General features: G+C 72.5%; 104 protein-coding genes and 1 riboswitch (1 of these 105 running past the window's edge). Of the genes, 46 read left to right on the forward strand and 58 right to left on the reverse strand.

Going from position 1 to position 112,775, the window contains the following annotated elements:
- Positions 1-116: 116 nt before the first annotated feature.
- Genes ACFPIJ_RS45155 through ACFPIJ_RS45180 form a run of 6 tightly spaced genes read right to left on the reverse strand, consistent with a single transcriptional unit; the run spans position 117 to position 6,674 of the window.
- Positions 117-1,235, reverse strand: a complete 1,119-nt coding sequence (locus tag ACFPIJ_RS45155) for an LLM class flavin-dependent oxidoreductase (protein ID WP_380125440.1) — start codon at positions 1,233-1,235, stop codon at positions 117-119.
- 2 nt (positions 1,236-1,237) lie between these two features.
- On the reverse strand, positions 1,238-2,272 hold the full coding sequence (locus ACFPIJ_RS45160; protein ID WP_380125442.1) for an LLM class flavin-dependent oxidoreductase: 1,035 nt from the start codon (positions 2,270-2,272) through the stop codon (positions 1,238-1,240).
- Positions 2,269-3,351 (reverse strand): LLM class flavin-dependent oxidoreductase, encoded by a 1,083-nt coding sequence (locus tag ACFPIJ_RS45165; protein ID WP_380125444.1) that lies wholly within the window; start codon positions 3,349-3,351, stop codon positions 2,269-2,271. Before ACFPIJ_RS45165 ends, ACFPIJ_RS45160 begins: the two co-directional genes overlap by 4 nt.
- The gene (locus ACFPIJ_RS45170; RefSeq protein ID WP_380125446.1) at positions 3,344-4,681 is read right to left on the reverse strand and encodes an NtaA/DmoA family FMN-dependent monooxygenase; all 1,338 of its coding nucleotides are present in this window, start codon (positions 4,679-4,681) and stop codon (positions 3,344-3,346) included. Before ACFPIJ_RS45170 ends, ACFPIJ_RS45165 begins: the two co-directional genes overlap by 8 nt.
- Complete coding sequence (locus tag ACFPIJ_RS45175) at positions 4,678-5,832, reverse strand: LLM class flavin-dependent oxidoreductase (RefSeq protein ID WP_380125448.1); 1,155 nt, start codon at positions 5,830-5,832, stop codon at positions 4,678-4,680. Before ACFPIJ_RS45175 ends, ACFPIJ_RS45170 begins: the two co-directional genes overlap by 4 nt.
- Positions 5,829-6,674: a glutathione S-transferase C-terminal domain-containing protein gene (locus ACFPIJ_RS45180; protein WP_380125450.1), complete on the reverse strand. Its 846-nt coding sequence runs from the start codon at positions 6,672-6,674 to the stop codon at positions 5,829-5,831. Before ACFPIJ_RS45180 ends, ACFPIJ_RS45175 begins: the two co-directional genes overlap by 4 nt.
- A gap of 216 nt (positions 6,675-6,890) precedes the next feature.
- Between ACFPIJ_RS45180 and ACFPIJ_RS45185 the strand changes: the two genes are divergently transcribed.
- The 9 genes from ACFPIJ_RS45185 (at position 6,891) to ACFPIJ_RS45225 (ending at position 18,375) form a co-directional block, all read left to right on the forward strand.
- A complete protein-coding gene (locus ACFPIJ_RS45185; RefSeq protein WP_380125452.1) occupies positions 6,891-8,513 on the forward strand; it encodes an ABC transporter substrate-binding protein in 1,623 nt (540 codons plus the stop codon).
- 2 nt (positions 8,514-8,515) lie between these two features.
- Positions 8,516-9,436: an ABC transporter permease gene (locus tag ACFPIJ_RS45190; RefSeq protein WP_380125454.1), complete on the forward strand. Its 921-nt coding sequence runs from the start codon at positions 8,516-8,518 to the stop codon at positions 9,434-9,436.
- Positions 9,437-9,442: 6 nt separating this feature from the next.
- On the forward strand, positions 9,443-10,327 hold the full coding sequence (locus ACFPIJ_RS45195) for an ABC transporter permease (protein ID WP_380125456.1): 885 nt from the start codon (positions 9,443-9,445) through the stop codon (positions 10,325-10,327).
- Position 10,328: 1 nt separating this feature from the next.
- Positions 10,329-11,924 (forward strand): dipeptide ABC transporter ATP-binding protein, encoded by a 1,596-nt coding sequence (locus tag ACFPIJ_RS45200; RefSeq protein ID WP_380125458.1) that lies wholly within the window; start codon positions 10,329-10,331, stop codon positions 11,922-11,924.
- 13 nt (positions 11,925-11,937) lie between these two features.
- Positions 11,938-12,636 carry a GNAT family N-acetyltransferase gene (locus tag ACFPIJ_RS45205; RefSeq protein ID WP_380125460.1) on the forward strand — a complete coding sequence of 233 codons (699 nt, stop codon included), beginning with the start codon at positions 11,938-11,940 and terminating at the stop codon, positions 12,634-12,636.
- Positions 12,636-13,448, forward strand: a complete 813-nt coding sequence (locus ACFPIJ_RS45210) for an LLM class flavin-dependent oxidoreductase (RefSeq protein WP_380125462.1) — start codon at positions 12,636-12,638, stop codon at positions 13,446-13,448. Before ACFPIJ_RS45205 ends, ACFPIJ_RS45210 begins: the two co-directional genes overlap by 1 nt.
- On the forward strand, positions 13,445-14,716 hold the full coding sequence (locus ACFPIJ_RS45215; RefSeq protein ID WP_380125464.1) for an LLM class flavin-dependent oxidoreductase: 1,272 nt from the start codon (positions 13,445-13,447) through the stop codon (positions 14,714-14,716). Before ACFPIJ_RS45210 ends, ACFPIJ_RS45215 begins: the two co-directional genes overlap by 4 nt.
- Positions 14,717-14,758: 42 nt before the next feature.
- Complete coding sequence (locus ACFPIJ_RS45220) at positions 14,759-15,835, forward strand: LacI family DNA-binding transcriptional regulator (RefSeq protein ID WP_380125466.1); 1,077 nt, start codon at positions 14,759-14,761, stop codon at positions 15,833-15,835.
- Positions 15,836-15,951: 116 nt separating this feature from the next.
- Positions 15,952-18,375 (forward strand): glycoside hydrolase family 2 protein, encoded by a 2,424-nt coding sequence (locus ACFPIJ_RS45225; protein WP_380125468.1) that lies wholly within the window; start codon positions 15,952-15,954, stop codon positions 18,373-18,375.
- A gap of 45 nt (positions 18,376-18,420) precedes the next feature.
- On the opposite strand, the gene ACFPIJ_RS45230 is transcribed toward ACFPIJ_RS45225, so the two are convergent.
- Entirely contained in the window at positions 18,421-19,017 is a 597-nt protein-coding gene (locus ACFPIJ_RS45230) for a TetR/AcrR family transcriptional regulator (RefSeq protein ID WP_380125469.1), read from the reverse strand.
- An 86-nt stretch (positions 19,018-19,103) separates the two neighbouring features.
- On the opposite strand from ACFPIJ_RS45230, the gene wrbA reads away from it, so the two are divergent.
- Entirely contained in the window at positions 19,104-19,724 is a 621-nt protein-coding gene (gene wrbA / locus ACFPIJ_RS45235; RefSeq protein ID WP_380125471.1) for an NAD(P)H:quinone oxidoreductase, read from the forward strand.
- A 232-nt stretch (positions 19,725-19,956) separates the two neighbouring features.
- Here wrbA and ACFPIJ_RS45240 read toward each other — a convergent pair whose 3' ends face one another.
- The 7 genes from ACFPIJ_RS45240 to ACFPIJ_RS45270 form a co-directional block, all read right to left on the reverse strand.
- Entirely contained in the window at positions 19,957-21,126 is a 1,170-nt protein-coding gene (locus ACFPIJ_RS45240) for an RNA polymerase sigma factor (protein WP_380125799.1), read from the reverse strand.
- Between the two features lie 41 nt (positions 21,127-21,167).
- A complete protein-coding gene (locus ACFPIJ_RS45245) occupies positions 21,168-21,512 on the reverse strand; it encodes a YciI family protein (protein ID WP_380125473.1) in 345 nt (114 codons plus the stop codon).
- Between the two features lie 37 nt (positions 21,513-21,549).
- Complete coding sequence (locus tag ACFPIJ_RS45250) at positions 21,550-21,777, reverse strand: flavin reductase family protein (protein ID WP_380125475.1); 228 nt, start codon at positions 21,775-21,777, stop codon at positions 21,550-21,552.
- Entirely contained in the window at positions 21,774-22,568 is a 795-nt protein-coding gene (locus ACFPIJ_RS45255) for a hypothetical protein (protein WP_380125477.1), read from the reverse strand. The genes ACFPIJ_RS45250 and ACFPIJ_RS45255 overlap by 4 nt, the downstream gene beginning before the upstream one ends.
- Before the next feature lie 108 nt (positions 22,569-22,676).
- A complete protein-coding gene (locus ACFPIJ_RS45260; protein ID WP_380125478.1) occupies positions 22,677-22,823 on the reverse strand; it encodes a hypothetical protein in 147 nt (48 codons plus the stop codon).
- A 110-nt stretch (positions 22,824-22,933) separates the two neighbouring features.
- Positions 22,934-23,554, reverse strand: a complete 621-nt coding sequence (gene bluB, locus ACFPIJ_RS45265) for a 5,6-dimethylbenzimidazole synthase (protein ID WP_380125480.1) — start codon at positions 23,552-23,554, stop codon at positions 22,934-22,936.
- A 39-nt stretch (positions 23,555-23,593) separates the two neighbouring features.
- Positions 23,594-23,798: riboswitch (cobalamin riboswitch) on the reverse strand.
- A gap of 16 nt (positions 23,799-23,814) precedes the next feature.
- Entirely contained in the window at positions 23,815-24,555 is a 741-nt protein-coding gene (locus ACFPIJ_RS45270; RefSeq protein WP_380125482.1) for an MBL fold metallo-hydrolase, read from the reverse strand.
- A gap of 71 nt (positions 24,556-24,626) precedes the next feature.
- Between ACFPIJ_RS45270 and ACFPIJ_RS45275 the strand changes: the two genes are divergently transcribed.
- Positions 24,627-25,574: a GlxA family transcriptional regulator gene (locus tag ACFPIJ_RS45275; protein ID WP_380125484.1), complete on the forward strand. Its 948-nt coding sequence runs from the start codon at positions 24,627-24,629 to the stop codon at positions 25,572-25,574.
- 216 nt (positions 25,575-25,790) lie between these two features.
- Here ACFPIJ_RS45275 and ACFPIJ_RS45280 read toward each other — a convergent pair whose 3' ends face one another.
- From ACFPIJ_RS45280 to ACFPIJ_RS45295, 4 genes are read right to left on the reverse strand one after another with little or no spacing between them, the layout of a single operon-like run.
- The gene (locus ACFPIJ_RS45280; protein WP_380125486.1) at positions 25,791-26,744 is read right to left on the reverse strand and encodes a quinone oxidoreductase family protein; all 954 of its coding nucleotides are present in this window, start codon (positions 26,742-26,744) and stop codon (positions 25,791-25,793) included.
- Positions 26,745-26,753: 9 nt separating this feature from the next.
- Positions 26,754-27,416, reverse strand: a complete 663-nt coding sequence (locus ACFPIJ_RS45285) for a dienelactone hydrolase family protein (protein ID WP_380125488.1) — start codon at positions 27,414-27,416, stop codon at positions 26,754-26,756.
- 59 nt (positions 27,417-27,475) lie between these two features.
- On the reverse strand, positions 27,476-27,976 hold the full coding sequence (locus tag ACFPIJ_RS45290) for a beta-class carbonic anhydrase (protein WP_380125490.1): 501 nt from the start codon (positions 27,974-27,976) through the stop codon (positions 27,476-27,478).
- 45 nt (positions 27,977-28,021) lie between these two features.
- The gene (locus ACFPIJ_RS45295; protein WP_380125492.1) at positions 28,022-29,404 is read right to left on the reverse strand and encodes an MFS transporter; all 1,383 of its coding nucleotides are present in this window, start codon (positions 29,402-29,404) and stop codon (positions 28,022-28,024) included.
- A gap of 70 nt (positions 29,405-29,474) precedes the next feature.
- Here ACFPIJ_RS45295 and ACFPIJ_RS45300 point away from each other — a divergent pair, with 70 nt between their 5' ends.
- A complete protein-coding gene (locus tag ACFPIJ_RS45300) occupies positions 29,475-30,173 on the forward strand; it encodes an HAD family hydrolase (RefSeq protein WP_380125494.1) in 699 nt (232 codons plus the stop codon).
- Here the strand turns inward: ACFPIJ_RS45300 and ACFPIJ_RS45305 are convergent.
- Complete coding sequence (locus tag ACFPIJ_RS45305) at positions 30,132-30,992, reverse strand: helix-turn-helix transcriptional regulator (RefSeq protein ID WP_380125496.1); 861 nt, start codon at positions 30,990-30,992, stop codon at positions 30,132-30,134. The two genes, ACFPIJ_RS45300 and ACFPIJ_RS45305, sit on opposite strands and share 42 nt — an antisense overlap.
- A gap of 193 nt (positions 30,993-31,185) precedes the next feature.
- Between ACFPIJ_RS45305 and ACFPIJ_RS45310 the strand changes: the two genes are divergently transcribed.
- Positions 31,186-32,226, forward strand: coding sequence for an SDR family oxidoreductase (locus ACFPIJ_RS45310; RefSeq protein ID WP_380125498.1), 1,041 nt, complete (start codon positions 31,186-31,188; stop codon positions 32,224-32,226).
- On the opposite strand, the gene ACFPIJ_RS45315 is transcribed toward ACFPIJ_RS45310, so the two are convergent.
- The gene (locus ACFPIJ_RS45315) at positions 32,209-33,018 is read right to left on the reverse strand and encodes an alpha/beta hydrolase family protein (RefSeq protein WP_380125500.1); all 810 of its coding nucleotides are present in this window, start codon (positions 33,016-33,018) and stop codon (positions 32,209-32,211) included. The genes ACFPIJ_RS45310 and ACFPIJ_RS45315 overlap by 18 nt on opposite strands.
- Positions 33,019-33,066: 48 nt before the next feature.
- Between ACFPIJ_RS45315 and ACFPIJ_RS45320 the strand changes: the two genes are divergently transcribed.
- The 3 genes from ACFPIJ_RS45320 to ACFPIJ_RS45330 all read left to right on the forward strand — a co-directional run bounded on the left by ACFPIJ_RS45320 (position 33,067) and on the right by ACFPIJ_RS45330 (position 34,822).
- Entirely contained in the window at positions 33,067-33,729 is a 663-nt protein-coding gene (locus tag ACFPIJ_RS45320) for a TetR/AcrR family transcriptional regulator (RefSeq protein WP_380125502.1), read from the forward strand.
- Positions 33,707-34,105, forward strand: a complete 399-nt coding sequence (locus ACFPIJ_RS45325; protein WP_380125504.1) for a class-II aminoacyl-tRNA synthetase family protein — start codon at positions 33,707-33,709, stop codon at positions 34,103-34,105. The genes ACFPIJ_RS45320 and ACFPIJ_RS45325 overlap by 23 nt, the downstream gene beginning before the upstream one ends.
- A 66-nt stretch (positions 34,106-34,171) precedes the next feature.
- Positions 34,172-34,822 (forward strand): hypothetical protein, encoded by a 651-nt coding sequence (locus ACFPIJ_RS45330; protein ID WP_380125506.1) that lies wholly within the window; start codon positions 34,172-34,174, stop codon positions 34,820-34,822.
- Here ACFPIJ_RS45330 and ACFPIJ_RS45335 read toward each other — a convergent pair.
- A complete protein-coding gene (locus ACFPIJ_RS45335; RefSeq protein ID WP_380125508.1) occupies positions 34,809-35,759 on the reverse strand; it encodes an NADP-dependent oxidoreductase in 951 nt (316 codons plus the stop codon). The two genes, ACFPIJ_RS45330 and ACFPIJ_RS45335, sit on opposite strands and share 14 nt — an antisense overlap.
- Positions 35,760-35,829: 70 nt before the next feature.
- On the opposite strand from ACFPIJ_RS45335, the gene ACFPIJ_RS45340 reads away from it, so the two are divergent.
- Both ACFPIJ_RS45340 and ACFPIJ_RS45345 read left to right on the forward strand, forming a co-directional pair.
- Complete coding sequence (locus ACFPIJ_RS45340; protein WP_380125510.1) at positions 35,830-36,783, forward strand: GlxA family transcriptional regulator; 954 nt, start codon at positions 35,830-35,832, stop codon at positions 36,781-36,783.
- A 234-nt stretch (positions 36,784-37,017) separates the two neighbouring features.
- Positions 37,018-37,281: a hypothetical protein gene (locus ACFPIJ_RS45345; protein ID WP_380125512.1), complete on the forward strand. Its 264-nt coding sequence runs from the start codon at positions 37,018-37,020 to the stop codon at positions 37,279-37,281.
- 123 nt (positions 37,282-37,404) lie between these two features.
- Here ACFPIJ_RS45345 and ACFPIJ_RS45350 read toward each other — a convergent pair whose 3' ends face one another.
- Together ACFPIJ_RS45350 and ACFPIJ_RS45355 are read right to left on the reverse strand one after the other, a co-directional pair.
- Entirely contained in the window at positions 37,405-38,058 is a 654-nt protein-coding gene (locus ACFPIJ_RS45350) for a response regulator transcription factor (protein WP_380125514.1), read from the reverse strand.
- Positions 38,055-39,182 carry a sensor histidine kinase gene (locus ACFPIJ_RS45355; protein ID WP_380125516.1) on the reverse strand — a complete coding sequence of 376 codons (1,128 nt, stop codon included), beginning with the start codon at positions 39,180-39,182 and terminating at the stop codon, positions 38,055-38,057. The genes ACFPIJ_RS45350 and ACFPIJ_RS45355 overlap by 4 nt, the downstream gene beginning before the upstream one ends.
- Positions 39,183-39,266: 84 nt before the next feature.
- Here ACFPIJ_RS45355 and ACFPIJ_RS45360 point away from each other — a divergent pair, with 84 nt between their 5' ends.
- Both ACFPIJ_RS45360 and ACFPIJ_RS45365 read left to right on the forward strand, forming a co-directional pair.
- Positions 39,267-40,112, forward strand: coding sequence for an ATP-binding cassette domain-containing protein (locus tag ACFPIJ_RS45360; RefSeq protein WP_380125518.1), 846 nt, complete (start codon positions 39,267-39,269; stop codon positions 40,110-40,112).
- Positions 40,109-40,930, forward strand: a complete 822-nt coding sequence (locus ACFPIJ_RS45365; protein ID WP_380125521.1) for an ABC transporter permease — start codon at positions 40,109-40,111, stop codon at positions 40,928-40,930. The genes ACFPIJ_RS45360 and ACFPIJ_RS45365 overlap by 4 nt, the downstream gene beginning before the upstream one ends.
- Before the next feature lie 19 nt (positions 40,931-40,949).
- Here the strand turns inward: ACFPIJ_RS45365 and ACFPIJ_RS45370 are convergent, their stop codons facing one another.
- Positions 40,950-42,200 (reverse strand): magnesium transporter MgtE N-terminal domain-containing protein, encoded by a 1,251-nt coding sequence (locus ACFPIJ_RS45370; protein ID WP_380125523.1) that lies wholly within the window; start codon positions 42,198-42,200, stop codon positions 40,950-40,952.
- A gap of 12 nt (positions 42,201-42,212) precedes the next feature.
- On the reverse strand, positions 42,213-43,397 hold the full coding sequence (locus ACFPIJ_RS45375) for an ROK family transcriptional regulator (protein WP_380125525.1): 1,185 nt from the start codon (positions 43,395-43,397) through the stop codon (positions 42,213-42,215).
- 318 nt (positions 43,398-43,715) lie between these two features.
- Here ACFPIJ_RS45375 and mmsA point away from each other — a divergent pair, with 318 nt between their 5' ends.
- From mmsA to ACFPIJ_RS45400, 5 genes are all read left to right on the forward strand, one after another.
- The gene (mmsA, locus tag ACFPIJ_RS45380; protein WP_380125527.1) at positions 43,716-45,266 is read left to right on the forward strand and encodes a multiple monosaccharide ABC transporter ATP-binding protein; all 1,551 of its coding nucleotides are present in this window, start codon (positions 43,716-43,718) and stop codon (positions 45,264-45,266) included.
- The gene (mmsB, locus tag ACFPIJ_RS45385; RefSeq protein WP_380125529.1) at positions 45,263-46,564 is read left to right on the forward strand and encodes a multiple monosaccharide ABC transporter permease; all 1,302 of its coding nucleotides are present in this window, start codon (positions 45,263-45,265) and stop codon (positions 46,562-46,564) included. Before mmsA ends, mmsB begins: the two co-directional genes overlap by 4 nt.
- Before the next feature lie 55 nt (positions 46,565-46,619).
- Positions 46,620-47,729 carry a substrate-binding domain-containing protein gene (locus tag ACFPIJ_RS45390; protein WP_380125531.1) on the forward strand — a complete coding sequence of 370 codons (1,110 nt, stop codon included), beginning with the start codon at positions 46,620-46,622 and terminating at the stop codon, positions 47,727-47,729.
- 72 nt (positions 47,730-47,801) lie between these two features.
- A complete protein-coding gene (locus ACFPIJ_RS45395; RefSeq protein ID WP_380125533.1) occupies positions 47,802-49,004 on the forward strand; it encodes an ROK family protein in 1,203 nt (400 codons plus the stop codon).
- Between the two features lie 48 nt (positions 49,005-49,052).
- A complete protein-coding gene (locus ACFPIJ_RS45400) occupies positions 49,053-49,400 on the forward strand; it encodes a hypothetical protein (RefSeq protein ID WP_380125535.1) in 348 nt (115 codons plus the stop codon).
- 175 nt (positions 49,401-49,575) lie between these two features.
- On the opposite strand, the gene ACFPIJ_RS45405 is transcribed toward ACFPIJ_RS45400, so the two are convergent.
- Positions 49,576-49,725 (reverse strand): roadblock/LC7 domain-containing protein, encoded by a 150-nt coding sequence (locus ACFPIJ_RS45405; RefSeq protein WP_380125537.1) that lies wholly within the window; start codon positions 49,723-49,725, stop codon positions 49,576-49,578.
- 178 nt (positions 49,726-49,903) lie between these two features.
- Here ACFPIJ_RS45405 and ACFPIJ_RS45410 point away from each other — a divergent pair, with 178 nt between their 5' ends.
- The gene (locus ACFPIJ_RS45410) at positions 49,904-51,838 is read left to right on the forward strand and encodes a S8 family peptidase (protein ID WP_380125539.1); all 1,935 of its coding nucleotides are present in this window, start codon (positions 49,904-49,906) and stop codon (positions 51,836-51,838) included.
- 29 nt (positions 51,839-51,867) lie between these two features.
- Here ACFPIJ_RS45410 and ACFPIJ_RS45415 read toward each other — a convergent pair whose 3' ends face one another.
- The gene (locus tag ACFPIJ_RS45415; RefSeq protein WP_380125541.1) at positions 51,868-52,791 is read right to left on the reverse strand and encodes a hypothetical protein; all 924 of its coding nucleotides are present in this window, start codon (positions 52,789-52,791) and stop codon (positions 51,868-51,870) included.
- A gap of 13 nt (positions 52,792-52,804) precedes the next feature.
- Entirely contained in the window at positions 52,805-53,227 is a 423-nt protein-coding gene (locus ACFPIJ_RS45420) for a MarR family winged helix-turn-helix transcriptional regulator (protein ID WP_380125543.1), read from the reverse strand.
- A gap of 85 nt (positions 53,228-53,312) precedes the next feature.
- On the opposite strand from ACFPIJ_RS45420, the gene ACFPIJ_RS45425 reads away from it, so the two are divergent.
- Positions 53,313-53,939, forward strand: a complete 627-nt coding sequence (locus tag ACFPIJ_RS45425; protein ID WP_380125545.1) for an FMN-dependent NADH-azoreductase — start codon at positions 53,313-53,315, stop codon at positions 53,937-53,939.
- Between the two features lie 76 nt (positions 53,940-54,015).
- Positions 54,016-54,819 (forward strand): hypothetical protein, encoded by an 804-nt coding sequence (locus tag ACFPIJ_RS45430; RefSeq protein ID WP_380125547.1) that lies wholly within the window; start codon positions 54,016-54,018, stop codon positions 54,817-54,819.
- Between the two features lie 43 nt (positions 54,820-54,862).
- Here the strand turns inward: ACFPIJ_RS45430 and ACFPIJ_RS45435 are convergent, their stop codons facing one another.
- From ACFPIJ_RS45435 to ACFPIJ_RS45450, 4 genes are all read right to left on the reverse strand, one after another.
- Positions 54,863-57,304, reverse strand: coding sequence for a PQQ-dependent sugar dehydrogenase (locus ACFPIJ_RS45435; protein ID WP_380125549.1), 2,442 nt, complete (start codon positions 57,302-57,304; stop codon positions 54,863-54,865).
- A 144-nt stretch (positions 57,305-57,448) separates the two neighbouring features.
- Positions 57,449-59,725 carry a peroxidase family protein gene (locus tag ACFPIJ_RS45440; RefSeq protein ID WP_380125551.1) on the reverse strand — a complete coding sequence of 759 codons (2,277 nt, stop codon included), beginning with the start codon at positions 59,723-59,725 and terminating at the stop codon, positions 57,449-57,451.
- Between the two features lie 253 nt (positions 59,726-59,978).
- Positions 59,979-60,686 carry an HAD family hydrolase gene (locus ACFPIJ_RS45445; RefSeq protein ID WP_380125553.1) on the reverse strand — a complete coding sequence of 236 codons (708 nt, stop codon included), beginning with the start codon at positions 60,684-60,686 and terminating at the stop codon, positions 59,979-59,981.
- Positions 60,683-61,489, reverse strand: coding sequence for a tRNA(His) guanylyltransferase Thg1 family protein (locus ACFPIJ_RS45450; protein WP_380125555.1), 807 nt, complete (start codon positions 61,487-61,489; stop codon positions 60,683-60,685). The genes ACFPIJ_RS45445 and ACFPIJ_RS45450 overlap by 4 nt, the downstream gene beginning before the upstream one ends.
- Before the next feature lie 187 nt (positions 61,490-61,676).
- Here ACFPIJ_RS45450 and ACFPIJ_RS45455 point away from each other — a divergent pair, with 187 nt between their 5' ends.
- The 3 genes from ACFPIJ_RS45455 to vanX are packed head-to-tail and all read left to right on the forward strand — an operon-like array spanning position 61,677 to position 64,355.
- A complete protein-coding gene (locus ACFPIJ_RS45455) occupies positions 61,677-62,690 on the forward strand; it encodes a D-isomer specific 2-hydroxyacid dehydrogenase family protein (RefSeq protein WP_380125801.1) in 1,014 nt (337 codons plus the stop codon).
- Complete coding sequence (vanA, locus tag ACFPIJ_RS45460; protein ID WP_380125557.1) at positions 62,683-63,714, forward strand: D-alanine--(R)-lactate ligase; 1,032 nt, start codon at positions 62,683-62,685, stop codon at positions 63,712-63,714. Before ACFPIJ_RS45455 ends, vanA begins: the two co-directional genes overlap by 8 nt.
- On the forward strand, positions 63,711-64,355 hold the full coding sequence (gene vanX, locus ACFPIJ_RS45465; protein ID WP_380125559.1) for a D-Ala-D-Ala dipeptidase VanX: 645 nt from the start codon (positions 63,711-63,713) through the stop codon (positions 64,353-64,355). The genes vanA and vanX overlap by 4 nt, the downstream gene beginning before the upstream one ends.
- Here vanX and ACFPIJ_RS45470 read toward each other — a convergent pair.
- The 9 genes from ACFPIJ_RS45470 to ACFPIJ_RS45510 all read right to left on the reverse strand — a co-directional run bounded on the left by ACFPIJ_RS45470 (position 64,312) and on the right by ACFPIJ_RS45510 (position 71,646).
- A complete protein-coding gene (locus ACFPIJ_RS45470) occupies positions 64,312-65,445 on the reverse strand; it encodes a sensor histidine kinase (RefSeq protein WP_380125561.1) in 1,134 nt (377 codons plus the stop codon). The two genes, vanX and ACFPIJ_RS45470, sit on opposite strands and share 44 nt — an antisense overlap.
- Positions 65,438-66,124, reverse strand: coding sequence for a response regulator transcription factor (locus tag ACFPIJ_RS45475; protein WP_380125563.1), 687 nt, complete (start codon positions 66,122-66,124; stop codon positions 65,438-65,440). Before ACFPIJ_RS45475 ends, ACFPIJ_RS45470 begins: the two co-directional genes overlap by 8 nt.
- A gap of 180 nt (positions 66,125-66,304) precedes the next feature.
- Complete coding sequence (locus tag ACFPIJ_RS45480; protein ID WP_380125565.1) at positions 66,305-66,547, reverse strand: hypothetical protein; 243 nt, start codon at positions 66,545-66,547, stop codon at positions 66,305-66,307.
- Entirely contained in the window at positions 66,544-66,867 is a 324-nt protein-coding gene (locus ACFPIJ_RS45485) for a peptidyl-tRNA hydrolase (protein ID WP_380125803.1), read from the reverse strand. The genes ACFPIJ_RS45480 and ACFPIJ_RS45485 overlap by 4 nt, the downstream gene beginning before the upstream one ends.
- Before the next feature lie 21 nt (positions 66,868-66,888).
- Positions 66,889-67,443 (reverse strand): adenylyl-sulfate kinase, encoded by a 555-nt coding sequence (locus tag ACFPIJ_RS45490; RefSeq protein WP_380125567.1) that lies wholly within the window; start codon positions 67,441-67,443, stop codon positions 66,889-66,891.
- Positions 67,428-67,715 carry a hypothetical protein gene (locus tag ACFPIJ_RS45495; RefSeq protein WP_380125569.1) on the reverse strand — a complete coding sequence of 96 codons (288 nt, stop codon included), beginning with the start codon at positions 67,713-67,715 and terminating at the stop codon, positions 67,428-67,430. Before ACFPIJ_RS45495 ends, ACFPIJ_RS45490 begins: the two co-directional genes overlap by 16 nt.
- 49 nt (positions 67,716-67,764) lie before the next feature.
- Positions 67,765-70,569, reverse strand: a complete 2,805-nt coding sequence (locus ACFPIJ_RS45500) for a glycoside hydrolase family 9 protein (RefSeq protein ID WP_380125571.1) — start codon at positions 70,567-70,569, stop codon at positions 67,765-67,767.
- A 65-nt stretch (positions 70,570-70,634) separates the two neighbouring features.
- Positions 70,635-71,039 (reverse strand): ribosomal maturation YjgA family protein, encoded by a 405-nt coding sequence (locus ACFPIJ_RS45505; protein ID WP_380125573.1) that lies wholly within the window; start codon positions 71,037-71,039, stop codon positions 70,635-70,637.
- Positions 71,032-71,646: a hypothetical protein gene (locus ACFPIJ_RS45510; protein ID WP_380125575.1), complete on the reverse strand. Its 615-nt coding sequence runs from the start codon at positions 71,644-71,646 to the stop codon at positions 71,032-71,034. The genes ACFPIJ_RS45505 and ACFPIJ_RS45510 overlap by 8 nt, the downstream gene beginning before the upstream one ends.
- Positions 71,647-71,699: 53 nt before the next feature.
- Here ACFPIJ_RS45510 and ACFPIJ_RS45515 point away from each other — a divergent pair, with 53 nt between their 5' ends.
- Complete coding sequence (locus ACFPIJ_RS45515) at positions 71,700-72,584, forward strand: bifunctional helix-turn-helix transcriptional regulator/GNAT family N-acetyltransferase (protein ID WP_380125577.1); 885 nt, start codon at positions 71,700-71,702, stop codon at positions 72,582-72,584.
- Positions 72,585-72,679: 95 nt separating this feature from the next.
- On the opposite strand, the gene ACFPIJ_RS45520 is transcribed toward ACFPIJ_RS45515, so the two are convergent.
- Entirely contained in the window at positions 72,680-73,153 is a 474-nt protein-coding gene (locus ACFPIJ_RS45520; protein ID WP_380125579.1) for a hypothetical protein, read from the reverse strand.
- A 186-nt stretch (positions 73,154-73,339) separates the two neighbouring features.
- On the opposite strand from ACFPIJ_RS45520, the gene ACFPIJ_RS45525 reads away from it, so the two are divergent.
- A complete protein-coding gene (locus tag ACFPIJ_RS45525) occupies positions 73,340-73,924 on the forward strand; it encodes a hypothetical protein (protein WP_380125581.1) in 585 nt (194 codons plus the stop codon).
- 5 nt (positions 73,925-73,929) lie between these two features.
- Positions 73,930-74,592 carry a hypothetical protein gene (locus ACFPIJ_RS45530; RefSeq protein ID WP_380125583.1) on the forward strand — a complete coding sequence of 221 codons (663 nt, stop codon included), beginning with the start codon at positions 73,930-73,932 and terminating at the stop codon, positions 74,590-74,592.
- Between the two features lie 56 nt (positions 74,593-74,648).
- Here the strand turns inward: ACFPIJ_RS45530 and ACFPIJ_RS45535 are convergent, their stop codons facing one another.
- Genes ACFPIJ_RS45535 through ACFPIJ_RS45545 form a run of 3 tightly spaced genes read right to left on the reverse strand, consistent with a single transcriptional unit; the run spans position 74,649 to position 77,448 of the window.
- Positions 74,649-75,665 (reverse strand): ABC transporter substrate-binding protein, encoded by a 1,017-nt coding sequence (locus ACFPIJ_RS45535; RefSeq protein ID WP_380125585.1) that lies wholly within the window; start codon positions 75,663-75,665, stop codon positions 74,649-74,651.
- 19 nt (positions 75,666-75,684) lie between these two features.
- The gene (locus ACFPIJ_RS45540; protein WP_380125587.1) at positions 75,685-76,464 is read right to left on the reverse strand and encodes an amino acid ABC transporter ATP-binding protein; all 780 of its coding nucleotides are present in this window, start codon (positions 76,462-76,464) and stop codon (positions 75,685-75,687) included.
- Positions 76,465-77,448: an amino acid ABC transporter permease gene (locus ACFPIJ_RS45545; protein ID WP_380125589.1), complete on the reverse strand. Its 984-nt coding sequence runs from the start codon at positions 77,446-77,448 to the stop codon at positions 76,465-76,467.
- Between the two features lie 291 nt (positions 77,449-77,739).
- Here ACFPIJ_RS45545 and ACFPIJ_RS45550 point away from each other — a divergent pair, with 291 nt between their 5' ends.
- A complete protein-coding gene (locus ACFPIJ_RS45550; protein WP_380125591.1) occupies positions 77,740-78,102 on the forward strand; it encodes a YciI family protein in 363 nt (120 codons plus the stop codon).
- Here ACFPIJ_RS45550 and ACFPIJ_RS45555 read toward each other — a convergent pair.
- Positions 78,097-78,789 (reverse strand): hypothetical protein, encoded by a 693-nt coding sequence (locus tag ACFPIJ_RS45555; protein ID WP_380125593.1) that lies wholly within the window; start codon positions 78,787-78,789, stop codon positions 78,097-78,099. The genes ACFPIJ_RS45550 and ACFPIJ_RS45555 overlap by 6 nt on opposite strands.
- A 77-nt stretch (positions 78,790-78,866) precedes the next feature.
- Between ACFPIJ_RS45555 and ACFPIJ_RS45560 the strand changes: the two genes are divergently transcribed.
- Entirely contained in the window at positions 78,867-79,757 is an 891-nt protein-coding gene (locus tag ACFPIJ_RS45560) for a carbohydrate-binding protein (RefSeq protein WP_380125595.1), read from the forward strand.
- A 37-nt stretch (positions 79,758-79,794) separates the two neighbouring features.
- On the opposite strand, the gene ACFPIJ_RS45565 is transcribed toward ACFPIJ_RS45560, so the two are convergent.
- From ACFPIJ_RS45565 to ACFPIJ_RS45580, 4 genes are all read right to left on the reverse strand, one after another.
- Complete coding sequence (locus ACFPIJ_RS45565; RefSeq protein ID WP_380125597.1) at positions 79,795-80,526, reverse strand: STAS domain-containing protein; 732 nt, start codon at positions 80,524-80,526, stop codon at positions 79,795-79,797.
- Between the two features lie 117 nt (positions 80,527-80,643).
- The gene (locus ACFPIJ_RS45570) at positions 80,644-81,492 is read right to left on the reverse strand and encodes a ricin-type beta-trefoil lectin domain protein (protein WP_380125599.1); all 849 of its coding nucleotides are present in this window, start codon (positions 81,490-81,492) and stop codon (positions 80,644-80,646) included.
- Positions 81,493-81,507: 15 nt separating this feature from the next.
- Entirely contained in the window at positions 81,508-83,916 is a 2,409-nt protein-coding gene (locus tag ACFPIJ_RS45575) for a right-handed parallel beta-helix repeat-containing protein (protein ID WP_380125601.1), read from the reverse strand.
- Positions 83,913-91,685, reverse strand: coding sequence for a hypothetical protein (locus ACFPIJ_RS45580; protein ID WP_380125603.1), 7,773 nt, complete (start codon positions 91,683-91,685; stop codon positions 83,913-83,915). The genes ACFPIJ_RS45575 and ACFPIJ_RS45580 overlap by 4 nt, the downstream gene beginning before the upstream one ends.
- A gap of 106 nt (positions 91,686-91,791) precedes the next feature.
- Here ACFPIJ_RS45580 and ACFPIJ_RS45585 point away from each other — a divergent pair, with 106 nt between their 5' ends.
- A complete protein-coding gene (locus ACFPIJ_RS45585) occupies positions 91,792-92,676 on the forward strand; it encodes a hypothetical protein (RefSeq protein ID WP_380125605.1) in 885 nt (294 codons plus the stop codon).
- A 26-nt stretch (positions 92,677-92,702) separates the two neighbouring features.
- A complete protein-coding gene (locus ACFPIJ_RS45590; protein WP_203844309.1) occupies positions 92,703-93,008 on the forward strand; it encodes a WXG100 family type VII secretion target in 306 nt (101 codons plus the stop codon).
- Positions 93,009-93,057: 49 nt separating this feature from the next.
- On the opposite strand, the gene ACFPIJ_RS45595 is transcribed toward ACFPIJ_RS45590, so the two are convergent.
- The 4 genes from ACFPIJ_RS45595 to ACFPIJ_RS45610 form a co-directional block, all read right to left on the reverse strand.
- The gene (locus tag ACFPIJ_RS45595; RefSeq protein WP_380125607.1) at positions 93,058-93,921 is read right to left on the reverse strand and encodes a TIGR03620 family F420-dependent LLM class oxidoreductase; all 864 of its coding nucleotides are present in this window, start codon (positions 93,919-93,921) and stop codon (positions 93,058-93,060) included.
- 98 nt (positions 93,922-94,019) lie between these two features.
- Positions 94,020-98,537 (reverse strand): FtsK/SpoIIIE domain-containing protein, encoded by a 4,518-nt coding sequence (locus ACFPIJ_RS45600; protein ID WP_380125609.1) that lies wholly within the window; start codon positions 98,535-98,537, stop codon positions 94,020-94,022.
- A complete protein-coding gene (locus ACFPIJ_RS45605; protein WP_380125611.1) occupies positions 98,534-99,745 on the reverse strand; it encodes a hypothetical protein in 1,212 nt (403 codons plus the stop codon). The genes ACFPIJ_RS45600 and ACFPIJ_RS45605 overlap by 4 nt, the downstream gene beginning before the upstream one ends.
- On the reverse strand, positions 99,742-100,239 hold the full coding sequence (locus ACFPIJ_RS45610; protein WP_380125613.1) for a sigma-70 family RNA polymerase sigma factor: 498 nt from the start codon (positions 100,237-100,239) through the stop codon (positions 99,742-99,744). Before ACFPIJ_RS45610 ends, ACFPIJ_RS45605 begins: the two co-directional genes overlap by 4 nt.
- 288 nt (positions 100,240-100,527) lie before the next feature.
- On the opposite strand from ACFPIJ_RS45610, the gene ACFPIJ_RS45615 reads away from it, so the two are divergent.
- Positions 100,528-101,427 (forward strand): AMIN-like domain-containing (lipo)protein, encoded by a 900-nt coding sequence (locus tag ACFPIJ_RS45615; RefSeq protein WP_380125615.1) that lies wholly within the window; start codon positions 100,528-100,530, stop codon positions 101,425-101,427.
- 23 nt (positions 101,428-101,450) lie between these two features.
- On the opposite strand, the gene ACFPIJ_RS45620 is transcribed toward ACFPIJ_RS45615, so the two are convergent.
- Complete coding sequence (locus tag ACFPIJ_RS45620; protein WP_380125617.1) at positions 101,451-102,392, reverse strand: AraC family transcriptional regulator; 942 nt, start codon at positions 102,390-102,392, stop codon at positions 101,451-101,453.
- Positions 102,393-102,493: 101 nt separating this feature from the next.
- On the opposite strand from ACFPIJ_RS45620, the gene ACFPIJ_RS45625 reads away from it, so the two are divergent.
- On the forward strand, positions 102,494-103,369 hold the full coding sequence (locus ACFPIJ_RS45625; protein WP_380125619.1) for an NADP-dependent oxidoreductase: 876 nt from the start codon (positions 102,494-102,496) through the stop codon (positions 103,367-103,369).
- Here ACFPIJ_RS45625 and ACFPIJ_RS45630 read toward each other — a convergent pair.
- Positions 103,359-104,138, reverse strand: coding sequence for an alpha/beta hydrolase (locus ACFPIJ_RS45630; RefSeq protein ID WP_380125621.1), 780 nt, complete (start codon positions 104,136-104,138; stop codon positions 103,359-103,361). The two genes, ACFPIJ_RS45625 and ACFPIJ_RS45630, sit on opposite strands and share 11 nt — an antisense overlap.
- A 33-nt stretch (positions 104,139-104,171) precedes the next feature.
- On the opposite strand from ACFPIJ_RS45630, the gene ACFPIJ_RS45635 reads away from it, so the two are divergent.
- The 6 genes from ACFPIJ_RS45635 (at position 104,172) to ACFPIJ_RS45660 (ending at position 111,845) form a co-directional block, all read left to right on the forward strand.
- Complete coding sequence (locus tag ACFPIJ_RS45635) at positions 104,172-105,398, forward strand: MFS transporter (protein WP_380125623.1); 1,227 nt, start codon at positions 104,172-104,174, stop codon at positions 105,396-105,398.
- Positions 105,399-105,622: 224 nt separating this feature from the next.
- The gene (locus ACFPIJ_RS45640; RefSeq protein ID WP_380125625.1) at positions 105,623-107,569 is read left to right on the forward strand and encodes a glycosyltransferase family 2 protein; all 1,947 of its coding nucleotides are present in this window, start codon (positions 105,623-105,625) and stop codon (positions 107,567-107,569) included.
- On the forward strand, positions 107,566-108,678 hold the full coding sequence (locus ACFPIJ_RS45645) for a glycoside hydrolase family 26 protein (RefSeq protein WP_380125627.1): 1,113 nt from the start codon (positions 107,566-107,568) through the stop codon (positions 108,676-108,678). The genes ACFPIJ_RS45640 and ACFPIJ_RS45645 overlap by 4 nt, the downstream gene beginning before the upstream one ends.
- Complete coding sequence (locus ACFPIJ_RS45650) at positions 108,675-111,050, forward strand: Hsp70 family protein (RefSeq protein ID WP_380125629.1); 2,376 nt, start codon at positions 108,675-108,677, stop codon at positions 111,048-111,050. Before ACFPIJ_RS45645 ends, ACFPIJ_RS45650 begins: the two co-directional genes overlap by 4 nt.
- A gap of 151 nt (positions 111,051-111,201) precedes the next feature.
- Positions 111,202-111,615, forward strand: coding sequence for a hypothetical protein (locus tag ACFPIJ_RS45655; RefSeq protein ID WP_380125631.1), 414 nt, complete (start codon positions 111,202-111,204; stop codon positions 111,613-111,615).
- Positions 111,612-111,845: a hypothetical protein gene (locus tag ACFPIJ_RS45660; RefSeq protein ID WP_380125633.1), complete on the forward strand. Its 234-nt coding sequence runs from the start codon at positions 111,612-111,614 to the stop codon at positions 111,843-111,845. Before ACFPIJ_RS45655 ends, ACFPIJ_RS45660 begins: the two co-directional genes overlap by 4 nt.
- 73 nt (positions 111,846-111,918) lie before the next feature.
- On the opposite strand, the gene ACFPIJ_RS45665 is transcribed toward ACFPIJ_RS45660, so the two are convergent.
- Together ACFPIJ_RS45665 and ACFPIJ_RS45670 are read right to left on the reverse strand one after the other, a co-directional pair.
- Positions 111,919-112,635, reverse strand: a complete 717-nt coding sequence (locus ACFPIJ_RS45665) for an SDR family NAD(P)-dependent oxidoreductase (protein WP_380125635.1) — start codon at positions 112,633-112,635, stop codon at positions 111,919-111,921.
- Positions 112,636-112,664: 29 nt separating this feature from the next.
- Positions 112,665-112,775, reverse strand: partial view of a hypothetical protein gene (locus tag ACFPIJ_RS45670; protein ID WP_380125637.1) — the 3' end only. 198 nt of this gene lie beyond the right edge of the window; 111 of the gene's 309 nt are visible here — the last part of the coding sequence; the start codon falls outside the window, past its right edge; it ends in the stop codon at positions 112,665-112,667.

Raw genomic sequence — 112,775 nt, forward strand, 5'->3', positions numbered from 1 at the left:
GCAACCCTGTCGCACGGCCGAAGGCCGGGCGGTAACCCCAAAGTCCCCTTGCGCGAACGTGAATATTTGAAGGTCTGGTCGGAATCCCTACCCGAACCGCAACGGCCGGAGGACGATCAGCCGGGCCACTCCTTGGCGAGCAGCTCGAAGGAGCGCACGCGGTCGGCGTGGTCGTGGGTGATGGTGGTGACGAGCAACTCGTCGGCGCCGGTGGCCCGCTGCAGGGTCTGCAACTGGGAAACAACGGTGGCCGGGTCGCCGACGAACTGGGTGTCGAGGCGATCCTGGACGAGCGCCTGGTCGTCGTCGGTCCACGGGATGGCGGCGGCCTCGGCCGGGGTCGGGAAGGGAATCGCGCCGGCGCCGGTGCGGATGCTGCGGACCCAGTGCCGGTAGGGCGAGGCGAGGTGCCGGGCCGTCGCGGTGTCGGGGGCGACGACGACGTCGGCGGAGACCACGACGTACGGGCGGTCCAGCACCGAGGACGGGCGGAACGCGGCCCGGTAGGCGGACACGGCCTCCAGGACGCTCGCCGGCGCGACGTGGTAGTTGGCCGCGAACGGCAGGCCCCGCTCCCCCGCGACGGTGGCGCTCTGCCCGGCGCTGGAGCCCAGGATCCACAGCTCGACCTTGGCGCCCTCGCCGGGAGTGGCGTGCACGTCGAGTCCGTCGCGGGCGTAGGTGCCGGCGATCAGGGCCTGGATGTCCTCGACGACGTCGGCGAAGTCGGGTGACACCGCGCCCGGCTGCTGCAACAGCGCGCCGAACAGGGCGAAGCGGGGTTGCCCGGCGAGCCGGCCGAAGTCGAAGGGCGGCGGGATGAGCAGCCCGTCGACGACCTTCGCGGGCGGTGGGGGCGGGGGCGGCGTGGACAGGGCCGCGAGCGCCTCGGTGCGGCGCTGGCCGGATCGGCCCAGGCCGAGGTCGAACCGGCCGGGGAAGACCGCGTCGAGCAGGCCGAACTGCTCCACGACGGACAGGGCCGTCTGGTGGCCGACCTGGATCGCGCCAGAGCCGACCCGGATGCGGTCGGTGGCGGCGGCGATCAGGCCGATGAGCACGGCCGGTGCGGCGCTGGCCACGCCGCCGGCGAAGTGGTGCTCGGCGACCCAGTAGCGCTGGTAGCCGAAGGACTCGGCGCGCTTGGCGAGGTCGACGGTGTTGCGCAGGGCGGCGCCGGCGTCGCTGCCCGAGCTGATCGGGGCGAGGTCGAGAATGGACAGGGGAACGGTCATCACTACACCGCCAAGGGTGGGAACGGGCGACTGGGGATCTCGCGGCGCAGCACCGGGGCGACCTCGGCCTGGAAGAGCTCCAGCGAGCCGCGGTGCTGCTTGTCGGTGAGCCCGTCCGCGTCGGCCTGCACGTGCATGACCTCGTGGCCGAGCCGTTCGTGATACCGGTGGACCTTGTCGATGATCTGCTGCGGGCTGCCGACGAGGATCGAGCTGCGTTCGATCGCGTCCTCCAGGGTGTGGAAGACGGGTTCGACGCCGACGCGTTTGAACAGCTCCAGGCGCTTGTTGAAGATCGGCCGGTAGACGTCGATCGCATCCTGGGACCGTTCGGCCACGTACGTCCCGGCGGAGCCGGCGCCGACCAACGCCGCCGAGGCGTCGTGGCCGTGGAAGGCGAGCCGTTCCCGGTAATAGGCGACCAGTTCGGCGTAGGGCTCGACGGGGTTGGTGACGTTGGCCGAGAAGAGCGGGTCGCCGTGCTGGGCGGCGAGCTCGACGGAGGCCTTGCTGGTGGCGCTGCCGTGCCAGATGCGGACGTTCGGCTGCAGCGGCCGCGGCCACGCCTCGGCCTCGTCCAGCGACGGGCGGAAGCGGCCGGACCAGGTCACCTTCTCGGAGCGCCACAACTGGGTGAACAGCTCGTAGCCCTCGCGGTTGCGGTCCCACTGGTCGTCGGAGGTGACGTGGAACAGCTTGGCCTGCGCGGCGCCGTTGCCCTTGCCGACGATGAGCTCGAGCCGCCCGCCGGACAGGTTGTCCAGGGTCGAGTAGTCCTCGAACGCGCGGACCGGGTCGAGCAGGCTCAGCGTCGTCACGGCGGTGAACAGCCTGATGATGCTGGTGCGCGCGGCGATGTGGCTGAGCACGACCGGCGGGGAGGAGGAGATGAACGGCCGTTCGTGGCGTTCCCCGACGCCGAAGCCGTCGAAGCCGAGCTGCTCGGCGAGGACCGCGTTGTCGACGACCTCCCGCAGCCGCTCCCGGGCGGTTTTCTGACCGTCGGTGACGATCAGGGTGATGGCGAGAAACTTCAACGCAGGACCCCTTCAGCGAACGTGTACGCCTCTTCCAGGTGCGGATAGCCGGACAGGATGAACTCCTCGATGCCCACGGCGCGGTACTCGTCGATGCGGGCGGCGACCTCGGCGTGGCTGCCGACGAGGGCGGTGCCGGCGCCGCCGCGGACCAGGCCGATGCCGGCCCACAGGTTGGGGGCGACGACCAGCCGGTCGCGGTCTCCGCCGTGCAGGTCGAGCATCCGGCGCTGGCCGACGGACTCGAGGCTGCGCAGGCTCGCCTGGCGTTCGCGGATCGTCTCGTCGTCCAGCCCGGCGATCAGGCGATCCGCCGCGTCCCAGGCCTCGTCGGCGGTGGCGCGGGTGATGACGTGCAGCCGGATGCCGAACCGCAGCGGCCGGTCGGCGACGGCCCGGACCGCCGCGATCTTCGCAGCGACGGCATCGACCGGTTCGCCCCAGGTGAGGTACACGTCGGCGTGCCGGGCGGCGAGCTTGATCGCGGCGTCCGACGACCCGCCGAGATACACCGTCGGCGCAGCGGAAGGTGGCTCGCGCAGCAGCCCGCCCTCGACGTCGAAATGCACGCCGTGGTGGTCGAAGCGGGAACCGGTCCAGGCGGCGCGCACCACGTCGAGGAACTCCCCGGCGCGTTCGTAGCGGGCGTCGTGGTCCAGGGGGTCGCCGTAGCCGCGCTGCTCGGCGGCGCTGCTGCCGATGACGACGTTGAGCAGCAGCCGCCCCTCCGACAGCCGCTGGAACGTGGCGGCCATCTGCGCGGCCAGGACCGGCGCGATCAGCCCGGGCCGGAACGCGACGAGGAACTTCAGCCGCCTGGTCGCGGCGATCAGCGCGGCGGTGGTCAGCCACGCGTCCTCGCAGTGCACGCCGGTCGGGGTGAGCACGCCGGCGTAGCCGAGCTGGTCGGCGGCGCGGGCGATCTGGGTCAGGTAGTCCAGGGTCGGCGCCCGGTGGGTGGCGGAGCGCGGCAGCGGCGCGGTGTCCTGCGCGCCGATGATGCCGCCGTGCGTGCCGGCACCCACCGCGTGGTCATCGCCACCGGTCGGCAGGAACCAGTGGAACACCGGGTCAGACATGCTCGAGCCCGAGGTGCCCGCGCAGCGTCGTGGTGGTGTAGTCGGTGCGGAACACGCCACGCTCCTGCAGCAGCGGCACCACCCCGTCGACGAACTCGTCGAGACCGCCGGGCACCAGGTGCGGCACGAGGATGAAGCCGTCGGCCGCGTCGCTCTGCACGAACTCGTCGATGGTCGCCGCGACGCTCGCCGGGGTGCCGATGAAGGTCTGCCGGCCGGTCACCTCGATGATCAGGTCACGGATGCCGAGCCCCTTCTCCGCGGCGAGTGCGCGCCACTGCCGGGCGGTCGCCAGGGGGTCGTCGAAGAGCCGGGTGCGGCCCTTGATGATGGAGTCGTCGTCGAGGACCGGGTCGAAGACCGGCAGCGGCCCGTCGGGGTCGTGGTCGCTGAGATCCTTGTTCCACAGCTGCTCCAGCAGCAGGATCGCGGTCTGCGGGCTGACCTGCTGGCGGCGGATGTGGTGGGCTTTTTCAACCGCTTCTTCGGTGCTGGCACCGAGCACGAACGTGCTGGCCGGCAGGATCTTCAGCTGGTCGGGGTGCCGGCCGTGGCGGGCCATGCGGCCCTTGACGTCGGCGTAGAACGCCTTGCCGGACTCGAGGGTGCCGTGCCGGGAGAAGATCGCGTCCGCGTCACGGGCGGCGAACTCGCGCCCCGGGTCCGAGTCGCCGGCCTGGATGATCAGCGGCCGGCCCTGCGGGCTGCGGGGCACCGTGAAGTGCCCCTGGATGTCGATGTGCTGCCCGCTGTGGACGAAGTGGCCTGGGTCGCCGGTGCGGGTGAAGACCCCGGCCGCACGGTCAGCGGCGACCTCGTCCGCGGGCCAGGTGTCCCACAGTTCGCGGGCGGTGTGCAGCACCTCGGCGGCGCGGGTGTAGCGGTCGGCACGGTCGAGGTAGCCACCGCGGCGGAAGTTCTCCCCGGTGAACGCGTCGGACGAGGTGACCACGTTCCAGCCGGCCCGGCCGCCGGACAGATGGTCCAGCGAGGCGAGCTTGCGGGCCAGTTCGTAGGGCTCGTTGAAGGTGGCGTTGACGGTGCCGGTGAGCCCGAGGTGGGTGGTGACCGCGGCGAGGCCGGCGAGGACGGTGAGCGCGTCCGGGCGGCCGACGACGTCCAGGTCGTGGATGCGGCCGCGCTGCTCGCGCAGGCGGAGGCCTTCGGCGAGGAAGAAGAAGTCGAACTTGCCCCGCTCGGCGCTCTGCGCGAAACGCCGGAACGACTCGAACGCGATCTGGCTGCCCGCCGCCGGGTCGCTCCACACCGTCGTGTTGTTCACGCCGGGGAAGTGCGCCGCGAGGACGACCTGCTTCTGTGGCTTCGTCATGCGGTGACCTCCGTGCGGGCGTAGCGGTTCTGCGCGGCGGGCAGGCCGAGGTGCCCGCGCAGGGTGGTGGCGGTGTAGTCGGTGCGGAAGGCGCCCTCGGCCCGCAGCAGCGGCAGCAGGTCGTCGACGATCGCCGAGAGGTCGGCGGGCAGCACGCCGGGGCGCAGCCGGAACCCGTCGAGGCCGGTCTCCCGCCACGACAGCAACAGCTCGGCCAGGCCGGCGGCGTCGCCGGTGTAGACGTAGGCGTCGCTGGCGTACGGCGCGCCGTCGAGCGCGTCGAGGCGGGCCTTGCGGTCCGGGTCGAGGAACACCACGACGTCGGCGAAGACCTTGGCCGAGCCGAGCGAGCGGACCTCGGTGACGATCTCGGCCGCGTTCGCCACGCTGGTCGGGGTCACGTAAACGATGTCGGCGTCCAGCTCGTAGCCGGCGCGGCTGTGGGCGAGGGCGGAGACGACCGGCTGGCCCTGCGGCGGGCGCGGCGTGATCGACGGCCCCTTGACGCTGAAGTGCGAGCCGACGAAATCGATGTAGTGCAGCTTGTCCCGGTCGACGAACCGGCCGGTGGCGACGTCGCGGATCTCGGCGTCGTCCTCCCAGCTGTCCCAGAGCCGGCGGACCACCTCGATGTGGTCGGCGCCCTCCGCGAACAGCTCGACGATGTGCGCCTGGGTCGCGGGCTCGTCGAGGTGGGCCAGGTCCAACGGCGGGAAGGTGCGGCGGCCGAAATGCGCGGCCTCGAAAGGCCGGCCGGACACCTGGGCCCGCCACCCGGCCCGGCCGGTGCTCAGGTAGTCGAGGGTGGCGAGCTGGGTGGAGACGTGGAACGGCTCGGTGTGGGTCACGGTAACCGTCGGCACCAGGCCGATGTGCGTGGTGACGGGCGCGACCCGGGCCGCGATGAGCAGCGCGTCGAGCCGCCCCTTGACGTGGTCGGCCCGCCCGTCGAGCCCGTCGTAATGGCCGGACTGCAGGCCGAGGGAGTCCTCGATGGTGACGAAGTCCAGCCTGCCGCGCTCCGCCAGGCGGACCAGGCTCAACCAGTACACCGGGGAGAAGAGCGCATCAGGGAGCGCGGACGGATCCCGCCAGGCCGCGGGATGCCACCCCGCGCCGTCCAGCGCGACCGCCAGGTGCAACTCGCTCATGCGGGGATCCCTTCGGGGCGGTGCGCGGGGGCGTCCCAGTCGAGACCCCCGTCGCCCTGCCCAAATGTGGTGAAGTCGGTGGTGTCGCGGAACGCCGGCACGGTGTAGAGATCTCGGGCGTAGTCCCACAGGTGGGGGAAATCGGCGAGGCCGCTGCCGTAGCGCACGAGGGTGACGTACAGGCGGATGTCGGCCTCGGTGATCGCGGGCCCGAGCAGGTAGCGGCGGGTGGCTAGCCGCTCGTCGAGGGTGCCGAGGGCGTCCAGGAAGGCGGTGCTGTTGGGGGCGCCCCGGTTGACGGCGGGGTTGAGCCACGCGTCGAGCTGCTCGATCTCCTCGCGGTGCGCCTCCGGGTACGTGTCGATCACCGGGGTCGCCAGGTGCCGGAAGCGGGTGGCGAAATCGATGCCGATGCCCTTGAAGTCGTTGCTGATCACCTGGGCGGTGGCGCGGTCCCACAGCGTCGGGACCGAGACGTGGCCGTCGAAGCCCTCCTCGGTCGCCTCGTACGCCTGGCGCAGCAGCGTGAAGCCGTTGACCGGGTCGGGGCCGTAGCGCTCCCGGAACGCCCAGCCGCGTCCGTCGCGCGCGTTGTCGACGTAGGACACCGTGACGACGTCGCGGAGACCGGCCAGGGCATGGGCGATCGTCACGCGCTGCGACCACGGGCAGAACCAGCCCGCGTAGAGGTGGTAACGGCCCGGTTGCGGGTCATCCACTACGTGACCGGCGAACCGGTACAGCGGGCGGGGGTCGTCGGGGCGTTGCGTAATGCGGTATTCGCCATACGCCGTCGTGTCAACGGGGCTGGCCAGACGGCTTGAGCGCGGCAATTTCGGCATGGAGGTCCTCCGTGGATCCGGAGCCAGATAGCCGACTAATCCTACGTGCAAGATATGGAATTATCCAGAGGTACGTGAGAAGGCCGACAAGACTGCCCATCGACCGTTGACAGTCACGCACAGCCACTGCTGCACTGGCCCCACGAGACGCCGCTGACCACCCGCGGCTCCGAACGTCGCGGACTCCGGTCGCGAACTCTCCACTTGAGGATGTCCATGCGTAGATACCTTGCGTCCCTTGCCGTCGCGGCCTTACTCCTCGGCGGGTGCAACGGCGCCGCCGCCGAGGACCCCGCCGCCGGCAACAGCACGCCCGTCCAGGGCGGCAAGCTCACCTGGGCGATCGAGACCGAGCCGATCACCTTCAACCCGCACCAGTACGCCCAGGCGAAGGCCCGCCTGCTGGTCTGGAACAGCTTCGAGGCGCTGCTCACCCACGACGACAAGGGCGGCTACCTGCCGTGGCTGGCGACGTCGTGGGAGGTGTCCGCCGACGGGCTGACCTACACGTTCAAGCTCCGCAAGGGCGTCACCTTCCACGACGGCGACAAGTTCGACGCCGCCGCCGTCAAGGCCAACCTCGACCAGCTGCTCGTCGCCGGCTACGCGCCGAGCATCGCCTCGACGCAGCTGAAGAACTACAAGGACGCCGAGGTCGTCGACCCGAAGACGATCGCCGTGCACCTGAAGAAGCCCGACGTGCTCATCCTGGACTTCTTCGCCTCGCCGCAGGGCGGGCAGGTGTCGCCGAAGTCGCTCAAGAGCCCCGACCTGAAGGCCGGCGGGCCGTCCGTCGTCGGCACCGGCCCGTTCATCCTGGACCGCTACACGAAGGGTCAGGAGGTCCACTACAAGAAGAACCCGGCCTACGCGTGGGCCCCGTCCAACGCCGGCCACCAGGGACCCGCCTACCTCGACGAGATCACCTACCGGTTCCTCAAGGAGTCCTCGGTCCGCGTCGGCGCCCTGACCTCCGGCCAGGTCGACGTCATCGAGGGGGTCCCCGCGACCGAGCAGGAGCTGGTCAAGAGCGACCCGAACCTGACCTTCGCCAAGCAGCTCAACAGTGGCACCGCGTACAACCTCTACTTCAACCAGACGCACGCGCCGTTCGACGACATCCGGGTCCGCAAGGCGTTCCGGGACGCGGTCGACGTCGACGCGGTCCTGCAGGGGGTGTACCGCGGCACCGCGACCCGGGCGTGGAGCATCCTGAGCCCGTCCGGCCCGTTCTACGAGGCGTCGGTCGAGAAGACCTACGGCAACAACCCGGCCGAGGCCAACAAGCTGCTCGACGAGGCCGGCTGGAGCACGAAGGACAGCGAGGGCTTCCGCACCAAGGACGGCAAGCGGCTCACCGCCCGGATCGTGCTGTCGGCGCCGTTCGTGCGGGACAAGCGCGACATCCTCGCCCAGGCCGTGCAGGCCGCGGTGAAGCAGAGCGCCGGCATCGACCTGCAGGTCAAGGTCGTCGACCAGGGCACCGCCGCGGACGCCCTGGCCAAGGGCGAGTTCGAGGTCTTCGAAAACTCCCGCGCCGACACCGAGGCCGGCGCCGCGCTCAACCTGATCGTGCCGAAGGGCGCCCCGATCAACCGGCACGGCTTCTCCGACCCCGAGCTGGAGAAGCTGATCGTCGAGGCGCAGGCCAGCAGCGACCCGGCCAAGCGCAAGGCGGCGTACTCGACCATCCAGAAGGTCTACACCGACCAGGCGGTCGTGCTGCCGCTGTATGCACCTGCCGACCAGATCGCGGCGCAGAAGAAGGTCGGCGGGGTGGGCTTCGAGCCGACCGCGGGCGTGCCCGGCAGCGCCTACAACGTGTGGATCGGCAAGTAACGATGCTGAAGCCGATCCTCAGGCGGCTCGGCAGCGGGGCGGTGGTCCTCTGGGCCGCCGCCTCCGCGGCCTACCTCGCGCTGCGGCTCGCCCCGGGCGACACCGTCGACACGCTCGTCGGCGACGGCCCGGACACCCCGCAGATCCGCGCCCAGATCGCCAGGGACCTCGGCCTCGACCGGCCGGCGGTCGTGCAGTACCTCGACTACCTGTGGCGGCTGCTGCACGGCGACTTCGGCCGCTCCTACGTGCTGCAACGCCCGGTCGTGGACATCATCGGCAGCCAGGTCTGGCCGACGGTGAAGCTGACCCTCCTGGCCACCGCGTTCAGCGCCGTCATCGCCGTCGGCCTCGCGATCGTCACCGCCGGGCGGGCCCGCTGGCTGCGCGGCCTCGTCTCCGGCATCGAACTGTCCATCGTGTCCGCGCCCGGGTTCCTCATCGGCATCCTGCTGCTGAGCGTGTTCTCCTTCCAGCTCGGCTGGTTCCCGGTCTCCGGCGACCGGGACGCGTCCGCGCTGGTGCTGCCGGCCGTGGCCCTCGCGCTGCCGATCGGCGGGCTGCTCAGCCAGGTCATCCGCGAAGGTCTGGAACGGGCCCTGGACGAACCGTTCGCGGTGACCGCCCGGGCCCGTGGCCTGACCCGGTTCGCCCTGCTGTGGCGGCACGCCCTGCGCCACGCGCTGCTGCCGGCGGTGACCCTGGCCGGGACCCTGATCGGGTTCCTGCTCAGCGCCGCCGTCATCGTCGAGCGGGTCTTCGGCCGGCCCGGTCTCGGCGAGGTCGCCACGGAAGCGGTCGGCAACAAGGACATTCCGGTGGTCCTCGCCGTCGTGATGCTCGCCGCCGCCATCTACGTGGTGCTCAGCACCCTCGCGGACCTGGCGTATCTGCTCATCGACCCGCGCCTGCGGAAAGGCTGACCCGTCATGTCGATCGCCCTGCCCGAACAGGCCACGTCGCCGGTGACGGCGCTCGCCCCGGCCCCGGACCCGGCGCCGTCGCACGGCCGGAGGTTCGCGCCGGGGCTGGTGGCCGCGGGGGTGGTGCTGCTGCTCGTCGCCGTGGCCGCCGCCGCGCCGCGGCTGCTCACCGGCACCGACCCGCTCGCCGCCGACCCGTTCCACGCCCTTGAGGGGCCGAGCGGCGCGCACTGGTTCGGCACCGACCAGCTCGGCCGCGACGTCTTCACCAGGGTCGTGCACGGTGCCCGGTACTCTCTCAGCATCGGCGTCATCTCGACGCTGCTGTCGGTGCTCTCCGGCGGCATCCTCGGCCTCGTCGCCGGACTGTCCCCGCGCGCCGTCGACGAGGTCCTCAGCCGCGCGCTCGACGTGCTGTCGGCGTTTCCCGAGGTGTTGCTCGCGCTGCTGTTCATCGCGTTCACCGAGCCGGGCACCCCGAGTCTCATCATGGCCATCGCCCTGGCGTTCGCGCCGCGGTACGGCCGGATCGTGCGCGCCCAGACGCTGCTGGTCCGCCGGTCCGGCTACGTCGAACAGGCGGTCACGTTCGGCCTGTCCCGGACCCGCCTGGTGTGGCGGCACATCCTGCCCAACGTGCTGGGCCCGCTGCCGATCCTCGCCACGATCGGGCTGGGCAGCGCGATCGTCAACGCCTCCGCGCTGTCGTTCCTCGGCATGGGCCCGCAACCGCCGTCGCCGGAGTGGGGCGCGATGCTCTCCGAGAGCCGCAACTACCTGCGGGTCGCCTGGTGGGCGGCGATCCTGCCGGGCGCGACCCTCACCATCACCGTCATCTCGCTGACCGCCGTCGGCCGGCGGCTGCAACGCCGCTTCGAAGGAAGGCGCTGACATGCCCCCGCTCGTCACCGTCACCGACCTGCACGTCACCTTCCCAGGCAGCGGCACCGGTCCCGTGCACGCCGTGCGCGGCATCAGCTTCACCGTCGAGCGCGGCGAGTGCGTCGCGATCGTCGGGGAGAGCGGCTCGGGCAAGAGCGTCACCGCCCGCAGCCTCGTCGGCCTCGCCGGCCCCGGCGCCGCCGTGCGGGCCGCCACCCTCGAGGTCGACGGCCGCGACACCAGCGGCTACACCGACCGGGACTGGCGCCGCCTGCGCGGCCGGGTCGCCGGGCTGGTCCTGCAGGACGCCCTCGTCTCCCTCGACCCGCTCAACACGGTCGGGCAGGAGATCGGCGAGGTGCTGCGCACCCACCGGGTCGGGACCGCCGCCACCCGCGACGCGCAGGTCGCCGCGCTGCTCGACGCGGTGCACGTGCCCGAGCCGGCGGAACGCGCCCGGCAGTATCCGCACCAGCTGTCCGGCGGGCTGCGCCAGCGCGCCCTGATCGCCTCGGCGATCGCCGCCGACCCGCCGCTGCTCATCGCGGACGAGCCGACCACCGCCCTGGACGTGACCGTCCAGGCGCAGCTGCTGCGGCTGCTCGCCGAGCGCCGCGCGGCCGGTTCGACGCTGCTGCTGGTCAGCCACGACCTGGCGGTGGTCGCCGGGATCGCCGACCGGGTCCTCGTCATGCGCGACGGGATCATCGTCGAGCAGGGCCCGACGCAGCAGATCCTCACCGCGCCCGAGCACGACTACACCCGGATGCTCCTCGCGGCCGTGCCGACCGCCGCCTCCCGCGGGCACCGGCTCAGCACCACGACCCGTTCGCCGCTGCCGGCGCCGGCCATCGACCCCGGACAGACCGTGCTGCGCGCCGACGGGCTGCACAAGCGCTTCGGCACCCGGCACGCCGTCGACGACGTGAGCTTCACCCTCGCCCGCGGCGAGATCCTCGGCGTCGTCGGCGAGTCCGGCTCGGGAAAGACCACCGTGGCCCGCATCGCGCTCGGCCTCCTCGAACCCGACGGCGGCACCGTCCACCTCGGACAGACGCGGTGGACCGGCGTGCCCGAGCGGCGGCGGCGCCCGGACCGGCGGCGGCTGCAGGTCGTCTCGCAGGACCCGCTGAGCTCGTTCGATCCGCGGTACACGGTGGAGAAGCTCGTCGCGGAGCCCCTGGACCTGCGCGGGGCGGCCCGCCGGGACCGGGTCGTGGAGCTGCTCGAACGGGTCGGGCTCGGCGCCGCGCACCTGCGCCGCCACCCACGGGAGCTGTCCGGCGGGCAGCGCCAGCGGGTCGCGATCGCCCGCGCCGTCGGCCCCCGGCCCGACGTCCTGGTCTGCGACGAGCCGGTGTCCGCGCTGGACGTGTCGGTCCAGGCGCAGGTCCTCGACCTCCTCGCCGACCTGCGCGCCGCCGACGGCACGGCGCTGCTGTTCATCTCCCACGACCTCGGCGTCATCCACCACCTGGCGGACCGGGTCCTCGTCATGCACGACGGCCGGGTCGTCGAGCAGGGCCCGGTCGAGGAGGTCTTCGCCAGGCCGGAGCACCCGTACACGCAGACCTTGCTCGCCGCACTTCCCATCCTGACCGGCTGACCGGAGAAACCACATGCACATCCTCGACAACCCGGTGTGGGCCTCCCTCAATGGAGCGCACCAGCACCTCGCCGAGCGGGTGGGTGACGCCGTCCGCTACCAGGTCGACGTCGCCCCGTTCATCACCGTCGCCCCGGACGCCGGCGCCGGCGTCTGGGCCGACGTGGCGGCGCTGGCCGGGCCCGGCGCCGTGGTCACCCTCACCGGCACCGTGCCGCCCCCGCCGGCGGACTGGGAGGTGGTCCTGGAGGCCGGCGGCGTGCAGCTGCTCGACGTCGCACTGGAGGCCCGGCCGGACCCGGAGGCGGTCCGGCTGACCGCCGCCGACGTGCCGGAGATCCTCGACCTGGTCGAACGCACCCAGCCCGGGCCGTTCCGGCAGCGCACGATCGAGCTCGGCACGTATCTCGGGATCCGCCGCGACGGCAAGCTCATCGCCCTCGCCGGTGAGCGGCTGCACCCGCCCGGCTGGACCGAGATCTCCGCGGTGTGCACCGACGCCGAACACCGCGGCCAGGGCCTCGCCACCCGGCTGGTGCGGGCCGTCGCGCACGGCATCCGCGCCCGCGGCGAGCACCCGTTCCTGCACGCCGCGGCGACGAACACCAACGCGATCCGGCTGTATGAGTCGATCGGCTTCGAGCTGCGCCGGCGCACCACGTTCCGCGCGGTGCGGATCCCGTCCGACGCACTCGTGGGAGACGCGGCCTGATGCGCTACGCCATCGAGATCGACGCGCCGGACCTCGCGGCCCTGGAAGCGGCTGTGCTGGACGCGGAACGCGCCGGGTACGCGTTCGTGACGTTCCCCGACTCGCCGCGGCGGGCCGGGGTGGAGGCCGGGGTCAGGGCCGCGTTCCTGGCCCGCCGCACCACCCGGATCGGGCTGGCGCCCACGTTGCACGCCACCACCACCGAGCCGTTCCACCTCGCCACCCAGCTCGCCAGTCTCGACCACGCGTCGCTCGGCCGGGCCGGCTGGGTCGTCGGTGCCACCACGGCACCGGCGGACCTCGCCACCGTCGGCCGCACGGGGGTCGGCGAGGGCGAGGTCGCCGACGTGGTCGAGGTCGCCCGCCGGCTGTGGGACTCGTGGGAGGACGGCGCGGTCATCCGGGACGTGCCGACCGGCCGGTTCCTGGACCCGCGCAAGGTGCACCACGTGAACTTCGAAGGATCGTCGTTCTCCGTCGTGGGGCCGCTCATCACGCCGCGCCCGCCGCAGGGGCAGGTGGTCGTGATCGGCGCCGACACCCTCGGCGTCACCGGTCTGGACGTCGCGCTGGTCGCGGCCACGGATCGCGGCGAGCTCGCCACCCGGGCCGCTGCCGCCCGCGCCGCCGGCGCGGCGCTCGTCTTCGCCGACGTGCCCGCCTCGTTCGACCCCGTTGTCGCGCACGGCGTGGTTGACGGCGTGCATTTCCGCGGCGGCCCGTTGCTCACCGCGCGTGGTGAGCATCGCCCGACGCTGCGGGAGACCCTCGGCCTCCCCCGGCCCACGAACCGTTACGAGGTGACCGCATGACCCGGTTGCACCTGGGTGTGTTCTTCACCGGCGTCGGTCCCAACCTGCTGTGGACCGAGCCGGACTTCGCCGACCACACCCACATCGACACGTTCCGGCACGTCGTGCGGACCCTGGAGCGCGGCCTGTTCGACGCGTTCTTCCTCGGCGAGGGGCTGCGGGTCCGCGAGAACCGCGGCACCGTCTACGACCTCGACGTCGCCGGGCGGCCCGACGCCATCACGCAGCTCGCCGCGCTCGCCGCGGAGACCACCCACATCGGGCTGGTCGCCACCCAGAACACGACCTACAACTACCCGGCGGACCTGGCCCGCCGCCTCGCGTCGCTGGACGCGGTCTCCGGCGGCCGGGCCGGCTGGAACATCGTGACCACCGACAACGCGTGGACCGGGGAGAACTTCCGGCACGGCGGCTGGCTGCCGCACGCACGCCGCTACGAGCGGGCCACCGCGTTCGTGGAGACGGCGAAGGCGTTGTGGCGCAACGAACGCGTCAGCCTCGACGGCGATCTCGTCACCCTGGACGCCACCGGCGGCGTCGCGCCGAGCCCGCAGGGGCGGCCGGTGCTGTTCCAGGCCGGCGACTCCGACGGCGGCCGGGAGCTCGCGGCCCGCCACGCCGACGTGGTCTTCTCCGCCAACACCGACTACGACAAGGCGGTCGCCTACGCCGCCGACCTCCGCGCCCGGCTGGCCCGGCACGGCCGGTCCCCGGACTCGCTGCGGATCCTGCCCGGCGCCTCAGTGGTGCTCGGCGACACCCCCGACGAGGCCCGGGAGCGGGCCCGGTGGATCGATCGCGAGCAGACCACCGGGCCGCGCGCGATCGCCTTCCTCGAGCAGTACTGGGGCAAGGACCTGTCCGGCTACGACCCCGACGGTCCGCTGCCGGACATCGACCCGGCCGACGGGGAGCTGGACCCGTCGCGCGGCACGATCCCGATCGAGCTGCGCACCGGCAAGCTGGAGCGCATCGCCGGTTGGCGCAAGCTCTCCGCCGAACGCGGCCTGTCGATCCGGGACCTGGTCATCGAGGTGACGCCGCGGCACAACGCGTTCGTCGGCACGCCCGGCCAGGTCGCCGACGAATGGACCCGATACGTGCGGGACCGCGCCGTGGACGGGTTCAACCTGCTGCCGCAGCTGCTGCCGGGCACCGTGGAGGACATCGTGGACCGGCTCGTGCCGCAGCTGCAGGAGCGCGGCGTGTACCGGACCGCGTACGAGGGCAGCACGCTCCGCGAGCATCTGGAACTCCCGCCCGGGTGAGCCTGTACCCTCACGTGCAGTGCACGGAGAAAGGGAGCACAGGTGGCCGCAGCAGCGAAGGACACCGGCGCAGAGGCGGCCGGCCAGGCGCGGGTCACGATCCGCCAGGTCGCCGTCCACGCCGGGGTGTCCGAGGCCGCGGTGTCCTATGCGCTCAACAACCGGCCCGGCGTGTCCGAGCAGACCCGCGCGCGCGTCCTCGCCGCCGCGCGGGACCTCGGCTGGGCGCCGAACATCGCCGCCCGTTCGCTCGGCACCGCCAGGGCGAACGCGGTCGGGCTGGTCCTGGTCCGCCCGCCGCGGGTGATGATCGTCGACTCCTGGTTCACGCAGATGCTCAGCGGGGTCGAGGCCGAGCTCAACCGCAACGACATCGCCCTGGTGCTGCACCTGGTCGACCGGATCGACGACACCATCGACGTGTACCGCAAGTGGTGGGCCGGCCGGCACGTCGACGGCGTGATCCTCACCGACCTACGCAAGGACGACCCGCGCCTGGACGCCCTGGTCGAGATCGGCCTGCCTGCGGCCGTCATCGGCGGCAAGCCGGGGCTCGAGGGCTGCAGCACGGTCGACGCCGACGTGTCCGGCACCGCCCGCGCCATCGTCGGCTACCTGCGGGCCCTCGGGCACCGCACGATCGCCCGGGTCGCCGGCACCGAGGAGCTGTTCCACACCGGGCAGCGCGACGCCGCGTACCTGGACGCGCTCGACCACTCGGGCCTGGACCGCTCCCGGTATCGCGTGGTCTACACCAACTACAGCGCCGTGGACGGCATGCGCGCGATGCGCGAGCTGATGAGCGGCGCCGAGCCGCCGACCGCTGTCGTGTTCGACAACGACGTGATGGCCGCCGCGTCGCTGAAGGTGGCGCACGAGATGGGCCTGTCGGTGCCGGAGGACGTGTCGGTCGTCGCCTGGGACGACTCGGACCTGTGCCAGATCACCGTGCCCGCGATCACCGCCGTGCAGCAGACGCCGGCGCACCAGGCGGAGCTCGCCGCGCGGGCCCTGCTCGCGACGATCAACGGCGGCGAGGTCAGCCACGTGACGATGCAGCCGGGGATCCTGACGGCGCGCCAGTCGACCCGGCCGCTGCGCGCCGGCCGCTCTGCCTGACCCTGCGTTCGCAAGCGGTTCAGCAAGCTACTGTTGACACTCCTAACACCTGCGTTTTAGGGTCGTGCTTCGCCTACTTATCCGCTTCAGTGCGGGTCGTGATCACGGGAGCCTACATGCCAGTCCTGCGTCCTCTCCATTCCGGGTGGACCCTGCGCGCGGCCGGACCGGCCCCGCTCGGCGACGGCCCCGTCCCGGCCACCGTGCCGGGTTGCGTGCACACGGACCTGCTGGATGCCGGGCTGATCCCGGATCCGTACCTGGACGCGAACGAGCTGGAGCTGGCCTGGATCGGCCGGACCCCCTGGGTGTACGAGACGACGTTCGACGCCGCGCTCACCGGGGATCGGGTGGAGCTGGTGGCCGACGGCCTGGACACGGTGGCGACGGTCACGCTCAACGGGATCGAGCTGGGCCGGACCGCGAACATGCACCGGAGCTACCGGTTCGACGTCCGCGAGGCGCTGCGCCCGACCGGGAACCACCTCGAGGTCCGGTTCGACTCCGCCTACGACTATGCGCTGGCGGTCCGGGACGCGGTCGGAGAGCGGCCGAACGCGTATGACGAGCCGTTCCAGTACATCCGAAAGATGGCGTCGAACTTCGGCTGGGACTGGGGCCCGACCCTGGTCACGGCCGGGATCTGGCAGTCGATCGGGTTGCACTCGTGGTCGGTGGCGCGCCTCGCGGAGGTCCGGCCCCTCGTCACCGTCGACGGCACCGACGGGATCGTCGACGTGCACGTCACGGTCGAACGCGCCGGCGACGAGCCGCTGACCGTCACCGCCACGGTCGCGGGGGTCACCGCGACGGCCACCATCGCGGCGGGCGAGACCTCGGCTGTGGTCACGGTCACCGTGCCGGACGTGCGGCTCTGGTGGCCGCGCGGGTTCGGCAGTCCGGACCGGTACGAGCTGGATGTCACCCTGCGCGCCGACGCGTCGGTGGTCGACGCGTGGCAGCGGCGGGTCGGGTTCCGCACCGTCGAGATCGACACCACCGCGGACGCCGACGGGACCGCCTTCATCCTGGTCGTGAACGGGGTGCCGGTGTTCGTGCGGGGGGTCAACTGGATCCCCGACGACGCGTTCGTGACCCGGGTGGACCGTCCGCGCTACGCCGCCCGGATCGGCCAGGCGATCGACGCGGGCGTGAACTACCTGCGGGTCTGGGGCGGCGGCCGATACGAGAGCGACGACTTCTACGACCTCTGCGACGGCCAGGGACTGCTCGTGGGGCAGGACTTCCTGTTCGCGTGCGCCGCCTACCCGGAGGAGGAGCCGCTCGGGTCGGAGGTGGCCGCCGAGGCGCACGAGCAGGTGCTGCGGCTCATGTCGCATCCGAGCCTGGTGATGTGGGTCGGCAACAACGAGAACATCTGGGGCTTCCAGGACTGGGACTGGCAGGAGCCCCTCGCCGGGCGCAGCTGGGGCGCCGGCTACTACTTCGACGTGCTGCCGGGGATCGTCGCCGCGGTCGACCCGACCCGGCCGTACTGGCCCGGCAACCCCTGGTCCGGCACCGACGCGATCCACCCGAACGACCCGGCGCACGGCACCAGCCACATCTGGACCGTCTGGAACACCCATGACTACCGGCACTACGCCACCTACCACCCCCGGTTCCTCGCCGAGTTCGGTTTCCAGGCCCCGCCGGCGTTCGCGACCCTGCGCCGCGCCGTGTCCGACGAGCCGCTGACCCCGGCCTCACCCGGGATCCTGCACCACCAGAAGGCCGCCGGCGGCAACGGCAAGCTCGCCGCCGGCCTCACCGGCCACTTCCCGCTGCCGCCGGGGTTCGACGACTGGCACTGGGCGACCCAGCTCAACCAGGCCCGCGCGATCACGTTCGGCATCTCGCACTTCCGCTCCCTCCGCCCGCTGTGCATGGGCACGGTGCTGTGGCAGCTCAACGACAACTGGCCGGTCACGTCCTGGTCCGCGGTGGACGGCGACGGCCGGCGCAAGCCGCTCTGGTACGCGCTGCGCCGGGCGTACGCTTCGCAGTTCCTCACCATCCAGCCCCGCTCCGGCGTGCCCACGCTGATCGCCGTCAACGACACCACCACGGCGTGGCAGGCGCAGGTCGACGTCCGCCGGGTCTCCTTCAATGGCGACCCTCGCGCGAAGGCGACGCTCACCGTCGACGTGCCCGCTGGCGGCACCGTTGCCGTGCCGCTGCCGCCCGACGTCACCACCCCCGACGACCCGGCCCGGGAGCTCATCGTCGCCGACGGCGCCACCTGGTACTTCGGCGAGGACGTCGACCTCGCCTACCCGGCGGCGTCCGTCGACGTGGTGGTCCACCCCACCGCCGGCGGCGCCACGGTCGAGGTCACCGCCCGCACGTTCGTGCGTGATCTGACCCTGTTCGCGGACCGGCTCGACCCGGCGGCAACCGTCGACGAGCAGCTCGTGACGCTGCTGCCCGGCGAGACCGTCACCCTGCAGGTCACCGGGGCGGCACTGCCGGCCGCGGACGACCCGGCCTGGCGCACCGCACCGGTCCTGCGCACCGCCAACGACCTCATCCCCCGCTGATCCACGCCGCCTTCCCGGGCCGGGTGCCGGCCCGGGTGGGCGGCGTCAGCGGTGCAGCACCAGGGCATCGAGAACGACGTCCAGGCCGGTCCTGACCCGGTCCGGGTCGAGGCCGAGCGCCCGCTGCTGATGGTCGAGCACCACGGGCTGGAGCAGGGCGAGCAGCACGCTGGCCATGTAGGCGGCGTCGTGCGGCCCGCCGAGCTCGCCCATCAGGTTGACCAGGTGCAGGTGATAGGTCTTGTACGGGCCGCTGCCGAACCCCTGCGCCGTCGTGGTCGTGGCGAGCAGCCGCAGCTCCCACTGGTCGCGTTGCAGGTCCAGCAGCGCGTGCAGGAACGCCCGGATCCGGGCATCCGGCGGCGCGCCCGGGCCGAGGGGTGGCGGGCCGGCGAGGAACGCCTCCTGAAAGCGGATCTCGTGGCCCTCCATCAGCGTGTACGCGAGGCCGCTCAGATCCCCGAAGCGCCGGTACGCGGTGCCCACGCCGACGCCGGCCTCCCGGGCGACCTCGTCCAGCGCCAGGCCGGCCACGCCCTTTGCGGCGACGATCCGGTGAGCGGCGTCGATGAGCCGCTGCCGGTTGCGGGCGGCGTCGGCCCGCTCCGCGGGTGGCTGGCCGGCCATGGGCAGTGGTTGCACGTGACGATCCTCCCATCCCTTGTAAGTGGAACAAGTTCCACTTAGTCTGGGACGCGAAAGCGGAAATGATTCCACTTGGAGGATCCATGGGCGCCAGAGTCGCCGTCATCTACTACTCCGCCACCGGCAACGTGCACACCCTCGCCGAGGCCATCGCGGCCGGCGCGGCGGATGCCGGCGCCGAGGTCCGCCTGCGGCGCGTGCCGGAGCTGGCCCCGGACGCGGCGGTGGATGCCAACCCGGCCTGGCGGGCCCACACCGACGCCGCCGCGCACGTCGAGATCGCCACGCATGACGACCTGACCTGGGCGGACGCCTACGCGTTCGGCTCGCCGACCCGCTACGGCAACATCGCCGCGCAGCTCAAGCAGTTCATCGACACGACCGGCGGCCTGTGGGCCACGGGCCAGTTGCAGGACAAGGCGGCGACCGCGTTCACCAGCGCCGCCAACCCCCACGGGGGCAACGAGTCGACGCTGCTCGCCCTGTACAACACCTTCTACCACTGGGGCTCGTTCATCGTCCCGCCGGGCTACACCGACCCGGCCGTCCACGCCGCCCGCGGCAACCCCTACGGCATCGCCCATCCCGGCGCCGAAGGTGCCCCGAGCGACGCCACGCTCGCCGCGGCCCGGTACCAGGGCCACCGCCTCGCCGCGACGGCCACCCGCCTCGTCGGCAGCGCCCTCACCGACGTCGCTCGCTGAGGGCGGCACGGGACGGCACGGGTGGGCCGCCCGGGCCGGCGACCGGCGCCGTCGCCCTCACCCGCCCCTCGCGCCCGCGGCCCGGGCCGGAGGCGCTCGACGATCCAGCGGTGGCACGAGACGGACGAGGCGGCGGCTGCGGGGTGTGCTCGCGCGTGTTGGGCATAGTCGCTCCTCACGGCCGTTTCGACAGTGAGCAGCCGCCCTACCCCGGCACCGGGCGGGTAAACGCCTACGAACCGATGCTCGTCACCTCGGCGAGGCGACCGGCCAGGAACGACCGCTCGGCGTCGTTGCCGCACAGGGCGAGGGCCTCCGTGTATGCGTCGGCGGCCTCCGGCAGGCGCCCGAGCCGGCGCAGGAAGTCGGCGCGGGCGGCGCTGAGGTAGGCGTACGTGGCGAGCTCCGGCGAGTCCAGCAACGGGGTCAGTGCGGCCAGCCCGGCCGCGGGGCCGTCGCGCAGGCCGAGGGCGACGGCGCGGTTCAGGGCGACGACCGGGGACGGCCAGAGGCGCAGGAGGACGTCGTACAGGGCGACGATCTGCGGCCAGTCGGTCGCCTCCCACGACGGCGCCTCGGCGTGGACGGCGGCGATCGCGGCCTCGACGGCGTAGCGGGTCGGTGCCCGCCGACGCAGCGCCGCGGTCAGCAGGTCGGTGCCCTCCCGGATCTGCCCGGTGTCCCAGCGGGTGCGGTCCTGCTCGGACAGCAGCAGCAGCCGGCCGCCGGAGCTGCGGGTGTCGCGGCGGGCGTCGATCAGCAGCATCAGGGCCAGCAGGGCGGCGACCTCGGCGTCGTGCGGGAGCAGCAGGCGCAGCATGCGGGCCAGGCCGATGGCGCCGTCGACCAGGTCCTGCCGGACGAGGTGCGCCCCGACCGGGGCCGCGTGGCCGGTGGTGAAGACGAGGTGGACGACCTCCAGGACAGCGCCGACCCGCTCGGGCAGTTCGTCCGGCGACGGCACCCGGTAGGGGATGCGGGCGGCGCTGATCTTCCGCTTCGCGCGGGTGACCCTGGCCGCCATCGTCGGCTCCGGCACGAGGAAGGCCCGGGCCACCTCGGCGGTCGACAGCCCGCACACCAGCCGCAGCGTCAGCGCGACCTGCGCCTCCCGCGACAGCGCCGGATGGCAGCAGGTGAACACCAGCCGGAGCCGGTCGTCGTCCTCCCCCGGGCCGGCGACGCGGTCGTCGGTCACCAGCAGCGGCAGCGCCCGCCGCAGCGCGGACTCGCGGCGCAGCACGTCCAGGGCCCGGTTCCGGGCGACGGTGGTCAGCCACGCGCCGGGGCGGGACGGCACGCCGTCGGCCGGCCACGTGCGCAGGGCCTGCGCGTATGCGTCCTGCACGCACTCCTCGGCCAGGTCCAGGTCGCGGGTGACGCGCACCGTCGCGGCGAGCACCCTGGCCCACTCGCGACGGTGCGCGTCGGCAACCGCCGAGGTCACCCGTGGTCCACGATCGGCCGGATCTCGACGCCGCCGTGGCCGGAGGACAGCTCCGGCAGCAGGCCCGCGAGAGAGATCGCCGCGTCCAGGTCGGCGGCCTCGATCACGTAGAACCCGCCGAGGGCCTCCTTGGACTCCAGGAACGGCCCGTCGGTGATCAGACCTCCGCCACGCAGCGTGGTGGCGGTCGAGGACGCCTCCAGTTCGTGGCCGCCGAGGACCCCGGAGCCGCCCGCGGCGTTGAACGCCCGGTGCCCGTCGCCCTTCGCCGCCCGCTCCGCATCGGTCTCGGCGTCCCAGCGCTGCTCGTCGCCGTAGATGAGAACCAGGTATTTCGCCATCATATGTCCCATTCATCCGGGGCCCTTGAGGGTCCGTCTACCTGTACGACGAGGCAGAGCGCCCCGAAATCGACAGGTACGCCCCGCCGGCGAACACCAGCGGCGCGCCGGTGCCCATCGCGGCGAACGCGCGGACCCGGCCGACGCAGACGTCGTGGTCGCCGGCGACGTGCACGGTCTCCAGTGTGCAGTCGAAGTACGCCAGACCGCAGTCGAGGACGGGGCTGGGCGCGGTTGTAGCGCAGGACGGACAGGTGCAGGTCACGCTCGCCGGCGGCGAACGTGGCCTCCATCCGCTCGATGCCGGCGTCGATGAGGCGCATCGCCTCCGCCGGGTCGCCCAGGTGCATGGCGATGAGGGCCCGGCCGTTCTCGTTGAACGTGAGGTTGTACGCGCGGCGCCGGTCCTGCGGCAGCAGCGAGGCCAGCGACACCGCGGTGTTGACCCAGGCGCTCGCCTTGCGCAGGTCGCGGCGGGCCTCGTCGAAGTTTCGTCTCGGCCACCAGGAAGTAGAGCCGGTGGCCGAGGTGCATCGAGGAGTGCAGGCCGAGCCGGCGACCGGCGAGCAGGTGGAACAGCTCGTGCAGCACCACGAACGGCAGCTGCCCGAACAGGATGGTCAGCTCGACGATCAGCAGGTAGTCGGTGAAGAACACGTTGCCGCGGGCGGGCGCGAGCCGCGGGTCGGCGACGCACACCGCGACGGCGACGACGACGAGCGCGGCGTAGCCGGCCCAGGCCACCGGCGAGAACAGGGCCACGCCGAGTTTCTGCCAGCGGGGCGGGGCGGCGTGCTCCGCGGTGCCGTCAGGGCTCAGGAAGTCCAGGTCCCGCAGGGTGTCGAGGAACTCGTCGATGTCAACGGGTTCGCCGTATCGGTCGGTGTACCAGACGGCGGCGTCCTGCGGTGCCCGGCCGCCGTCGAGCTCGCGGAGCAGCGCGGCGCCGTCCGGCGGGAAGACGCCGTAGGAGTCGCAGTCGGTGCGGCCGACGACGACCCGGTCGCCCTCGTCGAGGTACCGCAGGTCGTGCAGCGCCACTGGTCCGGTCGGCATGCCAGATCTCCTCTGCTGGTGTCCCCTGCCGATCTGCTGGCGTCCTCTGCTGACGGGCCTCGGCCCGGCCGGGGGTGAGGGTGGGTTGCACCCCCGGCCGGGTGTCCGTCAGCCCAGGAACTCGGCGCAGCAGCACATGCCGTAGCAGTAGTTGTTGCAGAGCCTGGCGAGCCGCACCGCGCCCGCCTTGCGGACCACGATCTTCTTCATCTCGGTGCTGGTGCCGGTGCTGGTTTCCGTAGCGATCTGTGCCATGGGAATTCGCCTCCTCAGACGATGTGCGTCACGTTGAGTGATTAGACTGACACGTAGCGTGATTGGCATGAAGTCGCCCGGGCGACAGTTCGACCTTGCGTAACCGACAGCTACCAGCGGTCGTGATGCAGCGCCTCGGCCAGCGGAACCCTGCTACGCCAGCCGTGCCGTTCCAGGTCCGGCACCGCCTCCAGGTGCGTTACCGGGCCGAGGCACAACCACGCGACGGGGCGGATGCCGGCGGGGATACCGAGCAGGTCCCGGACGAACGGCTCCCGGTAGAACGACACCCAGCCGACGCCGAGGTCCTCCGCGGTCGCGGCCAGCCACAGGTTCTGGATGGCGAGGCAGACCGAGTAGAGGCCGGCGTCGGCGATCGCGTGCCGGCCCAGCACCGCCGGTCCGCCCCGGGCGGCGTCGTACGTGACGACCACGGACAGGGTCGACTCCAGTACCCCATCGATCTTGATGCGCTGGAACGTGGCCGCGGCCGCGCCGTCGAGGGTCGCGGCGAACGTCGCCCGCTCCCGCCGGACGTGCTCATGGAACGCGCCGCGCAGCCCGGCGTCGCGCACGAGGACGAAGTCCCACGGCTGCGACAGGCCGACGCTCGGCGCGGCGTGCGCCGCCGCCAGGATCCGCTCGAGGACCTCGGCGGGGATCGGCGCGCCGGTGAACTGGCCGCGCACGTCGCGGCGGCGGCGCACGACGTCATACAGGTCGGTGCTCATGAGGGCAGGCTCCCGCTGCTCAGGCCGCCCCGAAGCGGGGTCGGCGATGCACGCGAGGCCGGTCTTCGGACTCTCGGATCAACGCCTGACCGCCCGCCTTCCCAGCCCTCGGGCCAGTGACCGCACGCCACTGCGGCGCGCCTGGACGGCAGCTCCCCGATCACCGCGGCGGGCCCGTGCCGGATTCACACCGGCTTCCCGATTCTCCCCGGTCGCCCGGAGCACCTCGCATCAGTTCATGCCGCCCAAGAGCCTAGTGGTTACCCCAGCAGGTGCGCGCTACCCACGGCCTCGAAGGCGGCGCGGACGTCCTCGGGGCCTTCGGTGAAGTGCGCCCAGCTGTCGACGTGGACGGGCACGACCGTCCGCGCCTGCAGCAGTTGGGCCGCTTCGAGGATGCCGGCCGCGCCGAGGGTCAGGTCGGCGTCGCCGAGCAGGGCGGTGCGGGCCCGGCCGCCGAACAGGATCGCGACGTCGACGGCCGGGAAGCGTTCCGCGATCTCGGCGACGACCCGCAGCGACGCGTTGTCGCCGCTGACGTAGACGGTGGGCACGCCGTCGCCGTGCAGCACGAAACCGGTGACGGGGCCGGTGAGGTGCTCGGTGCCGTCGGGGCCGTGCTGCGCGGGGACGGCGGTGACCCGCACGTGGCCGGCGCCATCGGGCCGGGGCAGGTCCACGCCGGCCCACGGCTCCAGGCCGACGGTGGGGTCGCCCAGCCGGGCGGCCGCGACCGGGGTGCTGAGGATCAGCGGCACCGACGCCGCGAAGGCCCGACCCGAGTGGTCGAGATTGTCCGGGTGCTGGTCGTGGGAGAGCAGGACCACATCGACGGTGCCGGCGTCCGCCGGGGTGCCGGCCGCGGCGGCGGTCTTGGTCAGCACGCGGGTGCCGAGGGGGTAGTCGCCGGGCGGGTCGAACGTCGGGTCGGTCATGAACGTGAGGCCACCGACGGTGAACACCGCGGTCGGGCCGCCGAACCGGCGGATCTGGAAGGTCATGCCGCCAAGTCTCGGACCGTTGACCCGGCGCCGGGAGTGGCTGGAACGCCATCCCCCGATAGGATCAAGCCATGGACCGCGCACGCACGACGGTCGGGGTGCTCATCGGCGACGGTGCCCCGATGCTGGAGGTCGCGGTCGCGCCGCGGGTGTTCGGCACCGCCGGCTTCGAGCTGCGCACCGCCGGCGAGCACCCGGGCCCGCTGTCGACGACGGCGGGGATCTCGATCACCGCCCCGCACGGCCTGGACGACCTCGACGCCGCCGGGGTCGTCATCGTCCCCGGCTGGAGGCCGCCCGGCGGCGACCCCGTCGCGCCGGCCATCCTCGACCGGCTCCGCCGCGCCCACGACGAGGGCGCCACCGTCGTCGGACTGTGCCTGGGCGCATATGTCCTCGCCGAGGCCGGCCTGCTCGACGGCCGGCGGGCGACCACGCACTGGAAGCACCTGCCCGCGTTCGCCGCCGCGTTCCCGGCCGTCGAGGTGCTCGACGACGTGCTCTACGTCGACGAGGGCTCGGTCGTCACCAGCGCCGGCAGCGCCGCGGGTCTCGACGCGTGCCTGCACCTGCTGCGCCGCGACCACGGCCCGGCCCTGGCGACCCGGGCCGCCCGCGCCCTGGTCGTCGCGCCGCAGCGGGCCGGCGGGCAGGCCCAGTTCATCGAGCGCCCGGTCCCGCAGCTGCGCGCCGGCGACGCGGTCGGCGACGCGATGCGGCACGCGCTGGAGCACCTGGAGGACCCGTCGCTGGACGTGGACCGGCTGGCCTCGGCTGTGCATCTGAGCCGCCGCACCTTCGACCGCCGCTTCCGCGAGACGACGGGCTCGTCGCCGCTGCGGTGGCTGCTGCAGCAACGGGTCCTGCGCGCCCAGCACGTGCTGTCGACCACGGACCTGGACATCGACGCGGTCGCCCGCAGCTGCGGCTTCAGCGACGGTGTCGCCCTGCGCCCGCACTTCCGCCGCGTCGTCGGCGTCCCGCCCCAGTCCTACCGCGCCAGCTTCCGCGCCCGCTGAAGCGGCTCGGCTGAAGCGGCTCGGCTGAAGCAGCTCGGCTGAAGCAGCTCGGCTGAAGCAGCTCGACCGAAGCAGCTCGACCGAAGCAGCTCGACCGAAGCAGCTCGACCGAAGCACCTCGACCGAAGCACCTCGACCGAAGCACCTCGACCGAAGCACCTCGACCGAAGCACCTCGACCGAAGCACCTCGACTGAAGCACCTCGACTGAACCGCCTCAGCCGACGGTCAGGACGAGCTTGCCGGTGGTGCGGCGGGCGAGCAGGTCCTCGTGCGCGCGGCGGGCGTCCTCAAGGGGGTAGGTGGGGCCGACCTGCGGGCGCAGGACCCCGCTCGCGGTCAGCTGCAGCAGCTGGTCGAGGGGGCCGTGGAACGCGTCGGGGCGGGTGAGGACGGGCCGGAGCCAGAAGCCGGCGACCGCGACGCTACGGGAGGCGAGTTCGGCGGGGTCGACGGGTGGACGGCCGCCGTGGGACGCGTCGCCGTAGGTGACGAGGCGGCCGAGCGGGGCCAGGGTCGCCAGGGCCGCGGCGAACGCGGGGCCGCCGGTGGACTCCAGGACGACGTCGACGCCGGCGCCGCCGTTGGCCGCCAGCACCCGGTCGGGGTAGCCGTCGGGGGCGCTGTCCACGGTGGCGTCGGCGCCCAGGGACTCGGCCAGGGCGCGCTTCTCGGGCGTGGACGCGGCGGCGATGATCCGGCCGGCGCCGAGATACCGGGCCAGCTGCACCGCGAGGGTGCCGACGCCGCCCGCGGCCGCGTTGATCACGACGGTCTCGCCGGGCCGCACGGCGGCGCTGCCGTGCAGCAGGTGCCAGGCGGTGAGGCCCTGCACCAGCAGCGCCAGGGCCGGGCCGTCGGCGACGCCGTCCGGCACCTCCACGGTGTCCACTGTGGACACGGCGGCGCGGGCCGCGTAGCCGCCGCCGGCGAACGTGAGCGCGGCGACCCGGCGGCCGTCGGGGGTGCGGCCGACCACCTCGGTGCCGGGGATGAACGGCAGGGTCTGCCCGCCGCTGTACGTGCCGGCGGTGCGGGACGTGTCGGCGTAGTTGATCCCGGCCGCGCTCACGTCGACGAGCACCTGGCCCGGCCCCGGGACGGGGTCGGCGACGTCGGCGGGAACGAGGACCTCCGGGCCGCCGAAGCGGTCGCAGCGAATGGCGCGCATGGCTCAACCCTACGAGGTGATCAGCTCCAGCACGCGCCGCCAGGCGTCGGCGGCCGGGGCGGGGCGGAACGTGGGCGGGCCGGGGAGCAGGAAGGCGTGCGGGGTGTCGGGGTACACCACGATCTCGTGGCGCACGCCCGCCCCGCGCAGCGCCGCGCCGACGGTGTCGACGTCGGCGGGTGGCACGACGTGGTCGGCGCCGCCGACGAGGAACAGCAACCGGCCGGTGATGTCCGGGGTCAGCGTCACCGTCGGCTCGGGGCGGCTCAGGGCGAACTCGGTGCCGGTGAGCCAGCCCGGATACAGCACGGCGGTCGCCGCCAGGCCGAGGCGGGCCGCGGCGAGGTACGCGACGTGCCCGCCGATGCTCAGTCCCACCATGCTGACCTGGCCCGGGTCACCGCTGAGGACGTCGACGGCCGCGGCGACGTCCTGCACGACCTCGTCGCGGTCCAGGGCGCGCAGCAGTTCGAAGCCGCGGGCCCGCCCGGCGTCGTCCTGGGCGAGCTCGACGCCGGGCGCGGTGCGGTGGAACAGATCGGGCACGGCGACGAGGCAGCCGGCCGCGGCGAGCCGGTCGGCGAACGCGCGGATCCCCGCGTCGACGCCGAAGAGCTGGTGGCCGAGCACAACACGGTGCGAGGCGCCTGACGGCGGCCGGGCGATGTACACGCCGGCCACGCTAGCGATCAGGAAGCGGCCGGGACCAATAGCAAAGGCGATGCCCGCGATCAGTCCCCGGATGGCACCTCGCGCAGTTTGCCGGTGAACACGTCGTAGACGAAGCCGCGGACCGAGCCCTTGCGCGGGATGAACGGGTCGTCGAGGATGCGGCGGACCGACTGACGCACGTCGGTGTCGAGGTCGCTGAACGCCTCGGCGGACCAGGACGGTTTGATGCCGACCTCGGCCTGGATGCCCGCCTTGAACTCGTCGTCGGTGAAGGTGAGCATGCCGCAGTCGGTGTGGTGGATGAGGACGATCTCCTGGGTGCCGAGCAGTCGCTGGCTGATCGCGAGGCTGCGCAGCTCGTCAGCGGTGATGACGCCGCCGGCGTTGCGGATGACGTGCGCGTCGCCCTCGGTGAGGCCGAGGAGTCCATACGGGTTGAGCCGGGCGTCCATGCACGCGACGATCGCGATCTGCTTCGCCGGCGGCAGCGGCAGATCGCCCTTGGTGAAGCCGGCGGCGTACCGCTCGGCGTTGGTGAGCAGCTCATCGGTGACGGTCATGCCCCGTACCATAAACCCATTACTCACATGGGAATAGTCGTCTACTTACTCAATAGCCCGGAAGGGGGTGTCGAGCGCGGCGAACACCAGGGCGAGCGTGGCCAGGCCGAGGCACAGGGTGGCGCCGTGCGCGAGTGCGGTGGCGTGGCCGGGCGCGGCGAGGAATATGCCGCTGACCGCGGCGATGCTGACGCTCGCGGCGAGCCGCTGCGACAGTTGCAGCAGCGCCGCGCTGAGGCCGTTGGCGCCCGGCGGCGCGTGGTGCAGGGTCAGCGCCTGGTTCGGGGCGTTGACGAACCCGCCCGCCGCGCCCGTGACGAGCTGGCTCGCGGCGAGCGCCCACACCACCTGCGGTTCGGGCAGGAGCTCGACCGCGGCGAGGGCGGCGGCGATGCTGGCGACGGCGACGCCGAGGGCGATCGTGGTGCCGCGCCGCCGCAGGCCGGCCGCGAACGCGGACGCGACGGTGAAACCGACCGCGCTCGGCAGCGCGATGGCGGCCGCGGCGAGCGGCGGGTAGTGCAGGCCGTCCTGCAGGTACAGCGACAGCACCAGGTTGAGGGCGAGGGTGGCGCCGAAGTAGCACATGGCGATCAGGACGCCGAGCACGTAGCCGCGGTTGCCGGTCAGCGACGGCAGGAGGATCGCGGTGCGCCCCCGCGCCGTCCACCGGCGTTCCCAGGCCACGAACCCGCCGGCACCGGCGACCGCGACCGGCAGCCACCACCAGCCGCCGGCGGTGCCGGCGAGGGGCAGCAGCGCGGCCAGGGTGGTGCCGGCCAGGAGCAGCAGCCCGCCGGGGTCGAGGTCGGTGGTGCGGCCCTCGGGCCGGCGGGCGGGCAGGATCCGCAGCGCCAGGGGGATCGTGACGAGCGCGAAGGGGAGGTTCGCCAGCAGGACCAGCCGCCAGCCGAGGCCTGGGCCGGCCACCTGCAGCACCAGGCCGCCCAGCAGCGGGCCGAGCATCCCGGCGACCCCGCCGACGAACGCGTAGGCGCCGAGCGCCCGGGCCCGGTCGCGGCCCCGGAACAGGTCCTGGAACAGGCCGATGATCTGCGGGTTGACCACACCGGCGCCGAAGCCCTGGACGAGCCTGGCCGCCGCGACGACCCAGCCGTGCCGTGCGGTCGCGGCGGCGATCGCACCCACCGCGAACAGGGCGAGGCCGCCGACGAAGAGCAGGCGCCGGCCGTACATGTCGCCGAGGCGGCCCGCGGGCACCAGGGCCAGGCCGAACGTCAGCGAGTAGCCGGCGAGGATCCACTGCAGCGAGGCGGTGCCGGCGTCCAGCGAGCCGCGCAGGGCGGGCACGACGACGTTCAGCACGGACTGGTCGAGCAGCGTGGTGAACCCGGCGCCGAGGCAGACCGCGACGACCCACCGCGCCCCACCGGCCTTGACCGGCACCGGTGCGGTGGTCAGCGACACCGCCCGATCGTATACCTATATTTCCGATAGGAAACAGCGTCATATTCGTCACGGCGTAAAATCCACGCGCGTGACGGTGCAGGCGGTACTGTTCGACCTCGACGGCACGCTGCTCGACCACGAGTCGGCCGTGACGGCCGCGCTGCTACGGTGGCTGCCGGAGATCGGGGTCGAGCCGACCGCGCCGACCCGGACCCTGTGGTTCACGCTGCAGGAGCGGCACCTCGCCGACTGGCGCGCCGGACGGGTCACGTTCCAGCAGCAGCGGCGCCACCGCCTCCGGGACTTCCTGCGCGCAACCGGCGGCCCGGTCGGGGGCGACGACGATCGGCTCGACGCGCTCTTTTCCGCATTTCTTCGCTGGTACGCACAATCGTGGGCGCCCTACCCCGACGCCGTCCCGGCGCTCGACGCGTTGCAGCGGTCCGGACTGCGCACGGCGGTGCTCACCAACGGCAGCCAGTCCCAGCAGACCGACAAGCTGGCCAGGATCGGGCTCCTGGACCGGGTCGGACCGGTCTACACCGGCGAGGCGCTGGGCCTGTTCAAGCCCGACCCGGCCGTGTTCGCCGAGGTGTGCCGCCGCTGGGGGCTGCCGCCGGGCGCGGTGGTGAGCGTCGGCGACCGGCACGACCTGGACGTGCTGCCGGCCCGCGCCGCCGGGCTGCGCGCCGTGCACCTGGACCGCGACGGGTCCGGGCCGCCCGGCGAACCGCACCGGATCACGTCACTGAGCGACCTTCCGGACCGCCTGCCGTCCGCCGGCTGAGACTCCCGCGGACGCGGCGCCGAGCAGCGCCAGCTTGTCCGCGTCGGGCGTGCCGGGGTCGGGGTGGTACACGACCAGCATGATGCCGTCGGTCCCGCTGATCAGCAGCTTCTCCCGGTTGAGGCGCAGCTCGCCGACCTGCGGGTGGTTGAAGGGCACCACCGCGCCGGCCCGCGGGCGCACGTCGTGGCGGGCCCACAATCGCCGGAAGAGCGGGCTGGCGAGGGAGAGCTCACCGACCAGCTCGATGCACCGCGGGTCGTCGGTGGCGGTGCCGACGGCCTGCCGGAAGCCGGCCACCAGCCCGGCCGCGGCCGCCTCGAAGTCGGGGAACATCGCCTGCTCGGCCGGGTCGAGGAAGACGTCGCGCAGCCGGTTGCCGCCCACGACGAGGCGGGGCGACAGGGCCGTGGCGAGGGGGTTGGCGGCGAGCACGTCGAGATACCGCCCCTCGACGAACGCGGGCATCGGGAGCATCGCCACGAACTTGACCGTGCTCGGCGGGACGATCTCCTTCCGGGGGCGCGGCCGGCGGCGGGGCTTGGTGGTGGCGAGGCCGAGCAGGTAGGCCGTCGTGTCGTCGTCCAGTTGCAGCACCCGGGCCAGGGACTCCAGGACCTGCGCCGAGGGGCTGCGGTCGCGCCCGCGCTCCAGGCGCAGGTAGTAGTCGGCGCTGATGCCGGCCAGCATCGCCACCTCCTCGCGGCGCAGTCCCGGCACCCGCCGCACCCCCACCACGGGCACGCCGGCCGCCTCGGGGGTGACGAGTTCCCGGCGCGCCCGCAGGAACGCACCCAGCAGGTTCGGCTCCTCGGCCATGCCATCACCTCCGCTTCGCTCCGGCGCCGGCCTGACCCAATCCTGCGCCCCTGATGCCCGGCTCCTCCGCTCCGCTCCGGACCGGTCATGCGCCCTACGGTAGGCCGCGCGGCGGGCCGTTGTGGGGGTCCTGCCAGACCCCTGGCTGATGGGGGCTCTGGTCCGGTCCGGTGCGGCGCCGGATGGTGGTCGCATGACCACGAATCAGCAGCGGGTACTCGTCACCGGCGGGTCCGGTTTCATCGCAGGGCACTGCATCCTGCAACTCCTCGACCAGGGCTACCTCGTCCGCACGACCGTCCGGTCACTGGCGCGGGAGGGCGAGGTGCGGGCCGTGCTCGCCGGCGCCGGCATGGTGCGCGGCGACGCGCTGAGCTTCGTCGCCGCCGACCTGACCGCCGGCACCGGCTGGGCCGAGGCCGTGGACGGGTGCGACTTCGTGCTGCACGTGGCCTCCCCCGTGCACCTCGGGAAGGTCAGGCACGACGACGAGGTGGTCGTGCCCGCCCGGGACGGCACGCTGCGGGTGCTGCGGGCCGCCCGCGACGCCGGCGTCAAGCGGGTCGTGCTCACCTCGGCGTTCCACGCCGTCGGGTTCGGCCATCCGCACACCGGCCACACGTTCACCGAGGACGACTGGTCCGTGCTCGACGGGCCGGGCGTGGACGCGTACGGCCGGAGCAAGACCCTCGCCGAGCGGGCCGCGTGGGCCTTCCTGGCGGCCGAGGGCGGCGCGCTGGAGCTCACCACGATGCTGCCCGTCGCCGTCATGGGGCCGGTGATGGGCAGGGAGGTCTCCGGCGCGAACCACATCGTGCAGCGCAGCCTGGACGGGGCGATGCCGGGGTACCCGAACATGTGGATCCCGATCGTGGACGTGCGGGACGTGGCGACCGCGCACGTCCTCGCCATGACCGCCGGGGACGCCGCGGGCCGCAGGTTCCTGCTGTCCAGCGGGCCCCCGGTCGCGATGCGTCAGATCGGGGCGATCCTGCGGGCGCACCTCGGGGCCGCCGCCGGCCGGGTGCCGACCCGCACCATCCCGGACCTCGTCGTGCGGATCGCCGCCGTGTTCTCCGCGGAGTTCCGCCCCGTCGCCGCCGACCTGAACAACGTCAAGAAGATCTCGAGCGACAGCGCCCGCCGGGTGCTGGGCTGGCAGCCGCGCCCGGCGCAGGACGCCGTCATCGCCGCCGCCGACAGCATGGTCGCGCGGTCACTGGTCAAGCATTAGGTGCCGGTCCACGAAATCGATGACGGTCGCGGCCAGCTCCAGCCGATGGTCCGACAGGGCATGGTCGGTCGGGAACACCAGGTGCTCGAGCCGGATGCGCGGGCGGGACCCGTACACCTGGACCAACGGCGAATGATGCAACTCGTGCGGGGTGACCGGGTCGCGACCGGTGCCGACGAGCAGCACCGGGCGGTCCTCGAACGCGGGGGCGAGGCCGGCCAGGCGCCACGCGGGTCCGGCCGCCACCAGCTCGGCGACGAGGGCCTCGCCGCTGGTGCCGCGCAGCGGGAGCAGATCGCTGCCGAGCGCCTCGACGACCTCGGCCCGGACCGCGGGGTCGGCGCACAGGCCGGCGGCCGTGCCGAGGTCGAACCCGGCGACGGAGACGGCCGCGCGGACGCCGGGGTCGGCGGCGGCCGTCATCAGCGCCGCGAACCCGCCGAGGCTGTGCCCGACCACCGCCACCCGCGCCGGGTCGAGCCGGTGCGTGGCCGCGAAATCGTTGTCGCGGACGGCGGCCACGACCGTGGCGGCGTCCTGCAGGACGTGCCGCCAGGAGTAGTCGCCGCCCATGCCCCACGAGCCGCGGTAGTGGAAGACGAGCGCGGCGTGACCGGCCCGGCGCAGGGCCTGGGCGAGGTCGAAGTTGCGCTCGTTACCGGGGAAGCCGTGCAGGAGCACGACGACCGGGTGGGGGCCGGCGCCGGCGGGGAGGTGCAGGACGCCGGCGAGGGTCTCGCCGCCACTGGTGAAGGTGACCGCGGGCGTGCTCGCGGCCGGGACCGTCGTCATCGTCGGGACGCTAGCACACAGATCGAACCGTTCGGTACCATCTGTGTCGTGCCAGTCACCAAGGGAACCGCGATCGACCCGGCCCGCACCCGCGCCGGCCTGCTCGCCACCGCCACCGAGCTGCTCTACCGGCGGGGGCTCGACGGCATCGGCGTGGCCGAGCTGTGCACCAGCATCGGGGTGTCGAAGGAGACCCTGTATCGCCACTTCGGCTCGAAGGACGGGTTGGTCGAGGCGGTGCTCCAGGCCCGCAGCGACCGGGTCACGGCGTGGCTGGCCGCCGCCGCGGCGGACGCCGGCGACGACCCGGCGGCGCAGCTCACGGCGGTGTTCGACGCGCTCGGGCGGTGGCACGCGGAGCCGTCCTTCCGCGGCTGCGCACTGCTCAACGCGGCGACCCAGTGGCACGACGGCCACGAGGGCACCGCACGCGCCACCGCCGCGCGGCACCTGGACCGGCGGCTCGAGCTGCTCACCGGGATCGCCCGCCGGGCGGGCGCGCACGACCCGGCCGTGCTGGGCCGCCAGCTGCTCGCGCTGGTGGTGGGCGCCACGGTGCTGGCGGATCTGCACCCCGGGGCGATGCCGAGCGCACCCCGGGACGCCGCGGTCGCACTGCTGCGGGCCGGTTGTCCAACGGTGTCCAACGATCAGCGATCGACGGACGTCACCTCGTCAGAATGGCCGCATGGTGGCGCAGTTGGTTCATGACGAGGCGTTCTGGAACTATCGGGAGCAGACCCGGCAGTCCGGGACGGTTACGCGCACCGGGCGGTTACGCGCCTGGCGCGAGGACGGCGGGCGGTTGCTGGCGATGCTGACCGTCCAGCCGTATTTCGAGGACTACGGATGCACGATCCCGGAGCAGGTCCGGGCCCGGTTCCCGTTCTCCGGCCGGCTGGTCGACGTGGTGTCCTACGAGCCCGGCTGGTGGGGCGGCCGCTGCCGCTATCACCTCGCGGACCCGGCGTACGTGGCCCAGCAGCGGTGGATGTCCGTGGACGCGCGGACCGTCGCCCGCCGCCTCGGCCCGGGATTCCAGATCGACGACGAGGCGGACACGACGTTCGGGCGGCTCGGCGCCTGAGCCACCGGCGACGGAATATCGGGCAAAACGCCATGAAGGCCGCGAGGCGTCCATAGCGTTGGGTTGATGAGGATGGTTCACAGGCTGGCGGCCGTCCTGGCCGCCGTCGCGGTGACCGGTTCCCCGGCCACCGCCGCCAATGCCCAAACCCAGGCCCGAGCCGCCGAGGATCTGCGGCCCGCGCTGCTCACGCCGGCCGATCTGCCCGAGGGGTTCGTGCCGATCGCGGCCGCCACCGACGACGACGGCGCCGTCACCCTCGGCGGCAACTTCCCCGGCTGCCCGTCGCTGGACCCGGTGACCGGCGACGGCACCACGGCCGCCGCCGTCACCTACAGCAAGGGCGCCGTCGGTCCGTACCTGACCGACGCGCTCGTGCACTTCCCGGCCGGCGGCGCGGCGACCGCGATGGACCGGCTGACCGCCGCCGTCACCACCTGCAAGTCGTTCAGCCAGGAGCTGGCCGGCATCACGGTGCGCTTCACGCTCACCCCGGCGCAGGTGCCGGCGACGCTCGGCGAGAAGGCGTTCGGGGTGCGGATGACCGGCGACACCGATTTCGGCATCGCGGTCACCGCCGACATCATCGCGGTCCGCCGCGGCGACTTCGTGCTGTGGCTCAACGACATGACGGTCGGCACCGCCGGCGCCGGCCTGGTCGGCACCCTGGCCAGGACCGCCGCCGATCGCTGCGCCCAGCAGGTCAAGGGCTGCTGACGGTCAGCACCACCTTCCCCGCGGAGCGACCCGTGGCGACCAGTTCGTGCGCCTTCGCGACCTCGTCGAGGGGCAGCACCGCGTCGACGACGATCCGCAGCTCGCCGCGGTCGACCAGGTCGGCGAGGGACCGCAGCCCCGCGTGGTCGGGCTGGACCAGCAGGAACCCGGCCCGGCGACCCTGCCGCCGCGCCTCGTCCGCCAGGTACGCCTCGGCGGGCGAGGCGAGCGCCACCAGGACGCCGCCAGGCCGCAGCGTGGTCAGCGACCGAGGCCCGTACTCCCCGCCGATCGGGTCGAGCACCACGTCGAGGTCGGCGACGGCGTCCTCGAACCGCACCGCGGTGTAGTCGACCACCTCGTCCGCCCCGAGACCGCGGACGAGGTCGTGCTTCGCCGCGCTCGCCGTGCCGATGACGTAGGCGCCCCGGGCCTTCGCGATCTGCACGGCGAGGTGCCCGACGCCGCCGGCCGCCGCGTGGATGAGCACCCGCTGCCCGGGCTGGACGTCCGCGGTGTCCACGAGGGCCTGCCACGCGGTGAGCCCGGCCAGGCCGAGCCCGGCGGCCTCCACATGCGACAGTCCGGCCGGCTTGCGGGCCAGGTGCCGGGCCGGCGACGTCACGTACTCCGCATAGGTGCCGGCGGCCTCCGGCAGTCGCGGCATGCCGTACACCTCGTCGCCGGGACGCAGCCAGGTCACGCCGAGGCCGACCTCCTCCACCACCCCGGACACGTCCCAGCCGAGCCGGACGGGCGTGCCGAGCAGGCCACCGGTGGCCCGGTGCCAAAGGTCCGTGGGGTTCACGCCGGTCGCGTGGACCCTGACGAGGACCTCCGAGGTCCCCGGCTCGGGCCGGTCCACCTCCACCACCCGCAGCACCTCGGGCCCGCCGAACGTGTCCTGACCGATCGCGCGCATCACGTTGTCTCCCATGCGCCAAGCCTCGCCGCGACGCCCGTCACGATCGAGTGGCCACATTGCCAGTATGTGCAAAGATCTGGCCATGGCTCATCGTGTCGTCGTCCTCGCCCTCGACGGCGTGTATCCGTTCGAGCTGAGCATCCCGAGCCGGATCTTCGGCACCGCCGACCACCTGTACGAGGTCGTGACCTGCAGCCTCGACGGCGGCCCGGTCCGCACCGGCTTCGACTTCAGCGTCACCGTGCAGCACGACGCGTCAGCCGTCGACACCGCCGACACGCTGGTCGTGCCGCCGTTCGTGTGCGCGCCCGACGGCCCCCGCGACTGGCTGCCGGAGCCCCTCGCCGCGGCGCTGCGCCGGCTGCGGCCCGGCGCGCGGATCGTGTCGATCTGCACCGCCTCCTACGTCCTGGCGGCCGCCGGGCTGCTCGACGGCCGCCGCGCGACCACGCACTGGAACGACGCGGAGCACTTCCAGCGCACGTTCCCCGCCATCGATGTCGACGCCTCGGTGCTGTTCATCGACGACGGCGACGTCCTCACCGCCGCCGGCGCCGCCTCGGGCATCGACGTGTGCCTGCACCTGATCCGCCGCGACCACGGCAGCGCCGTGGCGAACCGGGTCGCCCGCCTCTGCGTCGTGCCGCCCTGGCGGGAAGGCGGCCAGGCCCAGTACATCGACCGCCCGGTCCCGTCCCCGGCGGCCGCGACCACGGCGGAAACCCGGCAGTGGGCCCTCGGCCGGCTCGACCGCCCGATCTCCCTCGCCGAGCTGGCCGCGCACGCCCGCATGAGCGTCCGCACGTTCTCCCGCCGGTTCCGCGAGGAGGTCGGCATGACGTCGGGGCAGTGGCTGACCCGGCAGCGGATCGAGCACGCCCGGCACCTGCTGGAGACCACCGACCTGCCGGTGGACCGGGTCGCCGCCTCGGCCGGCTTCGGCACGGCGGCCTCCATGCGCCAGCACCTCGCCAGCACGATCGGTGTGCCGCCGATGGCGTACCGCAACACCTTCCGCGCCGCCGAACGGGTCTGACACCGGGACACCCCCTGGGCTACCTTGATCCAACTCCGGCCCCGCCGGGGTTGACGGGGGAATGGCTGTGCGGCGCTCGGTCCTCATCGCCGTGGCCGCGGTCTGCGCCGGCACCTCGCCGGCGCCGGCGCGTACACCCCGGACGGGCGGGCGATCGCCACCATCACGCTCGACGGCTGCCTCGCCGACTGCGACCACCAGCAGTTCAGCCGGCGCCGCTGGACGGTGTCCTATGTGGACGCCGCCACCGGCGCGGACCTCGCCGGTCCCGCCCTCCCGGTCGTCACCGGCCCGGCGGTCCGGGCGCTGGGCTGGTCCGGTAGCACCCTGGTGGTCGTCCAGTACGAGGCGGAGACGGACCTGCCGTCGTTCTTCGACGAGACAGGCGCGACCGAGACCCGGCATGTGCGTGTCCTCGGGCTGCAGTCCGGCGCCGAGCCACAGGTCCTGCTCGATCCGCCGGGGATGTCACCTCCATCGACATCCCGCAGCAGCTGATCCATGACGGGAGGTTCGGCGGCCGGGCTCCCGAGGCGGCACTGCTACCGGCCCGATGGGACGCGGCCGCCCAGACGAGCGTGTACGTGCTGTGCCCGGCACTGCTGGTGGCGGCCGTCGTCGCTACCGTCGCAGGCCTGACTGGACGGCGAAGACCACGAGCTGGGCCCGGTCGCGGGCGTGCAGCTTCAGCATCGCCCGGCTGACGTGGGTGCGCACCGTCGCCGGGCTGACGACCAGTTCGGCGGCGATCTCGTCGTTGGACCGGCCGGTGGCGACCCACGCGACGATCTCCCGCTCGCGATCGGTGAGCCGGTGCAACTGCGGGTGCGGCACCGGCGGTGGGGTCGCGGCGGCGCCGAAGCGCTCGATGACGCGGCGGGTCACCGACGGCGACAGCAGCGACTCGCCCGCGGCCACCTCCCGCACCGCGCGCAGCAGGTCCTCCGGCGGGGCGTCCTTGAGCACGAAGCCGCTGGCCCCGTCGCGCAGCGCGGTGAAGATGTACTCGTCGAGCTCGAACGTGGTGAGCATGACGACGCGGACGGCGGCGAGGGCCGGGTCCGCGGTGATCTGCCGCAGCGCCGCCAGCCCGTCGAGGACCGGCATCCGGATGTCGAGGAGGACGACGTCGGGGAGGCAGGCGCGCACCATGGCGACCGCCGCGACACCGTCGGCGGCCTCGGCGACCAGGTCGATGCCGGGCTCGCCGTCGAACAGCGTGCGCAGGCCCATCCGGACCAGGGCCTGGTCGTCGGCGACCACGACGCGGATCACGGGCGCTCCAGCGATTGCACCAGCGGCTTTTCCAGTGGCAGCCGCGCCGTCACCGCGAAGCCGCCGCCGGGGCGCGGGCCGGCCTCGAGGGTGCCGCCGACGCGGGCCGCCCGGGTCCGCATGCCGGCCAGGCCGCTGCCCTCCACCACCGCGCCCGCCGCCCGTCCGTCGTCGCGGACCTCGACGACCACGTCCGCACCCTCGCGGGCGACGCGCACCCGGGCGGTGCCGGCCCCGGCGTGGCGCAGCACGTTGGTCAGTGCCTCCTGGAGGATGCGGTACGCCGCGACGTCCACCTCCTGCGGCAACTCCCCCACCCAGACGTCGGCCACGATCGCCAGGCCACCGGACCGGATCCGGTCCAGCAGCACCGGCACCTCGGCGAGGGTGACCGCCGGCCGCCGGGGGCCGTCGTCGTCGTGGCGCAACAGGTCGAGCTCGGCGCGCATCCCGTCCAGGGACTCGCGGCTGGTCGCCCGGATCGCCTCCAGGGACGCCCGGGCCCTGACCGGGTCCCGGTCCAGCACGTGCAGCGCGACCCCGGCCTGCATGGCGATGACGGCCAGGCCGTGCCCGACCGCGTCGTGCAGCTCGTGCGCCATCCGCATCCGCTCGTCGGCGACCACCCGCAGGACGTTGGCCGCGTGCACCTCGGCGAGCGCCTCCCGCCGGGTCCGCACCCCCACGCCGATCGCGGCCGGCAGCGCCACCGCGAGCAGGACCAGCAGCGGCCAGGTGCCGGCGCTGAACGGCAGGCCGAACCGGAGCCCGCCGGCCACGTACACCGCCAGCCCCAGCACCACGTTGGCCGGGACCGAACGATGCGCCGGCCACGCCACGGCGACCCCGGCCGCCGCGACGGGCACGGCGACGAGGATCGGCCCGACCGGATACCCGGCGGCCAGATACGTCACGACCGCCGCGCCGCAGCCGGCGAGCGTCACCGCGGGCCGGCGCCGCACCGCGAGCGCCGCGACCGCGGCGAACCCGACGAGCACATAGGCGAGCGGGTCGGGCGACCTGGTCCAGCCGGACTCGCCGTCGCCGGCGTCGCCGGTGCCGAGCAGCCCCGCGCCGGCGACCAGCACCGCCGGCCACCACAGCCGCCACGCCCTGGACCACATCGGCCGAGGATACGTTGATTTGCGTACGCCCGGTGCCGTCCGCACGCTGACGCCTCCCCGCCCGCCGGCGCCGATGCTCGACCCATGACCGAGACGATGGTTTCCACCGACCGGCTGACCCGCCGCTACGGCACACGTGTCGTGGTCGACGCGGTCAGCCTGACCGTCCACAAGGGAGAGGTGTACGGCTTCCTCGGCCCCAACGGCGCCGGGAAGACCACGACGCTGCGCATGATCCTCGGCCTGGTCCGCCCGACCGCCGGCACCGCGACCGTCGCGGCCCGGCGCACCGGCGCGCTGATCGAGGGGCCCGGGTTCTTCCCGTACCTCTCGGGCCGCGACAACCTGCGGGTGCTCGCCCGGCACCGCGCCCTGCCCGACACCGCCGCCGGCGCCGCCCTCGACCGGGTGGGACTCGACGGGGGTGCGGCGTTCCGCACGTACTCACTCGGCATGAAGCAGCGGCTCGGGGTGGCGGCGGCCCTGCTCGGCGACGCCGAGTTGCTGGTCCTGGACGAGCCGACCAACGGCCTGGACCCCGGCGGGATGGCCGCCATGCGGGGCCTGTTGCGCGACCTCGCCGCGGAGGGCCGCACGGTCCTGCTGTCCAGCCATCTGCTCGGCGAGGTCCAGGAGATCTGCGACCGCGTCGGCGTCATCACCGGCGGGCGGCTCGTCGCGGAGAGCACCGTCGCCGCGATCCGGGGTGCCGGCACGCTGTTCGTGCGGGCCACGCCGGTGGACGTGGCATCGGCCGTCGCCGCACGGTTCGGCGCCGTCACGGAGTCCGACGGCGGCCTGCGGTGCGACTCCCCGGCGCCCCCGTTGGTCCGGGCGCTCGTGCAGGCGGGAGTCGAGGTGCACGAGGTGCGCACCGTCGAACGTTCCCTCTCGGACGTCTTCTTCGAGCTGACGGGGGATCCGGCATGAGCGCGGAGCTGTTGCGGCTGCGGAAGTGGCCCGTGCTGTGGGTGCTGCTCGGCGTCGGGCTGGCCCTGGACGTGCTGTTCGGCTACCTCTTCGACTACCTGTCCTACCGCACCGGCAGCCGCCCGGTGAGCGAGGACGCCCCGCTGCTCGCCGGCCTGCTCCCGGCCGGCGTGCCGGTGACCACCGTCGAGGGCATGCCCATGTTCGGCGGGGCGATCCTGCTGATCCTCGGCGCCGTCGCGGCCGGCAGCGGCTACGGCTGGGGCACCTGGAAGACGGTCCTCACGACGGCACCGTCCCGGCTGCGGGCGTTCACCGGCCTGCTCGGCGCGCTCGGTGCGGTCGTCGCGGGACTGGTCGCGGCGATGTTCGCGGCGAACTTCGCCTGCGCCTTCCTGGTCGCCACCGCCGAGTCCGCCTCCTTCGAGCTGCCACCGTTGGCGGACCTCGCCCGGGCCGCCGGTGGCGCGCTGCTGATGCATTCGATGTGGGCGTCGTGCGGCGTCCTGCTCGGCATCGTGGCCCGCGGCCCGGCCCTGGCTGTCGGCCTGGGCATGGTGTGGACCCTGGCGGTGGAGAACCTGCTGCGCGGCACCGGCAACGTCCTCGCCCCGGTCGGCGCCCTCGCCGACGTCCTGCCCGGCACCGCAGCCGGCTCTCTGGCCGGCGCCCTGGGCGCGACCCCCTTCGCCGCCAACGGAACCCCGGGCGTCCTGTCCACACTGGACGGTGCTGCGGCGGCGCTGCTCCTGGCGGGTTGGACGGTGGCGTTCACCCTGCTTGCCGGACTGCTGCTCACCCGCCGCGACATCACCTGACCGCCCGCCCGCCGCGATGTCACGTGACCGGCGGGCCGGCGGCGTCGACAGCCGCCCGGGCCGCCGCCTCGAAGCGCTCCGTCTCCGCGGTCCAGCACACCCGGTCCCGGTCCTGGGGCGGCATCCGCGCCAGGAGTCCGGCCGCGGCGTCGGGCGGTAGCGCGTCAAGGATCCGGACCGGTCCCCAGCCGCGGTGCAGGGCGGCGAGAGCGAGCGCGGCGGCGTCGGGATCCATCGCCGTCAGGAACCGGGCGGCGACGTCGGCCGGCCGATACTGCAGCTGGTAGGAGGCCTGCAGCGGCGGCATCAAGGAAAGCCGAGCCGTCGCGTCCTCGGCGCTCATCAGCAGCAGGACCTGGTCGTGCTTCGGGCGGGGGAACCGCACCGCGGCCAGGTCCGGCGGCATGGCCGCCAACAGGCGCGCCGCGAGCGGCTGCGGCATCGCGTTGAACATCCACGCCGCCGGGCGGAGCGCCATCGCCGCGATCGCGGCCGGCACCACGGGGTCGTCGCCCATGGCAGCGGCGATCCGGGCGGCGGGCGCGGGTTCGAGCGCCTCGAACACCTCGGCGAGCTCCCGCGGGCCCAGCCCGGCGAGCTCCGCGGCGGCCTCGGCGGCGGGCAGCGCGGCCAGTTCGGGCCCGGGCCGGGGATGGGTGATCGGCACGCCATGGGTGCGCCGCCAGCGCCGCCACGACCGGTCGGTCATGGATTCGCGGGGGTGCTCGACGCACCACAGGACGTACCCGGCGTGGAGCCGGGCGGCCCGATCCGGCGCGCCGGCCGCCGCGCGCAGCCGCTCGCGCAGCGCGGGGCTGTCGAGGTGCCGCGCCAGGTCGTGATACCGCCCGTCGCTGCGGTGGCGGCGGGGGCGGTGCACGGCGTCGAGCAGCAGGTCCTCCAGGGCGGCACGCACCGGGGGCGACGCGCCGTGGCGGATGAACCCGTAGATGGGCCAGGACACCCGTGGCCAGCGGGGCTGCACCCGCCGCCAGTCGGCCGGGAACCGCTCCTGCCATTGCAGGCACAGCAGCGCGAACGGCTCCAGCCGGCGCAGTTCGTCGCCCGTCCGCTCGGCGCGCTCGTCGGCGAAGGCGGCGAAGGCGGCGACCGGGTCGGCGAGGGTGCCAGTCGGCCGGGACCGGTCCTGCCGCCACAGCAGCGTGCGGTGCCGCCGCACCGCCGCCTCGCGCACCTCGTCGTCGGCCGAGACGAGGTCGAAGACCCACGCGTAGGCGTCCAGCGACCGGATGTCGAACCGCTCCAGCACCGGTTCAGGGTCTCACTCGGACAGCAGGGAGGAGACCTGCGGGGAGAAGGTGGCGTGCAGCACGAGGGCGGCGCCGCCGACGACGGCCGCGTCCACGCCCAGCGGGGACAGTGCGACGTCGACGATGCGGATGCGCCGGGCCAGGGGGCGGGTCGCCAGAGCCCGGACCACTGCCTGGCGGAAGCGGGCCTCGACGTGGCGGATGCCGTGGCCGCCGAGGATGACCAGGTCGACGTCGACGATGTTGACGACGTTGACGACGACGGTGGCGAGGTGCTCGGCGGCGGCGTCGATGACCGCGGCGGCGAGGGGGTCGCCGGCCGCGGCGGCGAGGCAGATGGTCGGGTGGTCCACGGCGAGGGGGTCGGCGCGGTACAGCTCGGACAGCGACGACGCGGCCGGGCCGGCGGCGAGGAGGCGGTGCGCGGCGGCGACGATGGCGGGCGGGTTGACGAGGCTCTCCAGGCAGCCGCGGTTGCCGCAGTAGCAGCCCGGGCCGTCCTCGGCGACCGAGGTGTGGCCGAACTCGGCGGCGTTCATCGAGCCACCCCGGTAGACCTGATGGCCCAGGACGAGGCCGCCCCCGACGCCCGTGCCGAGGTGGAAGTAGGCGAAGTTGGCGACGCCGCGGCCGGCGCCGGCCCAGCGTTCGGCGACGGCGGCGGCGGTCGCGTCGTTGTCGAGGGTCACGTCGAGGCCGGTGGCGGCGGCGAGCATCTCCTTGATGGGCACGCGGCTCCAGTTGGCCAGTTGCGGCGGGGAGATGACCATGCCGACGTGCTGGTCGATGGGGCCGGGGGTGGCGAGGCCGAGGCCGAGGACCTGGCTGCGCTGGACGCCGGCGTCGAGCAGCACCTCGTCGACGAGCTCGGCCATGGCCGCCGTGACGAGCGTGGGGTCGGCCGGGCGGGGCGTGGGGCGGCGGGCGATGACCAGCGGGCGGCCCAGGAGGTCGACGACGACGGCGGCCAGCTCGACGGGGTCGAAGTGCAGGCCGACGGCGCGGCCGGCGTCGGCGTTGAGGCGCAGGACGGTGCGTGGCTTGCCGCCGTTCGACGTGCGGGCGCCGTCCTCGCGCACGATGCCCTCGTCGATCAGCCGGCGGACGATGCCGGAGACGGTCTGCGGGGTGAGCCCGGTGTGCTGTGCGATCTCCACGCGGCTGACACCGTCGGCGAGCTGAATCTGATCCAGCACCACAGCACGGTTATATTGTCCCACTTTAGGGAGATTGGTCCCTACCTGTCGCACGCGTCCCCGCCTTCGTTCCATCGCTGATCACGTACTGATCACATCCTCTCCCAGCACGTTGACTTTGTAAAACAATTTGATTTACGCTCGGACACACGCAGCTAACCGCCCGGACACGAGGCAGCGGTTCTCGGCCCGCCCGCGACGCAGCGTCATTACCGGATTGTTACCAACCAGTCCAGCTGGCGGCTTTGCAAAGTCTGCGATCTGAAATAAGTTGGTCGCCACAACAAATGTGCCAACTGGCGTTCCCCCGGAGGCAACATGACGAGCAGCGCTCCGGTCTTGCTGGAGATGCGGTCGATCACCAAGGAGTTCCCCGGCGTCAAGGCGCTCGCCGACGTCAACCTGGTGGTCCGTTCCGGCGAGATCCATGCCATCTGTGGCGAGAACGGTGCCGGCAAGTCCACTTTGATGAAGGTCCTGAGCGGTGTCTACCCGTACGGCTCGTACAGCGGTGACATCATCTACCAGGGCTCCGAGTCCCGCTTCCCGGATATCCGCTCCAGCGAGCACGCCGGCATCGTGATCATCCACCAGGAGCTCGCGCTCGTGCCGGGCATGTCCATCACCGAGAACCTGTTCCTGGGCAACGAGCCCAAGAAGTTCGGCGCGATCGACTGGCAGGCCGCCAACAAGAAGGCCTACGAGCTGATGGCGCTGGTCGGCCTCAAGGAAGACCCCGACACCCTCATCAAGGACATCGGCGTCGGCAAGCAGCAGCTCGTGGAGATCGCCAAGGCGTTCGCCAAGGACGTGAAGCTGCTCATCCTCGACGAGCCGACCGCCGCGCTCAACGAGAACGACTCCCGGCACCTGCTGGACCTGCTGCGTGGCTTCAAGGACCGCGGCATCACCTCGATCATGATCTCGCACAAGCTCAACGAGATCGAGGCGATCGCCGACACCATCACGATCCTGCGTGACGGCCGGACCATCGAGAGCCTCGACGTCAAGGACGACGGGGTCAACGAGGACCGCATCGTGCGCGGGATGGTGGGCCGCGACCTCAACAGCCGGTTCCCCGACCACACGCCCAACATCGGCGAGGTGTTCTTCGAGGTCCGCAACTGGACGGTCCGGCACCCGATCTCCGCCGACCGCCTGGTGTGCAAGAACTCGAGCTTCAACGTGCGCCGCGGCGAGATCGTCGGCTTCGCCGGCCTGATGGGCGCCGGCCGCACCGAGCTCGCGATGAGCATCTTCGGCCGGTCCTACGGGACCTGGCTGTCGGGGCACATCTTCAAGGACGGCGAGGAGATCGAGCTCAAGTCGGTCGCCTCGGCCATCAAGCACGGCCTGGCGTATGTCAGCGAGGACCGCAAGGCGATCGGCCTCAACCTCCTCGACGACATCAAGACGTCGATGGTGGCGGCCAAGCTGTCGAAGATCTCCCGCAACGGCGTGCTCGACCAGGTCAAGGAGCACACCTACGCCGAGACCTACCGGCAGAGCCTGCGGGTCAAGACCCCGACGGTCGACGAGGGCGTCACCAAGCTCTCCGGCGGCAACCAGCAGAAGGTTGTCCTGGCGAAGTGGATGTTCACGGACCCGGACCTGCTGATCCTCGACGAGCCGACCCGTGGCATCGACGTGGGCGCCAAGTATGAGATCTACGGCATCATCCAGAAGCTCGCCGAGCAGGGCAAGGGCGTCATCGTCATCTCGTCCGAACTGCCCGAGCTGATCGGCCTGTGCGACCGGATCTACACAGTGTTCGAAGGCACCATCACCGGCGACGTCGCCCGTCGCGACGCCAACCCGGAACTCCTCATGAAGCAGATGACCTCTACGAAGAAGATGCCGACGCCATGAGCCGAATCAAAGACCTGCAGAAGAACCTCTTCGGAGGCACGACCTCCAACGCCCGCCAGTTCGGGATGATCTTCGCGCTGGCGGCGGTCGTCCTGTTCTTCGAGATCAAGACCGGCGGCCTGACCCTCACCTCCCGCAACCTCATCGCGGTCGTGAGCCAGTATTCGTACATCCTGATCCTGGCCATCGGCATGCTGATGGTCATCGTGGCCGGTCACATCGACCTGTCCGTCGGCTCGGTCGCCGCGTTCGTCGGCATCATCGTGGCCAAGGCGATGCAGGAGTGGAACCTGCCCTGGTGGCTGGCCATCCTGCTGGGTCTGGGGGTCGGCGCGCTCGTCGGGGCGTGGCAAGGCTTCTGGGTCGCCTATATCGGCGTACCGGCCTTCATCGTGACCTTGGCAGGCATGCTGCTGTTCCGAGGCGGCAACCAGTACATCGGCAACGCCGACTCGGTGCCGGTGCCGAAGGCCTTCCGGGAGATCGGCGCGGGCTACCTCCCCGAGGTCGGGCCGTCGAGCATCCCCTACAACAACCTGACGCTGCTGCTCGGCCTGGCCGCCTGCCTGGCCGTCGCCTACCGGGAGTACCGCGCCCGGCAGACCCGCGTCGCGATGGGCGCCGAGCCGACCCCGGTGTGGGTGTCGCTGATCCGCCTGGCCGTGATGCTCGGCGTGATCATCTTCGCCACGCTGCGCTTCGCCGGCGGCCCGCGGGGCACCAGCTTCCCGGTGTCCGGCATCATCCTGACCGTCCTGGTCATCGCCTACGCCTTCTTCACCCGCAACACGGCCGGCGGCCGCTACATCTACGCGGTCGGCGGCAACGCCCGCGCCGCGGAGCTGTCCGGCGTGCGGCTCAAGCGGGTCAACTTCTTCGTCATGATGAACATGTCGGTCCTGGCCGCACTGGCCGGCATGATCTTCGTGGCACGCTCCGCAGCGTCCGGACCGCAGGACGGTCTGAGCTGGGAGCTGGACGCGATCGCGGCCGTCTTCATCGGTGGTGCAGCCGTCTCCGGTGGTCTCGGCACGATCAGCGGGTCGATCGTCGGTGGTCTGGTCATGGCCCTGCTCAGCAACGGCCTGCAGCTGACCGGCACCGGCTCCGACATGGTCCAGATCATCAAGGGTCTGTTCCTGCTCGCCGCCGTCGCGTTCGACGTCTACAACAAGAGCCAGGGTCGGTTCTCGATCATCGGATCGTTGAGCAAACCCTTCCGCCGGGAGTCAACCGGAGGTCCGTCCGCACCATCCGGAACCGGACAAGAGGCCGCCAAGACCCCGGTGGCCGGCTGACACCCTGTCCCGCCCCAACACCCGCACCTCCATCCGAAGAAAGGCAATGCCAAACATGCGCAAGTTCCTCACCAGGAGCCTCGCCGTCAGCGCGGTCGCTCTGCTCGCGCTCAGCTCCGCGGCCTGTGGCGACTCAGACCGTGACGCCGGCAGCAGCCCCAGCGGCGCTGCCAAGGGCTTCGCCGCCGACTCGCTGATCGGTGTCGCGCTGCCGTCGAAGACGTCGGAGAACTGGGTGCTCGCCGGTGACCTGTTCACCAACGGCCTCAAGGACGCCGGCTTCAAGTCCGACGTGCAGTACGCCGGTGCCTCGACCACGGTCGCGGACCAGCAGGCGCAGATCTCCGCCATGGTCACCAAGGGCGCGAAGGTCATCGTCATCGGCGCCACCGACGCCGCGCAGCTCTCGACCCAGGTCAAGGCGGCCAAGGACGCCGGCGCCAAGGTCATCGCGTACGACCGGCTCATCACCAACACGCCGGACCTCGACTACTACGTCGCGTTCGACAACTTCAAGGTCGGCCAGCTGCAGGGCCAGGCCCTGGTGGACGGCATGAAGGCCAAGAAGGCCACCGGCCCCTGGACCATCGAGCTGTTCTCCGGCTCGCCGGACGACAACAACGCCGGCGTGTTCTTCAACGGCGCGATGGACGTGCTCAACCCGCTGATCGCCAAGGGCGACATCATCGTCGGCTCGGGCCAGAAGGACGTCAAGCAGACGGCCATCCAGGGCTGGAAGGCCGAGGGTGCGCAGTCGCGCATGGACTCCCTGCTGACCTCGACCTACACCGGCGCCAAGACCCTCGACGGCGTGCTCTCCCCGAACGACACCCTGGCCCGCGCGATCATCACCTCGATCAAGGGCGCGAACAAGCCGCTCCCGGTCGTCACCGGTCAGGACTCCGAGGTCGAGTCGGTCAAGTCGATCATGGCTGGCGAGCAGTACTCCACCATCAACAAGGACACCCGCAAGCTGGTTGCCGAGACCATCAACATGGTCAAGGCGCTGCAGGGCGGTAACGAGCCGACCATCAACGACACCAAGTCGTACAACAACGGCTCGAAGATCATCCCGTCCTTCCTGCTCGCTCCGGTCATCGTGACGAAGGCCAACGCCGCCGAGGCGTACGCCAACGACCCGAAGCTGTCCCCGCTCACCAAGTAACAACAGGCACCTGACGTCGTGGGCCCCCGGAACGGTGTTCCGGGGGCCCACGGCCGCTTGAGGGAGCGATCAGTGTCAGCGACTTCCCAGAGCCCCCAGCGAAGCACCCCCACCCAGGATTCCGTCCGCCGCCAGAACCTGGGCGCACTCCTGCGTTACGTCCACGTCAGCGGCGACACCTCCCGCGCCGAACTGACCAACCAGCTCGGCCTCAACCGCAGCACCATCGGCGCGCTCACCGCGGACCTCGCCGGCGCCGGACTCATCGACGAGGGCGCCCCGCAGGAGACCGGCCGCGCCGGCCGCCCGTCACTGGTCGTGCGCCCCCGCTCGTCGCGGGTCTACGGCTACGCCCTGAGCATCGAGGTCGACCGGCTGCGCGCCGCGCGTGTCGGGCTCGGCGGCAAGGTGCTGGACAGCCGCGAGCTGCCCCGCCCGGCCGGCACCGCGGTCCGCGACACCGTGTCCATCCTGGCCGCCTGCCTCCACGACATGCAGCGCGCCGCACCCGCCGACGCGGTGTTCGTCGGCAGCGGCATCGCCGTGTCCCGCATGATGCGCCACACCGATGGTGTCGTGCGCATGCTCCCGCCCGGCCCCGGTGCGACCGGCGCCGCCGGAGCCGAAACCCGTGCCGGCACGGACCTCGGCTCGGCGCTGGGCCTGGACCGCCCGCCGATGGTCGGCAACGTCGCGGACCTCGCCGCCCTCGCCGAACACACCCGCGGCGCCGCCGCCGGCCTCGACAATGTCATCTACCTGCACGGCGACGCGAGCATCAGCGCCGGCATCATCGCCGGCGGCCGCCGCGTCACCGGCCACGGTGGTCACGGCGGCGAGGTCGGCCACATGGTCGTCAACCCGCAGGGCCGCGAGTGCGGCTGCGGCTCCCGGGGCTGCTGGGAGACCGAGATCGCGCAGCACGTGTCGCTGGACCGCGACGCCGTCCTGGCCTGCGTCGAGGCGGCCCGGCTCGGCGACCCCACGGCCCGCACCGCGGTCGGCCAGGCGGCGGACTGGCTCGGCTTCGGCGTCGCCAACCTGGTCAACATCTTCAACCCCACCGCCGTCGTGTTCGGCGGCGCGCTGCGCGAGCTGTACCTGGCCGGCGCCACCCACGTCCGCGGCCGCCTGTCCACCATGGCCCTGCCCGCCTGCCTCGAGCACGTGCGGCTGCGCACCCCGCTGCTCGGCGACGACGCCCCACTGGTCGGCGCGGCGGAACTCGCCTTCGAACGTCTCCTCGCCGACCCGCTGGAAACCGCCGAACCGTGACCCGTCCGGGGCAGACAGGATCCGCCCCGGACCACAGAATGATCAACCGTGACGGCTGCTGCCATCGGTACCCACCAGACCTGCCCGCAATGCGAGGGCCACCTCGTCGTGACGGACCCGGCACCGCCGTGGTGCCCGGCGTGCGAGTGGAATCTCGGCGCGTTCGACCGGCACCGGGCGCCGAGGATGTGGGGGCTGCGGGCCGCCGACCGGGCCGATCACTGGCTGGCGTTCCGGCTCAACCGGCGGCAGTACGCCTCGCTCGCCAGCCGCCCCGTCGGGCACCACGGCAACCCCCTCGCCCGGGCCGCGATGCTGCTGCTCGCCGCGCCGCTGGTGCTGCGGCCGGCACCGGACTGCGCGCGTCGGCGCCCCTGGAATCGCTGCGCCTGCTGAGCCTCAGGCACGACGCGGCGCTGCTGCGATCGCACCCGCCGACCGGTCTGCGGCACCGCATGGTGCACTCCCGGCCAGCGGAGCAACCACAGGTCACCCCCACCGAGCAGGAGTGGGCGGCGATCGACGGCGAGCTGGCCCCGTGGTTCACCAGGCTGGCGCGCCGCCTCAACGACTAGAGCGCCAGCAGCCCGGCCAGGTGGTTGCAGGTGGGGCGGGCCTCGAGGTGCAGGCGGGCGACGTTGAGCCCGTCGCCGCCGAGGACGGCGAGGAGCGTGCTGCCGTTGACGGCGTACACGGTGAAGTAGCCGCCCTCGTTGCGCATGGTGGCATCGCGGAACGTGCATGCCAGTTCATAAACAGTTTTGATGTTACGAAACGTCGATGTCTGTTCACCGGGGTGACCTCCGGGGGTCGCGCGCTCCTACCTTCTCTGCAGCCCTCCGGGGTCGGCGTCAACCGGACCCGGCCACGGAGCTGGCATCCCTCGAGGAGGTCTCACCGTGTTGCACCGAATTACGGCGGCCGGCACCGCGCTCGTGGCGGGGCTGGTCGGCGCCTTCGCGGCGGCCGGACCGGCGACAGCCGTGCCCGCGACCGGCGCGATCCTGTACGCGGACAGTCCCGACGCGGTGTCGGGCCGCTACATCGTCACCCTGAAAGACGGCTCCACCTCGATCGCCACCCAGGCGAGACAGCTCACCGGGCGCTTCGGCGGGCAGACCCGGCACGTGTACGACCCGGTCCAGCGCGGCTTCTCGGCGAGCATGTCCGCGCAGCAGGCGCAGCGGCTGGCCGCGGACCCGGCGGTGGCGTCGGTGGAGGCGGTGCAGCGCATCACCGTCGCCGACACCCAGAACAACCCGCCGAACTGGGGCGACGACCGCATCGACCAGCGGAGCCTGCCGCTGAACCAGGCGTTCACGTATCCGGCCAACCCGGGCCAGGGCGCCACGGTGTACGTGCTGGACACCGGCCTCAACGCGAGCCACACCGACTTCACCGGCCGGGTGAAGCAGGGCACCGACATCGTCGACGGCGACAGCAACCCCGCCGACTGCCACGGTCACGGCACGCACGTCGCCGGGACGGCGGTCGGCACGACGTACGGCATCGCGAAGAAGGCGAGCCTCGTCTCCGTCCGGGTGCTGGACTGCCAGGGCACGGGCACCAACGACGACCTGATCGCGGGCATCAACTGGGTGCGGACCAACGCGCAGAAGCCGGCCGTCGCGAACTACTCGATCGGCTGCGGCAGCCGGTGCAGCAGCCAGGCCATGGACAGCGCGGTGTCGAGCCTGATCAGCTCGGGCGTGCAGTTCGTGCAGGCGGCCGGCAACAACGGCGACGACGCCTGCTACTACAGCCCGCAGGGGGTGGCCGCGGCCATCACGGTCGGCAACAGCAACAGCTCCGACGCGCGCAACAGCTCCAGCAACTACGGCTCCTGCCTGGACCTGTTCGCGCCGGGAACGAGCATCGTGTCGGCGTCGTACTCCAGCAACACCGGTAGCGCGACGATGACGGGCACCTCGATGGCCTCGCCGCACGTGGCCGGGTCCGCGGCGCTCTACCTGGGCGCCAACCCCAACGCGACCCCGGCGCAGGTCCGCGACGCGCTGGTCAACAACGGCACCACCGGCAAGATCACCAGCCCGGGCAGCGGCTCGCCGAACGTGCTGCTGTACACCGGGTTCATCGGCGGCGGCACGCCCACCGACCCCGCCGTCACGAACCCGGGCAACAAGAGCTCTGTCGTCGGCCAGTCGGTCGACCTGCAGATCCAGGGCAGCGGCGGCACCACGCCGTACACCTGGAGCGCGTCCGGCCTCCCGGCCGGGCTGTCCATCGGCGCGTCAACCGGTCGGATCACCGGCAGCGCGACGACCGCGGGCACCTCGAACGTCACGGTGACCCTGAAGGACGCGGCCAACAAGACCGCGTCGACCCAGTTCACCTGGACGGTCACCACCGGTGGCGGTGGCTGCTCACCCTCGCAGCCCGTCGGTAACGGTGGCTTCGAGAGCGGCACGTCGCCGTGGACCGCGACCGCGAACGTGATCGGCACGTGGTCGCAGTACCCGGCGCGCAGTGGCACCCGCAACGCCTGGCTCAACGGGGGTGGTCAGGTGCAGACCGACACGGTCTCCCAGCCGGTGGCGATCCCGTCCGGTTGCTCGACCGTCCAGCTGCGCTTCTGGATCCGCATCACCACCGCGGAGACCGAGAACGTGGTCTACGACAAGCTGACCGTCACCCTCGGCAGCACCACCGTGGCCACGTACACGAACCTGGACAAGACCAACGGGTACGTGGAGAAGGTCATCGACGCCAGCGCGTTCGCGGGGCAGACGGTCACGCTGAAGTTCAACGGTGTCGAGGACTGGTCGCTGCAGACCAGCTTCGTGCTCGACGACGTGTCGGTCAGCGCGTCATGAGCCGCGGGAGTGGGAGTGACCAACGACGTTCACTCCCACTCCCACCGCATGCCGACGATGCCGGGGGGAACGTCGGAGGCGATGACGTGGGCCCCGTGGGTGGCACCGATCCACGTCTCCCACACGCCCTGGTCCGGCGCGTTCAGCCCGCGGCGCTCGAACCGCTGGCAGCGCGCCGGCACCGCGTCGTGGTCGAACTGGACCTGCAGCACGTATTCGGTGACCGGGGTGGAGAACCCGCGGTAGTAGTTGTCCGTTGTGGACAGTGAGTCGCTGCGGTACTCGTACTCCAGCACCACCGTCTCCCCCTGCGCCAGCATCCGGTCGAAGATGATCTCGGCGGCGACCAGCCCGCCGGTGTCGGTGCGGACCCGCCCGATGCGGCAGTTGCGGATCGCGTTGACGCTCACGTGCGCGCTCGGGTCGTCGGTGAGGAACACCGCCACGGTGCGCGAGACCCGGTCGATGTTGGCGCGCAGCACCTGCCGGCAGGTGAGGCTGATCTCCTGCCGGTGCGGGCCGACGAGGTACAGGTCGTGCAGGCTCAACCGGGTCAGCTCGTGATACATCCAGCGGTCCAGCTCGGCGACCATCCGGGCGACGCTGGTCCCGTCGCTGAACAGCCGGTCGATCTCGATCGTCCCGGGCGGCTGGCTCAGCCACCGCCCGCGCGGGCGGCGCGGCCCGAGCTGGACCATCAGCGACTCCTCGGGCAGCGCGAGGATCTGCTCGAGCAGCCGGACCGCCTTGAGCGACTCGGGTCGTTCGGGTCGGCTGCGACCCCGCCGCCAGTAGCTCAGCGTGGTGATGCTGACGCTGACGCCCTTGCTGGCGAGCTGCTCCTGGATCTCGTCGAGGCGGATGCCCCGGTCCTCGATGGCCAGGTGGAGCGCGGCGGAGAACGGGCCGGTGCGCAGCGCGTGCGCGAGATCGCGGCCCAACCCCTTCTCCATGCCCGGTGAGTATCTACCCCTTGAGCACTTTTTCCAATGCCGTGGCGACGGTGCGCGCCTCCGCCGCGGTCATCCGGCTGGTGAAGTGCGTCTCGATGCCGGCGAGATAGGTGGGCGCCGCGGCGCGCAGCTTGGCCCGGCCGGCGGCGGTGATCCGGGCGAACGCGGACCGCCCGTCGGCCGGGTTGGCGACCCGCTCGACCAGGCCGGCCCGGGTGAGCTCGTCGACGACGCGGCTGGACCGGCTGCGGCTGACCACCGCCTTCGCGCCCAGCTCCCCCATCGTGAGCTGCCGCTCCGGCGCGGCGTTGAGCTCGAGCAGCACGTCATACCAGGTCAGCGGCAGGCCGTGGGCGGCTTGCAGCTCCTGGTCCAGCAATGGGACCAGCGCGGCGTGCACCCGCAGCAGGCCCGCCCAGGCGGCCGTGTTGTCCATCGTCACACCGTACCAACTCTTGTGCGTGCGCACGCATCTGGCTAACTTAGTGCGTGCGCACACACTTTCTTCTGGAGGTCCTGCCATGACCACGCTGCTGCACATCTCGGCGTCCCCGCGCGGCGCCCGTTCGGAGTCACTCGCGCTCGCGTCGCGTTTTCTGGAGGTGTACAGGGAGCACCACCCGACGCACGGCATCACCGAATGGGATCTGTGGGACGGCACCCTGCCCGCGTTCGGGCCTGCCGCCGCCGGTGCCAAGATGGACGTCTTCGCCGGGGTCGAGCCGACCGGTGAGGGCGCGACGGCCTGGGCCGCCGCCCGCGCCGCGTTCGACCGTCTCGCCGCCGCGGACAAGCTGCTCTTCTCGGTGCCGATGTGGAACGCCGGCATCCCGTACATCCTCAAGCAGTTCATCGACGTGGTGAGCCAGCCCGGCCTGGTCTTCGGCTTCGACCCGGCGGCCGGCTACCGCGGCCTGCTCACCGGCCGCAAGGCCGCGGTCGTCTACACCAGCGCCGTCTACGGCGAGGGCCGCGGCCCGGCCTTCGGCGCCGACTTCCAGCGGCCGTACTTCGACGACTGGCTGCGCTGGGCCGGCATCACCGACATCACCACCGTCGAGTTCCGCCCGAACCTCGCCACCCCCGACGCCGACGCCGGCCGCGTCCTCGCCACCGCCGACGCGATCGAGGCCGCGAAACGCTTCTGAGGTATACCTGGCACTACCCCGGGGACTCGGTCCAGCGTCCTGGCACCACCGGATCCGCCGCGGCTAGCTTGGCCGCATGACCTCGACGTTGCTGCGGGCGGTGCTGCTCCCCCGGTTCCTCGCCGCCCTTGCGGTCGCGCTCGTCGTGGCGTTCGTCGTCGCCCCGCCCGTCCTCGCGGGCGGGGTCGGCGACCCGGGTCACCTCGCCGGCGCCTTCCGTGCGGCGTTCACCGGCTTCTGGCGGGCCGGCGGCGCGGACCTCACCCCGGACCTGGACCGGCTCGTCGACTCCTGGTTCCGCTACCACGTGGCGAAGGCGGTGATCGCCGCACTGCTGCTGGCCGTCCTCGTCGCGCTCGGCGCCAGGCTGTGGAAGGCGTACCGCACCTCCGGCGGCGCCGCCGTCACGATTACCGGCGCCGCCGTCACCATGCTCGCGCTGTTCTCCCTCACCGTGCTGATGGCCAACGTCCAGGGCGCGGCCGCGCCGTTCGCCTCCCTGCTGCCGATGCTCGTCGACAGCCCTGCCGACGCCGCGCTGACCGGCACGCTGGACCAGATCCGGCAGCAACTCGCCGGCGCCGACGACCTGCGCTCACCCGCCCTCGCCGTGATCACCGACGACTACGCGTGGTACCACACGGTGATGGCGGTCCTCGCCACCCTCGTGGCGCTCGCCCTCGTCACGCTGAGCGTGGTCTCGTGGCGGAGGTTCGCCGCGGCCCGGTCCCGCGACCGGCGGGTGGCCCGCGCGGCGGCCGCGTTCGGGGTGCTCATGGCGCTGTCCACCCTCGCCGTGGCCGTCGTCGCGGTGGCCAACACCACCGTCGCCGCCGATCCGCTGCCGGGCCTCAGAGGATTCTTCGACGGCGGCTGGTGACCGCCGTGGGGCCCGTGGCGCACGACCACGGGCCCCGCGGCGGTCAAGGATTGAAGCGCAGGCGCACGATGACGTTGTTCAGCACCGTCGGCGTGCCGCCGTTCATGTCGTTGTTCGTCGAGGTGAGCCAGAGCCCGCCGTCCGGGGTCTTGACCACGGTCCGCAGCCGGCCCCAGGAGCCGTTGAAGAACGCCCGGGGCGTGTCGGTGGTGCCCCCGGTGATCTTCATGACCCACAGCCGGGTGCCGCGGACGGCGGCCATGTAGATCCAGTCGTTGACGATCTCGATCCCGCTCGGCGACGCGGAGGAGGTGCTCCACTGCCGCACCGGGTTGACGAAGCTCGGGTTGCTGCAGGTCCCCTCGCAGGTCGGCCACCCGTAGTTGGCGCCCGGGGTGATCAGGTTGAGCTCGTCCCAGGTGTTGTCGCCGAACTCCGAGGACCACAGCCGCCCCTGGGAGTCCCAGGCCAGGCCCTGCGGGTTGCGGTGACCGAGGCTGTAGACCCGGGTGCCGAACGGGTTGCCGGGCGCGGCCGCGCCGGTGGTGGTGACCCGCAGGATCTTGCCGTTGAGCGAGTTGAGGTTCTGCGCGCGGCTGCTGTCCTGACCGTCGCCGGTGGTGATGTAGATGTAGCCGTCCGGGCCGAACTTCACCCGCCCGCCGTTGTGGAACCGGTTCTTGGCGATCCCGGTGACGAGGGCCTCGCGCGGCCCGATGGCGCCGTTCTCGAACTTGAAGCGCACGAGGCGGTTGTCGGACGCGGCGGTGTGGAAGGCGTACACCCAGTGATCGGTGGCGAAGTTCGGACCGACGGCGAGGCCCAGTAGGCCGCCCTCGCCGGTGGTGGTGACCGCCTCGGAGATGGTGCCGACCACCGTCTTCTGCCCGGCCAGGGTCACCCGGACGATCTCGAACCGGTCCCGCTCGGCGACCAGGGCACTGCCGTCGGGCAGGAAGGCGATCCCCCACGGCAGGTCCAGCGCGGTGTTGACGTTCCGGTCGAAGATCGGGTCGCCGCCGCCGGCCTGGGTCGACGTGGTCACCGCGAGGGCCGCGCTCGCCGGTGAGGTGTTGCCGTTGGCGTCGTAGGCCAGCACCGTGTACTGGTACGTGGTCGCGGCGGTGAGGCCGGTGTCCGTCGCGGTCAGGTCCGGCACGTCGGCGATCTGGGTGCCGTTGCGCGACACCCGGTAGCCGCGGACCCCGACGTTGTCGGTGGCGGCGTTCCAGGCCAGGGTGACCGTGTTGGCGGTGATCGCGGTGGCACGAAGGTTCGCCGGCGTGCCGGGTGGCTGGGTGTCGGTGCCCGGCGGCGTGGTGACCGCCAGGTTGTTGCTGCCCTGCGACGGGTTGCCCGCCGCGTCGTAGGCCAGCACGCTGAACACGTAGGACGTGTTGGGCTGCAACGACAGCGTGGCGGTGAGGATGTTGCCGCCGACCTCCGCGACCACGTTGCCGCCGTTGTAGACGACGTAGCGGGACACGCCGACGTTGTCGGTGGCGGCGTTCCAGGCCAGGTCGACGCCGGTGGGCCGGACCGCGCCGACCACGCGGAGGTTGCTCGGCGCGGTGGGCGGCTGGCTGTCCGACGGCGCGGTGACCCGCAGCCGGTCCAGGTTGGGCCCGCCGTTGACGGTGGTGGCGGTGGCCCGGACCGTGTTCGTGCCGGCGGCCAGGGTCGCGGTGACCGTCTTCTCGGCCCAGGTCGGCCACGCGCCGGTGCCGGGGAAGGACAGCCCGGGCGCGGCCGGCGCGCCGTTGACCGTGACGTCCATCGGCCGGTCCACGGTGGTGCCGTTGGCGTAGCGCAACGTCAGCGGGTAACTCCCCGCCGCGGTCACCGACACGGTGAACTGGACGTAGGAGCCGGTCACGTTGTCGTAGTTGACGAAGCCGGTGCCCGTGTAGCCGGCGTGGTTCGCCTCGACCACGCCCTGCGAGATCGTCGCGCTCTCGGCCTGGTAGTCGGTGAACGCGGGCGGCGGCGCGGCGCCCAGGTTCCACTGCTGGCTGCTCACGGCGGCGTTGCAGGCCCAGATGTGCAGCTTGGCGGCGTCGGCGGTGCTGCCGTCGACCACGTCGACGCACTTGCCGGTGGCCGGGTTGACCAGCGTGCGGGCGGTGGCGTTGTAGGTCCACTGCTGGTTGGGGTTGGCCGCGGCGCAGTCCCAGATCTGGACCTTCGTGCCGTTGGCGTTGACCCCGCCGGCGACGTCCAGGCACTTGTTGCCCAGCGCGCGGATCGTGCCGTCGGTGCCGACGGTCCAGGTCTGCGCCGTGCTGGCGTTGCACGTGTAGATCTGCACCTGGGTGCCGTTGACGGTGCTCGCCGCCGGGACGTCGATGCACTTGCCGGACGTGCCGCCGGTGATCGGGCCGACGGTGTCCGCGCTGGCCAGGGCGGCGCCCGCGACCTGGAGGGCGGCAACGCAGGCCGCGGCGGCGAGGATGGCAAGGGTGCGCCTGATCCATGGGGAGTGCATCAGGTCTCCGTTTCCATGGTTGTTAGTTAGGTTTACTTATAGACGTTGCACAATATGTACCGCCGCGGCCCCGGTCAAGTGCACGGCGTCGAATGGCACACGGCAGGCGCGCGTCCTGCCGTGTGCCGGTGCTGCGGCGGCAGGTCAGCCCAGCGAGCAGCGCCTGCCGTTGACCGTGAAGTTCACCGGCAGCGCGCCGGTGACGTTGTCCCAGCTGCCGTTGAAGCCCACCCCCGTCAGGGTCGCCCCGGCGGGCAGCGAGCCGTTCCAGCTCGCGTTGGCGATGCTCGCCGTCACCCCGTTCTGACTGAACACGCCGTTCCAGCCCTGCGAGAAGGCCTGACCGTCGGCGAACTGCCACTGCAGGTTCCAGCCGTTGAACGCGGCGCCGGACCGGTTCGTCAGGCTGATGTCGGCCTGGAAGAACCCCGGCCAGGTGGTGACCACCCGGTAGGCGACCTGACACGTCGTGGCGGGCAGGTCGTCGTCGGGGACCAGGAACACGTTCGGGTTGATGGCGGCGGCGGGGGTGTCGGTGTTGCGGGCGATGACCTGGGCGAGGGTGGTGTGGAAGTCGATGCCGTACTGGGCGGCGATCGACGTAAGCCCCATGTCGTTGCCGTAGAAGAACCGGTCGCCGTCGCGCAGCGCGAGGAACTGCCTGGTCCAGATCGCCCGCTGCAACTCGCCGAACTCACTGCCGGGCACGTGCCGCTCGGCGACCATGCCGGTGAAGGCGTCGACGTTGCCGACGTTGCCGTAGACCGCGCGCAGCCGGGCCGCGGTGGTGCTGCGACGCACCCCCGAGGTCGAGCCGTCGGCCTCGCCGACGACCGTCGCGGTGCCGTCGATGTCGGCGGTCCGCAGAAATTCGAGACTGTTCGGGTTGTCGCCGCCGGAGCTGGCCGGGAACGTGTCGGTGGTCTCACCCGTGATAGCCGTGAACGAGGTCCTGGCCGGCAGTCCGTATGCCTGCCGCAGCTGGTTGTAGCTGGGCATACCGTGGTCGCGCCCGCGCTCGATGTCGATCGCGCCCAGGTCGACGACGCCGGTGAAGCACGCCGGCAACGTCGGGCCGTCCAGGCAGGACGGGTTGCCCGCGACCGGCACCTGGAACAGGACGCTGCGCAGCTGGTTGTCGATCATCTCGTCGTTGTTGTACTGCGATTCGGCCAGGCTGGTCAGGAACGGCCCGAGACCGATCGCCGGCAACAGGTCCGGGTTGAAGAACGCGACGTTCAACGGGATCCCGATGGTGATGTCGGCGCCGTCGACCTCCACCTCCAGGCCCTGCGCCCGGAAGGCGTTCAGCTGCGCCGCGGTGTAGCGCGCCGCCTGCGTCTCCGCCGTGAACTCGCCGTGGATCTGGCTGTGCGCGCGGTACCCGACAACCGCGAACTCGTTGCTCAGCGCGGTGTTGACGTTCGGGTTGTAGCCGGTGTACCGAGGCAGGTTGACGCCCATCGCGGGCAGGAACTCGCTGTAGGTGATGTATTGCTGCTCGGCGATCACAACCCGCCGGGCGATCTGGAACCGGTCCTCGGCGCTGAGCGAGCCCGGCAGCATGGCGGCGATCCGGTTGTGCTCCCTGGCGAAGAGCGTGTGCGTCGCGGTGAGGGCGAGGTTCTCGTTGGCTCGCACGTCGCCGGCGACGGCGGCGTTGGCCGGGTTGCCCGCGAGCTGGCCGTCCACGTTCATCGCCGGGGCGGCAGCCGGGTTGCCCCTGGCCGTGCGGCGGGGCAGGTAACCGCCCGGCAGCATCAGCGTCGCGGCGTTGTTGGCCATGCTGTTGTCGTAGGGCCCGTCCCGCATCCATTCGAGGCGTTGCTGGGTGCCGCCGTACACGGCCCAGGCGTCGATGTAGGAGCTGACGGTGTTGACCTGCTGGCGGGGGTTGGTGACGCCGGTGCCGGCCGCGGCGACGTCCCGGGTGAACGGGATCACGCCGAGGGTGTTGGAGAAGGTCTCGAGAGGGTCGGCGGCGTTGAACGCGATGTTGGCGGTCTCGGTGCCGCCGGCGGCGAGCCCGAACGTGTGGTCGAGGAACTGACCCCAGGTCCAGCCCCATTGGGTCACCCGGTGCTCGGAGAAGAGGTTCTGGTGCGTGTCGTTGAAGACGCGGTTGCTGACCTGGCGGCTGTTGGGTCCGGCGACGGGCTGGCTGCGGCCGTCGGCGTACCGGGCGGCGGCCACCCTGGAGTAGGCCGTGCCCACCTGTCCCTGGGTCGGGCGGGCGAGATTGTTACGGCTGCCGTCGAGGCTCTCCACCTCGAAGCTGACGGCGCCGTGGGCCGGGCGGGCCCCGACCACCAGCAGGCTGGTCATGGTGCCGCCGAGCATGATCAGGTGGAGCGCGCGCCGGAGTCGCCGGCGCAGGCGGGGACGGCCCGGGTGGTGGACCGGGCTGAAAGAACGAGACATGGCTCCTCCCACGCGGCCCCGGGGGGCCGCGCGTGCGGCGTGCCTGATGTTCGCATCCGAACGAGTTTCTGCTGAACGCGCGGTGGGTCGCGTGCCCGTTCAGCCGGGGACGGCGAAGCAGGAGGACACGCAGGGAATGTGGGGTCTGGTCCGATGACGCGTCACGCGTGTCGGCCGGGTCTCGGCACGGCAGGCGGAGCGCCGGCGCCGTGAGGCCAGTCTGAACCCGCCCCAGACCCGGGTCAATAGATACTCATGTGTTTCTGTAAACAACCTTGTCGGGTTCGTGCGGGCTGCCGCCGAGCCTGTTCAGCCTGGTCAGGACCGCGTCCAGGGGCAGCTCCACGGCGCTGGTCAGGAGCAGGTCCGCGGCCGTGAAGCGGGCGTGGTCCGCGTGCGGGTTCGGCACCGCCACGCAGCGCAACCCGGCGGCGTGCGCCGCGGCCACGCCGTGCACGGTGTCCTCGAACGCGACCGCTTCCTGCGCCGGCAGCCCGAGCCGTTCCAGCGCCAGCAGGTAGACGGCCGGGTCCGGCTTGTGCGCGGCCACCTCCTCGCCGGTCGCCAGCACCTCGAACCGCGCCCGCAGCCCGGCCCGCTCCAGCATGGCGCCCACGTGGGTGACCGCGGAGCTGCTCGCCACCGCCAGCCGCAATCCCAGCTCCCCGGCCCGGTCCAGCCAGTCGACGATGCCGGGCGCCGGCTCCAGCACCGTGTTCAGCGCCAGCCGGTGCGCCATCCGCAGCGTGTGACTGGATTCGCGGTCGTACGCCGGCCCGACCGCCGCGGCGAGCGCCGCATACCGTGGCTCGTTCGCGTCGCCGCCGTGGTCGGCGAAGAAGCCGGCCGGGTCCAACTCCAGGCCGTGCCGCCGCCACTCCCACCGCCAGCTCTCCAGCAGCGTGGTCTCGGTGTCCATCAACAGGCCGTCGAAGTCGAAGATCAGCACCTTGATCGTCACGACGCCAAGTATCCCCTCGCTGCGGCCGGGCCGAGCGCCGGCAGCGCGGGGATCGTGGTGGCGAGGAAGCCGTCCGGGTTCGGGGTGAAGTGCGGCGCCACGCCGACCTCCCACCAGGACCGCAGCGCCGTCACGGTCTCCTCGGCCCCGCTGCGTTTGTGCACGAAGGTCACGGACCGCTCGCCCGACGCCCGCACGACCACCCGGCCGCGCTTGCAGCCGGCGGGATAGTCGTTCCAGTTGATGCCCTTCTCGGTGAACAGCAGGTCCTGTGCCTGACTGGAGTTGACGCCGTGCAGCCGCTGGTGCGGGAACACCGTCCGGGCCGCCATCGAGATGCTGTTGCGGACCGCGTCCCGCTGCCGCCAGATGAAGTAGTTGGCGACCTCGGCGGGGTCGGCGATCGTGAACACCCGGGCGTCGAACATCGCCGGTGGTCCCGGTCGCCGCGCGTTGAGCGTCGCGGTCGCCACGGACGCGGCGACGGAGCACCATTTCTGCACCTCGCCGCCGAACCACGGCTGCGTCCCGGGCGCGGCGAAGTCGACGGCGAGGACCGAGATCTCGTCCGACTGCACGTAGGCGAACACGCTGCCGGCGATCTCCGCGCACAGCGCTTCGGCGACCGCGTCCATGTCCGCCATGAACGTCTCGTCGAACGGCCTGGCGGCACCGCGCAGATAGGACCCGAACGACCTGCCGTCCACGCGCAGCAGCGTGTGGGTGCGCCGCGGCAGCACCGTCCTCGTCACCCGCTCGTAGGCCTTCATCCGGTCGCCGATGCCGTCCCGGTCGCCGCTCATGCGCTGTCACCCCGTCCGTGCGTATGTCGCCACCGAATCGCAGCACGCCCGGGCCGCGCACCGCACGCGGTTTTCGGCGCCGCGGGGGCATCACCCATCGGGCATGTATCGCCGGCGTATGCGGAACCGCATACGTGCCGGCAACACCCGGTTGCCTTGACTGGACCGCATGACCAACAGCGAACCAGTGCGAGCCGCGGCCCGCCGCACCCGGTCGCCGGCGTCCCCGGCCGTCCCGGCGACGGGCATCACGGTGTACGGATGCGGGCCGGACGAGGCCGCCCTGTTCCGGGAGCTGGCGCCGCACTTCGGGGTGGTGCCGACCATCACGGCGGCGCCGGTGTCCGAGGCCGACGCCGGCCTGGCGCTCGGCAACCGGTGCGTCAGCGTCGGTCACCAGACCCGGGTCACCGACGCCACGCTGCTCGCGCTGCGCCGCATCGGCGTCGCCTATGTCTCCACCCGGAGCGTCGGGTACGACCACATCGACGTGCGGTCCGCGCAGCGGCTCGGCATGGTCGTGGGGAACGTCGCCTACTCACCCGACAGCGTGGCCGACTACACGCTGATGCTGATGCTGATGGCGGTCCGGGCGGCGAAGTCCGTCCTGCGCCGGGTGGACGTCCATGACTACCGGCTGCCTCCCGCGCGCGGGAGGGAACTGCGCGACCTGACCGTCGGGGTGGTCGGCACGGGACGCATCGGTGCGGCGGTCATCGACCGGCTGCGCGGTTTCGGCGGCAAGATCCTGGCCACCGACAGCCGCCCGAAGGCCGGCACCGACCATGTCCCGCTCGACGCGCTGCTGCGGCAGAGCGACATCGTGACCCTGCACACCCCGCTGAACGCGGACACCCGTCACCTGCTGGACCGCCGGCGCATCGGGCTGATGAAACGCGGCGCGTACGTCATCAACACCGGGCGCGGATCGCTGCTGGACACCGGGGCCCTGGTGCTGGCGCTGGAGCGCGGCCGACTGGGCGGTGCCGCGCTGGACGTCCTGGAAGGCGAGGAAGGGATCTTCTACGCCGACCGCAGGAACCGGACCGTCCCCAACGAGCAGTTGCTGCGGCTGCAGGAGCTGCCGAACGTGATCGTCAGTCCGCACACGGCCTACTACACCGACCACGCCCTGAGCGACACCGTGCAGCACTCCATCGTCAATTGCCTGGAATTCGAGAGCGGGAGCCCGCGTGGCTAGGTTGAAGATCGGCGTCATGTTCGGGGGATGCTCCGAGGAGCACCCCGTCTCCGTCAAATCCGCGCGGGAGGTCGCCCGGAGCCTCGACCCCGAGCGGTACGAACCGGTCTGGATCGGGATCACCAGGGACGGCGCCTGGCGGCTCTGTGCCGGCCCCGACGCGGACTGGGAGAACAGCCGTCCGGCCGTGCTGTCACCGGACGGCGCGCACGGGTTGCTGGTGCTGGAGCAGGGACGCTACGAGACGATCGGGCTGGACCTGGTGCTGCCCGTCCTGCACGGCCGGCACGGCGAGGACGGCGCGACGCAGGGGCTGCTGGAGCTCTCCGGCATTCCCTACGTGGGCTGCGACGTGCAGAGTTCCGCGCTGTGCATGGACAAGTCCCTGGCCTACCTCGTCGCTCGCAGCGCGGGCATCGCCACGCCGGACTTCCGGACCGTCACGGCGGACGAGACACCTGATCCCGGCGGTTTCACCTACCCCGTCTTCGTCAAGCCGGCCCGCTCCGGGTCGTCCTTCGGCGTCAGCAAGGTGGCCCGCGGCGACGAACTGTTGCGTGCGGTGCAGGACGCGAGGCGGTACGACCCGAAGGTGCTCATCGAGGAGGCCATCGGCGGCAGCGAGCTCGGATGCGCGATCCTGGGCGACGGACCGGACCTGATCACCGGCGAGGTGGACCGGATCGCGCTGTCCCACGGCTTCTTCCGGATCCATCAGGAGCGGGCGCCCGAGACCGGCTCCGAGAACTCGACGCCGATCGTCCCCGCCGACATCCCGGCGGCGGCCCGTGCACTCGTGCAGGAGACGGCGAAGGCCGTCTACCGCGCCCTGGGGTGCCGCGGGCTGGCGCGGGTCGACATGTTCCTGAAGGAAGACGGCACGGTGGTCCTGAACGAGGTCAACACCCTCCCCGGCCTGACCTCCTACAGCCGGTACCCGAGAATGATGGCGGCGGCGGGGTTGCCGCTCGCCGACGTGATCGACCGGGTTGTGGCATTGGCAATGACGGGAAAGCTCCGATGAGCGACATCTTCGTGTTCGTCGACGAGTTCGTGCCCGGAATCCGCTGGGATGCCAAGTACGCGACCTGGGACAACTTCACCGGCAAACCGGTGGACGGATACCGGGCCAACCGGATCGTCGGCACGACGGCCCTGTGCGCGGCCCTGAGGAGGGCACGGGACGGGGCCGCGGCGCGCGGCTTCGGCCTGCTGCTCTGGGACGGGTACCGCCCGCAACGCGCCGTCGACTGCTTCATGCGCTGGTCGGAGCAGCCCGAGGACGGCCGGACCAAGCCGCGGCACTACCCGAACATCGACCGGCCCGAGATGTTCGAGCGCGGATACGTGGCCGCCAGGTCGGGCCACAGCCGGGGCAGCACCGTCGACCTGACGCTCTACCAGCTGGGCACCGGTGAGCTGGCGGCGATGGGCGGCGACCACGACCTGATGGACCCGATCTCGCATCACGCGGCGGCGGGCATCACGCCGGTCGAGGCGGACAACCGGCAAACCCTCTGCGCCGTCATGGAGGCCGCCGGATTCGCCCGGTACGACTGCGAGTGGTGGCACTACACGCTGCGCGACGAGCCGTACCCGGACACCTACTTCGACTTTCCCATCACCGAGTTGATCGGGCTGCGGCACCTGGCAGTCGCACCGTGACGCTGAGCCCCCCGTCGGGGCGGGGGGCGAGGGCGAGCGTCCCGTCGTGCGCCTCGGCGATGCGCTTGACGATGGCCAGGCCGAGGCCGACACCGGCATGGCCGTCGTGGATCCGTCCGGTGCCGCGCTGGAACGGCTCGACGATCGTGGCGACCAGCGCCTGGGTGAGCCGCTCGCCGGTGTTCTCGACCGTGAGCGTCACGGTCGCCGCCTCGACGCCGGTCGTGACCCACACCGTGCCGTCCGCCAGGTTGTGGACGATCGCGTTGTGCACGAGGTTCGTCGTCAGCTGCAGCAGAAGCGCGTGGGAGCCGGCGGTGGGCGCGACGTCACCGGAGGTCTCGACGGTGATGCCGCGTCGCTCCGCGAGCGGGAGCAGCGTCTCGGCGGCCTCCTCCGCGATGAGCGACAGGTCGACGGGTTCCCGGGTGAAGGAGCGCTGCTCGGCGCGGCTGAGCAGGAGCAGCGCCTCGGTGAGGTCGATCGCCCGGGTGTTGATCACACGGAGGCGCTCGACGAGTTCGCCGGTGTCGCGGTCCGGATCGTTGCGGGCCACGTCGAGCAGCGTCTGCGTGACCGCGAGGGGGGTGCGCAGCTCGTGGGAGGCGTTGGCGGCGAACCTGCGCTGCTCGGCGACGTGCGCCTCGAGCCTTGCGAGCATGGCGTCGAAGGCGTCGGCGAGCTCGCGGAACTCGTCGCCGCGGCCGTCCAGCTGGATCCGGTGGGACAGCGATCCGTCCCCGGCCTGGCGGGTGGCGCGGGTGATGCGGGTCAGGGGCGCGAGCATGCGGCCGGCGAGGAGCCATCCTCCCACCAGGCCGAAGATCAGCAGGAAGACCAGCATCGCGGCGGCCTTCGGGGCGAAGGCGTCCACCAGGTCGGAGCGGTTCGGCGCGATCAGCGGCGCCGGCGGGCGCCGGCCGCCCTGCCCCACGGAGGGCCCGTCCGTGCCGGACTGGATCACCTCGGGCACGTAGCGCAGCAGGAACACCCACACCACGGCGAGCAGCAGGACACCGGCCAGCATGAGGAACCCCGCGTAGCTGAGCGTCAGCTTCAGGCGGACGCTCGGACCGGGCGCCCTATCCACGGTCCCCTCCGGCGCCGGCCGCCGTCTCGATGCGATAGCCGACGCCGGCCACGGTGGCGATGATCCCGGGTTCGCCGAGCCGTTTGCGCAGCGCCGAGACGGTGATGCGCACCGCGTTGGTGAAGGGGTCGGCGTTCTCGTCCCACGCCCGTTCCAGCAGCTCCTCGGCGCTGACGACGCCACCTTCGGCGGTGACGAGGACCTCGAGGACGGCGAACTGTTTCCGGGTGAGCGCGACGTAGCGGCCGTCGCGGTACACCTCGCGGCGGAACGGGTCCAGGCGCAGTCCTGCGATCTCCCGCACCGGCGGCCGGTTGTGGGCCCGCCTGCGGTCCAGCGCCCTGAGCCGCAGGACCAGCTCCCGCAGTTCGAACGGTTTCGTGAGGTAGTCGTCGGCGCCGAGCTCGAACCCGGAGGTCTTGTCGTCGAGCCGGTCCGCGGCGGTGAGCATCAGGATCGGCATCCCGCTGCCGGAGGCGACGATACGTTCGGCGACCTCGTCGCCGGAGGGCCCGGGAATGTCGCGGTCGAGGACGGCGATGTCGTAGGCGTTGACGCTCAGCAGCTCCAGCGCGATGTCGCCGGTGCCGGCGATGTCGGCCGCGATCGCCGCCAGGCGCAGCCCGTCCCGGATGGCCTCCGCCATGTACGGCTCGTCCTCGACGACCAGAACACGCATGATCCCGATGCTACGAGCGGCGGCATATCGCCGGCGTATCGAACGCCGGATCCGCCGCGACGCGCCTCAGACGGGAATCGAACCCGCTATGGGCTGTTTTAGAGACAGCTGCCCGGCCGTCGGGCTCCTGAGGCATGGGGTGGGGATGGCCCCCGTGTGCCACCCCCACAGTGTCGACGATCAGGGCAACATCTCGTCGATCCGGTCCCGGAGCTTTTCGTCGGTGACGCGGTCACGGGCCGTGCGGAACTCCTCAGCGGTCAGCGACCGGCCGAGCTCGTCCAGCGTGCGCAGCACGAGCCGCTGGGACACGACCCGCCGGTTGAGGGTGTCGAGCGCCGCGGCCTGCCGCAGCACCTTCGCCTGCAGCCAGCGGATCGCCTTCGGCAGGTCCGAGGGATCCGCGATGAGGTCGGTGGTCATGGTTTCACCTCCCCTCGTGGTCCACGAAGGGCAATGGGGAGGTGCGAGAGAAGCCTGTGCGCGGCCGGTTCGAGGGCGACCGCGGTCAGCGCGCCGCCGAGGTCCGGCTCGTGGAACCTGGTGTGCCGGTGCCCGGCGACGGACGCGGCGCGGCACAGGCGGCGCAGGGCGTCCTCGTCGCACGCGGCGACCAGGACGAGCGTGTTGGAAGCGGTGTGCCAGTCGCGGAAGGCGTCAGGGTGGGCGACGGCGAAGTCGAGCGCGGCATGGGTCGCCTGCGTGGCCTGGGTCCCGGGCGGCAGATCGGCGCGGGTGACCAGATAGAGACGCGGGGTGCGAACCTAGAAGTGCGGCATGGCTCGATGGTACCGATGCCAACCGGTCAATGCCAGGATCTCAGCTGCGAGCTCGCTGAGAGTCCTGCCGTCGGTGGGGATCCGGTGCACCGACGGCGGCACGAGCGCCTCGAGGGACCTGGCCGCGGCGTCGCTGCGCGTCACGTGCCGCTCCAGGGCGCTGCCGATCTCGCGGCGGGCCAGCCGCTCCCGCGCCGTCGCGTCCGACGACGTGAGCAGCACGGCGGTCACGCGCGGGTCGTCGCCCATCGCGGCGGTGAGCGCGTCGACGTACTGGACGCTCACGGTGTTCGTGTAGATCAGGCGGCGGTAGCCCAGGTCGCGGTAGTTGGCCCACATGGCGGCGAGGTTGCGCTCGGCGAGATGGTGCTCCCAGGGCGGCGGGTGGGCCAGGTCGAGGTTGTCGCCTTCGATGAGGCAGTGCCGCACGTCGGCGTCGGACAGCTGGACGTGCAGCTCGACCGCGACGCTGCTCTTGCCGACGCCGGACCGCCCGCCGAGGAACAGCACCTCGCTGCGGTCGCTCACCGGCGCGGGCACGGGCCGGTGCTGATGACGACGCCGTTCTGGCCGTCGAGGATGACGTAGACGTCGCCCTCGACGATGTTGAGGCGACCGCCGGGCATCGGGGCGCCGGTGCAGTAGCTCGGGACGGGCAGCTGGTGCGCGACGGACACGGTGACCGGCGCGGCGGCCGGGGCGGCGGCGAACAGGGCGCAGGCACCGAGCAGCAGGAGCCGGGGCAGCAGGACCTGCCGCGGCGCCGGCTTCGACGGAACCGGCGTGTCGAGGTCGATCACGACGTCGGTCATCACCACCGATGGTAGCCCCGGCGCCGGGTGCGCCGGGGCTACCAGTTGCTCAGCTCGCGGTGCAGGTGACCGTGGCCGGGTTGGTGTTGGTGCCGGTGAAGGAGGCGCCGAAGCCGGCCGCCGTCGACGCGGTGGGCGCGAGGGCGCCGTTCCAGTCGGCGTTGCGGACGGTGACCGCGGCCCCGGTCTGCGACCAGACGCCGGACCAGCCGTTGGTGACCCGCTGGTTGCCGGGGAACGTGAACGTCACCGTCCAGCCGGTGATCGCCTGACCGCCCGAGTTGCGCACGGTCACCTCGCCGTTGAAGCCGTCGCCCCACTGGTTGGTGACGCGGTACGTGGCCTCGCAGCTCTTCCCCGTCGACGTGCCGGTGGTGGTGACGGTGACCGGGTCGGACAGCGTGGACAGGTTGCCGGCGGCGTCGCGGGCGCGGACCGCGAACTGATACGCCGTGGACGCCGTCAGCCCGGTGACCGTGGCGGTGGTGCCGGTGGCGGTGGCCACGACGACCGGTCCGGCGGTGCCGCCGAGGCGCAGGACGTCGTAACCGGTGACGCCGACGGTGTCGGTGGACGCGGCCCAGGTGAGGGTCGCCCCGCTGCTGGTGACCGCCGACGCGACCGGGGTGCCGGGCTTCGACGGCGGCGTGACGTCACCGATGGCCGGTGCGGTGGTGACGGTGCCGGCCGGCGAGGCGGCCGACGCGTTGCCGGACGCGTCGAGCGCGACGACCGTGAACGAGTACGCGGTCGCCGGCGTCAACCCGGTGATGGCCAGGGACGTGCCGGTCGTGGTGCCGACGACGCCGGTGGCCGAGGAAACCCGGTAGGACGCGACCCCGACGTTGTCCGTGGACGCCGCCCAGGTGGCGGTGGCCGACGTCGACGTGACGTTGGTGAACGCCGGCGTGCCCGGCGTCGACGGCGGGGTGGTGTCGACCGGGCCGGTGCCGGGGGCGTCGCCCCAGACCTTGGTGGCCCCGTCGTAGAGGGTGATGTGGGCGTTCGGGCCGGCGGCGGACGGGAAGGACCAGTCGTTGGTCGGGTCCCAGGTGCCGGCGGACGTGACGCGGAACTGGACCTCACGCCGCCACGCGGACTGCCCGGCGGGTGCGATCTTCTGCCCGGCGCAGCTGACGGTGACGTAGTACGTGCTGCCGCTGACCAGGGTCGGCCCGGTCGGCGCGGAGCACTGGTTGTAGGCGCTGGTGAGCGAGATCTGCGACGCGGTGGTGGCGCCGTCGAGGGTGAAGTAGTAGCGGAACGAGCCCTGGTCGAGGGTCCGCGCCGGCCACGCCGACTTGTTGTAGACCATCGCCTTGACCTCGGTGAAGGTCGTGCCGGGGGTGTTGATGGACGACTCGACGTACATCTCGGGCCCGTCCGGGGTCTCCGCGACCGGGAAGTTCGCCAGTGCCGTGCCGCCGTACTCCCGGTACATGCGGGCCAGTGCCGAGGTGAACCCGGCGTTGTAGTCGGTGGCGACCTCGTTCATCACGTAGTCGGAGCGGCTGTCGGTGTAGCTGTCGTTCGGTGACGAAGGTCCGCCGACGAGCGCGCCGTACAGCACGTGCCGGGAGATCTCGGGGTTGGTGATCTGGTCGGTCCAGGACCCGTGCGCCGTGCGGTGGTGCGGGTTGCGCGGCGGGTTGGCGCCGAAGCCGATCATGTAGCTGGAGTTGCGCGGGTTGTCGCCCAGGATGTAGTTGATCTGGCGGACGCCGAAGTCGTGATACCGGGCCTTGCGGGTGGCGTCGGTGATCCAGTCGCTGTAGAGCAGCGCGACGAACGAGGTGTTGGCGGCGTAGCGCAGCGAACCCCAGCTGTCCAGGACCGCCTGGCCGCCCGGCGAGGTGGGCACCTTCTGCCCGTTGACGCCGACGCTCCAGTAGTCGAGCCAGCGGTTGGCGTCGTCGACGTACCGCTGCTTGCCGGTGAGCTTGGCCAGCAGCACGTAGCAGCCGTACGACTTGTCGTCCCAGGCGATCGTCCACTTGTAGGACTTCGTCGTGGTCTGGTTCTCGTTGCTGAGGTTGTCGTATCCGGCCTCGGCCTTGGCGAGGTAGGTGGCGTCGTTGGTGGCGCGGTAGAGCCAGATCGCGCCCCAGACGAGCTCGTCGTTGAAGCCGCTCCACGAGTTGTAGTAGCTGGCCGCGTCGGTGATGCACTCGCTGTACTTGCGGCGCACGGCGTCGGCGAACGCGTACAGCTGCTTGGCGTGGGTGACGAGCTTGTCGGCGTAGGCGGCGTCGGTGGGCCGGATCACGATCGAGGAGGCGGCCATGGCGGCGGCCGTCTCACCGGCGAGGTCGGAGCCGCCGCAGGTCGCGTCGATCTTGTACGCCGGCCGCGCCATCGGCATCACCTCGGCGGGGCCCCACCAGGCGTGGTCGGGGTTGCCGGCGCCGATCTGTCCATAGAGGACGTTCGCGGACGGGTGCGCCTTGATGAAGTAGTCGTTGACGAAGCGAAGGTTGTTGACCAGCGACGTCAGCTGACCCGACTGCACGTAGGCGTCGCGGTACTCCACGGCGCCCCACGCGAGCATGGTGGTCGAGAACGCCATCGGGAACCCGAACTTGACGTGGTCGCCGGCGTCGAACCAGCCGCCGGTCAGGTCGAGGCCGACGTCGGCGCCGTCGGTCGTGGCGGCGTTGCCGCGCCAGCCGACGCGGCTCCACGCGGGTTTCGTCCCCGCCTGCTGGGCCTCGTAGAACCAGATCGACTTCTGCAGTGCCTCGGCGTAGTTGTACGCGGGGGCGGCCGCGGCCGGGGTCGAGGCTGCCACGGCGATGACCGTCGTGGCGGCGGCGACCCCGAGCGCCGCGACTGCGCCGAGAATCCTCCTGCGCATGGTGGTGCTCCTCTCCGGGTGGCGGTGCGCGGATTGAACCCCGTCACCGCTCCTTCGAGGGGATCTCACCCGTGGTGGATGCCGTCCGCCCTGCTCACGCCGTGAAACTTTCGTGTGATCAGCAGGTGGACCAGCACCAACGGCACCACGCCGACGGGGTACCAGACGAGGTCGGCCGGGTCGAACGTCACCCCGAACACGTACCTGGCGAGGAGGCTGCGGCTGGACAGTTCGGCCGGGATGCCGGTGAGCTGGAAGGTCTCCATCGCCCAGCAGAACACGATCGCGGCGGCGCCGGCGACGAGCGGGGTCGTCCGGGGCCGGATGACGAAGACCCCGGCGTAGATCATCGACGCGTACAGGGCGGTGCCGGAGTACTGCCGCAGCGCACCGTCGTCGACGGCCCGGATGGCGAAGGCGATGGCGAGCGCGAGCCCGGCGCCGAGCAGCGCCGGCAGGCGGCTACCCACGGGGGATCTTCACGGCGCGCCCGGTGCGCAGGTCGACCGCGGCCCCGCCGGGCTTGGGGTCCCCGGCGGTCAGCAGCACGGTCTGCCCGACCGGGACGCGCACGGCGACGATCGACGACGAGATCGGGTCGCCGTCCTGCGGGTCGACGAGCGGTGCCGACTCGTATCGCGTGGGGACGGCGCAGGGTTCGGTTGCGTTCGCCGGACAGCCGACCCGCCAGGCGTCGGCCAGCCGGGCCGAGACGATCACGGTGGTCACCGGGTGGATCTTAGGGTCGCCGCCCGGAAGCCGGGTGAGCAGGGCAAGGACGTACTCGTGGGTGTCGTCGTCGGCGATCAGCCCGTCGCCGTCCTTGTGCCAGTCGGCCGCGCTCTCGTCGAGCTGCTGCGAGGTGGCGACCGCGTCGACCCGCAGCGTGTCGAGGTCGGCACCGGCGATGACGGGGACTCCGGCGAGCTTACCGAGCACGGCCCGGTCGGCGCCGATGCAGCACTCGTCGTAGTCGGCCGGCGTGTCCTGGACCGCCTCGTCGAACGTGTCCGCGAACGGTCCGATGCAGCCCATCACCAGCACCGCCGCCACGGCGAGGAGTATTGATCGTCTCACCGCGCCGAGTATGCCCGTCGCATGCCACAGATTACCTGACTATAGTCAGGCATATGACCGAGGATCTGGTGGCGACCGTCCGCCGCTTCAACCGGACCGTGACGCAGCGCGTCGGCGCGCTCGACGACGAGTACCTGTCCCGGGGCCGGCCGCTCGGCCAGGCCCGCCTGCTGTGGGAGATCGGCCCGGCCGGCGCCGAGGTCGCCGCCCTGCGCGCCCGCCTGGGCCTGGACGCGGGCTACCTGAGCCGGTTGCTGCGGGCCCTCGAGGCCGACGGCCTGGTCGTCGTCTCCGCCGGCACGGGTGGCGACGCCCGCGTCCGCGAGGCCACCCTGACCACCGAGGGCCGGGCCGAATGGGCGGTGCTCGACCGCGAGTCCGACGACCTGGCGCGCTCGATCCTCGGCCCGCTCAGCACCGGCCAGCAGGGCCGCCTGGCCACCGCGATGGCCGAGGTCGAGCGCCTTCTCATGGCCTCGATGATCGACCTGGCGCCGTGCCCGCCGGGCGACCCGCGAGCCAGGGCGTGCCTGCGCGCGTATGCCCGGGAGCTGGCGCAGCGCTTCGACAACGGCTTCGACCCGGCGGTCAGCGCGCCCGTCGACGACGAGGACCTGGTCCCGCCGAAGGGCGTGTTCCTCCTGGCCACCCTGTCCGGCGAGCCAGTCGGCTGCGGCGCGTTGAAGCTGCACCCGGACGCGCCGGCGGAGATCAAGCGTCTGTGGGTGTCCGGCACGGTGCGCGGCCTCGGCGTCGGCCGGCGCATCCTGGGCGAGCTGGAACGCCGCGCCGCCGGGGCCGGCTGGGGTTCCGTGCGCCTGGACACCAACCGCAACCTGGTCGAGGCGATCCGCCTCTACCGCTCCAGCGGCTACGCGGAGGTCCCCGCCTACAACGACGAGGCCTACGCCCACCACTGGTTCTCCAAGCCCCTCTGAGGCCGGCACGTCACCCGAGGAGGGTGCGCAGGTGCGGCCCGATCCGCTCCACCACGCCGTCCTCGTCCCTTCCCTCAGCGCTGGACATCCGAGACCTACCGCAGCCTTGCCGCCAGCCCCGCCGGAAAGGGGTGGCCCCAGCGGCGCTCGTAGCCGGTTTCGCCGTGCTCGGCCAGCACCTCCGCCGCCATGTCAGCTGCAGCATCGACAAGTGCCTGCCGCGACAGGAACCCCCGCCACCGCAACTCACCCGCAGAGAAACGGGTGAGGCTGGCCGAGATCGCCGGGAACGCGACGACATCCAGCATGACCGCCTCGGCCTCGGCCAAGGACGAGAAGAACAGCACATGGCCGGCCGGTTCCCCGGAAAGCACCGCATACGTCGAATACGCACCGAGCTTGATGTCCGACGCCGCCGCCAACAGATCGGCGAAGGAGTCACGGACATATGTCACGTGCAGTTCGACACCGGCGCCCTCCGCGGTGATCGCCAATGCCGCGTGACGCTCCTGGACGAGCGTCCACCGCATCGTCACGCCAGTGGCCGCGAGACTCAACGCATCATCCATGTGGGTGATATGGATATGCCGTGCGGAGGGTCCTATTGGGGTTCACAGCGACCTCCATAGTAAAGATCTTTCCATGGTGACCGGGTTTGTAGCCGATCGGGGATCCGAACGTCCTGCTGCACTTGCCGTCCCGACCACCCCGCCCATGGAAACGGTCGGCCGGTCCCGGGCATACGATCTGCGATCGTGGTGGAACCGTTGCAGGACCGGGCCGAACTCGCCGGGGACGTCGGCGGCATCGAGTCGATGGTGGTCGACGGCCGGCGCTGGTATTTCGGCTTCTCCTACAGCTCCGACCTGGTGCTGACCCCGCTGATCGCGGACCCGGCCGAGATGGCGGCGTTCGCCGCCCGGCACCTGGCGCAGACCGACGGCCGGCATGATGCCGCGTACTGGCTCGAACTGGTCGAGCAGTCGGTGGCGGAGTCCGCGCTGACGGACAGCGACGAGGACCGGACCGTCGACACCGCGGCGCTGGCCCTGGAACCGGCCCTCTCCTACCACCTGCGGTACCTGCTGGGCGCCGCGACGGGCTGGGAGGACGACACCCTGTACGCCGAACCCGATGTCGTCGCCGCCTTCGCCACGATCGGCGTGCCGAGCGCCGACGCCGACGGCCTGGAGCAGGCGGTGGACGCCCTCGGCGGCACCGGCGCGACGCGGGCGGCCGCGCAGCTGATCCTGCGCCGGTACCTGGCGCAGACGCTGGCCGACCTGCCGGGCAACTGGCCCCAGGTGTTCGCCGCTCTGCGGCCCGGAACGGTACGTTGACGGGCGTGACGTCGGTGCTGTCGTTGGCGGTCGAGGACCTGCGGGTGATCGTGCGGATCGACGGTGAGGACGTCAGCCGCGCCGACGGCAACGCCGGCCCCGATCCGTGGCAGGTGCTGGTGCCGGTCAACCGGTTCGTGGCGACCGGCGAGACCACGACCGCGACGATCGCCCGCTGCCCGAGCTGCGGCCCGGGGTGCTTCTCCGTCCGGGCGCACATCCGCCGCGAAGGTGCCGCGGTGCGCTGGGAGTGGGGCCCGACCGGCGCGGCGGCGCTGGTGACCGAGCGGCGCACGGCGCTGTTCGACGCCGTGGCCTATGACGCCGAGGTGGCCCGCGCCGGGGCGGAGCACGGCTGGGAGACGGCGGCGCTGCGGGCCGGGCGGCTCATCCTCACCGACCTGGCCCTGCCACCGGGGATCGAGGGTGTCAAGGTCCACTCCGGCCATGCCGGCACGATCGAGGTGTCGCTCGAGGAGCCGGACGAGTATCAGATCTTCGTGACGCTGCCCTGGGACAAGGCGCGGCCCGACGAGAGTGCCGCCGAGGCCCGGGCCGTGCTCGCCGGGCCGACCGGGGAATGGTCCGCGAAGTGGCACAGCATCCAGGGCGGCCGCGAGGAGCCGCCGGCATACGCCGGTCCGGCCTGGGAGCACCTGGAGTTCTGATCCGGGACGCGCCGCGGCGCCCGGGGAAGCTTCCCCGGGCGCCGCGGTCGGTCGGGTCAGGCGTTGGACTTCGGCAGGCCCGGCGGGTTGACCTGCGAGGTCGGCACGGCCTCGGTGTCGAGGTTGTAGGCGGCGAGCCACTGCTTGTACTGGCCGTTGGCGATCAGGTAGTTGATCGCCTCGGCGAGGGCCTTGGCCAGCTGGTTGTCCTTCTTGGTGGTGGCCGCGATCAGGCCCTGCAGGGTCTCCCCGGCGCCGGAGTACACGCCCGCGTTCCGCACGGCGTCGGCGGTGCCCTTGGTCCGGCTGAGCTGGTAGGCGATGCCCGGGTTCGGGCCGAAGTAGGCGTCGATCTGCCCGGAGACGATCGCCTTGAACGTGGTCGGCGTGTCGGCGAAGTACTTGATCTCGAAGGGCTTGCCCTCGGCCTTCAGCTTCTCCTGCCACGCGACCAGGATCTTCTCCTGGTTGGTGCCGGCGCCGACGGCGACCTTGAGACCGGCGAGGTTCTTGTAGTTCTTGTCGAAGTTCCAGGAGTTGCCGTCCTTCACGGCGAAGCCCAGGTTGTCCTGCCGGTAGGAGGCGAAGTCGTACTTCTCCTTGCGCTGTTCGGTGTCGGTGATGTTCGAGAAGCCGACCTCGGTCTTGCCGGAGTCGATGCCGACGAACAGGTTGTCCCACGTGGCGTTGTTGATCTCGGGGGTGAGACCGAACACGGCGGCGACGAGGCGGCCGAGGTCGGGCTCGGCGCCGGTGAGGGTCTTGTCGTCGTCACCGACGAAGGCGAGCGGCGGGAAGCCGGTCGGCAGGGCGCCGAGCCCGATGGTCAGCTTGCCGTCGGACTTGACGGCGTCCGGCACCAGGTCGGCGATGGCCTGCTGCTTCTCGACCTTGATCTCGGCTTTCTGGGCGATGCCGTTGGCCTGGGCACCGATGGTCACCGTGCCTGCGCTGGCCGGGGCGCCGGCGTTCGCCTTGTCTTCGTCGCTGCCGCAGGCGGAGAGGCCCGCGACGAGCACGACGGCAAGGGCTGCGGCCGAGAACGTCCGGCCGGTAGGTCTGACGGTGGTCATGGTTTGTTCTCCCTGGAAATCAGAGCACTTTGGAAAGGAATTCCCGGGTGCGGGAATGCTGTGGCGCGGTGAGCACCTGGGCCGGCGGCCCTTGTTCGACGACGAGACCCTCGTCGATGAACACGACGGTGTCGGCGACCTCACGGGCGAAGCCGATCTCGTGCGTGACGATGATGAGCGTGGTGCCGGTCGCGGCGAGCTGCCGGATCACCGAGAGCACCTCCCCGACCAGTTCCGGGTCCAGCGCCGAGGTCGGCTCGTCGAAGAGCAGCAGCGTCGGCTCCAGCGCGAGGGCGCGGGCGATCGCGACGCGCTGCTGCTGGCCGCCGGACAGCTGCCGCGGGTACGCGTCGCCGCGGTCACCGAGGCCGACCTTGGCGAGCAGTTCGACGGCCCGCTCGTAGGCGGCGGGCTTGTCGAGCCGCTTGTGCGCGATCAGCGGCTCGGCGACGTTGTCCCGCGCGGTGAGGTTGGGGAAGAGGTTGAAGCTCTGCGCGACGAACCCGATGCGGGTCCGCTGGTGCCGCACCGCGCGCTGGGACAGCTCGTGCAGGTGGGTGCCGCGGACCTCGACACCGATCAGTTCGCCGTGGACCGCGACGTAGCCGAGGTCGGGCTTCTCCAGGTGGTTGATGGTGCGCAGCAGCGTCGACTTGCCGGAGCCGGACGGCCCGATGATCGCCACGACGTCGCCGGGGTTGACGGTGAGGTCGACGCCGTTGAGGACCTCGCGCGTCCCGAACGACTTGTGCACGTTGCGGATCTCCAGGGCCGCGGCCGCGTTCAGTGTGGCCGTCATCTACAAGCCCCTCCGGGTCAGGCGGACGTAGGACGAGGTGGCGAAGTTGCGCAGCCGCTGGATCGGGGTCGGCGGCAGCGCGCGGGCGTTGCCGCGGGCGTAGAACCGCTCGACGTAGAACTGCACGACCGACAGCACGGCGGTGAGGACGAGGTACCAGGTGGCGCCGACGATCAGGATCGGCACGATCGACTCGGGGTGCCGCGACTCCAGCACGTACACCGCGCCGAACAGGTCGAGCAGCGAGACGTAGTACACCAGCGAGCTGGCCTTGATCAGGCCGACGAGCTGGTTGCCGTACGCGGGCACGATGGAGCGCAGCGCCTGTGGCAGCACGATCCGGCGCAGCTGCCGGGCCTTGGAGAGCCCGAGCGCGTTGGCGGCCTCGATCTGGCCGCCCTCCACGGACAGGATGCCGCCGCGGATGACCTCCGCCGCATACGCCGCCTCGTTGAGGCTCAGCGCGATGACGCCGATCGCCAGGGGCGTGAGCGCGCTGGTCTGCACCTCGGCGAAGACCGGGCCCCAGGGGATGCCGACGCCGAGCCGCGGGTAGAAGTACGAGAAGTTGAACGTGATGATCAGCAGCAGTGGCAGCGGCAGCGCGCGGAAGAACCACACGTAGGCCCACGACAGGCCGTTGATCAGCGGGTTCGTCGACAGCCGGCCGAGGGCGACGAGCACGCCGAGGACCAGCCCGACGACCGCGCTCAGGGCGACGACCTGCAGCGTGACCACGACACCGTCGAGGATCGACTCGCGGGTGAAGTACGCCCAGAACTTGTTCCACTCGTAGTGGGAGTTGGTGAAGACACCGACGATGAACTGGGCGAGCACCACGAGCACGGCCGCGCTGACGATCCAGCGCCATGGGCGCAGCCGCGGTGTGACCCGGCGGTGCGCCACCTGCGGGTCGAACCGGGTGACGTGATCGCTGATCGGTGGACGTTCGGACGGCGGTGTCAGCGTTACGGGCTCACTCATGCGAGGGCTCCATCGGGTATGACGGCAGGCCCGCACCACGGGAGCGCGAGCAGTGAAGGGATTCGGGGGTGGCGGTGCGTCCTCGCGGCCGCCTACTGAAACGGTAGGGAGCCTCGTATTAGTTGTCAATCCCTATCGGGTAACTAGTATTTAGGCATCCATGCCCATGCCCCGCAACCGCCCCCCGGGAGGCGCGGAAGGCCCTGGGGAAAATGGTCCGGGCGCAGGTGTCGATTCGGGGTGGTCCCCTTCGTAGCCCTGATGAGAGCCTTTTACCTACGGAGGATCACCATGAAGCCGCTGTACCTGCTGTCCGTGCACACCGTCGAGGGCGAGCAGCCGCTGTCCGACGAGGACACCCGGACCATGTTCCGCGAGACCGGCAGGATCAACGACGAGCTGCGGGCCGCGGGCGCCTGGGTCTTCGCCGGCGGCCTCCTGCCGGTGGACAGCTCCACCGTCGTGCGGATCCAGGGCGGCACCACGACCACCACCGACGGGCCGTTCGCCGAGACGAAGGAGCACGTCGCCGGGTTCTGGGTGATCCGGTGCGCGGACCTGGACGAGGCGCTCGCCTGGGCCGGGAAGTGCGCGGCGGCCTGCTTCGGGCCGGTCGAGGTGCGGCCCTTCGACGAGCTGACCAACGCGTCATGACGGCTCCTGTTGGTGCCGTCCGCCGCGCTGTCCGCAGTCCAGCAGGTCCTTGATCCGGGAGGCGAGGACGAGGTCCATGGCGCCTTCGAGGCGGACGTCGATCGTGTCGGAGGGCTGGGCACGGGTCAGGTGCACGAGCAGCGGCGGGTTACCCGCGAGGGGATACTCGAACCAGGCGCCCACGTCGTCGAGCGCGCCGGTCAGTGCCGCCTCGTCCAGGTCGTCGTAGGCGTACCCGATGCACCGGCCGACCTGCTGGAGCAGCCACACGAGGCGGTCCTCGGCGACCCGCCCGGCGACGTGCCCGATCTCGTCGAGGTCCGCCTTGCCCGGGCCGGTCGGGCTGGGCGGGGTCAGCGTGTCGCACTGCGGGTCGTAGCAGTCCATGCCAAATGCCCCGGCGAGGGTGGGCAGTGCGGCGGTGGCGGGCCAGCGGAACGGGAGCGTGAGCAGGACATACCGGTGGGCGGCGTCGGAAGGTCCCGAAGGCCGCGGCCAGGGCTGGTCGGTGTGCCAGGGCTCGAGGTGGTCGACGACGTCCGGCCAGCGGCGCACGAGCTCGGCGCGGAACGCCAGCACCCGCGGGTCCGGCACCAGCCGGCCGGGACGTCCCTCCGCGAGCCGGTCGGCAGTCCGGCCAGGGTTGCGCGCCGAGCCGGTGGGCCAGAAATACAGGTCGTAGCTCACCCCTGGCAGCCTAGGGGCGGATCCGGACCGGTCGGCCAGCTGGCCAAGGGCCACCGGGATCGTTATCTTCGGGGTCCATGACAGATCCCGACGCAGACGCCGAGCCGCTGCGGGTGCCGCCGTGGCTCGCCGGCCACGTGCCGGCCGCCGGGACGGAGAAGAGCCCGGTCGAGCCGCCGGCGGAGCCCCGTGCCGAGCCCGCCGTGATTGCCGACGAGGCGGAGTGGCCGGCGGCGCCGGACCGGGACGGCTGGCACGCCGCCGACGAGCCGTCCGAGCTGCGCCGCTGGTTCACGCCGTGGTGGCCGCGGCTGATCGTGGCCGGTGTCGCCACGGCGCTGTCGCTGCTGGTGATCCTGCTGGTGTCGGCGCTGCTCGGGGGTGGCGGCGGACCCGATCGCCGGGCCGCTCCCCCGGCCGGGACGCCCACCTGGTCCGACGTCTCCATGCCCGGGCCCGCACCCACCGAGGCCGCACCGGCCGCGTCGGCGCCGTCGACCGCCGCGCCGGCGACCACTGCCTCGCCACGGTCGTCGCCACGGTCGTCGCCGCCGGTGACGTTCGGGCCGGTCACGTTCGAGGCGGAGGCGCCGGGCAACACGCGCGGCGGGTCGGCGTGGGTGGACCGGTATCCGGGTGCGTCGGGCGGCTCGATCGTGCGCAACATCGGCGACTGGGGCAGCCGCGACGGCGACGGGTTCCTGCGCTTCGAGAACGTCGTCGTCCCGGTCGCCGGCACGTACACGTTGCGGCTGTTCCACGTGAACATCGACAACGAGCGGACCCGGACCGCGGTCGTCACCGTGGCCGGACGGGACCCGCAGCGGGTCACGCTCAACGGCGGTTCGACCTGCTGCACCGGCTCGACGCTGAAGGTGCAGCTGCGCAAGGACGGCAACACCATCACCGTGTCCAACCCGGACGGGCACGCGCCGTCGATCGACCGGATCGTGCTGAGCCTGCCCTGATCGGCCTGCCCTGATCGGCCTGCCCTGATCGGCACGGTCAGGACGCGGTCACCGCCAGCAGCGACCAGCGCGCGTGGTAGTCGGGGCCGGTCGAGTGGTGGATGACGGGCCCTGAGCCAGGTGGACACTGCGGTGCCTGACAGTCCGGCCGGTGGCCGGCGACGAGCTGGCTGCGCACGCTCAGCAGCAGCCCGGTCCGGCGCAGCGCGACGACGACGTGCAGCTGCGCCGCCGGGCACCGGTGCCCGAGCTGGAGCAGGTCGTGCACCGCAGCCCGGGCCGGGTGGACGAGGTCCGGCAGGTGCCACGCCGTGCACGCGTCGGCGACGAGGCAACCGGCCAGGCGCAGGGTCTGCGGCCCCGGCGTGAACCACCGGTGCAGCCATCGCCCGGCGCGCGGTGGCTCGCCGGCCGCGGCGACGGCCTCGGCGAGCGTCCGGAACTGCGGCAGCGCCGGGTCCAGCACCCGGATCCGCTGGGTGAGAAGGCCGTGGCCGCCGTGCAGCAGCAGCTCGACGTCCGACGCGGCGGCGTCGCGGTGCATCGCCACGAACGCGGCCGCGGCGGGAGGGTCGGTGAGCTCCAGCCCGGTGATGTCGAGGATGACGGCGATCGGGCACTCGACGAGGCGTTTCTGGACCGCTCTGCGCAGCCGGTGCCGGTTGCGGGCGGTGAGGCGGCCGGCGGCTCGCACCAGCTGAGCGTCTCGGACCAGGAGCGGCTCGACCGAGATGGCCAGGTCTTCCACTTCTTCCACGGATGCTTCCACGGAGATCTCCACGGGACGAGGGGCCGGACCCGCCGCCCAATACCCAGGCACATGCAGCTCAACGCGCGATTCGCGGGTCAGCGGCCGGCACACCCGGACCGGCCGACCGGCGAAGGCTCAGCGCCAGAACCACTTCTGGTTGTCCTGGCCGTTGCACCAGTACAGCTTCACGGGGCTGCCGTTGCCGGTGCGCTGGTCGATGACGTCGGCGCACTTGTCGGCGTTGACGCTGACCAGGTCGTTGGAGGTGTTGAGGCGCCACTGCTGGGCACGGTTACCGCTGCAGTAGGCAACCTGGACGACGGTGAAGACGTCCGTGCCGCCCCAGGCGGCGTCCATGCACAGCCCGACGGAGCGGATCGTGCCGTCGGACAGCGCCTCCCAGTGCTGGACCGCGGAGCCGTTGCAGGTGGCGATGACGAGGGCGGCGCCGTCCTTGCCGGCGGCGGCGCTGAGACACAGGCGGGACTGCACGCCGACGATCGCCCGACCGGGAATCGGCGGCGGGACGGCCTTCTCGGTGGTCTTCGTCGGCGCCGGCGGAGCCACTGCCGGCGGAGCCGCCGCCGTGGTCGTCCCACCGCCCGCCGCGGCACCCGAGCCGCCGGAACCACCCGCCGCCGAGCCCGAGCCGCCGGAACCCGAGCCACCGCCGGCCGCGGAGCCCGAACCACCCGGAACCGAGGCGGCGGAGGTGGGCGTCCCCGATGTGGGACCGGAGGTGACGGCGCCCGGTGCCGGCGTCGCGGACGCGGCAGCGGAGGTCACCGCCGCGGGGCGCGGGACGCCGGCAGGCCCACGTGCGGCGCTCCGGTCGGCACCCGCCGATGAGCCGCCCGGCAGGACGAACGGCAGGGTCGTCGCCGCCAGTACCACACCCACCACCACGAACACACGGGGCGCCGGGACGAACCCCCGGCGGGGCACGGTGGGCCGTCGGGTGAAGGCGTCGGCGAACGGGGACATGGCTGCTCCAGTCGGCTATCGGGTCGGGAGGTCTTCGGGGGCGAGCAGGACGAGGTCGTCGCCGGTGGCGGCGGGGAGTTCGGCGACGCGTTGGGCCTGCCGTTCGGTCATCTCCTGGAAGACCTGGCGGGCGAGGCGGCCGTTGCCGAACCCCTCACCGCGGGGCAGGGCGGTGAAGTAGTCGGCGAGGCCGGCGCGGGAGACGTCGGTGAGTTCGTAGCGGTGCCCGGCGGCCTGGTGCTCGACGATGGAGACCAGTTCGGCGCTGTCGTAGTCGTCGAAGTGCAGCGTGCGGGTGAAGCGGGAGGCGAGGCCGGGGTTGGCGCCGATGAAGCGGTCCATCTCGCCGGGGTAGCCGGCGGCGATGATGACGACGTCGTCGCGGTGGTCCTCCATCATCTTGACGAGGGTGGCGATGGCTTCCTGGCCGAAGTCGTTGCCGCCGAAGCGGGGCACGAGCGAGTAGGCCTCGTCGATGAAGAGGACGCCGCCGAGTGCGCTCGTGACGGCGGCGGCGGTCTTGGGGCCGGTGTGGCCGACGTACTCGCCGACCAGGGCACTGCGGTCCACCTCGATGAGGTGGCCGCGGCGGAGCAGGCCGAGGGCTTTGAGCAGCCGGCCGTACAGGCGGGCGACGGTCGTCTTGCCTGTGCCGGGGTTACCGGCGAAGACGAGGTGCCGGCTCAGCGGCGGGGCGGGCAGGCCGGCCTCCTCGCGGCGGCGGACGGTCTGCATGAGCTTGACGAGAGTGCTCACGTCGCGTTTGACCCGGTCGAGGCCGACCAGTTCGGCGAGTTCACCGAGCAGGTCGTCGAGCGATTCGTCCGGGACGTCACCCCCTGCTGCGGCGTCAGCGGACGGCAGCGCGGGGGCGAGGAGGGCATCGCCGGCGGTGCACTGCGTGAAGGTGGCCTGCGAGCCGGGTTCGGCACTGGTGTCAGGGATCCGGCAGTGCTCGAAGGCAGGGTCGGCGCCGGCACCGACGTGCAGGCCGGCGAATCCGGTGCCGATCACGTCGCACCGCGTGTACTGCCCGCCGGCGCCGGGCGCGACGTAGATGCCGTTCTTCGCGACCCCGTCGACGCGCAGACCGTCGATCTGCGGGCGGGCCCCGGTCCAGGTGACCAGACCCGATCCACCGCCGCCGGTGATGTCGGTGGCGCTCACCCGCACCGCGGCGGCGGTATCGATGACGATGCCCGCCGCTCCGGCGTCGCTGACCCGGCCACCGGCGAGCGTGAGCGAGCCTCCGGCGACCACCTCGACGCCGACCTCCCTCGGCCGCAGGACGGCGCACTGCCGCAGGTCGGCGGGCGCCGAGGAGGCGATCCTGATCCCGGTGGCGACGTCGGCGACGGTGCAGCCGGCGACGGTGAGACTGGCCCGGTCCCCGGCGTGCAGGCCGGTCATGGCGAGCTCGCGCAGGTCGCAGTCGGTGAGTGTGACCCGGGACTGCTCGACGGCGTGCACGCCGTGTTCGGCGCCGCGCAGCACCCGGCAGCCGGTGAGGTGGACGTCGGCGGTGCCGGCGGTGTGCACGGCACTGAAACCGGCGGCGGTGAGCCGGCAACCGTCGAGGACGGCGCGGGCCGCGCCGACCGCGAGCAGCGCGTTGGCCACGGTGTCGCGGACGGTGCAGCCGGTCGCGGTGAGTTCGGCGTCGTCGGCGACGACGAGGCCGCTGGCGCCGGGCGCGGTGATCCGGCAGTCGGTGAGCCGCACCCTGGCGGCCCCGGAGGCCTGGACGGCGGCGGCGCCGGACGTGTCGATGCGGGTCTCCTCGGCGACCGCGGCGGCGGCGTCCTCGACGAGGAGGCCGTTGCGGCCGGCCCGGTCGATCCGGCAGTCGGTGAGGGTGAGCCGGGCAGTGCCACGGACCCGGATCCCGGAGCCGTCGGTGGCGCGGACGAGCAGCCGGGTGGCGGCGAGCTGGGCCGCTCCGGACAGCACGATCCCGACCCCGGCGACGGTGTCGAGGCGCACGTCGTGCCCCTCGGCCTTCACGTCGCCGGCCAGGTGCAGCGCGGTGCCGGCGGCGCCGTGGACGGCGACGTCGCGCAGGACGAGGGCGGCGACGTCGTTGACGGCGCGGGCCTCGATCCGTCCGTTGTGGACCTCGACGTGATCCAGGACGGCGCCGGCACCGTCCAGGACGGACACCGCTGGGCGCGAGGGGTCCAGGCCGCGCACGACGAGCCCGGTGAGGGTGACGGCCGCCGCGGTGAGGGTCACCGGTCCGACCTCGACGCTGCCGGTGCCGTGCTCGGGGCGCAGGTGCACGTCCTGATCGACGTGGACCTCCTCGGGATAGCGGCCCGGGGCGACGGTGATGGTGTCGCCGGGCGCGGCGGCGCGCAGCGCCTCGGTGATGCTGCGGTGGGTGCCGCGGCCGCGTGCGCCGCTGACGGTGAGAACCCTGGTCATCTGGCGTAGTACCAGGGGTTGTCGTGCATGCGGAACTCCTTGAGGAGCTGCGACGTGACCGTCTTCTCGATGATCTTCCAGGGCAGTTGGAACGCGAACTCCGCCAGGCCCTGGCGGTGGAACGCGCGCCCGCCGAGCCCGGAGTTGAACATCGTCTTGGCGATGCTGGTGGTGACCGCGCCGGCGACGCCGGCCGCGGCGGACAGCAGCCCGTCGAAGGCGGCGGCGCCACCGGTGAGGTAGACGGTCTCGCCGTTGGCGTTGGTGATGCCGAAGACGGCGGCGTTCATGCTGCCGTTGACGAACCCGGTGAGCCCGGCGACCGGCACGTTGAACGCGAAGTCGTAGGTGCCTCCGCGCCAGCGGGTCGCGGTCTCGTTGCCGGCCCATTCGTTGGACCAGTGCTTGTCGTGGTTGAGCGGCTTGCGGTGCCAGCCCTTGCCGCCGTCGATGTTGGCGAGACCGGCCTTCCAGTCGCCGGAGCGTTGCATGGCGCCGAACTTGTTGTCGTGCACGAGCGAGCCGACCGCCTGTTTGACGGCCGCGCCGACGGCGGCGTTGGCGAACGCCTTCAGCACGTCCTTGCCGTTGAACTGGGTGCCGGCGATCGCGTCGACGATGCCGTTGACGGCGAGGTTCGCCGCGAACTCGAGCAGGAACTCCTGGGTGAACTCCAGCGCGGCCTTCTGCAGGGCCAGTTTCCAGTACGGCTCGTACAGCGCCTCGGTGTGCGTGCCGAGGCGCAACTCGCCGCCCCATTCCATGCGGTTCGCCTCGCGGATGCGCCGGTTCCAGCCGCGCAGCTCGGTGACACCGCCGCGGTAGTCCAGTTCGCGGCCGACGGACTCCCAGGCGCCGTTGGCGCGTTCGAAGACGTAGCCGTCGTCGGTGCGGCGGGCGATGGTGAGGCCGGTGTTGTCGTACTGGCGCCACTGCCCGCGCCAGGCGTCGCGCTCCAGGAACCCGCCGGGGATCTGCGAGCGTTCGCGGACGGTGGTGCCCATGTCGAACTCGCGCCACGCGCCGGGGGTGGTGAGGTCGTGCTCGCGGATCCGGCCGATCTCCGCGCCCGCCGGGATCTCCCGGACGGTGACGGCCGCGCCGGCGCCGTCGGTGACCTCGTCGCGGAAGCGGGTGGCGCCGCCGAACCAGTCCGCGACCCAGCCGCCGGCCCCGTTGTTGGCGTTGGTGTCCCACCAGCGGCGCAGCGGGTTCGCGCCGGGGGCGGCGGCGACGTTGCCATACTTGTCGACCTTCCGCCAGTGCCACTCGTGGCCGCCGCCGGGCAGGTCGACCCGCCACGAGTCGACATGGCCGCCGCTGTCGAGCATCCGCCGTTCCCGGATGAGGACCTGATGGCCGTCGGCACCGCGGACGGTGTCACGGAACGAGTCGTCGTAGGTGGTGTGCGGGCCGTTGAAGCCGCGCCCGTATTCGCGGGAGCCGGTCTGCCCGGCGCCGTCGCGCCACTGCCAGGTCCGGCTGTCGCTGCGCGCGTCGTAACCGGACCAGCTCCAGTTTCCGGCGCGGTCCGGGGCGTTGGCCTCGACGCGGTGGACGCCGCCGGCGGGGTCGGGCCAGTCGTCGGCGCGGCCGATGACGACACCGTGCGGATCTTTGCGCACCCAGACGCCGGTGCCCTCGTGGGCGGCGCCACGGCTGGCGATGCCGCCGTCGGCGGCGCCTGGCGCGGGCGGGCGGTGGAACTCCTTGATCGAGCCGTCGGCGTAGCCGGCCCGGGCCACGGAGTGCTGCTGGCCGCCGAACTCGTACCAGTTGCCGTTCTGCTGCCCGGCGACGAACCGGTCCTCCCAGATCCGCCCGTCGGGGTGCGGGCCGACGTTGACCCGGTGCCCGGACAGCCGGCCGTTGCCCTCGCTCCACGGGATGCGGTTGGCGTCACGGACCGCGGCCGGCGGCAGGTCGACGACGTCGTGGCCGACCTTGAGGGTGTTGCCGTGGTCGAGTTTCGCGCTGGAACGCACGAACCGGCCGGTGTTGGTGAAGTCGTAGGTGCTGTCGTTCATGCCGACGAACCGGAAGCCCTGCGCCCGCACGTTGCCGTGCTGGTCGAGGCGGCGCCACTCGAAGAGCTGGAAACGGGTGTCGGTGCGCAGGTGCGGGTTGGCGCGGAACACGTCCTCGTCGACGCCGGCGAGGAACTTGCGGGCCCACTGCGGCGGACGCTGCTCCGACCAGCGGCGGGTCTCGAGGCGGTCGCCGGTGGGCAACGACTCCAGCTTGCCGGCGTCCTTGCCGTGCGGGGACTGCGCCTGCCAGGTGTCCCGGCGCACGCCGCCGGCGCCGAGGTCGAACTGCTGATACATGCCGGCGTTGGCGGGCGCGTGTGCGGTGCCCCACTGCCGCTGCACGACGGCGCCCTGGTTGCCGCCCGCCGGGGGCAACCGGTCGGTCCAACCGCCGTCGCGGTCCAGGGTACGGGGGCCGTGGCCGAGCCGGTTGCCGGCGTTGTCGAAGCGGTGCCAGGTCCAGTCGCCGAACGCGCCGCGCAGCCCGACCACGTCGCCGCCGCCGATGCCCTGCCGGATCTCGTGGACGAGCCGGCCGTTGTGGTTGACGTCGCGCCAGCCGACGGCGTTGGTGTCGAAGCGCCGCACGCCGTGGTCCACGACCCGGCCGTCGGCGGTGAGCTGCACCCACTGCGGGCGTTGCGAGGTGCGGCCGAAGTCGCCGTCGATGCGGCGGAACACGTCGAGGGTGGTGCCGCCGGGGATGGGGCGCCGGTCGAAGACCTCGACACCGGCCCGGTTCAGCAGCCGCACCCGGCCGGTGCCGGCGGCGGCCGCGTCGAGGGTGCCGGTGTGGAACGCGCCGGTGGCCGGCAGCGGCAGGCCGTTGTCGTGGAGGCGCCAGGTGCGACCGGCCGCGTCGACGACGAACTGCCGGGTCGTGGGTGCCGCGTCGCGCAGCACGTTGAAGGACTGCTCGAGGAGGTTACCGGCGGCGTCGTACCGGCGGAACTCGCCCGTGTGCAGGCCCAGCTGGTCGGTGATGCGGTAGCCGGCGCCGTCCGGGGCGACCTGCCAGCCATGGAGGCGGACGCCGGTGAGGCTCTCCACGTGCCCGGCACCGCCGGCGGCGGGGTTCACCACGACCCGGTCGGGCTGCCCGGCGAGGTTGCGGCCTGGCGTCCCGGTCTCGATGTGCGCGCCGGCGCCGTCGAACCGTTGGAACGCGTTGCCCGCGGCGGTGTCGGTGATCTGGGTGCCGCCGCCGTGTGCCGCGACCGCGAACCTGGCGTCGGTCACCTCAATACGGCCGCCGGCACCGTGCGCATCCGTCACGAAGAACCGGTTGCCGAGCACGCCCCCGCCGGCGTCGGTCAACGGCCGGCCGGTGGCGGTCAGGGTTCCGGCGTTGTCGAAGCGCTGGAAAGCATGGTGCGCGGCGGTGTCGGTGACCTGGAACCCGCCGCCGCCGTGCGCCGCGACCGTGAACCTGGCGTCGGTCACCTCGATCCGGCCGCCGGCACCGTGCGCATCAGTCACGAAGAACCGGTTGCCGAGGACCCCGCCGCCCGCGTCGGTCAGCGGCCGCCCGGTCGCGGTCAGGGCACCGGCCCCGTCGAAGCGCTGGAACGCGTGGTGGGCGGCGGTATCCGTGATCTGGAACCCGGCGCCGTGCGCCGCCACGGCGTAGCGGGCGTCGGTGACCTCGATGCGGGTGGGGGCGCCGCCGGTCGGCGTGACCAGGAACCGGTCGCCGAGCACGCCACCGCCCGCGTCCCGCAGCGGCCGCCCGGTCTCGGTGAGCGCGCCGGTGCCGTCGAAGCGCTGGAACGCGTGGTGGCCGAGCGTGTCCGTGACCTGGAACCCGCCACCGCCGCGCGCCGCGACGGCGAACCGGGGGTCGGCGACCTCGACGACGGTGCCGCCGGCGCCGTGAGTGACGACGAACTGCCCGCCGATCGGGGTGCCCGTCGCGTCCCGCAGAGGCCGGCCGGTGGCGGTCGCGGCGCCTGCGGCGTCGAAGCGGTGGAACCCGGCGCCGTCGGCGACCTGGAACCCGTTGCCGTGCTGGGTGATCGCGTGCCCGCCGGTGCTCTCGATCCGCACGCCGCCGGCCGCGTAGCCGCCGGTGGGCTCCACCACGAACCGGCCGTCGAGGTCGTGCCCGTCCAGCCCCCGCAGGATCGTGCCGACCTCGGTGAGATCACCGTCGGCGTCGAAGCGCTGGAAGCCGGTGCCGTCGCTGATCTGGTAGCCGCCGTCGTGCTCGGTCACCGTGCGGTTGACGACCACGGCGCCGTCGTCGTCCAGGAGCCGCAGCTGCACCGCGCCGGCGCCGTCGGCGTGCTCCTCGACCCGCAGCCCGAGCCCGCCGCCGTCGGCGCCGCGCAGCACGACGTGCCCGTCGACCGGGGCGCCGGCCCACAGGTCGTTGATCATCTGCGAGAGGTTCTGGCCGCCGCCGAGCATCCGCGGCCGGTCCCGCAGCGAACGGGCGGTCAGCTCGGAGATCCGGGCGTCCATCGCGGCCGGGTTGACGCCAAGGCCGCGCAGGTCGGTCTCCAGGCGCGCGACCCTGGTCAGCGCCGCCTGGTAGGTGCGTTCGGCGTGCACGTGGGCGAGGCCGGGGCCGCTGGAGGACTGGCCGGGCCGGGCCCGGATGTCGTCCCACATCGCCTCGACGCGGCCGAGTTCGTTGCGGGCCGCGGTGTAGGAGCCCCAGGCGTCCAGCCGGTGCCGGCGCAGCGGGTCGTCGAGGGCACCGAACAGCCCGGCGATGCGGTTGCTGTCGCGCTGCCAGGCCGCGTCGAGCTGGGCACCGGTCGGTCGCCCGCTCGCCGGCGGCGGCGGGGTCGTGGCGACGTCCCGGACCGCGGCGCTTCCCGCGTGCGGCGCGCCGCGGCCGATCTGGGTCTGTAGCAGGCCCAGCGCGAGGGTCACGGTGACCGGGTCGACCCCAGCGCCGGCCGCCCCGCCGGGCGGTGGGACGGCGTTGGCTCCGATGTCCTCGCCGGTGCGGCCGACCGGCCCGGGGGCCGGTGGAGGTGCGGCGTGGCGGGCGCTGTCGGCCAGGCCGGTGTGGTCGGCGATCCGCGTGCCGGTGCCGCTGAGGGCCCGGGTGTCGGGCATGTGCACGGTGATCGGCTGGGGTGTGGCGGCGAGCAGTTCGTCCGGCGTCAGGTTTCGAGGTGCACCGAGGTGCGCCCCTGCCGCCGGGCCGCCGCCACCCGGGGTGCCGGCGAGATGTGCCGGGTTGGCGGAGACGCCCGGTGGCGGCCCCTGCATCACGGCGCCGGGCGGCACGTCGAGGCCGTGACCCGCTCCTCCACCTGGCGGCACGTCCAGGCCGCGACCCGTGCCCGGCGGCACGTCGAGGCCGCGGCTCACGGCTGCGCTGGGTGGTGTGTCGAGGCCACGGCCCAGCGCTCCGCCTCCGGCGGAGAGGCCGGTCAGCTCCGATGCGGCGCCGCCGCCGTGCGGCACCGGGGTCGGGGTGGCGTGCAGGGCCTGGACGGTGGTGCCGTGCAGGGCGGGCGGGGCGCCGGCGAGGTGGGCGGGCGCGGCCCCCGGTCCGGTCGGGCCTGCGTGGGCCGAGACGCCGTCGAGGCGGGTGACGACGAGCTGCGACACCGGCGGGGTGTCCAGGTTGCGGCCCAGGGCGCCGAGGTCCTGGGTCACGTGCTGGGCGCCGATCGCGAGGCCGGTGTGGTCGCCGATGCGGGCCCCGGCGCCGTTGACCGCGCCGCCCGGGGTGCCGATCAGCGTGTGCGCCGCCGGTGCCGCGCCGGGATGCTGGGCGAGCAGGTCCATCGCCCCGGCGTGCACCGACTGCGGCGGCGCGCCGAGATGCGTCGCCGGGTTGAATCCAGGGTGGACGGCGGGCAGGCCGGCGGGGCCCAGGTCGCCGAGGGCGACCGGGGCCGGACCGCCGTGGGTGAGGCCGGCGGGTGGGGACACGGCATTGGCGACCACCACCGGTGCGGCGCCCGTGTGGGTGAGGCCCGCCGGCGGCGGCACCGCGTTCGCGAGCACCGGCGAGGCGCCCAGATGGGTCACGGCGGTCGGCGGGGGCACGGCATTGGCGAGGACGCTCGCCGGCGGGACCGCGGTGTGCGTGATCGCGCCCGGCGGGGTCAGGTGGACCGCGCCGGCCATCGACCCGGTCTCACCCAGATGGATCCCACCGAGCAACGTGCTCGGCGGCGGGGCGGTCACCGCGGAGATGCCCGGCAGGTGCAGGTTGCTCCCGGCCCCGGCGTGCTGCGCGGGGGACACCGGCTGCAGGTGGACGCCCGCGCTGACGCCGGTGCCCGGATCGACGGTGTGCAGGACCGGCGCGCCGTTGGTCAGGCCCTCCAGACGCAGCCGGGACAGCGTGTCGACCGGCGACAGCATGATGGTGTCGATGGTGCGCACCGCGTCGGCGCTGAAGTGGAAGCCGTCGCCGATGGTGGAGTGCAGCTGCAGCGTCGGCGGGGTCGGTGTGATCCGGCCGAGGCCCTCGAACGAGCCGACGTGCGCGGTCTCGATCCGCGGCGGGACGGCGAGGTTACTGGTGCGCACGTCGTTGAGGTCGAGGTGGACCCCACCGCCGCCGCTCTCGGGGACGAAGACGTGCGGGCGGGGCAGGCCGTACAGGTGGTTGCCCATGATCCCGCGGTCGACGACGGCGAGCTTCATCGCCTTCCACACGCCGAGGTGCAGTTCGTCGGCCTCGGCCGGCAGGAACAGCCGCAGCCAGCGGTTGCCACCGAACTCGGTCTTCAGGAACTGCCAGGTGCTGGAGCCGAACTTCGCGACCATCGACGGGATGCCGGTCGCGAACGCCTGGATGCCCTTGACCCCGTTGACGATGAACAGGCCGGTCTTGGACAGGGCGATGCCGGCCAGGCCGGGCAGGTCGGTGATGCCGTTGCGGACCCAGAGGGCGCCGTTGCGGACCCAGGTCCCGGCCACGGTCGCGATGTCGTGCAGGCTCGGGAAGATCACGAACGGGTGGCTGATGATGCCGCGGAAGGCGTTGCCGAAGAACTTGAACACGGCGAACGCGCCGGCCTTGATGCCGGCCCAGGCGAACTTCGCGCCCGCCGCGATCAGCTGGAAGATCGGCACGGCGCGGGTGGTCGGGGCGAGGATGCCCAGGGCGGAGAGGAAGAACTCCAGGGCGGTGGCGTTGCCGTGGGCGAAGTCGACCGCGGTCTTGATGAACAGGGCCAGGTTGACGCCGATGGCGACGAGCGCGATCGGGCCGCCGAAGACCAGCGCCGGCAGGATCAGGGCGATCGCGATCCACTTGAAGATCTCCCAGAACTCCTCGCAGCCGGAGACGGGCTGCTTGATGTTCTGATACGCCTCGACGATGCGGCTCGAAGCGCTGTCGGCGGCGGTGCGCTGGTGCTCGCCCGCGGTGCGGGCCGTGTCGGTGAGCGCCTGCCGGCCGGGGTCGTCCTCGGCCATGCCGCGGGCCTGGGTGAGGGCCTGGTCGGCGCGCCACTGCTCGTCGCGCATCACCGCCACGTAGGTGGTGAGTGCCGTGGTGGACCACTCGAACGCCTCGGCGAGGCTCTGCACGAAGCCGCGGAGCCGGCCGCTGATCTTCTCCCGGAGCGCCTCGGCGGTCTTGCCGGCGAACGCCTCCGGGCCGGCGGTGTCCAGGACGGCGGCGAGCGCGGTGTCGACCTCCCGGGCGACGGTGCCGAGGTTCCGCAGCGAGGCGATGACCTCGTCGATACGGGCGGGGTCGCCGGGGGTCGGGTCGGCGCCGAGGCCGACCTTGTCCCAGTCGGTGGGTCGTGGCACGCGGGCAGCCCCCTCTCACCGGATCTGCATGACCACGTGTGAACCCGCCGGACGGTTCACACGTGGTCTGGGCGGGACACGAGCGGAACCACGAGAGGAGGCCGCGGTGCCCGACTTCGCCATCGACTACGGGCTGTTGCACGAGGCCAAGAAGGACCTGCACGATCTCGCCGACCGGATCGGGCCGAAGCTCGGCGACACGGCGTTCTCGCAGGTCGGCAGCATCGAGTACGAGGACTCCGACGCGGTGTTCGGCAACGACGGGCTGGCTGAGTCGTTTCGCAGCCTGTACCGGATCGCCCAGCACCCGATGAGCAAGGCCGAATCCGACCTGCGGGAGCTCGGCGACATCTTCGGCGCGGTCGCCGACGGCTACTTCGACGTCGACGCCCAGATCGCCAACGGGATGGGCATGATGGGCGCCAGCCTGGACCTGGACCGGTGGAAGGACGACAAGGCCGCCTGGGACTACCTGCAGGCACATCGGGGTGACTGCGTCCCGGGGCCGGACGGGTCGATGCCGGGATTCTGCTCCGCGACCGACCCCGGGCCGCCGCCGACGGACTCGACGATCACGACCGAGACCGGGTCGGTGCACACCCACCTCACCCTCGACGAGAACAACAACGTGATCAAGGAGGAGACCACGGTCGTCAACGGCGACCAGCGGTACACCTCGACGACCACGTACACGCCGGATCACAAGTCGTACACGACGGACACCACGTACAGCGACGGCAGCACGACGCACTCCGTGACGACGACGGGCGAGCACGGCTCGTCGGTGACCGACACGACGTCCGGCGACGGCTCGACCACGCACACGGTGATCGCCCTGAACGAGGGCGGCGGCGGCACCATGACCGTTACCGAGAGCAATGGCACCGTGACGAAATACACGCGCGGCGATCAGTACGCGCGGTGGGACGAGGTCGAGAAGACCACCCCCGAGGACGACACCGACTACTCCAGCTATCCGACCGCCGTCTGACCGCTGTCCGACCGAAGGAGCCCGCGATGCCCAACATCTCACTCGACTACGACAAGATCGAGGCGACCTCGACCCGCCTCGACGGCGCCGTCCGCGACATCCTGCCGATGCTGGAGTCGCTGCGCAGCGACGTGTCCAACCTGCTCGAGGACGGCCTGGTGTTCCAGCAGTCCAGCCCGGCGATGAAGGAGTCCTACGACAAGTTCAACACCAGCCTCCTCGCCGCGATGAAGGGCATCAACGACTTCGCCAAGCAGTTCCGCGACATCCGCACCTCGATGGAGGAGATGGACGTCGACATGGCCGGCAAGATCCGCTCCGCCGGCTCCTGACCCACCGGACCGCGGCGGCCCGTTGCGGCCGCCGCGGGCCGGCCCGGGGTCAGATCAGCGCCGCGGCGAGGGCGCGGAACGCCCGGGCCGGGAACACCGTGGCGGTGCCGCCGTTGAGGACCTGGATCGCCACCTCGTCCGCGCCGGCCTGGTAGTGCTGTTCGATCCCGGCGGCGACCTGCTCGACCGTGCCCCAGGGGATGACCGCGTCGACGAGGCGATCACTGCCGCCGCCGGTCAGGTCGTCCTCGGTCCACCCGAGCCGGCGCAGGTTCCTGGTGTAGTTGGGCAGTTCGAGGTATCCGGCCATGTACTGGCGGGCGGTTGCGCGCGCGGTTGCCGCGTCCGGGTCGACGACGACGGCGACCTCCGGAGCGAGCAGCCGGTCGGGGCCGAGGACCGCCCGCGCCTCCGCGGTGTGCTCGGCGGTGACGAAGTACGGGTGCGCGCCGGCCGAACGGTCACGGGCGAGTTCCAGCATCCGCGGCCCGAGCGCGGCCAGGACCCGCCGGTCGGCCGCGACGCCGGCCGCGTCGAGGGCGTCGAGATACTCCACCATCTTCGAGTACGGCTTGCGGTACGCGTCGCCCTTCGCCTCGACCATGGATGCGTGACTGGCGCCGAGACCGGCCAGGAACCTGCCGGGATGGGTCCGCTCCGCGTCGCTCGTGAACGCCGCCACCTCGGCCGGCGGCGCGTGCCAGATGGAGAGGATGCCCGGGGCCACCCCGATACGTTTGGTCCCGTCCAGGATGTCCCGGAAGCGCGGGGGGACGCCGGCCCCGAACCCGGCCGAGAACCAGATCCGGGAGTAGCCGAGCCCCTCCAGTTCGGTCGCGGCGTCGAGGGCCGCGGTCAGGTCCTCGCTGCGGAGGAAGAACGGTTGCCACACACTGACGAGTCGGGCCGCCATGCCGGATCAGCTCCTCTGAGACGCTGGCGCAATTATCGCCACCGGCACACGTTCCCGGCACGACCTTCGTGCGTCCAACGCCAGAACCACCCCGCCGCTCAGTCGCGGAGGACCGTGAGGGGGACCTGCACGGCGAGCGCGGTGCCGGCCGGCCCGGACGTGTACGCCCGGCCGACCGGGGCGGCGCCGCGGACCTGGCTGGAGGTGAGCCGGGCGCCGATCGCGTCGCCCTCCGTGACGGACCGGGGGGCCAGCAGCAGCCCGCGCCGGGCCCGGCGGGCCGCGGTGAGCCAGGCGCCGAGGCCGATCGACAGCGCGTCGGCCGCGCCGGCGTACACGACGCATTGCCCGTGGTCGCGGCCCGACGTCGCGACCGCCCGGAGCACCTTGTCCGCCGCGGGGGTGGTGAGCAGGTCGGCGTCGTCCACCAGGACCACCGCCGGGGCCCGCAGCTCGGCCAGCGCGGCCTGCACGGCGTCGTTGCCCGGGTCCGGGTCGGTGAACAGCCGGACCTGGGCGTGCCGGGCGAGGGCCCGCAGCGGCGACTCCCGCGGGGTGAAGACGATCAGTCCGGTGCCGCCGGCGAGCAGCGACACGGCCAGGGTGGCCAGGACGTTGCTGCGGCCGGTGCCGGGTGGGCCGCCGACGTAGAACGCCGACGTGGTGGCGAGGTCGACGCCGACCGCGGTGCCGTCGTCACCGCCGACGCCGAGCAGCCCCCACATCGGGCGCCGCAGCGCCGCGGGGACCTGCTCGTAGGCGTCGGTGAACGCGACGCTCGCCGGCAGCCCGGCGACCGTGAACGGCCTGTCCTCGGCCGCGGACGAGGTTGCCGCGGCGCCGATCCTGCGCAGGGCGGCGGCCTGGGCCTGGCCGCTGTCGTCGGGGTCCAGGAGCGCGACCTGCGTCTCGGTGCGGGACAGCACGTGCCAGCCCCGACCGGCCGGGATCGTCGCCGGGACCTTGCTCGGCAGGATGCCGACGAGCTGGTAGTCGTTGCGGTCGGCCTGGCGCAGCAGCAGCTTGTGGTCGTTGTGCGCGGCGAGCCGCCCGCCCAGCAGGGCCCGCTCGGAGGTGGCGATCACGTGGATGCCGGCGGCGGCGCCCTCCCGCACGATGCGGGTCACGTCGCCGAGGAGCCGGCCCTGGTCGTGCTCGTCGAGGACGGGGGCGAGGGCGTCCCAGCCGTCGATGAACAGCAGGATGTGTGGTGGCCGCTCGGTGGCGGGCACCCGGCGGCGCAGCTCGACGAGCCCGGCGCAACTGAGCGCGGCGCAGCGTTCCTGCCGTTCGGTCAGCTCGCGGCCGAGCCGGCGCAGGAGCCGTTCGAGGCGTTCCATGTCGTGCCGGGACACGACCCCGCCGCAGTGCGGTAACGCCTCCAGGGCCGTGAGGCCACCGCCGGCGGCGTCGATGCCGTACAGGTGCACGTCCCGGACCCTGGCCCGCTGCGCGGCGGCGCCCGCGATGGTCCGCAGCACCTGGGTGCGGCCGGAGCGCGGCGCACCGATCACGTAGAGGTGGCCGAACGTGCCGAGGTCGACGGTCGCGACCCGGCGCTGCTGGAGCTGTGGGACGTCCTCGAGGGCGTACGGGATCAGCGGGGGCACGCTCTCATGCACCGCACCCTCCCGCCGCACCGCCAGCTCGGAGAGCAGCGCCCGGTCCTGCAGCGCCGGCAGCCACGGGCTCGGCTGCGCGACGAGGTCGGCGAGACCGCCGGCGGCCGCGACGACCGTGGCGACGAATGCCTGCAGGTCCGTCGGGACGATGGCGGCGGGGGCGTGCGGGTCGAGGTCGGGGGCGGGAAGGTCGACCGGGCGGCCGAGGCGCTGCCAGGACAGCTCGGCGGTGCGCAGCGGCGCCGCCGCGACGGGTGCGGCGCCGTCGGGGTGCCGGCCGGCGCCGACCCAGGCGGCCTGGAACGGCACCGCGGTGCGGTGCCCGGCGCGGACCAGGGCGCGGCCGGGGTTGCCGGGTGAGATGTTGACGGCCTCGCCGGTGTCGATGATGTCCTGGCTCTCGACGGTGTCGGTGACCCGCAACGCGATCCGCAGGTTGGTGTTGGCCTTGATGTCGGGGGTGACCGCCCCGGCGGGCCGCTGGGTGGCGAGGATCAGGTGGATACCGAGGGACCGGCCGCGCTGGGCGATGCCGATCAGGCCGGGCACGAAGTCGGGCACCTCGCGCACGAGGGTGGCGAACTCGTCGATGACCAGCAGCAGCCGCGGCAGGCGGGGCAGCGACGGGTCCACGGCCCGTTTCGCGCGGTAGGCGGGCAGGTCCTTGCACTCCGCGTCGGCCAGGATCCGTTCCCGGCGGCGCAGTTCGGCGCCGAGGGACTCCATCGCCCGCTGGACGAGGTGCGCGTCGAGGTCGGTGACCATGCCGAGGGTGTGCGGCAGTTCGGCGCACTCCCGGAACGCGCTGCCGCCCTTGTAGTCGACGAGGACGAAGGTCAGTTCGTCGGGCCGGTTCGCGGCGGCGAGCGACGCCACGAACGCCTGCAGCAGCTCCGACTTGCCGGATCCGGTGGTGCCGGCGACGAGCCCGTGCGGGCCGTCGCGGACCAGGTCCAGGGCCAGCGGGCCGTCGTAGCCGCGGCCGAGCATGAAGGTGGTGCTCGCCGGCCGCCGCTCCCACCGGCGCAGCAGCTCGGCCGGATCGGGCGGCTCGAGGTCGAGCAGGTCCAGCAGCCGCACCTCGCGGGGCAGCCCGGCGTCGTGTTCGGGGCTGACGTCGCGCAGCGGGGCGAGGGCGCGGGCGAGCCGCTCGCACCAGTCGACGTCGACGAGGTCGGCGCGGACGCCGGTGAGGTCGGCGTTGCCGGTGCGGCGCAGGGTCACCGTCGTCGCGGCGGCCACCACGACGGCGGTGCACTCCTCCGGCAGGAGGCGTTCCTGCTCGTCGAGGCAGATGCTGAACAGCCGCACCCGGGGCCCGGCGGTGAGCAGCTGCACCACCCCGGGCACGTCCCGCAACTGCCGGGCGCCGTCGAGGATGACGAGCACGTCAGGGTCGGTGAACATGGCCTTGCCCAGCGACGAGCCGAGCGCCCGCTGCCGGGCCTGCAGCTGGGCGACGAGCTCGGCGACGCGGTTGGCGACGCTCTCCGGGTCGTTGCCGACACTGACCATCGGCCCGCCCCCACCGCCGGCCGGCCGCAGGTGCGGCAGCCAGCGGACCCAGCTCCAGCCGTCGCTGCGCTGCGGCTCGGTGAGCACCACGACGCGCAGGTCCCGGGGGCTGTGCAGCACGGCGCTCTGCGCGACGAACCACCGCGCCAGGGCCTGCACCGGCGCGACCGGCCCGGCGACACCGACGACGCCGTACTCGGCGAGCTCGAGGCCGACCGGCACGTCGCGGATGTTCCAGCGCACCGTGCGGTGGTTCTCGTCGCGGCCGGGGTCGTCGATCTCCTTCACCGACGGCAGGTCCGCGGTGCCGAGCCGCACCAGCAGATGGTCGGGGTCCCGCCGGCGCCGCTCCCACAGCCGCACGCCGGGCCCGGTCGCGACGAGGCCGAGGGTCGCCGGGTCGGGCCCGGTCACGCACCGCACGTGCCGTTCCTGCCGGACCGCTTCGTGGATCTCCCGCTGCAGGGAGTCCATCCGCAGCCGGTACCGCCGCCACTGGTCCTCGTGCTGTTTGCGGTTGCCGCGCCGCCCCACCATCCAGTTGGTGATCGCCATGACCGGGGTGAACAGAATGAAGACCAGGTAGAAGTACGACCGGAACACCCCGACGAGGACGAGCCCGAGCACGATGGGAGCGATGAGCATCAGCAGCGGGAACGGTTGCCGCGGCGGGCGGGTCGGCGGGTTCGGCAGCCGCACCCGCTCGGCGTCCAGGTGCGGCGCGATCCGCGGCGGCCGGTTGTAGTCCAGCGCGATCCCGTCGGCAGCCTCGGTGATCGCCGCGTCCGCGACCACGGGCGCCACGAGCCGCAGCAGCACCGGCCCGACGGCCAGGTCCGTGCCGGCCTCCCAGCGACTGCCGTGCTGGTCGTCCTGCTGCGCGTCCGGTACGGCCGGCCGCTCCCCTCCCTCGAGCGTCATCCCGGTGTCCGGGTCGAACGCGTACGGCGGCTCCACGACAGCGGGCCGGACCTCGCCGTCCTCGCCGCCGGACTCCCGGTGCCAGGTCACGGTGCCCCGGGTCGACACGGTCACCCAGAGCCCGCGGGCCGGCGCGTCGGGGCCGTCGACGCGGATCGCGCAGTGCCCTGCGGTGCCGACCTCCCAGCTGCCCGCGGTCAACAGCCAGCTCCGTCCGGCGGCCGGGCCGGACACGACGTGGACCTCGGCGAGGACGGGCCCGGCGTCGGGTGACGGGACCCGGACCTGATCCCGTTGCCGGACGGGCCGGCCGAGGCCGAGGACGGTCCCGGATCTGATGCCGGAGCCGTGCACGGCGGCGGTGAGCGGCACCTCGGCACCGGCGAGGAAGATCTTCCTCGCCGGACCGGCACCGGCGAGGAACCTGCCGGGCCCGTCGTCGGCGGGCCGGTCGAGCGCGGCGCTGAGCTCGGCGACGGTGCACCCACCGGGCAGGTCGACGAGGTGGTCCCGGCGCGTCCCGTCGATCCCGTCGACGGTGCTGAGGGTGAGGTTCACGGCAACTCGCCTCTCGTGGCCGCCCGGGCGCCTTCCCCGAGGCCGGCGGAAACCCCGAGCGCGGTGGGCCCGGGCTCGTCGAACTCGTCCTCGCCGGGCCCGCCCGCCGGCGGTTCGCCGGCGTGGGCGGCCCGCGGCGACACCGGAGGCCGGGCCGGGCCGGCCGCCGTCGCCGCAGCCGGTGCCGACACGGGCGGGGCGGTCGCGGGCGGGGCGGTCGAGGTCCGGGGCGCCGGCGCGGTGGGAGCGGTCCGCTGAGGTGGGAGGTTGTCGAGCAGCGCGACGAAGGCGTCCTCGTCGAGGGCCGGGCCAGTGGCCGGCCGGCGAGGTGCCGGCGGGATGGTGCCCAAGGTGCGGGCGACCGACCTCGGCAGCGGCGTGACGTCCAGGACGAGGGGGGTGCCGAGCGGGCGTACGAGACCTGCGCGATCCGCGACGAGCAGCCTGGCCCGGCCGCGTGCCCCGCCGAGCTGGACGGTGCGCAGGTCCGGGCGGGTGACGTCCGGTACGCCGGCGGAGATCAGGAACTCGGTCGCGGTGGTCGTGGTCGCGCCCTCGAAGCGGGGATGGACGCCCGGGCCGATGGTGACGGTGCCGTCCGGCTGGCGCACCTCCAGCTGGGCCGCGACGGACTGGACGAGGGCGAGGGCGGTGCGTTCGTCACCGGTCGTGGCGTGGGTGGCGGGGCCGGCGGCCAGGTCGAGGAAGACGGCACCGCCGCGCAGGTCCTCCACGCCGGCCGCGACCAGCACCGGGCCGGCGCCACCGGGCGCGGCCGGGTCGATCGGCGTCCACCAGAGCAACGGGTCGTCCTCGTCGACCGTCCAGGCCGGGTCGTCCGGCGCGGCGCAGGGCGCGCCGGTCAGGTACACGCCGACCGAACCGCCCGAGACGATCGCCGCGTAGGGCTGCCGGCCGGGTGCCGGGACCTCGCACAACGCGGTCTCGACCGCTGACCAGGTCTGCGGGTCGGCGAGCAGGCGGCGCAGCAGCTGGAGCCGCCGCCGGTACCGCCACCACCGGCGCACCGGACGGACGAACGCCGCCGCGGTCTGCCGGACCTCGCGCGCGAGGCGGCGCCGCACGACCCGCCATCCGCCGGCGCGGCGCACGGAGCGTTGCAGCAGGACCAGGGCGAGAATGAGCAGGCCGAGCCCGCCGAGCAGGGCACTGATCGGGCCGCGCTGCTCGGAGAGGAAGGACGTCATGCGGCCTCTCCAAGTGCGACCCGCATGGCCCGCAGGGCATGGTGGGTGCGGGACTTCACGGTGCCGCGGGGGATGCCGAGGGCGTGGGCGGTGTCGTCGCCGCCGCGCCCGAGCAGGTGGACGTGCACCAGGATCTCCCGGTGCTGCGCCGGCAGCTGCCGCAGACCGTGGAGCAGGAGGTGCCGGTCGGCGACGGTCTCGGCCAGGTCGCTGCGGTCGGCGCGTTCGGGGAACAGGTCGGCGGCGATGCCGATCGGCACACTGCGGTCCTTGCGCCAGGCGTCGACGACGAGATTCCGCGCGATCCGGAACAGCCATTGCCGGATCGGGCGTTGGGCCCAGTCGAGCTGGTCGGCGTGCTGCCACGCGCGCAGCAGGGTCTCCTGGACGATGTCCTCGGCCTGGTGCAGGTCGGGGGCGACGAGCCTGGTCACGTAGCGGTGCAGGACGGCGCGCTGGTCACCGAGGTCGCGGGCCGCGTCGGCAGAACTCACGTTGGGCGCAGCCTTCCGGTGCATCGTGCTGAACGCCCGGTCTTCGTTCGTTGGGCGCTTCCGCGCCCACACTGGCAGCGCCGGATTGCCTACGACTAGCGAAAGGTGAACACAGCGTGTCCGTTCATCGACTGATACCGATCATCGGCCGACGCCGGCCGGGCGGGTGACGCGGCGGCGCGCTGTCCGATCAAGGACGCCGGCGCGAGTGCGGTAAACCGGGACGGTGACTGGGGCGTCTGCGACGTGTCATCGATCGCCACCCCCTGGAAGGCCATCACCATGCGGATGCACCCGCTCCGAATCCTGTCCGTCGCCGCCATCCTTCTGCCGGCGCTCCTCGTGACCGGCACCGCGTCGGCGGCGGGGGATCTGCCCGCCCCGACGAGCGTCACCCCCGTCACCGGCACCGCGACGGCCAATCCCTGGGACCCGAACCCGCCGACCCTCGTGGGGCTGCGGACCGGCCGCCACGACGCCTACGACCGGACGGTCTTCGACTTCACCGGCGGCACCCCCGGCTACCGCGTCGAATACGCCCCGCTCGTCGCCGAGGGCACCGGCCAGCCGATCCCGCTCGCCGGCGCGGCCACCCTGCGGGTCGTGTTCGACGGCGCGTACCCCGCCGTCGATCTCGGCCGGGTCTACGACCCCCGGCTGCCGACCCTGCTGCAGATCAAGTCCGGCGGTGCGTTCGAGGGGCACATCACCTTCGGGCTCGGCGTGGCGGACCGGGTCGGGTTCCGGGTGCTGCGCCTGACCAACCCGCCGCGGCTCGCCGTCGACGTGGCGCACCAGCCCACCCAGCCGTTCACCACCGAACGGTTCAGCGGCGGCGCCGGGACCGCCGCGCAGGTCCAGATCACCGGCGTCCGGTCGGCCACCCACCCCGGTTACGACCGGGTCGTGTTCGACCTGGCCACCGCGACCACCCCGCTGGTCATGGTCGCCTACACCGTGCCGAACCCGTCGACGGTCTTCGTCGGGTTCACCGCCGCCACCACCCAGCGCGGGGTGGTCGGCGGCCCGAACCCGGCCCCGGTCGGGCTCGGCCAGGCGAAGTCGGTGTCGTTCAACGTCTACGACAACGGGACGGTGTCGGCGTTCATCACCACCGGCCACCGCACCGGCTACCGGGTGATGCTGCTGTCGAACCCGACCAGGGTCGTCGTCGACATCGCCCACTGAACCGTCCACTGTGGACCGGCGGATCACCCGTCCGCCGGCCCGCGGCGGTATCTGCCCGGCGGCGTGCCGTGCTGGCGTTTGAACGCGGCGGCGAAGGCGAACTCGGACGTGTAGCCGACCTTCGCCGCGATGACGCCGAGCGGCGCGTCGGACTCCTGCAGGAGCCGGGCCGCGGTGGTCATCCGCCACCAGGTCAGGTAGGTCAGCGGCGGCTGGCCGAGCAGGGTGGTGAACCGGCGCGCGAACGGCGCCCGGGACAGCCCGGCCTCCCCGGCGAGGGCCGCGACGGTCCACGGCCGCGCCGGATCCCGGTGCATGGCCTGCAACGCCGCGGTGGTGGCCGGGTCGTTGAGCGCCGCGGCCCAGCCGGTCGTGGTCGCGGGGGCGGGCTGCCGCGTCAGCCACGCCCGCAGGATGTGCAGCAGCAGCGTGTCGAGCAGCGCGGGCACGATGGCGTCCGTGCCGAGCCCGGGCCGCTCCAGCTCGGCGGCGAGCAGGTCCACCGTGGCCCGCAGCGAAGGGTGCCGGCCGAGGTGCGCGGGGAGGTGGATGAGGTCGGGCAGGTCGCGCATCAGCGGATGGACCCGGGCCGGATCGACCTCGTAGGCCCCGCAGAGCGTCACGGTGACCGGCGCGCCGGTAGGGACGCCGACGGTGTCGGTGGCGTAGCGCTGGAGCAGCTGCGGGTCGTTCGGGTCGCACGGGGGTGTGCTCGGCCGGGTCGACGGGCTGCCGGCGAGGGCGTGCCCGTCTCCGTGGGGCCGGAACACCACGTCCCCGGCCCCGAGGGGCACCGGGTCGGCGCCGGGCAGGACGAGCCAGCACGGCCCCTGCAGGATCACGTGGAAGCCGGCGGCGCCGGGCACGGCCGCGAACTGCTGCGCCCATGGCGCGTGCCAGGCCACCCGCGCCGAGCGGGGCCGGCCGGTCCGCATCACCGTGATCACGTCGCTGAGCACGTCCATGCCCGCCACAGTATCGCCGGCGAGACGATCAGGTATGAACGAGGGACTGTGACGCATGGTTCGTCTCCCGGCGCCGCCGTAGGTTCGAAAGCATGAGAGCCATGCGAATCCATCGGTACGGCGACGCGGCCGAGATCCGGGCCGACGACATCCCGCTGCCGGTGCCAGGTCCGGGTGAGGTGCTGATCCGGGTCGCCGCGACCTCGTTCAACCCGTCCGACGTCGGGCTGCGCCGCGGGCTGCTGCGCGAGATCCTCCCGATGGAGCTGCCGCTCACGCTCGGCGGCGACGTCGCCGGCACGGTCGTCGAGCCCGGCGGGACCGGCCTCGCCGCCGGCGACCGGGTCATCGGCCGGGTCCACGGGGCCACGGCCGACTACGTCACCGCCGACGCGGCCACGCTCGTCGCCGCGCCGCGCACCATCCCGCTCGCGCACGCCGCCGCCATCCCGGTCGCGGGCCTCACCGCCTGGCAGGCGGTGTTCGAGCACGCGGACGTCCGGCCCGGGCAGCGGGTGCTGATCAACGGTGCCGGTGGCGGCGTCGGCGGGTTCGCCGTCCAGCTCGCCCGGCACGCCGGGGCGCACGTGATCGCCACCGCCAGCGCCCGCAGCGCCGACCTGGTCCGCCGTCAGGGTGCCGACGAGGTCGTCGACTACACGGCGACCACCCTCCAGGACGCGATCGACGAACCGGTCGACGCGATCCTGCACCTCGTCCCGACCAGCGCCGCGACGGCCGGGTCGCTGCTGCCACTGCTCGCCAAGGGCGGAATCTTCGTGTCGGCCACCGTCCCGATCGGGGTGCATTTCGTGGCCCGCAACGACACCCGGCACCTCGCCGCCCTGGTCGATCTCGTCGACGCCGGCACGGTCCGGGTCGACGTCGCCGGGTCCCATCCCTTCACCGACCTGGCCTCGGTGCACCGCGAGGCGGAGGCGGGCCGGACCCGCGGGAAGATCATCCTCACGACCTGAGGGACGGCAGGGGCAGCCAGGCGAGGACGTCACGGATCTTGTCGTCCCAGTGCGACCAGTCGTGGGTGCCGGCGCTGAACTGCGACGTCAGCGGGATGTCGCGCTTGGCGCAGGCGTCGCGGAAGCGGACGTTGCCCTCATACAGCGGGTCCTCGGTGCCGCACCACTGGAACAGCGGCGGCGGGTCGGTGACCTGGTCCAGGAGGGCGAGGAGGTCGTTGTCGCCGCCGTCGAAGGGGCCGTCGCCGAAGACGCGCCGCCACATCAAGGGGTCGATCTCGGAGGTCATGGTGCGGATCCGGTCGCCGAGGTCGAGGACGCCGGACAGGCTCGCGGCCGCGCCGAACCGCGACGGGTGGCGCAGGGCGAGCTTGAACGCGCCGTAGCCGCCCATCGACAGGCCGGCCACGTAGTTCTCCGCCGGGTCGCTGGACAGCCGGAAGAAGCTGCGGGCGATCGCCGGCAGTTCCTCGGCGACGAAGGTCCAGTACGGGCGGCCCCACACCTCGTCGGTGTAGAAGCTGCGGTGGACCTGCGGCATGACCACGGCGATGCCGAGGTCGGCGACGTAGCGCTCGATCGATGTGCGCCGGGTCCAGATGGTGTCGTCGTCGCTGAGGCCGTGCAGCAGGAACAGGGTCGGCAGGTCGCCGTCGCGGCCACTGCCGGACATGCCGATCTGCCCGGTGGTGCGCTGGGGCAGCACGACGGTCATCGAAGTGCTGAAGCCGAGGACGTCGGAGAAGAAATCACAGCGAACGAGGGCCATGCACCAACCTAAACACGCCTTAAGGTGGGCGGTGTGGAACGCCGCGCCAACGCCGCCCTCGCCGCGTTGTCGGTGGCGACATTCACGTTCGTCACCGTCGAGGTGATGCCGATCGGCCTGTTGACCTTGATCGCCGACGACCTGCACCGCAGCCGGGCCGAGGTCGGGCTGCTGCTCACGGGCTATGCGGCGGTCGTGGTGCTGCTGTCGGTGCCGATGGCGGCGCTGACCCGCAGGCTGCCGCGGCGGCTGCTGCTCGGCGCGACCCTCGGGGTGTCGGCGGCGGCGACGGCGATGTCGGCGGTCGCGCAGGGATACGCGATGCTGCTCGGGGCGCGGCTGGTCGTCGCGTTGACGCAGGCGCTGTTCTGGTCGATCGTGGCGTCGACCGCGACCGCGATGTTCCCGCCGTCGCAGCGGGGACGCACGGTGGCCAGGATGTCGATCGGGGCGTCGCTCGCGCCGGTGCTCGGGGTGCCGCTCGGCACGTGGCTGGGCCAGCAGCTCGGGTGGCGGGCGGCGTTCGGGGTGATGGCCGTCATCGGGGCGGCGACGTGCGTCGCGGTCGTGGCGCTGCTGCCGGCGTCGCTGCCGTCGGGCGCCGCCTCCGCCCGCGCGATGACCCCGGACCGGCGGCGCTACCTGTTGCTGCTGCTCGTCACCTCGCTGGGGGTGGCGGGGTCGATGACGGCACAGACCTACGTGACGCCGTACCTGCTCGACGTGACGCACTTCGACGCCTCGTCGCTCGGGCCACTGCTGCTGGTCTCCGGTGTCGGTGGCGTCGTCGGCACGCTCGTCGTCGGCCGCTTCCTCGACCGGCACCCGTGGCCCGCCCTGGCCGTGCCGGTGGCGCTGCTGTGCGCCGCGGCCGTGGTCCTGTACGCCGGCGGCACCGTGCGGGCCTTCACCATCGCGTCCCTCGCGGCGACCGGCGCGGCGTATGCGGCGTTCGCGGCGGCGGTGCAGAACCGGGTGCTGCAGGTCGCACCCGGCAGCACCGACATGGCGTCGGCCGGCAGCAGCTCCTCGTTCAACATCGGCATCTCGGCCGGCTCGTTCATCGGCGGCGTGATCATCGAGGACGTCAGCGTGCGGGCGGTCGCGCTCGCCGGCGCGCTGCTCATCGCCGCGGCGCTCAGCGCGCTGCTGGTCGACCCACTGCTGCCGGCGGCGGCGCCCGCGGCCGGGGAGGCGCCACAGCACGAACCGGTGAAGGCCGTCGCATGTCCGGAAAAGTCCGGTAATCCGAACGTGTGACGGCTGTCGGATCTTCTACATTCTCCCGTGTATCAGGCCGGAACCGCTGGGAGTACGTCCCGCCCGAACCGCTTCCACCTGGAAAAACACCGAAGCTGAAATCCACCTGTACCAATGTTGAAGCAGCCGAAAGTGTACTCGGCGCGATGGGCGGACTCACCTACGATCGGGCTAGTTCAAGCCGTTTCGGCATCGCGCAAGGGGACCGGTAGGGGGCAGGCAACGTGACGGACGAGCAGCTCGCGACCGTCCGCACCACGCCCGCCGAGAAACGAGCGCTGGCGCGACGCCTGCGCGACGCCGACACCCACCGCGCCTATGCGGCCTGCAACACCCTCACCGGTCCCCTCACCACCCCTGCCGGTCCCCATTTGCCGGTCGTGTACAGAAGCACGGCCCGCCCGGCGCAGCGGTTCATGCTCAGCGCCCTCATTTCGCTGAACTTCCTGACCGCGATCGTCTTCATCGGCTGGCTCGCCCTGCCGCGGCACGTCCCCGGCGCCATGTCCCAGGCGGACGCCGCCGACTGGCAGGTGATCGTGGCCCGGGTCGCGTTCTGCTTCGTGATCCTCGTGGAGCTGGTGCGGCTGCTGCAGAACCTCGCCGTGTGGGTGTTCGCGTGGAAGGCCGCCGACCCGGTGCCGATGGTCCCCGAGCCGGGCCTGCGCATCGCGATGCTCACCACGATCGTGCCGGCCAAGGAGCCGATCGACGTCGTCGAACGGTCCCTGAAGGCGATGCAGAAGGTCCGCTACCCCGGGCACGTCGACATCTGGATCCTGGACGAGGGCAACGACCCCCGGGTCAAGGCGATGGCGAAGAAGCTCGGCGTGAAGCACTTCAGCCGCCGCGGCAAGCCGGAGTTCAACCAGCCCGACGGGCCGTTCCGGGCCAAGACCAAGGCCGGCAACCACAACGCGTGGCGCTTCACCCACGAGCACGTCTACGACGTGGTGGCGCAGATGGACCCCGACCACGTGCCGCTGCCGAGCTTCCTGGAGCGCACCGTCGGCTACTTCCGCGACCCCGACGTCGCGTTCGTCGTCGCCCCGCAGGTGTACGGCAACATGTACGGCGGCTGGGTCGTGCACGGCGCGTCGGTGCAGCAGTACCTCTTCAGCGGCCTGATCGAACGCGGCGGCAACGGGCTCGGCGCGCCGCTGCTCATCGGCACGAACCACCTCTACCGGCCGCTGGCGTGGGCGCTGATCGACGGATACCAGGACAGCATCATCGAGGACCACCTCACCTCGATGGTCGTCATGGGCGCGAAGAACCCGCTCACCGACCGCCGCTGGAAGGGCGTCTACACCCCCGACGTGGTCGCCGTCGGCGAGGGCCCGACGACCTGGACCGACTACTTCAACCAGCAGAAGCGCTGGGCCTACGGGGTGTGGGAGATCCTGCTGCGCAGCCGGCGCTTCCTGAAGAACCTCAATGCCGGGCAGCGGCTCTGCTACGGCCTGGTGCAGTCCTACTACCCGAGCGTCGCGCTGTCCGCGGTGTCGGGCACCCTCGCCACCGCCGCGTATCTGGGTTTCGGCATCGGCGCGGTGCGGGTCGAGTGGCAGCTGTGGCTGCTCCTGTGGTCGGCGAGCATGGGCAGCTGGGCCCTGCTGTGGCTGTGGTTGCGCCGGTTCAACCTCGCCGAGCACGAGCGTCGCGAGCTCGGCGTGCACGGCATGCTGCTGGCATTGTTCGCGGTGCCGGTGTACGTCGTAGCCGGGGTCGCCGCCCTGCTGCGCCGCCCGCTCGCGTACGCGGTCACCGCCAAGGGCCGCCTCGCCAGCGCCGACGGGCCGAAGTCGTTCCGCCTGCACGCGGCGTGGGCCGGGGTGTCCGCGGCGCTGCTCGGGGTGAGCGTCTGGCTCGGCCACCACTCCGACGCGCTGCGGTTCTGGTCGGCGCTCAGCATCGTCGCCGGGGTCTCGCCGCCGCTCATCGCGTGGATCACGTGGCTGCGCAACCGGCGGATCACCGAGCAGGAGGCCGACCTGACCACGGCCACCGGCCCGCTCATCATGACCGTGCGCGGCAAGGCCGCCGTGGTCCGCGAGTCGATCACCACCACGTCGACGATCCGGCTGTCGGACCTGCCGCACGTGCCCGGGCTCGACCTGATCGTCCCGGGCCCGCGCCCCGCCGCCACCCCGGAGAAGGAGCCGGTGTGATCACGCTGCCCCGGCTCATGCTCGCCGCGCTGCTGCTCGTCGGCGGCTACACGTTCGTCGTCGCGCCGCGGGTCGCCGCCGAGACCGGCCCCGCGGTCCGCTGGGAGACGAAACGGACCGAGCCGCGGCCGACGTTCACCCCGTCACCGGGGCGGCAGGTCACCTTCCCGCCGGCCGGGAAGGCGTTCTTCGGCGTGTTCACCTCGCGCGGCCCGGCGGACCTGACCGAATACGACGGGTTCGTCGCCGCCGCCGGCAAGCGACCGCAGGTGATGATGTTCTCCCAGGGCTGGGCGGTCGCCAAGACGTTCGACCGGCAGCCGTTCGACCGCATCATGAACCGGGGCATGCTGCCGATGCTCGGCTGGGAGCCGTGGAACTTCCGCTCCGAGTCCAAACAGGACAGTTCCCGCGGCAACCAGCCCGAGTACCGGCTGTCGAAGATCAGCGGCGGCGCCTACGACGGCTACATCAAGGCGTGGGCGGCCGGCGTGAAGAGCCTCGGCTACCCGGTCGCGATCCGCTTCGCGCACGAGATGAACGGCTACTGGTACCCGTGGTGCGAGTCCGCCAACGGCAACCGCAAGGGCGACTACGTCGCCGCGTGGCGGCACGTGCACGACCTCTTCGAGGCCGCCGGCGCCACCAACGTCACCTGGGTGTGGAGCCCCAACGTCGCCTACGACGGCTCGACCCCGCTGCAGCAGCTGTACCCCGGCGACGACTACGTCGACTGGGTCGGCCTGTCCGGCTACTACGGCACCGGCGGGCTCGAGCAGTACCAGACCTTCGACCAGATCTACCGCAAGACCCTGACGTCGGTCACCGCGATCTCGAAGCGACCGATCGTCGTCACCGAGGTCGCGGCCACCGATGCCGCCGGACGCAAGGCAGAGTGGATCACCGACCTGCTCAAGACGCTGCCGAAGCACCCGGAGATCATCGGGTTCCTCTGGTACGAGTCGGTCAAGGAGACCGACTGGCGGATCGCGGCGACCCCCGCGGCGTCCAAGGCGTTCGCGACCGGGATCTCGCAGCCCTACTTCTCCGCGTCCTACGCTCCTGACATGGTGCCGCTGGTCGTTCGTCGCTCTGGGAGCACACCATGACGGGATACGTCGTCGGCATCGACCTCGGCACCTCCAACACCGTCGCGGTGATCCGCTCCCCCGACGGCCGGCGCCGCCCGGTCCTCTTCGACGGCGCCCCGCTCATGCCGTCCGCGGTGTTCCTCCAGGACAACGGTCAGCTCGCGGTCGGCCGCGACGCGCAGCGGCTGGCCCAGCTCGACCCGGGCCGCTACGAACCCAACCCGAAGCGGCGCATCGACGAGACCACCGTCCTGCTCGGCAACACCGAGGTCCCGACCCGGGAGATGCTCGCCTCGGTGCTGCGGGCCGCCGCCGCCGGCGTCGCGGAGATCACCCGTACCCCACCGCCGGTCGTGCTCACCTATCCGGCGTCGTGGGCGCACACCCGCCGTTCCCTGCTCCAGGAGGCCGCGGCCCTCGCGGGCTGGCGCCAGGTGAGCCTGGTCCCTGAGCCGGTCGCCGCCGCCCGCTACTTCATCAGCGCCCTCAACCATCCCCTGCCACGCGGCGCGGCCATGGTCGTCTACGACTTCGGCGGCGGCACGATCGACATCGCCGTCGTCCGCCACGACGAGACCGGCTTCACCGTCATCGGCGCCGGCGGCCTCGAGGACATCGGCGGCCTCGACATCGACGCCACCCTCGTCGAGCACGTCGGCGCCCACCTGCGCCGCTCCGACCCCGCCGTGTGGCAGCGCCTGCAGGCACCGGTCACCGCGCAGGACCGCCGCGACCGGCGGCTGTTCTGGGAGGACGTCCGCGGCGCGAAGGAGATGCTGTCGCGCACCGCCGCCGCCCCGATCTCCGTCCCCGGCATCGAGGCGGCGCTGCACCTCACCCGCGACGAGCTCGAGGCGCTCGTCGAGCCGATGCTGCGCCAGACGATCGCGGAGACTTCGCGGGTCGTGGCGAGCTGCCGGCTCGCCCCGAACCAGCTCGCCGGGATCATGCTCGTGGGCGGGTCGTCGCGGGTGCCGCTGGTCGCCCGCATGCTGCACCGCGCCCTCGGCGTCGTGCCCACCGTCCTGGAGCAGCCGGAGCTGCCGGTCGCCGAGGGCGCCGTCGTCCACCCGGCGGAGCTCACCGGCACCAGCGCGACCGGCACCGCGTCCGTCGCCGGCCAGCTGCCCCGGCAGACGGCGCCGGGCGGGGCGTATCAGACCCAGGGGTACCCGGCGCAACAGCTCACCGGCCAGAGCGGCGTCGTCTACGGCACGCAGCCCGTCTCCCCGGCCTACCCCGTATCCCCGGTCTCTCCGGTCTCTCCGGTCTCTCCGGCTGAGGCGCCCGTGTCGGCCGTGCCGGCCGTGCCGGTCTCCGGGATGCCGGTGTCCGGTGCACCGGTCTCCGGCCTGCCCGTGTCGGCACCGCCCATGCCGACCACTGGCGCTCCGGCGACCCCCCTTCCGGTGCCGGCGCCACCTACCGGGCGGCGCCTCCTGCCGCTGATCGCCGCCGCGGTCGTGGCGCTGCTGCTCGTCGCGGGTGGCGTCTGGTACTTCACCCGGCCGGACCCGCTCGGCTCGTGGGAGACCCTGCCGGACGTCCCGACCACCGTCGGCATCGAGGGCGCGGGCGCCGCCTTGCTCGACGGCAAGCTGTACATCATCGGCGGCTACACGGCCGGCAGCCAGCGCCAGTACCTCAACACCGTCTCGATCCTCGACACCGCGACCAACACGTGGTCACCGGGGCCGCCGCTGCAGTTCGGGACGTCCCAGATGGCCGTGGTGGTGGCAGCGGGTCGCCTGCACATCTTCGGCGGCGCCACCGAACGGGGCGCAACCGCGAACACCTACGTCCTCCAGGACGGGACGTGGCAGGAGACCACGCAACTGCCGGACGCCCGTCAGGGCGGCGCTGCGGTCCACGACGGCACCACCATCATCTTCGCCGGTGGCGTCGGCACCGACCACGAGGCGCACGACACGATCTGGAGACTGGCGGACGACGGCCAGTCCTGGAAGGTGGCGCCCACCACCCTGCAGCGCGCAAGGACGAAACTGACCGCGGCGACCGACGGCGCCGGCACCAGCTGGTTCATCGGCGGCAGCGGCGGCGGAAAGACCTACGCCGACGTCGACGTGCTCGTCGAACCCAACCTGGAGCGCACCACGCGGACGCTGCCCCAGCCTCGCGAGGGCGCCTCCGCCGTCCGCCTCGAGGGTCATGGGCTGTGCGTGCTCGGCGGCAACAACGGCGCGAAGATGTTCCAGTGGTGGTGCGAGAAGGACGGGGTCGCCAGGCGGCTGCCGAAGCTCGCCGATCCCCGCGCCGGCATCGCCGTCGCGACGAACGGCACCACCGTGTACACGGTCGGCGGCTACAACACGGAACGCAAGTCGGATGGCAGCACCACCACGCAACGCTTCACCGCCCACGAAAGTTAGGCGCCGGCGCTGGGATAGAACTCCCGCAGGTTGGCCCGGGCGCCGGGATGCCCGCGGCGGGCGGCCTGCCGCCAGTGTTCGACCGGAAGCGTCAACCGTAGTGGACCCGCGCCACGGCGGCGGGCTCGCGCGGCTTTGCAATCATCGAGGCGTGTCGAATCTTGCGGTGGCGGGTGTGGTGACGGCGGCCGCGGCCGTGCTGTACGTCGTGCTCGGCGTGCTGTATCCGTGGCGGGCCCGCCGGGACCGCAGGCTGGCGGCGGAACTGCCCGGCGTGGAGATCGATCCGTATCACGCGGTCGCCGTGGCGTTCAATTCAAACACCTTCGTCTACCGGTCCGCGGCCGCCGCGCTCCTGCTCGACGACCTGATCACGATCCACCCCGAGGGCAGGATGCTGGTGACGGCGCGCGGCGGCGACCCGGCCGAGACACCGGAGCATCCCGTCCCGGCCGCCCTCCTGGACTGCCTGCGCGGCCTGGACCAGCCCGTCGCCCTGTCGGAGCTGCACTGGCAGCACGAGCTGCGGGACCGGTGCGACGCGTTCCGCCGGGAGCAGTGGTGATCATCGGCGGGCTGATCGTCGTGCCGCTCGTCTGGGCCGTCGGCAGCTGGTGGCCGGACCGCCGGGACCTGTTCAAGGAGCACTGCGCCAAGCTCCGGCACCCGGCCGAGCAGGCGCTGAGCCGGGACCAGGCTGCCCAGCTGGAGACCAGCTGGGACTACGAGTCGCCCTACGCCGCGTCGCAGCGGCGGATCCGGGACGCGTACGACAGCGACAGCGGCGGCTTCTGAGCTTCCCCGGCCCGCGATCGCCGAAGCATGTCGAGTCTCACGGCGGCGGGTGTGGTCGCCGCCCCTCGCGGACTCAGCGCAGGTTCAGGCCGCCGTCCAGGAGGATGACCTCGCCGGTCAGGTAGTCGTTGCCGATGACGGCGGCGATGAGGTCGGCCACGTCGGACGGCCGGGCCGGGCGGCGCATCGGGCTGGCCGTGTTCCACAACGCGTGCGCGTCGGCCCAGTCCGCGGTCATCGGGGTGTCGACCAGCCCGGGGGCGACGGCGTTGACGCGCACGTCCGGCCCGAGGGCCGCGGCCAGGAGCTTGGTGACGTGGTTCAGGGCTGCCTTGCTGGCGGCGTACGCGACCGAACTGCCCTTCGGACGGACCCCGGCGTGGCTGGTCACGTTGACAACGCAGCCGCCTGCCTCCCGCAGCGCCGGGAGGGCCGCGGTGCACAGCAGCCAGGGCGCGATCAGATTGACGTCCAGCAGCCGCCGCCAGTCCGCGGCGGTCAGCGCCGCCAGGTCCGCGTGCGGCACGGGCCAGCTGATCCCGGCGTTGTTCACCAGCACGTCGAGCCGCCCGTGCTCGGCGAGCGCCCTGGGCACCAGCGCGGACGCGGCCTCGTCGTCGGCGAGGTCGGCCTGCAGGTAGCTGCCGCCGAGCTCGGCCGCGAGCGCGGTCCCGGCCGCGCGGCTCGCCCGCGAGTGGACCACGACGGTCATCCCGTCCGCCGCCAGCCGCCGCGCCGTCGCCGCCCCGATCCCCGACGCCGACCCGGTCACCAACGCCACCTTCCGCATCCGGTCAGGTTAGCGGGAGACCTTCGCGCCTAGCATTTCCAGGTCAGGCCGATGAAGTTTGTCGGCCAGGCCGTCACCGGGCCAGGCCCGGGATTGCGCAGATACATGTAGATGGTCCCCGCGGAATTGTCCTGCTGAAT

The organism is Dactylosporangium cerinum, assembly GCF_042653625.1.
GTDB classification, from domain to species: domain Bacteria; phylum Actinomycetota; class Actinomycetes; order Mycobacteriales; family Micromonosporaceae; genus Dactylosporangium; species Dactylosporangium cerinum.

Coding starts and splice junctions, on each gene's coding strand:
- ACFPIJ_RS45280 (WP_380125486.1), bottom strand. CDS start 26,744: ATGCGCGCCATTCGCTGCGACCGCTTCGGCGGCCCGGAGGTCCTCGTT.
- ACFPIJ_RS45605 (WP_380125611.1), bottom strand. CDS start 99,745: ATGACGTCCTTCCTCTCCGAGCAGCGCGGCCCGATCAGTGCCCTGCTC.
- ACFPIJ_RS45450 (WP_380125555.1), bottom strand. CDS start 61,489: ATGAGCGGCGACCGGGACGGCATCGGCGACCGGATGAAGGCCTACGAG.
- ACFPIJ_RS45560 (WP_380125595.1), top strand. CDS start 78,867: ATGACAGATCCCGACGCAGACGCCGAGCCGCTGCGGGTGCCGCCGTGG.
- ACFPIJ_RS45325 (WP_380125504.1), top strand. CDS start 33,707: ATGGTGGCGCAGTTGGTTCATGACGAGGCGTTCTGGAACTATCGGGAG.
- ACFPIJ_RS45535 (WP_380125585.1), bottom strand. CDS start 75,665: ATGACCACCGTCAGACCTACCGGCCGGACGTTCTCGGCCGCAGCCCTT.
- ACFPIJ_RS45315 (WP_380125500.1), bottom strand. CDS start 33,018: ATGACGACGGTCCCGGCCGCGAGCACGCCCGCGGTCACCTTCACCAGT.
- ACFPIJ_RS45440 (WP_380125551.1), bottom strand. CDS start 59,725: ATGTCTCGTTCTTTCAGCCCGGTCCACCACCCGGGCCGTCCCCGCCTG.
- ACFPIJ_RS45615 (WP_380125615.1), top strand. CDS start 100,528: ATGCACCCGCTCCGAATCCTGTCCGTCGCCGCCATCCTTCTGCCGGCG.
- ACFPIJ_RS45210 (WP_380125462.1), top strand. CDS start 12,636: ATGCGCTACGCCATCGAGATCGACGCGCCGGACCTCGCGGCCCTGGAA.
- ACFPIJ_RS45365 (WP_380125521.1), top strand. CDS start 40,109: ATGAGCGCGGAGCTGTTGCGGCTGCGGAAGTGGCCCGTGCTGTGGGTG.
- ACFPIJ_RS45570 (WP_380125599.1), bottom strand. CDS start 81,492: ATGTCCCCGTTCGCCGACGCCTTCACCCGACGGCCCACCGTGCCCCGC.
- ACFPIJ_RS45405 (WP_380125537.1), bottom strand. CDS start 49,725: ATGCGCAACGAGGGCGGCTACTTCACCGTGTACGCCGTCAACGGCAGC.
- ACFPIJ_RS45475 (WP_380125563.1), bottom strand. CDS start 66,124: ATGCGTGTTCTGGTCGTCGAGGACGAGCCGTACATGGCGGAGGCCATC.
- ACFPIJ_RS45335 (WP_380125508.1), bottom strand. CDS start 35,759: ATGGGAGACAACGTGATGCGCGCGATCGGTCAGGACACGTTCGGCGGG.
- ACFPIJ_RS45205 (WP_380125460.1), top strand. CDS start 11,938: ATGCACATCCTCGACAACCCGGTGTGGGCCTCCCTCAATGGAGCGCAC.
- ACFPIJ_RS45330 (WP_380125506.1), top strand. CDS start 34,172: ATGAGGATGGTTCACAGGCTGGCGGCCGTCCTGGCCGCCGTCGCGGTG.
- ACFPIJ_RS45415 (WP_380125541.1), bottom strand. CDS start 52,791: ATGGAGAAGGGGTTGGGCCGCGATCTCGCGCACGCGCTGCGCACCGGC.
- ACFPIJ_RS45255 (WP_380125477.1), bottom strand. CDS start 22,568: ATGCCGACCGGACCAGTGGCGCTGCACGACCTGCGGTACCTCGACGAG.
- ACFPIJ_RS45355 (WP_380125516.1), bottom strand. CDS start 39,182: ATGTGGTCCAGGGCGTGGCGGCTGTGGTGGCCGGCGGTGCTGGTCGCC.
- ACFPIJ_RS45290 (WP_380125490.1), bottom strand. CDS start 27,976: ATGACCGTCACCGATGAGCTGCTCACCAACGCCGAGCGGTACGCCGCC.
- ACFPIJ_RS45155 (WP_380125440.1), bottom strand. CDS start 1,235: ATGACCGTTCCCCTGTCCATTCTCGACCTCGCCCCGATCAGCTCGGGC.
- ACFPIJ_RS45195 (WP_380125456.1), top strand. CDS start 9,443: ATGTCGATCGCCCTGCCCGAACAGGCCACGTCGCCGGTGACGGCGCTC.
- ACFPIJ_RS45550 (WP_380125591.1), top strand. CDS start 77,740: ATGAAGCCGCTGTACCTGCTGTCCGTGCACACCGTCGAGGGCGAGCAG.
- ACFPIJ_RS45595 (WP_380125607.1), bottom strand. CDS start 93,921: ATGGCGGCCCGACTCGTCAGTGTGTGGCAACCGTTCTTCCTCCGCAGC.
- ACFPIJ_RS45665 (WP_380125635.1), bottom strand. CDS start 112,635: ATGCGGAAGGTGGCGTTGGTGACCGGGTCGGCGTCGGGGATCGGGGCG.
- ACFPIJ_RS45425 (WP_380125545.1), top strand. CDS start 53,313: ATGACCACGCTGCTGCACATCTCGGCGTCCCCGCGCGGCGCCCGTTCG.
- mmsB (WP_380125529.1), top strand. CDS start 45,263: ATGAGCCGAATCAAAGACCTGCAGAAGAACCTCTTCGGAGGCACGACC.
- ACFPIJ_RS45625 (WP_380125619.1), top strand. CDS start 102,494: ATGCGAATCCATCGGTACGGCGACGCGGCCGAGATCCGGGCCGACGAC.
- ACFPIJ_RS45165 (WP_380125444.1), bottom strand. CDS start 3,351: ATGTCTGACCCGGTGTTCCACTGGTTCCTGCCGACCGGTGGCGATGAC.
- ACFPIJ_RS45420 (WP_380125543.1), bottom strand. CDS start 53,227: ATGGACAACACGGCCGCCTGGGCGGGCCTGCTGCGGGTGCACGCCGCG.
- ACFPIJ_RS45305 (WP_380125496.1), bottom strand. CDS start 30,992: ATGGCCGAGGAGCCGAACCTGCTGGGTGCGTTCCTGCGGGCGCGCCGG.
- ACFPIJ_RS45545 (WP_380125589.1), bottom strand. CDS start 77,448: ATGAGTGAGCCCGTAACGCTGACACCGCCGTCCGAACGTCCACCGATC.
- ACFPIJ_RS45630 (WP_380125621.1), bottom strand. CDS start 104,138: ATGGCCCTCGTTCGCTGTGATTTCTTCTCCGACGTCCTCGGCTTCAGC.
- ACFPIJ_RS45495 (WP_380125569.1), bottom strand. CDS start 67,715: ATGACCGACGTCGTGATCGACCTCGACACGCCGGTTCCGTCGAAGCCG.
- ACFPIJ_RS45430 (WP_380125547.1), top strand. CDS start 54,016: ATGACCTCGACGTTGCTGCGGGCGGTGCTGCTCCCCCGGTTCCTCGCC.
- mmsA (WP_380125527.1), top strand. CDS start 43,716: ATGACGAGCAGCGCTCCGGTCTTGCTGGAGATGCGGTCGATCACCAAG.
- ACFPIJ_RS45390 (WP_380125531.1), top strand. CDS start 46,620: ATGCGCAAGTTCCTCACCAGGAGCCTCGCCGTCAGCGCGGTCGCTCTG.
- ACFPIJ_RS45185 (WP_380125452.1), top strand. CDS start 6,891: ATGCGTAGATACCTTGCGTCCCTTGCCGTCGCGGCCTTACTCCTCGGC.
- ACFPIJ_RS45175 (WP_380125448.1), bottom strand. CDS start 5,832: ATGAGCGAGTTGCACCTGGCGGTCGCGCTGGACGGCGCGGGGTGGCAT.
- ACFPIJ_RS45340 (WP_380125510.1), top strand. CDS start 35,830: ATGGCTCATCGTGTCGTCGTCCTCGCCCTCGACGGCGTGTATCCGTTC.
- ACFPIJ_RS45360 (WP_380125518.1), top strand. CDS start 39,267: ATGACCGAGACGATGGTTTCCACCGACCGGCTGACCCGCCGCTACGGC.
- bluB (WP_380125480.1), bottom strand. CDS start 23,554: ATGAGCACCGACCTGTATGACGTCGTGCGCCGCCGCCGCGACGTGCGC.
- wrbA (WP_380125471.1), top strand. CDS start 19,104: ATGGGCGCCAGAGTCGCCGTCATCTACTACTCCGCCACCGGCAACGTG.
- ACFPIJ_RS45275 (WP_380125484.1), top strand. CDS start 24,627: ATGGACCGCGCACGCACGACGGTCGGGGTGCTCATCGGCGACGGTGCC.
- ACFPIJ_RS45500 (WP_380125571.1), bottom strand. CDS start 70,569: ATGCGCAGGAGGATTCTCGGCGCAGTCGCGGCGCTCGGGGTCGCCGCC.
- ACFPIJ_RS45540 (WP_380125587.1), bottom strand. CDS start 76,464: ATGACGGCCACACTGAACGCGGCCGCGGCCCTGGAGATCCGCAACGTG.
- ACFPIJ_RS45520 (WP_380125579.1), bottom strand. CDS start 73,153: ATGGATGATGCGTTGAGTCTCGCGGCCACTGGCGTGACGATGCGGTGG.
- ACFPIJ_RS45225 (WP_380125468.1), top strand. CDS start 15,952: ATGCCAGTCCTGCGTCCTCTCCATTCCGGGTGGACCCTGCGCGCGGCC.
- ACFPIJ_RS45245 (WP_380125473.1), bottom strand. CDS start 21,512: ATGGCGAAATACCTGGTTCTCATCTACGGCGACGAGCAGCGCTGGGAC.
- vanX (WP_380125559.1), top strand. CDS start 63,711: ATGAGCGACATCTTCGTGTTCGTCGACGAGTTCGTGCCCGGAATCCGC.
- ACFPIJ_RS45650 (WP_380125629.1), top strand. CDS start 108,675: ATGACGGGATACGTCGTCGGCATCGACCTCGGCACCTCCAACACCGTC.
- ACFPIJ_RS45575 (WP_380125601.1), bottom strand. CDS start 83,916: ATGACCAGGGTTCTCACCGTCAGCGGCGCACGCGGCCGCGGCACCCAC.
- ACFPIJ_RS45190 (WP_380125454.1), top strand. CDS start 8,516: ATGCTGAAGCCGATCCTCAGGCGGCTCGGCAGCGGGGCGGTGGTCCTC.
- ACFPIJ_RS45310 (WP_380125498.1), top strand. CDS start 31,186: ATGACCACGAATCAGCAGCGGGTACTCGTCACCGGCGGGTCCGGTTTC.
- ACFPIJ_RS45515 (WP_380125577.1), top strand. CDS start 71,700: ATGACCGAGGATCTGGTGGCGACCGTCCGCCGCTTCAACCGGACCGTG.
- ACFPIJ_RS45270 (WP_380125482.1), bottom strand. CDS start 24,555: ATGACCTTCCAGATCCGCCGGTTCGGCGGCCCGACCGCGGTGTTCACC.
- ACFPIJ_RS45200 (WP_380125458.1), top strand. CDS start 10,329: ATGCCCCCGCTCGTCACCGTCACCGACCTGCACGTCACCTTCCCAGGC.
- ACFPIJ_RS45170 (WP_380125446.1), bottom strand. CDS start 4,681: ATGACGAAGCCACAGAAGCAGGTCGTCCTCGCGGCGCACTTCCCCGGC.
- ACFPIJ_RS45480 (WP_380125565.1), bottom strand. CDS start 66,547: ATGACCACCGACCTCATCGCGGATCCCTCGGACCTGCCGAAGGCGATC.
- ACFPIJ_RS45590 (WP_203844309.1), top strand. CDS start 92,703: ATGCCCAACATCTCACTCGACTACGACAAGATCGAGGCGACCTCGACC.
- ACFPIJ_RS45260 (WP_380125478.1), bottom strand. CDS start 22,823: ATGGCACAGATCGCTACGGAAACCAGCACCGGCACCAGCACCGAGATG.
- ACFPIJ_RS45180 (WP_380125450.1), bottom strand. CDS start 6,674: ATGCCGAAATTGCCGCGCTCAAGCCGTCTGGCCAGCCCCGTTGACACG.
- ACFPIJ_RS45620 (WP_380125617.1), bottom strand. CDS start 102,392: ATGGACGTGCTCAGCGACGTGATCACGGTGATGCGGACCGGCCGGCCC.
- ACFPIJ_RS45435 (WP_380125549.1), bottom strand. CDS start 57,304: ATGCACTCCCCATGGATCAGGCGCACCCTTGCCATCCTCGCCGCCGCG.
- ACFPIJ_RS45215 (WP_380125464.1), top strand. CDS start 13,445: ATGACCCGGTTGCACCTGGGTGTGTTCTTCACCGGCGTCGGTCCCAAC.